The 102,240-nt window shown below is 69.9% G+C and carries 77 protein-coding genes, 3 tRNA genes and 2 pseudogenes; 36 read left to right on the forward strand and 46 right to left on the reverse strand.

All coding sequences use genetic code 11. The features are described from left to right. Nucleotides 1-274: 274 nt before the first annotated feature. From VBO01S_RS02090 to msrA, 4 genes are all read right to left on the reverse strand, one after another. Nucleotides 275-1,225 carry an AEC family transporter gene (locus VBO01S_RS02090; RefSeq protein ID WP_062469784.1) on the reverse strand — a complete coding sequence of 317 codons (951 nt, stop codon included), beginning with the start codon at nucleotides 1,223-1,225 and terminating at the stop codon, nucleotides 275-277. A 43-nt stretch (nucleotides 1,226-1,268) separates the two neighbouring features. Then, nucleotides 1,269-3,365 carry a TonB-dependent receptor gene (locus VBO01S_RS02095; RefSeq protein WP_062469787.1) on the reverse strand — a complete coding sequence of 699 codons (2,097 nt, stop codon included), beginning with the start codon at nucleotides 3,363-3,365 and terminating at the stop codon, nucleotides 1,269-1,271. Between the two features lie 83 nt (nucleotides 3,366-3,448). Further along, the gene (locus VBO01S_RS02100) at nucleotides 3,449-3,844 is read right to left on the reverse strand and encodes a hypothetical protein (RefSeq protein ID WP_255221033.1); all 396 of its coding nucleotides are present in this window, start codon (nucleotides 3,842-3,844) and stop codon (nucleotides 3,449-3,451) included. 19 nt (nucleotides 3,845-3,863) lie between these two features. Beyond that, nucleotides 3,864-4,415 carry a peptide-methionine (S)-S-oxide reductase MsrA gene (gene msrA, locus VBO01S_RS02105; RefSeq protein WP_062469793.1) on the reverse strand — a complete coding sequence of 184 codons (552 nt, stop codon included), beginning with the start codon at nucleotides 4,413-4,415 and terminating at the stop codon, nucleotides 3,864-3,866. A gap of 103 nt (nucleotides 4,416-4,518) precedes the next feature. On the opposite strand from msrA, the gene VBO01S_RS02110 reads away from it, so the two are divergent. The 4 genes from VBO01S_RS02110 (at nucleotide 4,519) to VBO01S_RS02125 (ending at nucleotide 7,892) form a co-directional block, all read left to right on the forward strand. Beyond that, a complete protein-coding gene (locus VBO01S_RS02110) occupies nucleotides 4,519-5,196 on the forward strand; it encodes a TetR/AcrR family transcriptional regulator (protein WP_062469796.1) in 678 nt (225 codons plus the stop codon). Between the two features lie 94 nt (nucleotides 5,197-5,290). Beyond that, nucleotides 5,291-5,968, forward strand: a complete 678-nt coding sequence (locus VBO01S_RS02115; protein WP_062469799.1) for a protein-L-isoaspartate O-methyltransferase family protein — start codon at nucleotides 5,291-5,293, stop codon at nucleotides 5,966-5,968. A gap of 16 nt (nucleotides 5,969-5,984) precedes the next feature. After that, nucleotides 5,985-6,338 (forward strand): rhodanese-like domain-containing protein, encoded by a 354-nt coding sequence (locus VBO01S_RS02120; protein WP_062469802.1) that lies wholly within the window; start codon nucleotides 5,985-5,987, stop codon nucleotides 6,336-6,338. A 24-nt stretch (nucleotides 6,339-6,362) separates the two neighbouring features. After that, nucleotides 6,363-7,892, forward strand: a complete 1,530-nt coding sequence (locus tag VBO01S_RS02125) for a TolC family outer membrane protein (protein WP_062469804.1) — start codon at nucleotides 6,363-6,365, stop codon at nucleotides 7,890-7,892. Between the two features lie 141 nt (nucleotides 7,893-8,033). On the opposite strand, the gene VBO01S_RS02130 is transcribed toward VBO01S_RS02125, so the two are convergent. Together VBO01S_RS02130 and VBO01S_RS02135 are read right to left on the reverse strand one after the other, a co-directional pair. Beyond that, nucleotides 8,034-9,425: a 3-deoxy-D-manno-octulosonic acid transferase gene (locus VBO01S_RS02130; RefSeq protein WP_062469811.1), complete on the reverse strand. Its 1,392-nt coding sequence runs from the start codon at nucleotides 9,423-9,425 to the stop codon at nucleotides 8,034-8,036. 7 nt (nucleotides 9,426-9,432) lie between these two features. After that, nucleotides 9,433-10,815 (reverse strand): phosphomannomutase/phosphoglucomutase, encoded by a 1,383-nt coding sequence (locus VBO01S_RS02135; protein WP_062469990.1) that lies wholly within the window; start codon nucleotides 10,813-10,815, stop codon nucleotides 9,433-9,435. 110 nt (nucleotides 10,816-10,925) lie between these two features. Here VBO01S_RS02135 and VBO01S_RS02140 point away from each other — a divergent pair, with 110 nt between their 5' ends. Genes VBO01S_RS02140 through VBO01S_RS02150 form a run of 3 tightly spaced genes read left to right on the forward strand, consistent with a single transcriptional unit; the run spans nucleotide 10,926 to nucleotide 14,051 of the window. Beyond that, nucleotides 10,926-12,530 (forward strand): DNA-3-methyladenine glycosylase 2 family protein, encoded by a 1,605-nt coding sequence (locus VBO01S_RS02140; protein ID WP_062469813.1) that lies wholly within the window; start codon nucleotides 10,926-10,928, stop codon nucleotides 12,528-12,530. Next, on the forward strand, nucleotides 12,527-13,024 hold the full coding sequence (locus VBO01S_RS02145; RefSeq protein ID WP_062469816.1) for a methylated-DNA--[protein]-cysteine S-methyltransferase: 498 nt from the start codon (nucleotides 12,527-12,529) through the stop codon (nucleotides 13,022-13,024). Before VBO01S_RS02140 ends, VBO01S_RS02145 begins: the two co-directional genes overlap by 4 nt. A gap of 52 nt (nucleotides 13,025-13,076) precedes the next feature. After that, nucleotides 13,077-14,051 carry a DMT family transporter gene (locus VBO01S_RS02150; RefSeq protein WP_062469819.1) on the forward strand — a complete coding sequence of 325 codons (975 nt, stop codon included), beginning with the start codon at nucleotides 13,077-13,079 and terminating at the stop codon, nucleotides 14,049-14,051. Between the two features lie 7 nt (nucleotides 14,052-14,058). Here the strand turns inward: VBO01S_RS02150 and VBO01S_RS02155 are convergent, their stop codons facing one another. After that, nucleotides 14,059-14,712, reverse strand: coding sequence for a DUF1345 domain-containing protein (locus VBO01S_RS02155; protein WP_062469993.1), 654 nt, complete (start codon nucleotides 14,710-14,712; stop codon nucleotides 14,059-14,061). A 186-nt stretch (nucleotides 14,713-14,898) separates the two neighbouring features. Here VBO01S_RS02155 and VBO01S_RS02160 point away from each other — a divergent pair, with 186 nt between their 5' ends. Both VBO01S_RS02160 and VBO01S_RS02165 read left to right on the forward strand, forming a co-directional pair. Continuing rightward, nucleotides 14,899-15,747: a hypothetical protein gene (locus tag VBO01S_RS02160; protein WP_062469822.1), complete on the forward strand. Its 849-nt coding sequence runs from the start codon at nucleotides 14,899-14,901 to the stop codon at nucleotides 15,745-15,747. A gap of 114 nt (nucleotides 15,748-15,861) precedes the next feature. Continuing rightward, complete coding sequence (locus VBO01S_RS02165; RefSeq protein WP_062469825.1) at nucleotides 15,862-17,469, forward strand: class I adenylate-forming enzyme family protein; 1,608 nt, start codon at nucleotides 15,862-15,864, stop codon at nucleotides 17,467-17,469. A 7-nt stretch (nucleotides 17,470-17,476) separates the two neighbouring features. Here the strand turns inward: VBO01S_RS02165 and VBO01S_RS02170 are convergent, their stop codons facing one another. Genes VBO01S_RS02170 through VBO01S_RS02180 form a run of 3 tightly spaced genes read right to left on the reverse strand, consistent with a single transcriptional unit; the run spans nucleotide 17,477 to nucleotide 20,987 of the window. Further along, nucleotides 17,477-19,021: an acyl-CoA synthetase gene (locus tag VBO01S_RS02170; protein WP_062469828.1), complete on the reverse strand. Its 1,545-nt coding sequence runs from the start codon at nucleotides 19,019-19,021 to the stop codon at nucleotides 17,477-17,479. Between the two features lie 5 nt (nucleotides 19,022-19,026). After that, complete coding sequence (locus VBO01S_RS02175) at nucleotides 19,027-20,160, reverse strand: DUF5938 domain-containing protein (RefSeq protein WP_062469831.1); 1,134 nt, start codon at nucleotides 20,158-20,160, stop codon at nucleotides 19,027-19,029. A 23-nt stretch (nucleotides 20,161-20,183) separates the two neighbouring features. Continuing rightward, nucleotides 20,184-20,987: an SDR family NAD(P)-dependent oxidoreductase gene (locus VBO01S_RS02180; RefSeq protein WP_062469834.1), complete on the reverse strand. Its 804-nt coding sequence runs from the start codon at nucleotides 20,985-20,987 to the stop codon at nucleotides 20,184-20,186. A gap of 202 nt (nucleotides 20,988-21,189) precedes the next feature. Between VBO01S_RS02180 and VBO01S_RS02185 the strand changes: the two genes are divergently transcribed. From VBO01S_RS02185 to VBO01S_RS02195, 3 genes are read left to right on the forward strand one after another with little or no spacing between them, the layout of a single operon-like run. After that, on the forward strand, nucleotides 21,190-21,870 hold the full coding sequence (locus tag VBO01S_RS02185) for a TetR/AcrR family transcriptional regulator (RefSeq protein WP_062469837.1): 681 nt from the start codon (nucleotides 21,190-21,192) through the stop codon (nucleotides 21,868-21,870). A 7-nt stretch (nucleotides 21,871-21,877) separates the two neighbouring features. Next, the gene (locus VBO01S_RS02190; RefSeq protein ID WP_062469840.1) at nucleotides 21,878-22,840 is read left to right on the forward strand and encodes a TIGR03571 family LLM class oxidoreductase; all 963 of its coding nucleotides are present in this window, start codon (nucleotides 21,878-21,880) and stop codon (nucleotides 22,838-22,840) included. A 54-nt stretch (nucleotides 22,841-22,894) separates the two neighbouring features. Then, nucleotides 22,895-23,599, forward strand: a complete 705-nt coding sequence (locus VBO01S_RS02195) for a glutathione S-transferase N-terminal domain-containing protein (protein ID WP_062469843.1) — start codon at nucleotides 22,895-22,897, stop codon at nucleotides 23,597-23,599. Between the two features lie 17 nt (nucleotides 23,600-23,616). On the opposite strand, the gene VBO01S_RS02200 is transcribed toward VBO01S_RS02195, so the two are convergent. The 3 genes from VBO01S_RS02200 to VBO01S_RS02210 all read right to left on the reverse strand — a co-directional run bounded on the left by VBO01S_RS02200 (nucleotide 23,617) and on the right by VBO01S_RS02210 (nucleotide 26,940). After that, on the reverse strand, nucleotides 23,617-24,867 hold the full coding sequence (locus VBO01S_RS02200) for a glutamate carboxypeptidase (protein ID WP_062469846.1): 1,251 nt from the start codon (nucleotides 24,865-24,867) through the stop codon (nucleotides 23,617-23,619). A 74-nt stretch (nucleotides 24,868-24,941) separates the two neighbouring features. Beyond that, the gene (locus VBO01S_RS02205; protein WP_062469857.1) at nucleotides 24,942-26,621 is read right to left on the reverse strand and encodes a cyclic peptide export ABC transporter; all 1,680 of its coding nucleotides are present in this window, start codon (nucleotides 26,619-26,621) and stop codon (nucleotides 24,942-24,944) included. An 85-nt stretch (nucleotides 26,622-26,706) separates the two neighbouring features. After that, the gene (locus VBO01S_RS02210) at nucleotides 26,707-26,940 is read right to left on the reverse strand and encodes a hypothetical protein (protein WP_062469860.1); all 234 of its coding nucleotides are present in this window, start codon (nucleotides 26,938-26,940) and stop codon (nucleotides 26,707-26,709) included. Nucleotides 26,941-27,102: 162 nt separating this feature from the next. Here VBO01S_RS02210 and fhuF point away from each other — a divergent pair, with 162 nt between their 5' ends. The 6 genes from fhuF (at nucleotide 27,103) to VBO01S_RS02240 (ending at nucleotide 34,784) form a co-directional block, all read left to right on the forward strand. Continuing rightward, nucleotides 27,103-27,888, forward strand: a complete 786-nt coding sequence (fhuF, locus tag VBO01S_RS02215) for a siderophore-iron reductase FhuF (RefSeq protein WP_062469862.1) — start codon at nucleotides 27,103-27,105, stop codon at nucleotides 27,886-27,888. Between the two features lie 66 nt (nucleotides 27,889-27,954). Next, nucleotides 27,955-29,061 (forward strand): GNAT family N-acetyltransferase, encoded by a 1,107-nt coding sequence (locus tag VBO01S_RS02220; RefSeq protein ID WP_062469865.1) that lies wholly within the window; start codon nucleotides 27,955-27,957, stop codon nucleotides 29,059-29,061. Next, on the forward strand, nucleotides 29,048-30,367 hold the full coding sequence (locus VBO01S_RS02225) for a lysine N(6)-hydroxylase/L-ornithine N(5)-oxygenase family protein (protein ID WP_062469867.1): 1,320 nt from the start codon (nucleotides 29,048-29,050) through the stop codon (nucleotides 30,365-30,367). Before VBO01S_RS02220 ends, VBO01S_RS02225 begins: the two co-directional genes overlap by 14 nt. 161 nt (nucleotides 30,368-30,528) lie before the next feature. Then, nucleotides 30,529-31,107, forward strand: a complete 579-nt coding sequence (locus VBO01S_RS02230) for an RNA polymerase sigma factor (protein ID WP_062469870.1) — start codon at nucleotides 30,529-30,531, stop codon at nucleotides 31,105-31,107. Continuing rightward, a complete protein-coding gene (locus tag VBO01S_RS02235; RefSeq protein ID WP_062469873.1) occupies nucleotides 31,104-32,132 on the forward strand; it encodes a FecR family protein in 1,029 nt (342 codons plus the stop codon). Before VBO01S_RS02230 ends, VBO01S_RS02235 begins: the two co-directional genes overlap by 4 nt. A 204-nt stretch (nucleotides 32,133-32,336) precedes the next feature. Then, nucleotides 32,337-34,784: a TonB-dependent siderophore receptor gene (locus VBO01S_RS02240; RefSeq protein WP_062469876.1), complete on the forward strand. Its 2,448-nt coding sequence runs from the start codon at nucleotides 32,337-32,339 to the stop codon at nucleotides 34,782-34,784. A 95-nt stretch (nucleotides 34,785-34,879) separates the two neighbouring features. Here VBO01S_RS02240 and VBO01S_RS02245 read toward each other — a convergent pair whose 3' ends face one another. From VBO01S_RS02245 to VBO01S_RS02290, 10 genes are all read right to left on the reverse strand, one after another. Next, nucleotides 34,880-42,256: a non-ribosomal peptide synthetase gene (locus tag VBO01S_RS02245; protein ID WP_255221034.1), complete on the reverse strand. Its 7,377-nt coding sequence runs from the start codon at nucleotides 42,254-42,256 to the stop codon at nucleotides 34,880-34,882. Then, nucleotides 42,257-50,008 (reverse strand): non-ribosomal peptide synthetase, encoded by a 7,752-nt coding sequence (locus VBO01S_RS02250; RefSeq protein ID WP_062469878.1) that lies wholly within the window; start codon nucleotides 50,006-50,008, stop codon nucleotides 42,257-42,259. An 8-nt stretch (nucleotides 50,009-50,016) separates the two neighbouring features. After that, nucleotides 50,017-53,121, reverse strand: a complete 3,105-nt coding sequence (locus VBO01S_RS02255; RefSeq protein WP_255221035.1) for a non-ribosomal peptide synthetase — start codon at nucleotides 53,119-53,121, stop codon at nucleotides 50,017-50,019. 5 nt (nucleotides 53,122-53,126) lie between these two features. Then, complete coding sequence (locus VBO01S_RS33460) at nucleotides 53,127-60,179, reverse strand: type I polyketide synthase (protein WP_062469881.1); 7,053 nt, start codon at nucleotides 60,177-60,179, stop codon at nucleotides 53,127-53,129. Then, nucleotides 60,179-65,446 (reverse strand): non-ribosomal peptide synthetase, encoded by a 5,268-nt coding sequence (locus VBO01S_RS02265; protein ID WP_062469998.1) that lies wholly within the window; start codon nucleotides 65,444-65,446, stop codon nucleotides 60,179-60,181. Before VBO01S_RS02265 ends, VBO01S_RS33460 begins: the two co-directional genes overlap by 1 nt. Nucleotides 65,447-65,451: 5 nt before the next feature. Continuing rightward, on the reverse strand, nucleotides 65,452-66,153 hold the full coding sequence (locus tag VBO01S_RS02270; protein WP_062469882.1) for a 4'-phosphopantetheinyl transferase family protein: 702 nt from the start codon (nucleotides 66,151-66,153) through the stop codon (nucleotides 65,452-65,454). Next, the gene (locus VBO01S_RS02275) at nucleotides 66,131-66,877 is read right to left on the reverse strand and encodes a thioesterase II family protein (protein WP_062469885.1); all 747 of its coding nucleotides are present in this window, start codon (nucleotides 66,875-66,877) and stop codon (nucleotides 66,131-66,133) included. Before VBO01S_RS02275 ends, VBO01S_RS02270 begins: the two co-directional genes overlap by 23 nt. A gap of 5 nt (nucleotides 66,878-66,882) precedes the next feature. Continuing rightward, nucleotides 66,883-67,125, reverse strand: coding sequence for an MbtH family protein (locus VBO01S_RS02280; RefSeq protein ID WP_062469889.1), 243 nt, complete (start codon nucleotides 67,123-67,125; stop codon nucleotides 66,883-66,885). Nucleotides 67,126-67,284: 159 nt separating this feature from the next. Continuing rightward, nucleotides 67,285-67,530: a FecR/PupR family sigma factor regulator gene (locus tag VBO01S_RS02285; protein ID WP_062469891.1), complete on the reverse strand. Its 246-nt coding sequence runs from the start codon at nucleotides 67,528-67,530 to the stop codon at nucleotides 67,285-67,287. Nucleotides 67,531-67,569: 39 nt separating this feature from the next. Continuing rightward, nucleotides 67,570-68,103 (reverse strand): sigma-70 family RNA polymerase sigma factor, encoded by a 534-nt coding sequence (locus VBO01S_RS02290; protein ID WP_062469894.1) that lies wholly within the window; start codon nucleotides 68,101-68,103, stop codon nucleotides 67,570-67,572. 175 nt (nucleotides 68,104-68,278) lie between these two features. On the opposite strand from VBO01S_RS02290, the gene VBO01S_RS02295 reads away from it, so the two are divergent. From VBO01S_RS02295 to VBO01S_RS02315, 5 genes are all read left to right on the forward strand, one after another. Continuing rightward, nucleotides 68,279-69,127: a hypothetical protein gene (locus VBO01S_RS02295; RefSeq protein WP_062469897.1), complete on the forward strand. Its 849-nt coding sequence runs from the start codon at nucleotides 68,279-68,281 to the stop codon at nucleotides 69,125-69,127. Between the two features lie 351 nt (nucleotides 69,128-69,478). Beyond that, nucleotides 69,479-70,195: a hypothetical protein gene (locus VBO01S_RS02300; RefSeq protein WP_062469900.1), complete on the forward strand. Its 717-nt coding sequence runs from the start codon at nucleotides 69,479-69,481 to the stop codon at nucleotides 70,193-70,195. Then, nucleotides 70,192-70,716 carry a GTP-binding protein gene (locus VBO01S_RS02305; RefSeq protein ID WP_062469903.1) on the forward strand — a complete coding sequence of 175 codons (525 nt, stop codon included), beginning with the start codon at nucleotides 70,192-70,194 and terminating at the stop codon, nucleotides 70,714-70,716. The genes VBO01S_RS02300 and VBO01S_RS02305 overlap by 4 nt, the downstream gene beginning before the upstream one ends. A gap of 48 nt (nucleotides 70,717-70,764) precedes the next feature. Next, nucleotides 70,765-71,148, forward strand: coding sequence for a roadblock/LC7 domain-containing protein (locus tag VBO01S_RS02310; protein WP_062469906.1), 384 nt, complete (start codon nucleotides 70,765-70,767; stop codon nucleotides 71,146-71,148). Nucleotides 71,149-71,251: 103 nt separating this feature from the next. Further along, nucleotides 71,252-71,611 carry a hypothetical protein gene (locus tag VBO01S_RS02315; RefSeq protein ID WP_062469909.1) on the forward strand — a complete coding sequence of 120 codons (360 nt, stop codon included), beginning with the start codon at nucleotides 71,252-71,254 and terminating at the stop codon, nucleotides 71,609-71,611. A gap of 55 nt (nucleotides 71,612-71,666) precedes the next feature. Here the strand turns inward: VBO01S_RS02315 and VBO01S_RS02320 are convergent, their stop codons facing one another. From VBO01S_RS02320 to VBO01S_RS02335, 5 genes and pseudogenes are all read right to left on the reverse strand, one after another. Continuing rightward, nucleotides 71,667-72,908: a dienelactone hydrolase family protein gene (locus VBO01S_RS02320; RefSeq protein WP_062469912.1), complete on the reverse strand. Its 1,242-nt coding sequence runs from the start codon at nucleotides 72,906-72,908 to the stop codon at nucleotides 71,667-71,669. A gap of 51 nt (nucleotides 72,909-72,959) precedes the next feature. Next, nucleotides 72,960-73,448, reverse strand: a pseudogene (locus VBO01S_RS33465) (flavin reductase family protein); the annotation flags it as partial. A gap of 9 nt (nucleotides 73,449-73,457) precedes the next feature. Next, nucleotides 73,458-74,693, reverse strand: a pseudogene (locus VBO01S_RS02325) (styrene monooxygenase/indole monooxygenase family protein); the annotation flags it as partial. 13 nt (nucleotides 74,694-74,706) lie between these two features. Continuing rightward, a complete protein-coding gene (locus VBO01S_RS02330) occupies nucleotides 74,707-75,954 on the reverse strand; it encodes a styrene monooxygenase/indole monooxygenase family protein (RefSeq protein ID WP_062469917.1) in 1,248 nt (415 codons plus the stop codon). A gap of 50 nt (nucleotides 75,955-76,004) precedes the next feature. After that, nucleotides 76,005-76,799, reverse strand: a complete 795-nt coding sequence (locus VBO01S_RS02335; protein ID WP_062469920.1) for an SDR family oxidoreductase — start codon at nucleotides 76,797-76,799, stop codon at nucleotides 76,005-76,007. A 184-nt stretch (nucleotides 76,800-76,983) separates the two neighbouring features. Here VBO01S_RS02335 and VBO01S_RS02340 point away from each other — a divergent pair, with 184 nt between their 5' ends. Then, nucleotides 76,984-77,994, forward strand: a complete 1,011-nt coding sequence (locus VBO01S_RS02340; protein WP_062469923.1) for an AraC family transcriptional regulator — start codon at nucleotides 76,984-76,986, stop codon at nucleotides 77,992-77,994. Nucleotides 77,995-78,007: 13 nt separating this feature from the next. Here VBO01S_RS02340 and VBO01S_RS02345 read toward each other — a convergent pair whose 3' ends face one another. After that, complete coding sequence (locus VBO01S_RS02345) at nucleotides 78,008-78,817, reverse strand: siderophore-interacting protein (protein ID WP_082817946.1); 810 nt, start codon at nucleotides 78,815-78,817, stop codon at nucleotides 78,008-78,010. A gap of 110 nt (nucleotides 78,818-78,927) precedes the next feature. Here VBO01S_RS02345 and VBO01S_RS02350 point away from each other — a divergent pair, with 110 nt between their 5' ends. From VBO01S_RS02350 to VBO01S_RS02370, 5 genes are all read left to right on the forward strand, one after another. Next, nucleotides 78,928-79,551: a TetR/AcrR family transcriptional regulator gene (locus tag VBO01S_RS02350; RefSeq protein ID WP_062469927.1), complete on the forward strand. Its 624-nt coding sequence runs from the start codon at nucleotides 78,928-78,930 to the stop codon at nucleotides 79,549-79,551. A gap of 419 nt (nucleotides 79,552-79,970) precedes the next feature. After that, the gene (locus VBO01S_RS02355; RefSeq protein WP_062469930.1) at nucleotides 79,971-80,921 is read left to right on the forward strand and encodes a universal stress protein; all 951 of its coding nucleotides are present in this window, start codon (nucleotides 79,971-79,973) and stop codon (nucleotides 80,919-80,921) included. After that, entirely contained in the window at nucleotides 80,911-81,426 is a 516-nt protein-coding gene (locus tag VBO01S_RS02360; protein ID WP_062469933.1) for a hypothetical protein, read from the forward strand. The genes VBO01S_RS02355 and VBO01S_RS02360 overlap by 11 nt, the downstream gene beginning before the upstream one ends. 74 nt (nucleotides 81,427-81,500) lie before the next feature. Beyond that, nucleotides 81,501-81,764, forward strand: coding sequence for a hypothetical protein (locus tag VBO01S_RS02365; protein WP_062469937.1), 264 nt, complete (start codon nucleotides 81,501-81,503; stop codon nucleotides 81,762-81,764). A gap of 169 nt (nucleotides 81,765-81,933) precedes the next feature. Continuing rightward, nucleotides 81,934-83,577 (forward strand): ATP-binding protein, encoded by a 1,644-nt coding sequence (locus VBO01S_RS02370; RefSeq protein ID WP_062469940.1) that lies wholly within the window; start codon nucleotides 81,934-81,936, stop codon nucleotides 83,575-83,577. Here VBO01S_RS02370 and VBO01S_RS02375 read toward each other — a convergent pair. The 11 genes from VBO01S_RS02375 to folC all read right to left on the reverse strand — a co-directional run bounded on the left by VBO01S_RS02375 (nucleotide 83,574) and on the right by folC (nucleotide 92,357). Further along, a complete protein-coding gene (locus VBO01S_RS02375) occupies nucleotides 83,574-84,191 on the reverse strand; it encodes a DUF4337 domain-containing protein (protein ID WP_062469943.1) in 618 nt (205 codons plus the stop codon). The genes VBO01S_RS02370 and VBO01S_RS02375 overlap by 4 nt on opposite strands. A 253-nt stretch (nucleotides 84,192-84,444) precedes the next feature. Then, entirely contained in the window at nucleotides 84,445-84,816 is a 372-nt protein-coding gene (locus VBO01S_RS31620; RefSeq protein WP_070062418.1) for a hypothetical protein, read from the reverse strand. Nucleotides 84,817-85,035: 219 nt separating this feature from the next. Continuing rightward, nucleotides 85,036-85,112: transfer RNA gene (locus VBO01S_RS02380), tRNA-Asp, on the reverse strand. A gap of 69 nt (nucleotides 85,113-85,181) precedes the next feature. After that, nucleotides 85,182-85,257, reverse strand: a tRNA-Glu gene (locus VBO01S_RS02385). A 51-nt stretch (nucleotides 85,258-85,308) separates the two neighbouring features. After that, a tRNA-Ala gene (locus VBO01S_RS02390) sits at nucleotides 85,309-85,384 on the reverse strand. Nucleotides 85,385-85,420: 36 nt separating this feature from the next. Beyond that, on the reverse strand, nucleotides 85,421-86,809 hold the full coding sequence (gene gltX / locus VBO01S_RS02395) for a glutamate--tRNA ligase (RefSeq protein ID WP_062469945.1): 1,389 nt from the start codon (nucleotides 86,807-86,809) through the stop codon (nucleotides 85,421-85,423). Nucleotides 86,810-86,820: 11 nt separating this feature from the next. Further along, entirely contained in the window at nucleotides 86,821-88,044 is a 1,224-nt protein-coding gene (locus VBO01S_RS02400) for an O-succinylhomoserine sulfhydrylase (RefSeq protein ID WP_062469948.1), read from the reverse strand. Between the two features lie 21 nt (nucleotides 88,045-88,065). Beyond that, a complete protein-coding gene (gene purF / locus VBO01S_RS02405; protein WP_062469951.1) occupies nucleotides 88,066-89,568 on the reverse strand; it encodes an amidophosphoribosyltransferase in 1,503 nt (500 codons plus the stop codon). 12 nt (nucleotides 89,569-89,580) lie between these two features. Further along, nucleotides 89,581-90,066 carry a CvpA family protein gene (locus VBO01S_RS02410; protein ID WP_062469954.1) on the reverse strand — a complete coding sequence of 162 codons (486 nt, stop codon included), beginning with the start codon at nucleotides 90,064-90,066 and terminating at the stop codon, nucleotides 89,581-89,583. A 35-nt stretch (nucleotides 90,067-90,101) separates the two neighbouring features. After that, nucleotides 90,102-90,977, reverse strand: a complete 876-nt coding sequence (locus VBO01S_RS02415) for an SPOR domain-containing protein (protein WP_062469956.1) — start codon at nucleotides 90,975-90,977, stop codon at nucleotides 90,102-90,104. A 72-nt stretch (nucleotides 90,978-91,049) separates the two neighbouring features. Continuing rightward, complete coding sequence (gene folC, locus VBO01S_RS02420; protein ID WP_062469959.1) at nucleotides 91,050-92,357, reverse strand: bifunctional tetrahydrofolate synthase/dihydrofolate synthase; 1,308 nt, start codon at nucleotides 92,355-92,357, stop codon at nucleotides 91,050-91,052. A 36-nt stretch (nucleotides 92,358-92,393) separates the two neighbouring features. Between folC and VBO01S_RS02425 the strand changes: the two genes are divergently transcribed. The 4 genes from VBO01S_RS02425 (at nucleotide 92,394) to argG (ending at nucleotide 95,262) form a co-directional block, all read left to right on the forward strand. Next, nucleotides 92,394-92,747: an ArsC family reductase gene (locus tag VBO01S_RS02425; RefSeq protein WP_062469960.1), complete on the forward strand. Its 354-nt coding sequence runs from the start codon at nucleotides 92,394-92,396 to the stop codon at nucleotides 92,745-92,747. A 58-nt stretch (nucleotides 92,748-92,805) separates the two neighbouring features. After that, nucleotides 92,806-93,453 carry a hypothetical protein gene (locus VBO01S_RS02430; protein WP_062469961.1) on the forward strand — a complete coding sequence of 216 codons (648 nt, stop codon included), beginning with the start codon at nucleotides 92,806-92,808 and terminating at the stop codon, nucleotides 93,451-93,453. A 126-nt stretch (nucleotides 93,454-93,579) separates the two neighbouring features. Beyond that, complete coding sequence (gene ppnP, locus VBO01S_RS02435; protein ID WP_062469962.1) at nucleotides 93,580-93,906, forward strand: pyrimidine/purine nucleoside phosphorylase; 327 nt, start codon at nucleotides 93,580-93,582, stop codon at nucleotides 93,904-93,906. Between the two features lie 15 nt (nucleotides 93,907-93,921). Then, nucleotides 93,922-95,262, forward strand: a complete 1,341-nt coding sequence (gene argG / locus VBO01S_RS02440; RefSeq protein WP_062469963.1) for an argininosuccinate synthase — start codon at nucleotides 93,922-93,924, stop codon at nucleotides 95,260-95,262. A gap of 90 nt (nucleotides 95,263-95,352) precedes the next feature. Here argG and VBO01S_RS02445 read toward each other — a convergent pair whose 3' ends face one another. Together VBO01S_RS02445 and murB are read right to left on the reverse strand one after the other, a co-directional pair. Further along, nucleotides 95,353-96,186 (reverse strand): glycine-rich domain-containing protein, encoded by an 834-nt coding sequence (locus tag VBO01S_RS02445; protein WP_062469964.1) that lies wholly within the window; start codon nucleotides 96,184-96,186, stop codon nucleotides 95,353-95,355. Between the two features lie 4 nt (nucleotides 96,187-96,190). Continuing rightward, complete coding sequence (gene murB / locus VBO01S_RS02450) at nucleotides 96,191-97,243, reverse strand: UDP-N-acetylmuramate dehydrogenase (protein WP_062469967.1); 1,053 nt, start codon at nucleotides 97,241-97,243, stop codon at nucleotides 96,191-96,193. Nucleotides 97,244-97,286: 43 nt separating this feature from the next. Here murB and VBO01S_RS02455 point away from each other — a divergent pair, with 43 nt between their 5' ends. Both VBO01S_RS02455 and VBO01S_RS02460 read left to right on the forward strand, forming a co-directional pair. Next, entirely contained in the window at nucleotides 97,287-97,772 is a 486-nt protein-coding gene (locus VBO01S_RS02455; RefSeq protein WP_062469970.1) for a YajQ family cyclic di-GMP-binding protein, read from the forward strand. Between the two features lie 7 nt (nucleotides 97,773-97,779). Further along, nucleotides 97,780-98,424: a retropepsin-like aspartic protease family protein gene (locus VBO01S_RS02460; protein WP_062469972.1), complete on the forward strand. Its 645-nt coding sequence runs from the start codon at nucleotides 97,780-97,782 to the stop codon at nucleotides 98,422-98,424. A 19-nt stretch (nucleotides 98,425-98,443) separates the two neighbouring features. Here the strand turns inward: VBO01S_RS02460 and VBO01S_RS02465 are convergent, their stop codons facing one another. The 4 genes from VBO01S_RS02465 to VBO01S_RS02480 all read right to left on the reverse strand — a co-directional run bounded on the left by VBO01S_RS02465 (nucleotide 98,444) and on the right by VBO01S_RS02480 (nucleotide 101,085). Then, entirely contained in the window at nucleotides 98,444-98,797 is a 354-nt protein-coding gene (locus VBO01S_RS02465; RefSeq protein ID WP_062469975.1) for a RidA family protein, read from the reverse strand. Between the two features lie 7 nt (nucleotides 98,798-98,804). Then, the gene (gene plsY, locus VBO01S_RS02470) at nucleotides 98,805-99,440 is read right to left on the reverse strand and encodes a glycerol-3-phosphate 1-O-acyltransferase PlsY (protein WP_062469978.1); all 636 of its coding nucleotides are present in this window, start codon (nucleotides 99,438-99,440) and stop codon (nucleotides 98,805-98,807) included. A 74-nt stretch (nucleotides 99,441-99,514) separates the two neighbouring features. Then, nucleotides 99,515-100,006, reverse strand: a complete 492-nt coding sequence (locus VBO01S_RS02475) for an aminoacyl-tRNA deacylase (RefSeq protein ID WP_062469981.1) — start codon at nucleotides 100,004-100,006, stop codon at nucleotides 99,515-99,517. A gap of 17 nt (nucleotides 100,007-100,023) precedes the next feature. Continuing rightward, nucleotides 100,024-101,085, reverse strand: a complete 1,062-nt coding sequence (locus VBO01S_RS02480) for an aldo/keto reductase (protein ID WP_062469984.1) — start codon at nucleotides 101,083-101,085, stop codon at nucleotides 100,024-100,026. 118 nt (nucleotides 101,086-101,203) lie between these two features. Between VBO01S_RS02480 and VBO01S_RS02485 the strand changes: the two genes are divergently transcribed. Next, nucleotides 101,204-102,130 carry an alpha/beta fold hydrolase gene (locus tag VBO01S_RS02485; protein WP_062469987.1) on the forward strand — a complete coding sequence of 309 codons (927 nt, stop codon included), beginning with the start codon at nucleotides 101,204-101,206 and terminating at the stop codon, nucleotides 102,128-102,130. Nucleotides 102,131-102,240: the final 110 nt, after the last annotated feature.

Raw genomic sequence — 102,240 nt, forward strand, 5'->3', positions numbered from 1 at the left:
GGGAACGGCCAGGCAGGGCGTGCGGCATGGCTTGGCCTCGCCCGCCGCATGCGCGCGCGCGCCGTGCAGCGCGATCACCGTCGCGACCACCGCCGTCACTGCAAGGGCAAGGGGCGAAACACGCGCCGGGTAGATCGTCATCAGCCGGCAAATGTAGGGGCGCGAACGCCGCTCGCCAGCCCACCAAACGGCCACCCCTGCCAAACGGCATAGGGCTAGCGCTGTCGCTCAGTCGGGCAAAAGTTCGCGAAAAGCGCGGGAGAAATGGGGGCCGTCAGGGCAACCACTGCACCCAGGTCATCACCAGGGTGAGCGTGCCCAGCGCCAGCACGGTCGACACGGCGACGCTGGCCGTGACCAGGTCTTCGGCACTGCGGTAGCGCTGCGAGAACAGGAACACGTTGGCGCCGATGGGCAGCGCCGCCGCCACCACCATCACGGTGAGCGGAATGCCGCGCACGCCCAGCAGCCAGCCGATGAGCGCCACCAGCAGCGGGTGCACGAGGTTCTTCACCAGCGCCTGCACCAGCGCGCCGCGCCAGTGGCGCCCGATGGGCGTGAGCGCGAGCGTGATGCCCACCATCACCAGCGCGACCGGCCCGAAGGCCTGGCCCAGCAGCTGGATCGGCTTGTCGATCACCTCGGGCATCACGAGCCCCGTCTGAGCGAACAGCAGGCCCGCGATGATGGGCAGCGGCACCGGATGGATGATGGCGTTGCGCAACGCGCGCCCCACGGTGCGCGCCATGGAGCGCCGGTCGGCGCCGCTCACCGCCGCGTGCTCGCGCGCCACGGCCAGCTCGAGCACCACGGTGGCGCTGGTCATGAGCACGAGCGAATGCAGCGAGATCAGCGTGAGCAGCACCACCATGCCGGGCTCGCCGTAGGCCAGGCCGATCAGCGCGATGCCGATCATCACAGTGTTGCTGTAGGTGTTGGCCAGCGCGAGCACCGCGCCCGTGCGGTTGAAGCCGCGCCACGCGAGCGTGGCCGCGAACAGCAGGCCCGAGGCGATGAAGTACGCCGCCACGGGCTTCAGTCTCAACTCCTGCACGTGCACCGTGCTCATGGCGCGGAACAGCAGCGCGGGCGCGAGCAGCAGGAAGATGAGGTTCGACAGGTCTTTCACCGCATTGCCGCCGATCCACCGGCGCCGTCCGGCGAGGTAGCCGGCGGCAATGAGGAGAACGACGGGCAGCAGGGAAGAAATGACGAACGAATTCACCCGGCGAGGATAGCGCGCGCCCGTCGCTCAAAAGATCGGAACGTCAGAACGTGACGCGCAGGCCCACCTTCAGCGAACGCCCCGGCAGCGGCGCCTTCGGGAACACCGTGGTCGTCAGGATCGAGGTCGGCGTGTAGGCCAGCGTGTTCCCGATGTTGTCCATGCGCGCGTACCAGGTGAGGTTGGCGCGCTGCACCTTCATGCGGTAGCTGATGGACGCGTTCCACAGCGTGTACGCGTCCGTCTCGCGCGCGCCCACGCTCGGCACCCGGCGCTGCGCCGCGTTGTAGTCGAAGCCGACGCGCGCGGTCCACGGCCCGTTGCCGTAGGCCAGCGTGGCGCCCAGGCGCAGCGGCGCGATGCGCGGCAGCGGCTCGCCGGTGTCGAGGTTCTTCGCGCGCACGATGTCGCCGCGCCATTCGAGGTCGAGCGTGCCCGCGTCGGCCATGCGCGCGAAGCCGTCGGTGCCCAGCAGCCGCAGGTTGCCGTTGGCCTCGATGCCGGTGAAGCGCGCGCGCATGCCGCCGTAGCGGTACTCGGCCAGCGTGTCGGTCACTTCGGGGTCGGTGACGACCTGCCCTTCTTCATCGAGCGTGCGGCCCGACGCGGTCAGGCCGATGTAGTTGCGAAAGCGCGTGACATACGCGTTCACGCGGGCCGTGTTCGGGCCCGACTTCCACTGCGCGCCCAGGTCGAAGCCGGTGGACTTTTCCTTGCCCAGGTTCGGGTCGCCCACTTCCCAGGCCGCCGTGGCCACGTGCGGGCCGTTGGCGAGCAGCTCGTAGTCTTTCGGTGCGCGCTCGGTGTAGGCCAGGTTCGAGGTCAGCTGCCACTGCGGCGTGAGGTTGACCAGCGCGCCGAACGCCGCGCTGTGCGGGTTGAAGCTGCGCTCGCCGATGGCGAAGCGCGTCACCGACAGGTCGTCGGGGTAGCCCAGCGAGCGCACCGTGACCTTCTCGGTGCGCGCGCCGAAGCTCAGGCGACCCCACGAGGTGCCGAGCTCTTCGTGCAGGAACAGCGCGTTGGAGCGCGTGCGGCTGTGCGGCGCGAAAGCCTCCGAGCCGTCGGCGGCGAAACGGTTGGTCTCGCGGCTGAAGCCGACCAGGCCTTCGAGGTTGCCGATCTTCTCGTGCCGCGCCTCGATGCGCAGGTCGTTGCTCAGGTTCGAGAAAGTGGTGCCGGCCTCGCGGCCCTCGAACTCGGTGTGGCGGTAATCGGTGCGGCTCACCTTCGCGTGGATGCTGCGGATGAAGCCGCCCGGGCGCCACTCGCCTTCCAGCGCGTAGCGGTCGGACTTCATGCCGATGGTCACGTCGTCCTCGGCCACGGTGCCGTAGTTGCTGCGGTAGGTGCTGGCCGAGGCGCCGATCCAGCCCTGGCTGAAGAACAGCGTGCCGCCGACCGCGCCGCCGTGCGCCTCGTTCTGCGAGTTGCAGATGCGGCGCGCGAGCGACAGGCGCCCGGGCTTGCTGCATTCGAGGTCGACCGGCACCGCCACGTCCTTCGAATCGCGGTTGAAGGCGTCGACGTGCAGGGCGAAGCGGTCGTTGCCGCCTTCAAGCAGCACGCCGCCGCTCTTTTCCTTGTTGCCGCTGGCGTAGCCCAGTTCGGCACGGCCGCCGAAGCCGTTGATGGGCTCGGTCGGGATGCGGTTGTCGATCACGTTGACCACGCCGCCCACCGCGCTGCCGCCGTACTGCAGCGCCGAGGGGCCGCGCAGCACCTCGATGCGCTCGGTCACCAGCGCATCGACGGGCACCGCGTGGTCGTAGCTCAGCGCCGAGGCGTCGGGCGCGCCGCCGCCGTTCTGCAGGATGCGGATGCGGTCGCCGTCCTGCCCGCGGATGCTGGGGCGGCTGGCGTTGGGGCCGAAGTAGCTGCTGCTCACGCCGGGCAGGTTGTTCAACGTTTCGCCCAACGTCGATTCGGAGCGCAGCAGCAGCTGGTCGCCCGACAGCGAAGTGGTCGGCGCGATCAGGTCGCTCGCGCCCAGCGGGTTGCCGGTGACGGTGACCTCGCGCAGGCTGGCTGAGTCAGCAGCCGGGGCGGCGGCGGTGTCGGCGGTCTGGGCCAGGCTCGCCACCGAGGCGAGCGAAAGAACGGCAGCGCCGATGGCGTTGCGACGGAATTGGGGGGTCATGAAGAAGGAACACTCGTTGAATCGGGGAACGACCGGCCGCCCTCACCCGCCCGAAGGGGTGCGGCAACCGGAACACGGGGGATTCAGCGAGTGGACGGCGGGCCGCGCGCGTCGAAGAGCGCGACCCAGCGGGCGATGGCTTCGCCCTGCAGATAAGCAAACGTGGCCGCCGGCAACAGCATCGGCAGCACCACCAGCGGCACGCCGGGCACGCCCGTGCCGTGCGCCAGCTGGTCGTACAGGCGGCAGTCGGCGTCGTCGTGCACGCCGAACAGGCTGGCCAGCGTGTGGCCGCTGTCGTGCCGGTGCGCGGCCTGCGCCTGCGCCGCCGCTGCAGCGGCGGGCAGGCCCGGCACGTGCAGCGAACGGTGCATCAGCCCCATCGTGCCGGCGAACCAGAGCGCGAACGCCAGCGCGACGACGAGCGCGCGGGTGGCGCGCGTCATGCGGGTCGGGGTCTGGCGCAGGGTGGTGGACACGGGGCGTGAAAGAAGGGACTCAGGCTTTGACGCGCGAAGCGAAGGTCTTCTGGAACTTCTCGACCTTCGGGCCGACCACGAACGCGCAGTAGCCCTGGTTCGGGTGGTTCAGGAAGTAGTCCTGGTGGTAGGCCTCGGCCGTCGAGTAGTTGGCCAGCGGCGCCACTTCGGTCACCACGGGCGAGCTGTAGGTCTTGCTGGCCTCGATCTCGCGGATGACAGCGTCGGCCACTTCTTTCTGGGCGTCGCTCGTGGTGTAGATGCCGCTGCGGTACTGGGTGCCGACGTCGTTGCCCTGGCGGTTGAGGGTGGTGGGGTCGTGCACCACGAAGAAGATCTCGAGCAGCTCGCGCAGGCTGATCTGCGACGGGTCGAATTCGAGCTTCACGACCTCGGCATGGCCGGTGCGGCCGGTGCAGATCTGCTCGTAGCTCGGGTTCAGGGTCTGGCCGTTGCTGTAGCCCGATTCGACGTCCAGCACGCCCTGCACCCGGTCGAACACCGCCTCGGTGCACCAGAAGCAGCCTCCGCCGAGCACGATGGTTTCGGTGGGCGACGGTGAGGAAGACATGGCGCGGCTCCGGGTGGGTTGGAAAAAGCGGGGACCGGTATTGTCGCGGCTTGACGGGCCGGATGCCGGTCACTACATTACTAACCCGTCAGTCATTAACATCATGGCCTCGCCCCGCTCCCTCGTCGACAAGTTCTGCCCGCTGCCGTCCAAGCGCGAGCGGCGCAAGGAAGCGCGTCCGGGCGAACTGCTGGCGGCGGCGCTCGACCTGTTCGTCGAAAAGGGCTTTGCCGCCACCCGCTCGGAAGAAGTGGCGGCCCGCGCCGGCGTGTCCAAGGGCACCCTCTTTCTTTACTTTCCGAGCAAGGAAGAGCTGTTCAAGGCCGTGGTGATCGAAAACCTCGGCGGCCGTTTCACAGAGTGGAACGCCGAGTTCGAGGCCTTCGAGGGCACGACGGCCGAGATGCTGCGCTACTGCATGAACGTCTGGTGGGAGCGCGTCGGCCTGACCAAGGCCTCGGGCCTGACCAAGCTGATGATGAGCGAAGGCGGCAATTTTCCCGAGCTGGCGGAGTTCTACCGCGAGCAGGTGGTGCGCCCCGGCCACGAGCTGCTGCGCCGCATCCTGCAGCGCGGCATCGACCGCGGCGAGTTCGTGCCCATGGACATCGACCACGCCATCTATTCGGTGGTTGCGCCCATGGTGTTCCTCATGCTCTGGAAGCATTCGGCCATGGTCTGCGTCGACGGCGTCAGCACGCTCGACCCCGAAAAATTCATCGCCACCCAGTGCGAAACCGTGCTTTACGGCCTGTGCGTGCGCCCCGGGAGCCCCGCATGACGCCCGCCCGATGGCCGACTGGCGCGGTGGCGTCATCGACGCGACCTAAAATTGAAGGTTTGTCCCGTCCAGAGCCTTCAAGGAAAGCCACGCCATGAACCCCACGCCCACCCTCGAGCGCTTGCGCTTCAACATGATCGAACAGCAGATCCGTCCCTGGGACGTGCTGGAGTCGGACATCCTCGAGCTGCTGGCCGAGATTCACCGCGAAGACTACGTGCCCGACGCGCACCGCACGCTGTCCTTCTTCGACATGGAACTGCCGCTGCTCGACGGCTCGGTGCCCGGCGAATTCATGCTGTCGCCCAAGGTCGAGGCCCGCACCCTGCAGGACCTGCACATCCAGAAGCACGAATCGGTGCTCGAGATCGGCACCGGCTCCGGCTTCATGGCCGCCCTGCTCGGCGCCCGCGCGGCCCAGGTGCTGTCGCTCGAGATCAACCCCGTGCTGGCCGCCCGTGCCGCCGAGACGCTGCGCAGCAACGGCGTGACGAACGTCGAAGTGCGCCACGCCGACGGCGCCGTGCCCCTGGCCAGCGGCCCGAGCTTCGACGTGATCGTGCTCAGCGGCTCGGTCGCGCGCATTCCGCAGAACCTGCTCGGTTCGCTCAAGGTCGGCGGCCGCCTGTCGGCCATCGTCGGCGACGAGCCCATGATGCGCGCCCATTTCGTGACCCGCACCAGCGAAAGCAAGTGGGAAACGATCCAGCCCTGGGACACCGTGGCGCCGCGCCTGCTGAACTTCCCCGAGCCCTCGCGCTTCGCGTTCTGATCGAGCGGCCCACCGAATGATCGATCAAGTCCGCCCCGCCGACCTGGCCGCCTGGTTCGCACAGGACGCCGACGCCGCCCCGGTGCTGCTCGACGTGCGCGAGCCCTGGGAGCTGCAGACGGCGAACGTCGCGCCGCAGGGCTTCACGCTGGTCGCGATCCCGATGAACGAGATCCCCGGCCGGCTGGCCGAACTCGCCGCCGGCGACGGACAGCCCGCGCCGCGCATCGCCTGCCTGTGCCACCACGGCGCCCGCAGCCAGCGCGTGGCCGCTTTTCTGCACCAGAACGGCTTTGACTCGCTCGCCAACGTGGCGGGGGGCATCGACGCCTGGTCCGCGCAGCACGACCCGAACGTGCCGCGCTACTGATTCTTTCCCTCCCAAGGACGTTCAATGCCTCCCAGGCCCCGGCTTCTGCCTCTTTCCGCAGCCCTCGCAAGCGCCATTGCGAGCCTGCTCGCACTGCCGGCCCAGGGCCAGACACTGAACGAACTCTACGATTCCGCGCGCGGCTTCGATGCCACCTACCAGGGCGCGCGGGCCCAGTACGAGGCCAACCTGGCGCGCGCCGCGCAGGCCAAGGCCGGCATCCTGCCGGCCGTCGGGCTCACCGCGGGCGTGAACCGCAGCAACCTGGACATCGACACCCTGACCGGCACCGGCCGCGGCAGCAGCGCCTCGCGCGACTTCACCACGCAGAACGTGGGCATCAATGCCACGCAGCCGCTGTACCGCCCCGCCAACTGGGCCACCTACGAGCAAGGCAAGCGCCAGGCCGAAGTGGCGCAGGCGGTGCTCACCATCGCCGAGCAGGACCTCATCGTGCGTGTGAGCCAGGCCTACTTCGACGTGCTCGCCAGCCAGGACAGCCTGGCCCTGGTGCGCGCGCAGAAGGTGGCCGTGGCCGAGCAGCTGGCCTCGGCCAAGCGCAACTTCGAGGTCGGCACTTCCACCATCACCGACTCGCGCGAGGCCCAGGCCCGCTACGACCTCGTGATCGCCCAGGAAATCGCCGCCGAGAACGACCTGCAGGTCAAGAAGGTGGTGCTTGACCAGCTGGTCGGCCGCCCGGGCAGCGTGCCCGTGCCGCTGGCCGCGCCGGTCGTGCTGCCGACCGCGCAGCCCGCCGACATCAACGCCTGGGTGGCGCAGGCCGACGAGGTGCATCCGGCGATCCGCCAGGCGCGCCTGGGCCTGGACGTGGCCGGGCTCGAGGTGCAGAAGGCGCAGGCCGGCCACAAGCCTACGCTGGACGCCAACCTCGGCTACAACGTCACCCGCAATCCGACCGGCACCAGCACCAGCACCGTGGGCACGCGCGTCAACGCCGCCACGGTCGGTGTCACCTTCAACCTGCCGCTGTTCGCGGGCTTTGCCACCGAGAACCGCATCAAGGAAACGCTGGCCCTCGAAGACCAGTCGCGCAGCGTGCTCGAGGGCACGCGCCGCAGCGTGGCGCAGGCCACGCGCGCGGCCTACCTCGGGCTGGTGTCGGGCGCCGGCCAGGTGAAGGCGCTCGAAGCCGCCGAATCCTCCAGCCAGAGCGCACTCGACGCCAACAAGCTGGGCTACCAGGTGGGCGTGCGCATCAACATCGACGTGCTCAACTCGCAGAGCCAGCTGTTCCAGACCAAGCGCGACCTCGCGCAGGCGCGCTACAACGTGCTGCTGGGCAACCTGAAGCTGCGCCAGGCCAACGGCACGCTGACCACCGACGACATGAACGCGATCAACGCGACGCTGGCGCGCAATGGCAGCACGCCTGCGGTGCCTGCCGCGACGACGGGTGCGCCCGTGGTGCCCGTGACGCCGCCGGCCATTCCGGTGGTGCCGCCGGTGCCGGTGCAGCCGTTCAACCCGCCCGCGCCGACGATGCCGTCGGCACCGCCGCCGCCGGTGATCCTGAACCCGCCGGTGCGCTGAGAGAGGTTTCTGGTTTTTCTCCCTCCCCTTCCGGGGGAGGGTCGGGGTGGGGGCACGACGGCCTCGAACCCACAACAACGCTCGTTGGGCGCTTGCCCCCATCCCAGCCTTCCCCCGAAAGGGGAAGGAGCCAATGCGGATTCAATCCAGCGTCGGCTCGGCCCGCGTCGCTTCGGGCGGCGCGCTGTCGTCGCCGGCCACCGGCGTCGTCACCGGCTCCGCCGCCTGCGCAATCGCCAGCACCGCCGCCGCCGTGCGTTCGGCCGCCCCGCGGTTCGACGACGAAAACGCCAGTGCGGCCTGCGCCATCACGGCACGACGCTCGGGGTTCTCGACCAGCTTGAGCGCCGCCGTCACGGCCTGCTCCATGCCCTCGACGCGCAGCGACGCGCCCGCCGCGAGCGACAGCTGCGCCGCCTCGGCGAAATTGAAGGTCGAGGGGCCCATGACCACCGGGCAGCCGCAGGCCGCCGGCTCGATGAGGTTCTGCCCACCCAGCGGCTCGAAGCTGCCGCCGAGCAAGGCCACGTCGGCCAGGCCGTAGTACAGCGCCATCTCGCCCAGCGAATCGCCGAGCCAGATCTCGGCCTCGGCCGGCTGGCCGGCCGCGCTGCGGCGCGCCACCGCGAAGCCCTCGGCCTCGATGAGCGCCGCCACTTCGTCGAAACGCTGCGGATGGCGCGGCACGATCATCCATTGCACGTCGTGCACGCGCTTGGCGATCGAGCGGATCGCGCCCTGCTCGGGCGGCACCGGCGAGGTGGCGCCGAAGCGCTTGAGCACCTCGAGCAGCAGGCGTTCTTCCCCGTCGCGCGAGCTGGCCAGCACGACCATCGGCCGGGGCAGGCGCTCGCGCAGCGACACGGCCGTGGCCAGCTGCCGCGCGTCGGGCGTGGCGTCGAACTTGAGGTTGCCGTAGATCCCGGCCACCTTGGCGCCGAGCGACACCAGGCGGTGCGCGTCGGCTTCGGTCTGCGCCCAGACGGCGGTGAGCGCCGAGTACGCCGGCCGCGCCAGCCCGCTGAGCCGTTCGGCCGCGGCGCGCGATTTCTCGTTGAGCCGCGCATTGGCCAGCACCAGCGGAATGCGGCGCTCGGCGCAGGCGGCGGCCATCTCGGGCCAGACCTCGGTTTCCATCAGCACGCCGATGCGCGGCTGGAAGCGGTCGAGAAAGCGGGCGACGGCGCCCGGCGTGTCCCACGGTTGCCAGACCTGCGTGTCGCCCGGCTCGAGCAGCTTGGCGCCCTCTTCGCGGCCCGTGGCGGTGCCGTGCGTGAGCAGGATCGGAATGCCCGGGTACTGGCGCCGCAGCTCGGCGATCAGGATGGCGGCGGCGCGCGTCTCGCCCAGCGAGACGGCGTGCACCCAGCACTGGGCAAAGCCGGTGGTGGCGTCGTCGTAATGGCCGAAGCGCTCCTCGACGGCCACGGCATAGCCGGGCTCGGCGACGGCGCGGCGGCGCAGCTTGCGGCGGACCAGCGGTTGGACGGCGGTGGTGAAGACGCCGTAGAGGCGAAGCAGCAGGGAACGCACAGGTTCTTCAGTGGGCAGCAGCGGCCAGCGTGGCGTCGGGCTTGACCGTCCGCAGCACCGCAAGCATCTCGGTCTCGATGCGTTGGAGCGCCGCCTCGGTCTGGCCTTCGAAGCGCAGCACCAGCACGGGGGTGGTATTGGAAGCGCGGATCAGCCCGAATCCATCGGGCCAGTCCACGCGCAGGCCGTCGATGGTCGAGACCTGGGCGGGCGCGTCGAAGCGCGCGTTCTGCACGAGTTGGGCGACCAGCGCGTGCGGCTCGCCTTCGGCGCAGGCGACGTTCAGTTCGGGGGTCGAGAAGCTGGTGGGCAGCGCATTGAGCACGGCGTTCGCGTCCGGGTGCTTGCTCAGGATCTCGAGCAGGCGGCAGCCGGCGTACGTGCCGTCGTCGAAGCCGTACCAGCGCTCCTTGAAGAAAATGTGGCCGCTCATCTCGCCGCCCAGCGGCGAATCGATTTCCTTCATCTTCGCCTTGATGAGCGAGTGGCCGGTCTTGTAGATCATCGGCGTGCCGCCCGCGGCCTCGATGGCCGGCGCCAGGCGCTGCGAGCACTTCACGTCGTAGACGATGGTGCCGCCGGGCACGCGCGAGAGCACGTCCTGCGCGAAGAGCTGCATCTGGCGGTCGGGGAAGATGTTCTGGCCGTCCTTCGTGACGATGCCCAGCCGGTCGCCGTCGCCGTCGAAAGCCAGGCCCAGCTCGGCCTGGCCCTTGGCCAGTTCGGCCATCAGGTCCCGGAGGTTGTCGGGCTTGCTCGGATCGGGGTGGTGGTTGGGGAAGTTGCCGTCGACCTCGCTGAACAGCTCGACCACGTCGCAGCCGATGGCGCGGAAGATGGCCGGCGCGGTCGCGCCCGCGATGCCGTTGCCCGAATCGACCACGATCTTCATGGGTCGTGCGAGCTTGATGTCGCCCACGATGCGCTGCACGTAGGCGTCGGTCACGTCGACCTTGCGCACGCTGCCGCCGGGCGCCAGCGTGGCGCTGCCGTCTTCCATGGTCTTGCGCAGGCCCTGGATCTCGTCGCCGTAGATCGCGCGGCCGGCCAGCACCATCTTGAAGCCGTTGTAGTCCTTCGGGTTGTGGCTGCCCGTGACCTGGATGCCGCTGGTGCACAGCGTGTGGGCCGCGAAGTACAGCATCGGGGTCGTGACCGCGCCGATGTCGATCACCTCGACGCCGGTGGCGACCAGGCCGTCGATCAGCGCGTCCACCAGCGCCGGGCCCGACAGGCGGCCGTCGCGGCCCACGGCCACCGCGGTCTCGCCGGCCGCGCGTGCTGCGCTGCCGAAGGCACGGCCCAGCGCCTCGGCCACTTCGACATCGAGACTGAGGGGCACGACGCCGCGGATGTCATAGGCCTTGAAGATCGATGCGCTGAGCTGCATGAAGGGCGGGGTCACTGTTGGTTCGGAGTCGGGCATTGTAGGCAACGCGTTGTAGACATCGATGTCCGAAAACGGCCAGTTGAAACGAGTCGAAACCGTATCATTTCCCCATGTCTACCGCCCACGCCCCCTCCGAAGTGCTCGAGAGCGACGCCTGCTACCTGGCGATGAAGACGCACGACGCGCGCTTCGACGGCTCGTTCTTCACGGCCGTGACCTCCACCGGCATCTACTGCCGGCCGGTGTGCCGCGTGAAGCTGCCGCGGCGCGAGAACTGCCGTTTCTTCCGCCACGCGGCCCAGGCCGAGGCCGCAGGCTTTCGGCCCTGCCTGCGCTGCCGGCCCGAACTGGCGCCGCGCGCAGCCAGCTGGTCGACCGAAGATGCCTCGCGCATCCTCGCGCTGCAGGCGGCGCGCTTGATCGACGAGCCCGATGCCTGGTCGGAAGAAGGCCCCGGCGCGGCGCAGATCGCGACCCGCCTGGGCGTGAGCGACCGCCACCTGCGGCGCATCTTCGAGGCGCAGTTCGGCGTGTCGCCGCTGCAGTACCTGCAGACGCGCCGCCTGCTGGCCGCCAAGCAGCTCATCGCCGACACGCGCCTGCCGATGACGCAGGTGGCGCTGGCCAGCGGCTTCGCGAGCGTGCGGCGCTTCAATGCGGCCTTCGTGGAGCACTACGGGCTCAACCCGAGCGCGTTGCGCCGCGCGGGCGGCACCGAGGGCGGCGAAGGCAAGGCCATCGAGGTGCGGCTGGGCTTTCGCCCGCCCTACGACGCCAACGCCATGCTCGGCTTCTTCGCACGGCGCGCGCTGCGCGGCGTCGAGGCCGTGCACACCGCCGACGGCAAGGAGCCCGCCAAGGGCAGCACGCCCACCTATGTGCGCCTGGCGCGCACCCTGCGCGTGCAGCAGGGCGGGCAGACGCACGCCGGCTGGCTGCAGCTGCGCTTCGACCTCGAACGCGAGCAGGTGCTGCTGGCCGTGAGCGATTCGCTGGCCGCGGTGCTGCCCATCGTCATCAGCCGCGCACGCGCGCTGTTCGACCTCGACGCGGAGCCGATGGCGATCAACGCCGCGCTGCATGCGGCCTTTCCGCACGGTGACGGGCTGCGCGTGCCGGGCACGGTCGACGGCTTCGAACTCGCGGTGCGCGCGGTGCTGGGCCAGCAGATCACCGTGGCCGCGGCGCGCACGCTGGGCTCGCGGCTGGTCGAGGCCTTCGGCGACCCGATCGACACGCCCATCGACGGCCTGACCCGCCTGTTCCCCACGCCCGCCGCGCTGGCAGCGGCCAGCGGCGACGCGCTCGGGCAGCTGGGCATCGTGCGCCAGCGGCAGGCCGCGCTGCAGGCCATCGCACGCGAAGTGGCCTCGGGCCGGCTGGCGCTGCATGCGGGCGCCGACGTGCCCTCCACCCTGGCGGCGCTGCAGGAACTGCCCGGCATCGGCGCCTGGACCGCACAGTACATCGCGATGCGCGCGCTGCGCTGGCCCGACGCCTTTCCCGCCGGCGACGTGGCCCTGCAGAAGGCGCTGGGCGTGACCACCGCGCGCGCCGCGGGCGAGGCCTCGCAGGCCTGGCGGCCCTGGCGCAGCTACGCGGTGCTGCGCGCGTGGCACACCCCGCCCGCGCCACCCGAACCGGCATCGGCTGTACCGCCGACCGCCTCTTTTTCCGACCTCGCAACGGCAGGCCCCGTGCCTGAAGGACCATGAAATTCAAACGCACCGTCATCTACACCTCGCACACCGACACACCGCTGGGCGGCGTCACGATGGCCGCCACCGACCAGGGCCTGGCCGGCGTCTGGTTCGACCACCAGCGCCACTGGCCCGACACCACGGGCTGGCAGACCAAGGACGACCACCCCGCACTGGTCGAGGCCGCCGCGCAGCTGCGCGACTACTTCGCGGGCCGCCGCAGCCACTTCGACATGCAGCTCGACCTGTCGCACGGCACCGCCTTCCAGCAGGGCGTGTGGCAGGCGCTGCTGGCCATCCCGGCCGGCGAGACCACGACCTACGGCGCGCTGAGCCAGCGCGTGGGCAACCCGGCCGCGGTGCGCGCGGTCGGCGCGGCGGTCGGACGCAACCCGATCAGCGTGATCGTGCCCTGCCACCGCGTGCTCGGTGCGGACGGCTCGCTGACCGGTTACGCTGGCGGGCTCGAGCGCAAGACCGCCTTGCTCGAACTCGAGACCGGCAAGTAAGACAGAAGAAAACACCGCCGATGGCGTAACGCGCCATTCCTCAAAGAGACGCATGACCACAACGAACAACAACACCACCGTCGCTCCTTCGCCTTCGCCCTCCCCTTCGCCCGCTCCCACCGCGCTCGCACCGAAGGCGTGGCTCGTCGATCTCGTGCTGCTGGGCGCGCTGTGGGGCGCCTCCTTCCTGTTCATGCGCATCGGCGCGGCGGAGTTCGGCGCGCTGCCGACGGCCGCCGTGCGCGTGGTCATCGCGGCGCTGTTCCTGCTGCCGATCGCGCTGCTGCGCGGCCAGGGGCCGTCCATCGCGAAGCACTGGAAGGCCAGCCTCACGGTCGGCATCTTCAACTCGGGCATGCCCTTCGCGCTGTTCTGCTTCGCGCTGCTGACCATCAACACCGGCCTGGCGGCGGTGCTCAACGCCACCACGCCGATGTTCGGCGCGCTGGTGGCCTGGGCCTGGTTCCGCGAGCGGCCGAACGGCTCGCGCCTCGTCGGCCTGGTGATCGGTTTCGCGGGCGTCGCGATGCTCGCCAGCCGCAGCGCCGGCCTGCATGCCGGCGCCAGCAACCACGCCGCGCTGTGGGCCGTGCTGGCCTGCCTGGCGGCGTGCCTCTGCTACGGCATCTCGGCCAGCGCCACGCGGCGCCATCTGTCGGGCGTGCCCGCGCTGACCACGGCCACCGGCAGCCAGATCGGCGCCAGCCTGTTCCTCGCGCTGCCCGCGATCTGGCTCTGGCCCGCGCAGATGCCCAGCCTGCGCGCATGGCTGGCGCTGCTGGCGCTGGGCATCGCCTGCACGGGCGTGGCCTACATCCTGTTCTTCCGCCTCATCGAACGCGCCGGCCCGGCGCGCGCGCTCACCGTGACCTTCCTCGTGCCGGTGTTCGCGCTGTTCTACGGCGCCGTGTTCCTGGGCGAGCAGATCACGCAGTGGATGCTGATCTGCGCCTTCGTGATCGTGTGCGGCGTGGCGCTGTCGACCGGCGTCGTCAAGCTGCCGTCGCTGCGCAAGGCCGCGGGCTGAGTTTTCTTCAGACCACCCCGGCGACCACGTTCACGGACAGGGCCAGCACGAGCATGTTGAAGGCGAAGGCGAGCACGCTGTGGACCAGCGTGATGCGCCGCATCTCGTGCGAGGTGGCCTGCACGTCCGACACCTGCGAGGTCATGCCGATCACGTAGGCGTAATACATGAAGTCGAAGTAGTCGGGCGCTTCCTTGCCCGGAAAGTCGAGCCCGCCGTCGGAGGCGCTGTCCTTGCGGTCGATGTAGTAGCGGTGCGCGTAGTGGAAGGCGTAGATCGTGTGCATCATCAGCCACGAACCCGCCAGCGCCACCAGCCCCAGCGCCACGTGCGCGCCGCGCGCCCAGCCGCTGAGCTGGCGCACCTGCTGCAGCAGCATCGCGATGGCGACCACGCTCACGCCCACCGCCACCAGCATCGACACCAGGATCACGACGTTGGGCTGGTCCAGCTGCTGCGCGCGCTCGCGCGTGCGCTGGGCATCGAAGGTCTCGGCCAGCCACCAGCTGAGCACCTGGTACACCGCCACGCCCGCGCACCAGCCGGCCAGCGCACGCGCCGTGAGGCCTATCGGCCAGGGCACGAGCGCCACCGCGACGGCCGCCGCAGCCCCATAGAGAAGACGTTGAGGACCGGTGGTGGTGGAAAGGTGTTCACGCATGAGCGGACTGTAGCGCCGCGGCATGCATCGGCGTGTGATCGGCAATTTCCTACAGGCACATCGGCCAACGGCGCATGCGCGGCGCGGTGCCCCGTCACTAAGGTGATGCGGTTTCAGGGAGCCTCAGCCCGGAGGCATCGCGCCATGCACATGCCCGAGGCATCTTTCACCCGAAGGATTTCTTTCATGCTGTTGCTTCGTGCGCGTCCGTTCGACCGGACCGCGAGATTCGGCGCCCTGGGCGCCCTGGCCGGAACCGGCGCCCTTTCCCTTCTTTGCTTCGCGCCCTCCGCTGCGGCCGAGCCCTCGCCGGCGCTGGACCGATTCAGCTTCTCGGTGGGGGCCTTCAGTGCCGACCCCAAGTTCAGCGCCTCGGTCGAAACCCCCTACGGCGTGCTGCGCTCGAACGAGCTCAAGCCGGGGCGCGTGACCATGCCGCGCATCTCGGCCGACGTGCTGATCGGCGACAGCCAGGGCCTGTCTTTCGACTACTACCGCTACAAGCGCGACTACGAAGGACAGGTGGCGGGCAACACCTCGTTCGGCAGCTTCGGCTCGCTGAATGCCATCGGCAACGCGAACCTCTCGGCCCAGCTCGACTTCGCCAAGCTCGCCTACAAGTGGTGGCTCGGCTCGGGCAACACCGTCTTCGGCCTGGGCGCCGGCGCGGCCTACTACCGCGCGACGCTCGGTGCCAGCGCGCTGGTCGGCGTGAACGGACAGGTGCGTTCGGTCAGCGAGCGCTCGAGCGACAACGCCATCGCGCCCCTGCTCGAGGTCGGCGTGCGCCACGCGATCACGCCCGACCTTCGGCTGTTCGCCGACGCCTCCGGCGTGTGGAAGAGCAGCGGCCGCTTCCACGGCAACATCTACAACGCCGCAGCCGGCGTGGAGTGGTTCCCGGTGAAGAACGTGGGCCTGGTGCTGTCGTATGGCGTGACCAACATCGACCTCACGCGCGAGGGCGGCTTTGCCGATTCGCGCCTCAAGGTGCGGCTGCAGGGGCCCTCGGCCTTCCTCAAGGCCCGCTTCTGACGCGGCCCCGGCGGGCGGCCGGCGCCGCATAGCCACTCTTCGCAAGACCGGCAGGCGGTGCCGGTCTTAGTCTGCGCTCCGATCGACACCCCCAACGACCGGAGACACGACGCCATGCCCGCCGCCCGCCCTGAGCCCTCCCCTTCCTCCTTCCAGCGCATCGCCCGCATTGCGCTGGGCGATGTGATCCACCGCAGCGCGCGGCGCTTCGGCGCGCGCACCGCGCTGATCGAGGGCGAGCACCGCATGAGCTACAGCGAGCTCGACGCCGCATCGAACCGTTTCGCGCACCACCTGCTGGGCCTGGGCCTCGCAAGCGGCGAGCGCGTGGCCATGCTGTGCAACAACTCGATCGAGATGGTGGTCGCGCTGCTCGGCATCCAGAAGGCCGGCCTCGTGTGGGTGCCGATCAACACGGCGCTCGCGGTCGACGCCATCAGCTACATCCTCGAACACGCCGAAGCGCGCCACCTGGTGATCGACACCGCGCTGCACGCCAAACCCGAACTGCGCCAGCTGCTCGACACAGCGGGTGTCTCGCCGCTGCTGTGCGTGCTCGACGGCGACACGCCGCCGCCCGGCGTGCCCACCGTGGCGCAGGCCATCGCGCAGGGCCCCGCCACGCTGCCCGACGTGGCCATCGACAGCGACCAGCTCGCGCTCATCATGTACACGAGCGGCACCACCGGCCGGCAGAAGGGCGTGATGCATTCGCACGCCTCGGTGCACTCGGTGCTCCAGAGCAACATGCTCGAATGGGGCGGCGGCCCGGCGCACCACGACGTGTGGAGCAACGTGCTGCCGCTCTTTCATTGCGGGCAGCACACGGTGCTGATGTCGGCGCTCGCGGTGGGCGGCACGAACGTCATCCTGCGCGGCTTCGACCCCGGCGCGATGCTCGCCGCCATCGAGCGCCACAGGATCACCGTGACGGTCGGGCTGCCCATGATGTACGGCGCGCTGCTGGCCCACCCGCAGCGCGAGTCGCGCGACCTGTCGAGCCTGCGGCTGTGCGTGTATGCGATGGCGCCGATGTCGCGCACGCTGCTGCTGCGCCTGCTCGACGCGCTGTGTCCGAACTTCGCGTTGGCCTCGGGGCAGACCGAGATGTACCCCGGCGCCACCATCTTCGAGACGCACCAGCAGCGCGAGCGCTTCGGCTCGTACTGGGGCGTGGGCACGCTGGTGAACGAGGTCGCGGTGATGGGCGACGAGGGCGAGCTGCTGGCGCCGAACCAGGTCGGCGAGATCGTCTTTCGCGGGCCGAACGTGATGCTCGGCTACTACAAGGACCCGCAGGCCACGGCGCACGCGCAGCGCTTCGGCTGGCACCACTCGGGCGACCTGGGCAAGCTGGACGACGACGGGCAGCTGATCTTTCTCGACCGGCTCAAGGACATGGTCAAGTCGGGCGGCGAGAACGTGCCCTCGCTCAAGGTCGAGGAGGTGCTGCTGCGCCACCCGGGCGTGCTCAACGCGGCGGTGGTCGGCCTGCCGCACGAGCGCTGGGGCGAGGCCATCACGGCCTTCGTCACGCGCCGGCCCGATGCGCCGGCAGAGTTCTCGGAGGCCACGCTCACGGCGCACTGCAAGGAGCACCTGGGCGGCTTCGAGGTGCCCAAGGACATCGTCTTCCTGCCCGCGCTGCCGATGACCTCGACAGGCAAGATCCAGAAGTTCGAGCTGCGCCAGGCGCACCAGGGGCACTACCAGCGCGACTGAACCCGCATCAGGGCGACTGCAGCTTCTGCAGCAGCGACGCCCGCACTTCCTTCTTGAGCACCTTGCCGACCTTGGAGCGCGGCAGGTCGGCCCACACCTCGACCTGCTTGGGCGCCTTCACACTGCCGATGCGCGACTTGACGAAGGTCTTGATCGCCTCGGCATCGACGCTGCGGCCCGCATGCAGCTGCAGCACGGCCACCACGCGCTCACCCCACTTCTCGTCGGGCAGGCCGACGACGGCGCTGTCCTGCACGTCGGGGTGCTGCATGAGCACCTGCTCCACCTCGGCGGAGTAGACGTTGAAGCCGCCCGAGATGATCATGTCCTTCGCGCGGTCGACGATGTACAGGAAGCCGTCTGCATCGAGGTAGCCGATGTCGCCCGTGTGGTGCCAGCCGTGGCGCGAGGCCTCCTGCGTGGCCTTCGGGTCCTTGTAGTAGCCGCGCATCACGAGCGAGCCGCGCACCACGATCTCGCCGCTCTCACCTGTGGGTAGTAGCGCACCTTCGCCGTTCATGATGCCGACCTGCACCAGCGGCCCGGGCCGCCCCGCCGAGGCCAGGCGCTGGCGGGCCACCGAACCGTCGGCATTGAAGTGATCGCGCGGCGGCATCATCGAGACCATCATCGGCGCCTCGGTCTGGCCGAAGAGCTGGGCCATGACGGGGCCGATCTTGTCGAGCGCCTCTTCGAGCCGCGCGGCCGACATGGGCGCGGCGCCGTACCAAAAGCACTGCAGCGAATCGCGTTTCGTCTGTGCCAGCTCCGGGTGCTGCAGCAGCATGTAGATCAGCGTCGGCGGCAGGAAGGTGTGGGTGACGCGCCGGCGCTCGATGAGCGCGAGGAACTCGCTCAGGTCGGGCTTGGGCATGATGACCACGCGCCCGCCCAGCGCCATCACCGGCAGGCACAGCACGCCGGCCGCATGCGTGAGCGGCGCGAGCGCCAGGTACACGGGCCGGCCCTCGAACGGGTAGCCCATGAGGGTCAGCGCCGACATGGCCTCCAGGTTGCCGCCCGACAGCATCACGCCCTTGGGCTGGCCGGTGGTGCCGCCGGTGCCGGCGATCATGGCCACGTCGTCGGGCGGCGCGATGTCGATCGGCGCATCGTCCAGCCCGTCGAGCCATTCGTCCATGGCGGGCGCGAAGACCTGCCGCTGGTCGAGGCACACCAGCGCCTTCAGTTTCGGCAGCTGCGCGCGCATCTGCTCGACCATGGGCGCGTAGTTGCTGTGGAACACGAGGCACGCGCAATCGAAGGCATCGAGCACGAAAGCGTTCTCGCTGGCTTCGTTGCGCGGGTTGATCGGGCACCACACGCCACCGGCGCGCGAGATGCCGAACACCGTGGCGAAGGCCAGGGCGTCGTTGCTCGAGAGCACCGCCATCTTGTCGCCGGGCTGGATGCCCGCGCGCTGCAGGCCGCGTGCCACGCGCCAGCTGATGCGTTGCACCTGGCCGTAGCTCAGGTCGGCGTCGCCCATGGTGAGGCACGGCGAATCGGCGCCCTGCTGGGCGCCTTTGTCGAGGTAGTCGACGAGGCGCATGCGCGTCAGCCCATCCGCGTGAGCACGGGTTCCTGCACCAGCCCGAAGCTGCGCAGCGCCCCCAGCAGCTCGCGGTGCCCGAAGGCCTGGCAGCCCGAGGCAAAACCGGCGCGGCGCGGCGCCTGCTGCAGCAGCGAGGCCGCGGCATAGGCCTGCAGCAGGCCGGTCTGCTTGTAGTTGCAGTTGCCGAAGATCACGCAATGCGCGCGCCCCAGCGGACCGGAGGCATGCACCGAGTCGACCGACTTGTTGATGCGCGGGTTCTCGCGCGGCGGCATGGTGTTCATCACGCCCGCGGCCGTCTGGGCCAGCGCCGCATAGCGGTCTTCGTCGTTCATGCCTTCGGTGGCCTTGAGCGCGGCGGCCACGATCTGCGGCACGCCCAGCATCAGCGGCTTGTTGAAGACGCCGCCGAGCACCTTCACGTTGGCCACGCGCGGGTCGCGCTTGAACCACACCGGGTGCGAGGTGCCGCCCCAGGGCAATGCCAATGCGGCTTCGTGCTGGCCGGGAATCGACAGGTGGTACAGGCCCGCGTCGGGCTGCCACTCGACGTACTGGTTCTGCTCCAGGTAGAAGGCCTTGGACGTGGCCGCGTTCACCAGGATGGTCTGCGTCGACGCGATGGTCGGGCTGCCGCCCCAGAACACGGCGATGTCGAGCGTGTCCAGGCCGGGCGTTTCCAGGCACAGCTGCGCCGCGATTTCGCCGGTGGTGTACATCTGCGCCAGGCCGGGCGACAGCAGCAGGCCGGCCGCCGCGAACTTGGCGCCGTATTTCTGGTCGAGCGTGATGAGCCAGTCCTGCTCGCCGGTGGTGTCGGTGTAGTGGCAGCCGGCGGCCAGGCAGGCATCGACCACCTCGGGGCCGAACTTGGCGAACGGTCCCACCGTGTTGAGCACCACCGAGGCGCCGGTGAAGAGCTCGGTGAGCGCTTCAACCGTGTGCGCGACCTCGACCACCTCGTAGTCGGCGGTCTCGATGCCGGGCACGTTCGACTTCATCGCCGCTTCGAGCTTTTCCGCGCTGCGGCCTGCCGCGATGAAGGGGATGTGGTACTCGCGCAGATACTCGCAGACCAGGCGCCCGGTGTAGCCGGAGGCGCCGTAGACGATGACCGGTTTCTTCTTGCTGCTCATGTTTCTTGCTCCTTGTTGATCGCTCACATGCCCATGCCGCCGTCCACCGCGAGGCCCGCGCCGGTGATGAACCGGGCGGCGTCGGAGCAGAGGAAGACCACCACGTCGGCCATGTCGCCGATCTCGCCGAGGCGGCCCAGCGGCGTCTGGCCGATGACGTCGCCCACGGCGGCCTCGACGCTGGGCGCCAGCCCCACGGCCACGATGTCGTTGGCGAGCTTCATGCCCATGTCGGTGGGCACGAGGCCGGGGTAGATGCAGTTGACGCGCACGCCGTAGCCCAGCTTGCCGGACTCCATGGCCGCCACGCGCGTGGCGCGGTCGACCGCCGACTTCGTCGCCGAGTAGCCGGCGATGGCGGGAAAAGCGATGGTGGCCGCGACCGACGCGATGTTGACCACCGCCCCGCCGCCGCCCGCGCTGCCGCCGGGGCGCATCGCGCGAAAGGCGTGCTTCATGCCCAGCAGCGTGCCGGCCACGTTCACGTCGAGCATGCGGCGCAGGTCGTCGCCGTCGACATCGACCACCAGCGAGGTGATCTCGATGCCGGCGTTGTTGACCAGGATGTCGAAGCCGCCGAGGGCCTTCACCGTGGCGTCGGTGGCAGAGGCCCAATCGCCGTCCTTCGTGACGTCGAGCGGGACGAAGCCCACCTTCGCCCCTTCGGCGGAGAGCCGCTGTGCGGTCTCGCGGCCCAGGTCGGCGAGCACGTCGCCGATCATCACCGACGCACCCGCCTGCGCCAACGCCTGGGCGATGCCCGCGCCGATGCCGCGCGCACCCCCTGTCACCAGGGCCTTGCGCCCCGTCAAGTCGAACTTGGCCATCACTTGTCTCCTGTGGATATGTGTATGAGATGGAGCGGCCATGCTAGGAATCGACTTGACGAGTGTCAAGAATTTTTTTGACGACTGCCCAAATTTCGTAAAATGCCTCTGGAATGCACGTACGAGGGATTTCCCACGCCGCGTGCTATGGTTTGCAATCACCAGGAAACACAGCGGCCGGCACTCTGCGGCCTGGCTAGAAATGACCACTCATTCACGGGTAAAGAAGCACGCCGGACGGGTGCAGAAGGCGCCGGCCGACAAGTTCGAGCAGCGCCGCGCCGAGCTCGGCGAAGCCGCCCTCACCACGCTGGCCACGCTCGGCTACGCGCGCACCAGCCTGCGCGAGATTGCGCAGAACTCCGAGTTCTCGCACGGCGTGCTGCACTACTACTTCAGCGACAAGGTCGACCTCATCGTCTGCAGCGTCAAGCAGTACAAGGCGCGCTGCGTCACGCGCTACGACCACGCGGTCGACACCGCCACGACGTATGACGAGCTCATGGAAGGCTTCCTGCAGAGCCTGGGCGACACGCTGCTGGGCGAAGGCCACGTGCACCGGCTCTGGTACGACCTGCGTTCGCAGGCGCTGTTCGAAGCGGCCTTCCACGACGACGTGGTGCAGATCGACAAGAGCCTCGAAGACATGATCTGGCGCATCATGAGCCGCTTCGCCGAACTCTCCGGGCAAGCCCCCGGCCTGCCGCCCTCGGCCTGCTACGCCCTCTTCGACGGGCTGTTCCTGCAGGCGCTGCTCAAGCACCTCTCGGGCGACACCAAGGCCATCGCCGACATGCAGGCCGACGTGCGGCAATCGATCGAGCGGCTGTTCGCCGCCCCTGTCGCAACCACCGCGCCGGCCTCCCGCAAGCGGCGCGCCTGACGCCGCCATGGCGCCGTTCAACACCGCCTACCGGCAGACGCTGCTCGCCGGGCGCCTCACCCTGGGCCTGATGACGCCGCTGGCGCGCCCGCCCGGCGCGATGGCCGACCCCGCGATCGAACTGCATCTGGCCCGGCTGGCCGACACGCTCGGCTTTGCCGCGCTGTGGACGCGCGACGTGCCCGTGATGCTGCCGCAGGGCGAAGAGACTGCGGTGCTCGACGAGCCCTTCATCTGGCTCACCGCGCTGGCCGCCGCCACGCAGCGCATCGCGCTCGGCACCGCCGCCGCCGTGCTGCCGCTGCGCCATCCGCTGCACGTGGCCAAGGCCGCGCTCTCGCTCAACCGCCTGTCGAACGACCGCTTCATCCTCGGCCTGGGCTCGGGTGACCGCGAGGCCGAGTTCGCCATCTTCCAGCAGGACATCGCGCTGCGCGGCGACGTCTTCCGCGAACGCTGGAACCTCGTGCGCTCGGCGCTCTCGCCCGATGCGCAGGAGCGCACCGCGCTGCACGAAGCCACCGGCGGCCACGACCTCATGGCGGCGCCCGCCGCGCGCATCGGCATGCTGGTGGTCGGCTCGGCGCGCCAGTCGCTGCAATGGACCGCCTCCCACGCCGACGGCTGGGCCACCTACCACCGCGACGAGGCGCGCCAGCAGGGCCGCATCGGCCTGTGGCAGACCGCGCTGCGCGAACGCGCGGGCGGCGAGGCCAAGCCCTTCGTTCAGTCGTTGCAGCTCGACCTGCTGGACGATGCCGACGCGCCCGCCGAGCCCATCGAACTCGGTCTGCGCGCCGGACGCCATGCGCTCATCGACTACCTCGACCGCATGGAAGACGCCGGCGTCGCCCACGTGCTGCTGAACCTCGCGCGCAGCAGCCGGCGGCCCGCGCAGGACGTGGTCGACGAGCTCGGCCACGAGGTGCTGCCGCGCCTGCAAGGCCATGCGCGCACGCCGCCAGCCTGACCCGTGCAGAATCCGGCGCTCGCCGTTGTCGACCTCCTTCCAAGGACTTTCCCCATGACCGATCTCTCGCACTTCCCCATCACGAAGAAATGGCCCGCGCAGCACCCTGAGCGCCTGCAGCTGTACTCGCTGCCCACGCCCAACGGCGTGAAGGTGTCGATCCTGCTGGAGGAAACCGGCCTGCCCTACGAGCCGCACCTCGTGAGCTTCGAGACCCAGGACCAGATGTCGCCGGAGTTCCTGTCGCTCAACCCGAACAACAAGATCCCCGCCATCCTCGACCCCAACGGCCCGGGCGGCCAGCCGCTGGCGCTGTTCGAATCGGGCGCGATCCTGCTGTACCTTGCCGAGAAGACCGGCCAGTTCATCCCCAAGGATGCGGCGGCCCGCTACGAGACCATCCAGTGGGTGATGTTCCAGATGGGCGGCATCGGCCCGATGTTCGGCCAGCTCGGCTTCTTCAACAAGTTCGCCGGCAAGGACTACGAAGACAAGCGCCCGCGCGACCGCTACGTGGCCGAGTCGAAGCGCCTGCTCGGCGTGCTCGACAAGCACCTCGCCGACCGCGCATGGATCATGGGCGACAGCTACACCATCGCCGACATCGCCACCTTCCCGTGGGTGCGCAACCTGATCGGCTTCTACGAGGCCGGCGACCTCGTGGGCTTCAGCGAGTTCAAGAACGTCGCGCGCGTGCTCGAGGCCTTCGTGGCGCGGCCGGCGGTGGTGAAGGGCCTGGGCATTCCGAAGCGGGGCTGAGGCCCCGACAGCAGGCCCTAGTTCGCGCTCAAGTCCATGAGCATCCGCGACAGCAGATAAAGCCGCGGCACCACGCTCTCGACCTCGGCGTATTCCTCCGGCGTGTGGATGCCGCCGCCCACGATGCCGAAGCCGTCGAGCACCGGCACGCCGACACCGGCCACGAGGCTGGCGTCCGCGGCGCCGCCGCTGCTCTCGATGGTGAGCTTCTTGCCGATCTCGCCGTAGATGCCCTCGGCCATGCGCACGAGCTTGTCCGATGCGGGCGAGCGCGGCATCGGCGGCAGGCCGCGCACGAGGCGCACGCGCACCTCTGTCTCGGGGATGAGCTTGTTCTGCGCGATCCGCGTGAGGTCCTTCTCGACGCGGTCGAGCTCCTCGGGCGTGGCGGCGCGCACGTCGCCCTTGGCGCTGGCCGACGCAGGGATCACGTTGGTCGGTCCGTTGGCCGTGAGCACCGTGAAGTTGACCGTGGTCTTCTTCGCCGCATCGGCCACCTTCGACAGTTGCAGCACCTGGTGCGCGACTTCCATGGCCGCGTTGCGGCCCGCCTCGGGCGCAACGCCCGCGTGCGACGCGAGCCCCTTCACCTCGATGAGCGCCGTGGCTGAGCCCTTGCGCTCGACCACGAGGCCGTCGGCCGGGCGGCCTGGCTCCAGGTTCAGCGCCACGTCGTGCTGCTTGGCCACGCGCTCGATGAGCGCGCTGGTGCCGACCGAGCCCGTCTCTTCGTTGGTGTCGATCAGGAAGGTGATCTGGCCGTAGTCCTTGAAACCGATCTTCTGCAGGATCTTCAGCGCCTGCAGGCCGGCCACGACGCCGCCCTTGTTGTCCATCACGCCGGGGCCGTAGGCGCGCCCGTCCTTGATGTAGAAGGGCTTGGCTGCGGCCGTGCCGTCCTTGAACACGGTGTCGATGTGGGCCAGGATGAGGATCTTCTTCTTGCCCTGGCCGGTCAGCGTCGCGACCAGGTTGGTGCCCGGGTGCGGCTCGGCGGGAAAGCTCTCGATGCGCGCGTCGAGCTTGCGCAGTTCGTCCGCCACCATCTCGCGCACCTTGGCCAGGCCCTCGGTGTTGGTCGAGCCGGAGTCGATGTTGACCATGCGCTCCAGCAGCTGCAGCGTCTCGTCCTTTTGCTGCGTGGCGGCGTCGAGCACGCCCTGGTGCGGCTTCTGGGCCATGGCGTTGACGGCGAGCAAGGCACTGGCCAGCACGGCGCCTTGGCAGGCGGCGCGCGTCCATGAACGCGGGGTGGAGCGAAGGTGCATGAGGAAGCCTGTTCTTTCTGTTGTGGAGGTTCGTTCGAAGCGAACCCCACACTAGCACCCGCTTCGCGAACGGGTCAAGCCGCGAGGCTCGGCGCCGGCGCCTCGGTGGCCTGCGCGATGCGCCCGGCCTTCATGTGGACGATGCGGTCGGCCACATGAAAGTAGCGGTCGTCGTGCGAGATGACCACCAGCGAGTGCCCCTTGGCGCGCAGCTCGGGCAGCAGCTCGGTGTAGAACAGGTGGCGGAAGGCCGGGTCCTGGTCGGCGGCCCATTCGTCGAACACCAGCACCGGCCGGCCTTCGAGGTACGCGTGCACCAGCGCCAGCCGCTTGCGCTGGCCGGTCGAGAGGTCGGTGGTGCTGAAGGCGCCGTTCTTCACCGACACCTTGTGCGCGATCTCCAGCCGTTGCAGGTAGGGCAAGGCGGTTTCGGGCAGCGCCTGGTGGCCGCCCTCTTCGCCGGCCACGAGGTCTTCGAACAGGTAGAAGTCGGAGAACACGGTGGTGAAGAGCTGGCGGTAGTCGTCGCGCGTCTGCGGCGTCACGGGCTGGCCGTCGAGCAGCAGCTCGCCATCGACCGGCGCGTACAGGCCCAGCAGCAGCTTGATGAGCGTGGTCTTGCCCGAGCCGTTGTCGCCGACGATGAAGACGATCTCGCGGCGGCCGATGCGCAAATCCACCGGGCCGAGCACGAAGGGCTCCGCGCCCTCCACCGCCGGGAACGCATAGCGCGCGCCGCGCAGCTCGATGGCGTCGTGCAGCACCGGCGTGGCGGGCGGCGCGTGCAGGTCCAGGTGCGGCTCGGGCGTGGCGAAGCGGGCCGACAGGTCACCGATGCGCTCGAAGGCCACCTTCGCGCGCCCCAGGTGCGGCAGCGCCGCCACCACCTGGTCGAGCGGCCCCTTCAAAAACAGCAGCACCAGCACGAAGCCGCTGAGCACGACCGGCGCGGTGTCGCGGAATGCGGCCCAGCCGAGGATGAGTGCAATCAGCAGAAAGAACAGCGCCGAGCCGAAGGACGAGGCCAGCACGAAGATGTTGATGGCGCGGCGGTTGATGTCGTGGATGCGCTCGACCGTGTGCGCCACCTGCTGCTCGTACACCTTGGCGCGGCGCGCGCGGTGCATGCGCAGCTCCTTCGCGCCTTCGCTGATGCCGCGGTAGGCCTTGTGCAGCGCCTCTTCCTGCTCGCGCGCCTTGAAGAAACCCGAGATGCCGCGCGCATGCGCCAGGCTCTGCACGGTGATGCCCACGAGCAGCGCCGCCAGCAGCAGGCCGAACAGCGGCGGCGAAAGCCACGCCAGGTAACCCAGGCAACCAAGGGAAACGGCCAGCGCGATCATGGTCGAGGCCAGCATGAAGGCCACGTCGCTGATCATGTCGACGTCCTGCGTGAGCACGGGCATCAGGCGGTGCATGCGGTAACGCTCGAGCGCATCGATCGGCGCGGCGAGGATCTTCAGCGCCAGGCTCTTGCGCACTTGCGCCACGAGCCGCTGGCCGACCACGTTGTTCGACATGTCGGAGGTGGCGCGGCCGACCAGCGCCACCACGCACAGGCCGATGAAGGTCAACAGCAGCCCGCCGGCCAGGCCGCCGGGGCGATGCAGCACCTCGTTGATGGTCGCCAGCAGCGCGACGGTCGCGATGCCCGCGCCGATGCCGGTCACGGTCGACAGCGCGATCCACGGGAAGTAGGGCCGCAACAGCCGGACGAGTTCGGACGCGGGGGCGCTGGCGGGTGTGAGGTTCATGCGGCGGACGGTTCGTTGCAAAGGGAGACGGGCTCCCTGCAATGACGTTCGGCGCGCCTGCTTGTTTAGCAGGAAGACGCGGCGCCTATTGCAGCAGCGGCTGCGCGCCCGCCTCGCGCGCGGCCTCCACCACCGAGGCGCCGGCCAGCGCCCACAGCGTCAGGGCCTCGTCGAGCGCGCGCACGTGGCCCGGGTCCTGGCCGAGCCAGGCCACGAGCTGTTCGGCGCGCTCGGGCGACGGTGCGTCGTGCAGCTCGCGAAAAAGCCGCCAGGCCATGCTGAAGGCCGGATCGGAGGGACGGTGTCTCGGGAAGCTCATGGGGATTCGCACGCCTGCACTGCTGTCGATGAGTGAGTAGACGCTCCGTGGGGCAGGCTGTTTAGGCGCGGGGCCTGCGCGGACTAAATTTCCGGCTCGCCGGCGCGTCTTCTGCTGCATGCCTGTGCGTCTTCTTCTTCACGCCACCTTCGGCCTCGCCCCGTGATCCCGCTGCTCGCGCCGATCTTCCAGGGCGAGTGGGCGCCCTACGGCGAAACGCTGGCCTGCGCCCCGCACCCACCGCCCGACGCCGTGCGCGTGGCCGACCTGCTGGCCGATCCGCCGCGCCTGCTGGCGCTGCTGCGCCTGAAGGCGCGCACGCTGAACATGCCGGAGCGCGACCTGCGCGCGGTCGCGTCCGCCTGGAGCATGAACTACCTGCACGCGCTGCTGCCGCCCGTGGCCGCCGCGGCGAGCCTGCTGCAGCACGGCTTTCCGATCGGGCCCGAGCAGGTCTGGGTCAGCCTCGACGACGCAGACGGCGACCCGGAGTGCTTCCACATCGTCGAGCTCGGCATGCCGCGCCCCGGCACCGATACGGCCGCGCGCTACGACGTGCTGCTGTGGACGCACCTGGCGCCCCTGTTCGCGCGGCTGACGCAGCTCACGCGGCTGGCGCCCAAGATCCTCTGGGGCAACGCCGTGCGCTACCTCGAGCCGGTGCTGGAAGAAGGCCTGCGCATGAGCGGCCAGGCGCCCGCCGTGGCCGCCGACCTCGAGCACCTGCTGCACCGCCCGACCTGGCCGCAACCGTGCGGCCAGGCGCGCGACAACCCGATGTTCATGCCCGCGCGCCGCGGCGTGCGCGTGGCCGACCGCAGCGCGCCGCCGGTCACGCTGCACCGCCAGTGCTGCCTCTACTACCTCGTGCCACGGCTGGGCTACTGCGGCGCGTGTCCGCTCTCGCCCGAGTTCGAGCGGGAGCGCTGTGCAAGCACCGCCGACTAAACATCCGGCCGCAGCCCGCGTCTTCCTTCTGCATCCCACACATCGACCACACCCCGGAGGTTTTGCTTGACCGCCCACGACACTGCATGGCGCTTTCACGCGCATCCCGAAGGCCGGGTGCTGGACGTCCGGCTGGAAGGCACCGTGCTCAAGGTCACGCCGCACGACGGCGACCGCCACGGCAGCACCTGGGCCCTGCGCGCGCAGCCCGGCACGCCGCGTCTCGAATGGCTGGGCGCCTGCGCGGGCGAGCCTGACGAAGCGCACCTGCTGGCGGCGATCGAGGCGGCCTTCCAGCGCCACCCGGCCGCGCGGCAGCTCGCGCTGCAATCACCGCTGCCGACCGGCACGCGGCTGGTGGACGCGGGCATCGTCACGCCGGCCGAGGGCGCGCTGCCCACGGTCGCGCGCGAAGCCTTCTGGCAATGGCCGCGCGCCTGGCTGCCGCAGCCGCGCGAGCCCTTCGCGCAGCGCTTCATCGTCACGCAGGGCAAGCGCCATCCGCTGCGCCCCGCCAAGCCGCAAGGCACCGTGTACCGCCGGCACATCCCGTGGCTGGGTAAGACGCTCACGCTCGACACGGTCGACATCGAACGCGACCTGCCCGCCTTCCATCGCTGGATGAACGATCCCGTGGTCGCCCATTTCTGGGAAGAGGAAGGCGACCTCGCGCGCCACCGCCAGTACCTGGAAGGCATCGCGGCCGACCCGCGCGTGACCGGCCTCGTCGGCCGCTTCGACGGCGAGCCCTTCGGCTACTTCGAGGCCTACTGGGCCAGGGAAGACCGCATCGCGCCCTTCTACGACGCGGCCGACCACGACCGCGGCTGGCATGCGCTGGTGGGCGAGGCGCGCTTTCGCGGCAAGCCCTTTCTCACGGCCTGGATGCCGTCGGTGTCGCACTACCTCTTCCTGGACGACCCGCGCACGCAGCGCCTGGTGATCGAGCCGCGCGCCGACAACGAAAAAATGATCCGGAGCCTGGGCCGCTGCGGCTACGCCCATGTGAAGGAGTTCGACTTTCCGCACAAGCGCGCCCTGCTGGGCGTGCTGTGGCGCGAGCGTTTCTTCGGCGAGGCGCTGTGGATTCCGCGCGCCGACCCCACCGCCGCTTCGCCGGCCCCGGTTCGTCGACACGAGCCATCCCTGGAGGACATCCATGCAAATCCATGACCTGATCGGCGTCGGCTTCGGCCCGTCCAACATCGCACTGGCCATCGCGCTCGACGAGAAACGCCAGAAGGGCCACTTCGTCGACGCGCTGTTCATCGAGAAGCAGCCTGGCTTCGTCTGGCACCGCAACATGCTGCTGGACAACGCGCACATGCAGATCTCGTTCCTGAAGGACCTGGCCACGCTGCGCAATCCGTCCAGCCGCTTCACCTTCCTGAACTACCTGCACGAAAAGCAGCGCCTGCAGGACTTCATCAACCTCAAGACCTTCTTCCCGAGCCGCCACGAGTTCAACGACTACCTGGGCTGGGCCGCGGCGCAGTTCGAAGACCGCTGCGCCTACGGCGAGGCCGTGTTCGAGGTGGTGCCCGAGATGAAGGGCAACGAGGTCTCGCTGCTGCGCGTGCGCTCGCGCGACGCCAACGGCGCGGTGCGCGAGCGCCTGGCGCGCAACCTGGTGGTGAGCGTGGGCGGCGTGGCCAACATCCCGGCGCGCTTCCAGCCGCTGCGCGACGACGGCCGCGTGTTCCATTCGAGCACCTACCTGGAGGCCATTGCCCGCCACCCCGGCGCCGACCGCATCGCCATCGTGGGCGCGGGCCAGAGCGCGGCCGAGATCTTCATGGACCTGCAGTCGCACCCGGCCAAGCCGCAGGTCGACCTGATCATGCGTGCGCGCTCCATCAAGCCTTCGGACGACAGCCCGTTCGTGAACGAGATCTTCAACACCGACTTCACCGACTTCGTGTTCAACCGCTCGGTGAACGAGCGCGCCGAGCTGCTCGAGGAGTTCTGGCACACCAACTACGCCGCGCCCGACCTGGAGCTGATCCAGCAGATCTTCAACGTGTTCTACCGCCAGCGCGTGGCCGGCTCGACGCGCCACAGCTTCCTGCGGCGGCACGAGGTGTCGGCCGTGCGCGCCGCGCAGGACGGCATCCACCTGTCGCTGCACGACCTGAACACCGGCGCGCGCCACGACAAGGCCTACGACGCCGTGGTGCTCGCCACCGGCTACGCCCGCGACGCGCACCGCACGCTGCTGGCACCGCTGGCGCCCTACCTGGGCGATTTCTCGGTCGACCGCGACTACCGCGTGCAGGGCACGCCGGCGCTGCGCCCGGGCATCTTCCTGCAGGGCGCCTGCGAGACCAGCCACGGCCTGAGCGACACGCTGCTGTCGGTCACCGCCATCCGCTCCGACGAGATCGGCCAGGCGCTGCTGAACGCCACGCCGCGGCACACGACGCAGGCCCCGCAGATGCCATCCGCGGAGCGCCCCGCCCACGCCGCGCCCGTGGTTTAGCCACGGAAACGCAAGGCTTCGGTGCTACACTCAATAAGAATAGTTCTTATTCACCCCGTCCCCGGGGTCACCGAAGCCAGCGCCCTCGCCTCCTTGTTCACCGGCGCGCACCAGCCATCGGCCCTGGGGTCCTTTGTCGATGCTTGCGAGAAGGCGACCGGATGCGCGACCTCGTCCAGGAACTTGTGTCTCACTACGCGGACTTGCGCCGGCAGCTCACGCGCGACCTGCGCGACCCGCACCATGCGGCCGACATCGCGCAGTCCAGCTTCGAGCGGGTGTACACGCACACCCTCGGCCTGCGTGACGGCGCCGCCATCGAGTCGCCGCGCGCCCTGCTGTTCCGCGTGGCGCGCAACCTGTGCATCGACGAAGCCCGCCACCGCAAGGTGGCGCAGGAGTGGGCCGTCTCGCATGCCGTCGTGGGCACGCACCTCACGGCCCCCTCGTCCGAATACGTCGTGGCGCAGCACCGTGTGCTGCGCCACGTGGTGGAAACCATGGAACAGCTGCCGCCGCGCCGGCGCGAGGTATTCCTGCTGTTCCGCGCCTACGGCCACTCGCGCGCCGAGATCGCGCAGCGCCTGGGCATCACCGAGATGGCGGTCGCCAAGCACCTGCTGCGCGCCACCATCGACTGCTCGCGCGTGTTCGCCGAGCTGCGCCATGAACTGATCGAGCCGCAGGCGGTGAACAGCCACGCCGGTTTCGACACCGCACTGGCCGAAGACTTTTCATGAGCCGTGCGGCCACAGCGGTCGTTCCGCATGAACGGCTGATCGAACGCGCGCTCGCGCTCATCGTCGAGGACGAGATCGCGCCGCCGAGCCCGGCCGCCAACAGCGCCCGGCTCGCGCTCGACCAGTGGCGCACCCGCTCGCCCGAACACGCCGCCGCCGTGCGCGAGGCGCGCGAGCGCTGGAACGCCCTGGGCGGCATGGCCGACGACCTGCGCGCGCACTTCGACGAGCCCGTGCCCGCACCGGCCCCACGCAACCCCTCGCGCCGCAAGATGCTGCTGTCGGTCGCCGGGCTGCTCGGCGCCGGCGTGGTCGCGGGGCGCGGCGTGCAGTGGTACTGGCAGCAGCCCGTGTTCCAGGCCGCGTATCGCACGCCCAACGCGCGGATGCTCAAGGTCACGCTGGCCGATGCCGCCGATGCCTCGGCCGGCAGCCGCCTCGACCTGGCGCCCCAGAGCGCCGTCGACGTCACGCTCTACCGCCGCCGCCGGATGATCGACATGGCGCGCGGCGAGGTCCGCTTCGACGTCGCCCCCGACGCCGAGCGTCCCTTCGTGGTGCGCACGCGCGAGGCGATCATCGAAGTGGTCGGCACCGCCTTCACCGTGCGCGACCGCGGCGGCCCGATCACCGTGGGCGTCGAGCACGGCCATGTGCGCGTGCAGGTGCTGCGCCACGCCGGCACCGAACGCAGCGGCGAAGTGGTCGACCTGCGCGCCGGCGACATGCTCGAGGTGCGCGACGGCCACGCCGACCCGGTGCGCCAGGCCGACACCGCCGCCCTCTCGGCCTGGCGCGACGGCTGGCTGGTGTTCGACAACACGCCGCTGGGCGACGCGCTGGCCGCGGTCAACAGCTACCGCAGCGCGCCCATCGTCGGCGCCGACGCCCGCATCGACGCGATGCGGCTCTCGGGGCGCTTTCGCACCAACGACTCGGCCGGCCTGCTCGACGCGCTGCCGGCCATCCTGCCGCTGGTGGCGGTGGCCCGGCCCGACGGCAGCGTGCGCCTGCAGGCGCGCTGACCCGGGCGTGCCCGCCGGCGCGCCGCTCCCTTTTCCCGCTCGTTTTCGGCCCGCATCGACGCGACGGCCGATGGCGTGTCACGGGCCTGTCTCTCTTTTTCGAGTTCAAACGTCTTACATCCAGAAGCACCCCGCATCCGATCGACGGCTGCGGCGCGCCCCCGTTTCATGCCGCACCGATTTATTTGTCTGGAGCCTTCACCCATGCGTTTCTCGCCTCGCCACCGACTCCTGAGCGCCGCGCTTGCCGCCGCCTTCGGAACCGCCCTTGCCAGCTGGAGCGGCCTCGCCGCCGCCCAGGGCACCGACCAGGCCGCCGCGCCAGCGCGCGACATCAACGTCCCCGCCCAGCCGCTGGGCGCCGCGCTCAACGAGCTGTCGCGCCAGACCGGCGTGCAGGTGCTCGCCGCCGGTGACGTGGTCTCGGGTCTGGCCGCACCGGCCGTGTCGGGCCGCCTGAGCTTCCAGCAGGCGCTCGACCGCCTGCTGGCCGGCAGCGGCCTCGTGGCGGTGCGCAACGGCCCCACGCGCGTCACCATCCAGCGCCAGAGCGCGGCCAGTGCTTCCACGCTGCCCGCCGTGACCGTGGCCGCGCAGGCTGCCACCGACGGCACCACCGAAGGCACGGGCTCGTACACCACGCGCGCCGCCGCCGGTGCCACGCGCATGGACCTGTCGCTGCGCGAAACGCCGCAGTCGGTCAGCGTCATCGGCCGCCAGCAGATCGACGACCAGAACCTCGTCACCCTCGAAGACGTGCTGCGCCAGACGCCCGGCATCGTGGCCGACCGCAACGACGAACGCGTGACCTTCTCCTCGCGCGGCTTCGCCCTGAGCACCATGATCGACGGCGTGCCCACGCTGGGCTTCAACAGCGTGGCCGGCGAGTCGAGCATGATCAGCACCGCCTTCTACGACCGCGTCGAGGTGATCCGCGGCGCGGCCGGCCTGCTCAACGGCGTGGGCTCGCCCGGCGGCGCCATCAACCTCGTGCGCAAGCGCCCGACCTCCGAGTTCGCAGGACACATCTCGGGCGGCATCGGCAGCTGGAGCCGCTACAACGCCGAGATCGACGTCGGCGGCCCCCTCAACGCCGACGGCACCGTGCGCGGCCGCTTCATGGCCTCGCGCACCGACGGCAAGAGCTTCATCGAGAACAAGAAGCGCAGCGAAGACGCGCTGTACGGCATTCTCGAAGTCGACCTCGCGGCGGGCTCGCGCCTGTCGGTGGGCTTCGAGCACCAGAAGACCGCCATCGACGGCGCCAACTACGGCCAGAGCCCGCTGTTCTTCAGCAACGGCCAGCGCACGAACCTGCCGCGCTCGTTCAACTCCAGCGCGCCGTGGAGCTACTGGGACATGTACAGCGACAAGCTGTTCGCCAACCTCGACCAGCGCCTGGGCGCGGGCTGGCAGCTGAAGGTGGACGCCAGCTACCTCAAGAGCAAGCGCGAACGCGCCTCGGGTGACCTGAGCATCTACCGCGCGATCAACGCGCGCACCGGCGCCTCCACCATCGACATCCGCGAGAACCCCGCCGAAGGCGCCAACAAGGCCCTCGACGTGCACCTGAAGGGCCCGTTCGAGGCCTTCGGCCAGACGCACGAGGCCGTGGTGGGCATGAGCTACAACACCTACGACGCCACGGTTTACACGCGCGGCGCCGTGCCGCGCATGATCGACCGCCGGCCGCTGAACTTCTACCAGCTGCAGAGCTTCCCCGAGCCGACCTCCTTCTCGTACCCGCTGTACACGGCGCCGCTGAACACCACCGAGAAAGCCATCTACGCTTCGACCCGCCTGAAGCTGGCCGAGCCGCTGTCGCTCATCGTCGGCGCGCGCGGCACCTGGTACAAGTCCGATGCGTCCACGCTCGACTGGACCACCTGGCGGCGCACCGGCGTGAGTTCGATGCGCGAGAACGGCGTGGTCACGCCCTACCTGGGCGTGGTGTTCGACGTGAGCAAGGAGCTCTCGCTGTACGGCAGCTACACCGACATCTTCCAGCCCAACACGGTGCGCGACCGCAACAACGCGCTCATCGCGCCGCAGCGCGGCAAGAACATCGAGCTGGGCCTGAAGGGCGAGCACTTCGGCGGCAAGCTCAACACCAGCGCCGCGATCTTCAAGACGCGCGAGACCAACCTGGCCGTGATCGACACCGGCGCCGGCTCGCTGCTGCCCGACGGCGGCATTCCGTACCGCGCGGTGCAGGGCGCCAAGAGCAAGGGCTTCGAGCTCACCGCCGCCGGCGAAGTGCTGCCGGGCCTGCAGATGCTCGCGGGCTACACCTACCACGCCAAGCGCGATGCCGACGGCGTGCTGCTGAACCCGCAGTACCCGCGCCGCCTGCTGCGCGTGGCCACCAGCTACCGCCTGCCGGGCGAGTGGAGCAAGCTCACCGTCGGCGGCAGCGTGAGCTACCAGAGCGGCATCTACTACGACGAGTTCAACGAACTCGGCCGCGCCTCGCAAGGCGGCCTGACGCTGTTCGGCCTGATGGCGCGCTACGACATCAACAACCGCCTGAGCGCCTCGCTGCACATCGAGAACCTCGGCGACAAGCGCTATTACAACGGCCTGGGCGCCTACAACGGCTACACGCAGGGCAACCCGCGCAACGCCTGGCTGAAGCTCAGCTACAAGCTCTGACACGCACCAACGAATTGACTTAGGGCGGCACCGGCAGAAGGTGCCCTTGACGCACGACCCGGCTTCCGGGTCGTGCGTTTTTTTATGCCCGGGCCTCAGGCCGCGAGGGCTTCGGCTTCGCCCAGTCGCTCGACCAGTTGCGTCAACAACACCGGGCTGCGCAGGATCGCGTGGTGGTCCTCGTCGAGCGCCGCAGCGCTCGCGAGGTCCGGCCGCCCCAGTTGCAGCGCGAGCGCGGCGCGGTCCGCCGCCGGGCGCCGCGCGATCCACCAGCACTCGGCGTGGCAACGCAGCGGCACGAGCGCCTCGGTCTCGATCGCCTTCAGCTGCTGGCTCACGAGGAAGATGCGGGCCAGCTCGTCGTCGGGCAGGTTCGCGTGCGCCGGCATCTCCAGCGCATCGCCACGGGCCTGCGCCCTGGCACGCGCCTGGGCGATCAGCGCAGCCACCGTCGCCTCGTCGCAGACGAAGTCGTCGATGTCCAGCAGCCCGTCCAGGCGCGCCGCCGGCCAGGCCGAGGCGACGAAGTCGGCGAAGTCGCGGCGGCCGTCGTCGTCCACCGTCTGCAGGGGCGCGTCGGGCTCGGGCACGTAGGGATCGACCAGGCCAAGGAACGCCACCGCCTGCCCTTCGCCCTCGAGCCGCGCGGCCACGGCCGCCGCGAGCGCGCCGCCGAGCGACCAGCCCAGCAGGTGGTACGGCCCCTGCGGCTGCACGCCACGGAGCATGCGGGCGTAGTCGTCGGCCATGCGCGCCAGCGACACGTCGCGGTGCGCGGGATCGGCGAGCATGCGGCACGGCAGGCCGTACACGGTGCGCACGCCCTGCAGGCGGCGCGCCAGCGGCGCGTAGTCGTACACCGTGCCCAGGGCGGCGTGCATGCAGAACAGCGGCGGCGCACCGGGCACCACGGCGTTCAGGGCCACCAGCGACGGCGCATCGGCACGCCCGCCCAGCAGCCCCGCGATGGTCGGCGCGCGCAGGAAGTCGTGCAGCTTCAGATCGAGCGCCGGCAGGCCCAGGCGCCGTGCCTGCGCCATCACCTTCAGGCTCAACAACGAATCGCCGCCGAGTTCGAAGAAGTTGTCGTCGCGGCCCACGCGTGCCACGCCCAGCACCTCGGACCAGATGCGCGCGAGCGCCTGCTCGGCGCTGCCGCGCGGCGCGTCGTAGCCGTCGCCGCCGGCGAACACCGGCGCCGGCAGCGCATGGCGATCGACCTTGCCGCTCATGTTGAGCGGCAGCGTGTCGAGCACGACGATGGCCGCCGGCACCATGTGCTCGGGCAGCAGCGCCGCGAGGCTGGCACGCAGCCGCGCCGGCTCGATGCGCTCGCCCGCCAGCGGCGACACATACGCCACCAGCCGCGCGCCGCCAGCGCCCTGGCTGGCGACCACCACCGCCTCGCGCACCTGCGGCAGCGCCAGCAGCTGCGCCTCGATCTCGCCGAGCTCGATGCGAAAGCCGCGGATCTTCACCTGGTGGTCGATGCGCCCCAGGTAGGCCATCTGCCCGTCGGCCTCCCAGCGCACGAGGTCGCCCGTGCGATAGAGCCGGCCGCCCGGCGCGCCGAAGGGGTCGGCCACGAAGCGTTCGGCGCTCAGGCCCGCGCGCTGCAGATAGCCGCGCGCCAGGCCGTCGCCGCCGAGGTACAGCTCGCCGGCCACGCCGGGCGGCACCTGGTTCATGGCGCCGTCGAACACGTAGGCCGTGCGGTCGCCGACGAGGCGGCCGATGGGCATGTAGGCCGCGTCGAAGCCCTCGCCCGGCGCGGCCTTGGCGATCATCGGCGTGATCACGGTCTCGGTCGGCCCGTAGCCGTTGACGATGCGCGGCGGCTTCAGCACCGACTGCACCAGCGCGAAGCTGGTGCGCGGCATCGCTTCGCCGCCCACGGTGTAGGAACGAATGGGCAGCCGGCTCGCAGCCTCGCCCATCAGCTCGGCCATCTGGTGCAGGTAGCCGGGCGTGAAGCAGGCGATGGTGATGCCGTGGCGCGCGATCTCGGCGCAGGTTCGCTCCACCGGCCAGACCTCTTCGTCGCGCGGCATCAGCGCCGCGCCGAAGGCCAGCGGCACCCAGGTGCGCTCGTGCGCGCCGTCGAAGTTGATCGATGCGAACTGCAGCTCTCGGTCCTCCGGCGTCATGCCGTAGGCCTCGCCGATGGACTGCACATGCATGGCCAGCGGGCCGTGCGCCACGGCCACGCCCTTGGGCTTGCCGGTCGAGCCCGAGGTGTAGATCACGTAGGCCAGGTGGTCGCGGTGCACCGCCACGCCGGGGTCATGTGACGGGCCACTCGACAGGTCCAGCGTGTCGAGCGTCAGGGCCTTCACACCGGGCAGGCCGATGCGGTCCAGCACCACAGCGTCGTCGGCCAGCAGCAGCGCGACGCCGCTGTCTTCCACCATGTAGGCCAGCCGCTGCGACGGGTAGGCCGGGTCGAGCGGCACGTAGGCGCCGCCGGCCTTGAGGATCGCCAGCAGCGCCACGACCATGTCGGCCGAGCGCCGCACCGCGAGACCCACGCGCACTTCGGGCCGCACGCCCGCGCGCACGAGGTGGTGCGCCAGCCGGTTGGCGCGCGCCTCCAGCGCGGCGTAGCTCAACGTGCGGTCGCCGAAGATCAGCGCGGTGGCCTCGGGCCGCAGTGCGGCCTGGCGTGCCACCAGCACATGCACCGGTGCGGTGTGCTGGTAAGCCGGCGTGTTCGCGCCCCAGGCCTGCAGGCGCTGCGCCTCGTCGGCCGTGTACAGGTCGAAGGCGACGACCGGGTGCGTGGCCGCCTGCGCGAGGTCGTCGGCCACGCGGCGCACCGCGTCGTGCATGTACTGGCACACGCGCGCGGCGCCAACCGATGCATCGACCTGCGCGGTCAGCGCGAAGCCGTCGGCGCGTTCGTTCACAGACAGCGCGAAGGCGTAGTTGGAGCGCTCCTGCGCGCCGAGCGTCTCGATGCCTTCCCAGCCGCCGGCACCGGCACCCGCCTCGGGCGCCTGCGCCACATAGCGGTAGTTCAGCAGCGTCGAAAACAGCGGCGTGCCCTTGGGCACCGCGCTGCAGCGCTGCGCGAGCGACAGGCTCGCGTGCTCGTGGTGCAGCAGGCCGGCCAGCGCGGCGTGCGTCTGGCGCACGCAGGCCAGTGCATGGCTGCGGCCCAGCGTCACGCGCAGCGGCAGCGTGTTGATCATCATGCCGAGCGCGCGCCCCGCGCCCTCGCCGCCCGCGAGCCGGCCGAACAGCACGGTGCCGAACACCACGTCGTCCTTGCCCGTGGTCTTGGCCAGCACCAGCGCCCACGCCAGGTGGAACAGCGTGGCCGCGCTCACGCCGCTGCGTTGCGCCTGCGTGCGCACGGCCTGCGCCAGCGCCGCGTCGAGTTCAAGGTGCGCTTCTTCCACGGCCGTGCCGTCGCCGCGCGCATCGAACAGGTCGAAGGGCGCGGTCGGTTCGCGCACGTCGCCGAGCATGCGGCGGAAGAAGGACTCCTGCTCGGCCACGTCGGCACCCAGCCGTGCCTGCGCGACGAAGCTGCGGAACGGCACGGGCGGGGGCAGCGCGTCGGCGCGGCCTTGCAGCAGCAGCGTGATCTCCTCGACCAGCAGGTCGCGCGAGACATGGTCGAGCGCCAGGTGGTGGCTTGGCAGCTGCAGCAGCCAGCCGCCGCCCGCCGCATCGTGCGCGGCGATGGCGCGCAGCATGGGCGCGCGGCGCACGTCGAGGCGGTAGTGGCCGGGGCGCACATGGGCTTCGAGTTGCGCGGCGACATCGCCCGCGGCGGCGTCGATAGCCAGCCATTCGATCTTGGCGGGTGCATGGCGGTGCACCACCTGCACCGGCTCCGCCAGCCCTTCCCACAGCACCGCCGTGCGCAGCATGTCGTGGCGCGCGATGACGCGGTTCAGGCAGTCCATGAACGCATGGAGCCGGGCCTCGCTGTCGAAGCGCATCTGCAGCGACTGCACATAGACGTCGCCCTCGGCCTGCATCAGGTGATGGAACAGCAGGCCTTCCTGCAGCGGCGCGAGCGGGTAGATGTCCTGGATGTTGGCCGCGCCGCCGGGCACCGCGGCTTCGATGCGGCGCAGCTGCGCATCGTCGAGCGTCACCAGCGGCAGCATCTGCGGCGTGAGCAAAGTGCAGCCGTCGTGAATCGCGTTGTCGGGCACTACCGGCGCCGGGCGCGGCGAGGCGCCGGCCTCCAGCGTGGCGCGCGCGAAGTCGGCAAAGCGCGGGTTCTGGAACAGCGTGCGCACCTGCGCGCCGAAGCCCTGCCGGCGCAGCCGCTCGAGCAGCTGCATGGCCAGCAGCGAATGGCCGCCGAGTTCGAAGAAGTTGTCGTTGCGGCCCACGCGCGGCGCGCCGAGCACCTCGGCCCACACGGCGGCCATCGCCTCCTCGGCCGCGCCCTGCGGCGCTTCCCAACTGTCGGCTGTAGCAGCGAACACGGGCTCGGGCAGCGCGGCGCGGTCGACCTTGCCGTTGGCGTTCAGCGGCAGCGCCGAGAGCACGGTGATCGCCGACGGCACCATGTACTCGGGCAGCACCTGCGCCAGCCCGTCGCGCAGCGTGAAGGCCTCGACCGGGCGTTGCGCGTCGAGGCTCGACACGTAGGCCAGCAACAGCGCACCGCCTGCACGCTCGCGCGCGACCACCACGGCCTCGCGCACGCCGGGCTGCGCGCGCAGCCGCGCCTCGACCTCGCCGAGCTCGATGCGGAAACCGCGCACCTTCACCTGGTGATCGAGCCGTCCCAGGTATTCGAGCTGTCCGTCAGCGCGCCAGCGCACGAGGTCGCCCGTGCGGTACAGGCGCCCGCCCTTCGCATCGAAGGGGTCGGCCACGAAGCGCTCGGCGCTCAGGCCGGCGCGGTTCAGGTAGCCGCGCGCTAGCCCCGAACCGCCGAGGTACAGCTCGCCGGCCATGCCAGGCGGCACCAGGTTCATGTCGGTGTCGAGCACCACGGCGCGGCGGTCGCCCACGGGCGCGCCGATGGGCAGGTAGGCGGCGTCGAAAGCAGTGCCGGCATAGGCCTTGGCGATCGTTGGCGTGATCACCGTCTCGGTCGGGCCGTAGCCGTTGATGAGGCGCGGCGGCTGCAGCGTCTGCATCACGCGCTCGCAGGCCACGCGGCCCATGGCCTCGCCGCCGACGGTGTACGAGCGCAGCGTGGGCACGCGCCCGTCCTCGCCGAGCTCGTCGGCCATCTGCTGCAGGTAGCCCGGCGTGAAGCAGGCGACCGTGATGCCGTGGCGCCGCATCTCTTCGCAGCTGCGGTGCACGGTCCACAGTTCCTGGCTGCGCGGCATCAGCGTGGCGCCGAAGGCCAGCGGCGTCCAGATGCGCTCGTGCGCGCCATCGAAGTTGATCGACGCGAACTGCAGCTCGCGGTCTTCGGGCGTCATGCCGTAGGCGCGACCGATGGTCTGGATGTGCATGCTCAACGGGCCATGCGCCACGGCCACGCCCTTGGGCTGGCCGGTGGAGCCCGAGGTGTAGATCACATAGGCCAGGTGCTCGGGATGCACCGCGACATCGGGTGCACCGTCGGGGCCACTGTCGAGCACACCGCCGTCGAGCAGCAGCGCGGGCAGCGCCTGCATCGACGCGCCCAGCCGCTCGCGCACACGCGCCTGCGTGAGCAGCAGCCGCACGCCGCTGTCGGCCGCCATGAAATCGAGCCGGTCGGGCGGGTAGTCGGGGTCGAGCGGCACGTAGGCCGCGCCCGCTTTCAGCACGCCGAGCAGCGCCACCACCATCTCGGGCGAACGTTCCACCGCGAGGCCGATGCGGTCCTCGGGCTGCACGCCCTGCGCGATGAGTGCGTGCGCGAGCCTGTTGGCGCGCATGTCGAAGTCGCGAAAACTCATCGGCACGCCATCGACGATCAGCGCCGTGGCCTCGGGCCGCAGCGCGGCCTGGCGCTCGACGAGCCGGTGCACGGGCACCTCGTCCCAGGCGGTGTCCTGGCCCTCGCCCCACTGGCGCAACTGGGCGTGCTCCTGCGGACCGAGCAGCGCCACCTCGCGCAACGTGCGCGTAGGGTCGTCGGCCAGCTGGCGCAGCACCGCGACGTAGTGCGCGGCCATGCGCTCGATGGTCGCGGGCTCGAAGATCGCGCGGGCGTAGGTGAAGCTCAGGCCGAGCGTGCCGTCGGCCTGCTCCAGCGTGTCGAGCGCGAGTTCGAAGGGCGCCGCCTGCTCGTCGAGTTCGCAGGCTTCGATGCGCAGGCCTTCGAGCCGGTCGAGCGCGCCCAGGTCCTGCTGCCGGTGGTTGAAGATCACCTGGAACAGCGGCGGGTGGCTCAGGCTGCGCTCGGGCTGCAGCGCCTCGACCAGCTGCTCGAACGGCAGGTCCTGGTGCGCTTGTGCGCCCAGCGCCGCCTCGCGCGCCTGCGCCAGCGCCTGGGCCAGCGTGGTGTGACCGGCCAGCTCGGCGCGCAGCACCTGCGTGTTGACGAACAGGCCGAGGATGCCGGCCGTCTCGGGCCGGTCGCGGTTGGCCACGGGCACGCCGAGCCGGATCTCGCCCTGCCCCGTGTAGCGGTGCAGCAGCGCCTGGAAGCCGGCCAGCAGCACCATGAAGAGCGTCGCGCCCTCGGCGCTCGCGCGGCGGCGCAGCGCCTGTGCCAGTTCGCCCGGCAGGTCGAGCCGATGGCGCGCGGCGAGGTACGGCCCCTGCGGCGGACGCGCGCGGTCGGCGGACAGTTGCAGCAGCGGCTGTTCGCCGCCCAGGCGTTCGGTCCAGTAGGCGAGCTGGCGTTCGCCCTCGCCTGCTTCGAGCCAGTGGCGCTGCCAGGCCGCGTAGTCGGCGTACTGCAGCGCCGGCGCGGCCGGCACGGCGGCGTCGTTCCCTTGACGGTGCGCCTGGTACAGCGCGCCGAAGTCGTCGACCAGCAGCTGCATCGACCAGCCGTCGGACACGATGTGGTGCATCACCAGCACCAGCAGGTGCGCGGTCTCGCCGGTGCGCAGCAGGCCCACGCGCAGCAGCGGGCCACGCGACAGATCGAAGGGCGTGCGCACGAGACGCGCGGCCTCGTCGCGCACCTGCGCGGGGTGGGCGCGCAGATCGGCTTCGCGCAGGTCGAGCACCGCCTCGGGCGACACGGTCTGCTGCGGCACGCCGTCGTCGCTCACGCCGAAGCGCGTGCGCAGCGACGGGTGCCGCGCCACCAGCGCCTGCAGGCTCGCGCGCAGCGCCCCACAGTCGAGCGCGCCATGCAGCGTGAGTGCGGCCGTGATGTGCTGCGCCGTGCTTTCGGGGTCCATCTGCCAGAGGAACCACTGGCGCGCCTGCGCGTACGAGGCGGGCCGCGGCGCACCGGGCACGGCGGCCGGGTCGGGCACGATCGGCAGGCGGCCGAAATCGATGCCCTGCGCACGCAACGCGGCGATGAATTCCTTCTGCCGCGCCGGCGGCAAACCCGCCAGCCGTTGGGCGATGGCCCTACTGCGTTCGCTACTGCTCACTCAACCCCCCAGACTTTCCAACAATGCATCCATGCGATCGAGATCGCTCTCGGCCTGCGCGGCCTGCTGCGCCTGCGCCGGCCCTTGCGCGTCGAGCGCCTGCGCGCACGCCGCCAGGTCGGGCAGTTCGAAGTAGCGCTGCAGCGGCAGGTCGATGCCCATCTGCGCCTTGACCTGCTGGCGCAGCTTGAGCACCGCGAGCGAATGCCCACCGAGCTCGAAGAAGTTGTCGCCGCGTCCCACGCGCGACAGCCCCAGCACCTGCGCCCACAGACCCGCCAGCGCGGTTTCGGTGGCGCCCTGCGGCGGCACGTGGGCGCGCTGCTCCGCCGCTTCGGGTGGTGGCAGCGCCTGCCGGTCGATCTTGCCGTTGGCGTTCAGCGGCAGCCCCTGCGGCATCGCGACGATGACGCTCGGCACCATGTAGTCGGGCAACGCCGCTGCCAGCCCCGCACGCAGCGCCGCGGGACGCAGCGGCTGGCCTTCGGCGCCGGCCGCATAGGCCACCAGCCGCGCACCGCCCGGTCCTTCCTGCGCCAGCACCAGGGCCTGTCGAACGCCGGGCTGCGCGAGCAGCTGCGCCTCGACCTCGCCGAGTTCGATGCGAAAGCCCCGCACCTTCACCTGGTGGTCGAGCCGGCCGAGGTACTCGAGCTGGCCGTCGCCACGCCAGCGCACGAGGTCGCCGGTGCGGTAGAGCCGCCCGCCATGCCCATCGAACGGATCGGCGACGAAGCGCTGCGCCGTCAGGCCGGCGCGGTGCAGGTAGCCGCGCGCCAGCACCTCGGCGCCCACGCACAGCTCGCCGGCCACGCCGACGGGCACGGGTTGAAGATTGGCGTCGAGCACGCGCAGGCACGCGCTCGATGCGGGCGTGCCGATGGGCGGCAGGTCTTCATCGCCCGCGCCGTCGAGCACGAACTCGCTCACCACGTGCGTCTCGGTCGGCCCGTACTGGTTGATGAGCCGGCACTGCGATTCGCGCGCCAGCCATTCGGCCAGCGCGGGCGTGCGCTTGAGCTGCTCGCCCGCCGTGAGGATCTGCCGCAGCGCCGGCAACCGCCGGCCCGAGGTCAGCGACTGCTCGGCGAAATGCTGCAGCACCGAGAAGGTGAGGAACATGCGTTCGACGCCTTCTCCGTGCACCAACGCCTCGAGCGCATCGAGGTCGAGCCGCTGCGCGTCGGTGGTCTGCACGAGGCAGCCGCCGCCGGCCAGCCCGCTGACCATCTCCTGGAACGCCACGTCGAAGCACGGCGAGGCGAACAGCAGCGTGCGGCCCGCGCCCGGCAGGCGTTGCAGCTGCCACGCGATGAGGCGCGCCACCGCGTCGTGGCGCATCGCCACGCCCTTGGGACGGCCGGTGGAGCCCGAGGTGTAGAGCACGTAGGCCAGCTGCTCGCCATGCACCGGCACCGCCGGGTCGTGGTCGGGCCAGTCGGCGATGCCGTCGTCGGTTGCGTCGAGGTCGAAGGCCAGCCTCTGCACGCTTGCTGCGTCGGGCAAACGCGGCATCAGCGCGCGGCGCGTGAGCAGCAGCGAAGCGCCGCTGTCCTCGACCATGTAGGCCAGCCGCTCGGTCGGGAACGCCGGGTCGAGCGGCACGTACGCGCCGCCGGCCTTGAGAACGGCGAGCAGGCCGACGACAGTCTCGGCCGAGCGATCGACGGCGATCGCGACCGGCATGTCGGGCCGCACGCCCTGCGCGATCAGCCGGTGCGCCCAACGGTTGGCGAGGCGATTGAGTGCGGCGTAGGTGAGGCGATGCTCGGCCGTGATCAGAGCCAGTGCATCGGGGTTCGCCTTCGCCTGTTGTTCGATGAGGTGGTGGACGGACACGACCGCCTGCGGTGCGAATGCACCACGCGACCATGACGACAACCGCTCGCGCTCGGCCGCATCGGCCAGCGTCATCTGGCCCACAGCCTGCGCCGCATCGCCGGCGAGCGCCAGCAGCGCCGCGCGCAACTGGCCCACGAGCGCCGCGGCCTGCGCCTCGTCGCACGCGTCGAGCGCATGCACGAGGTCGATGTGCAGCGCAGCATCGTCATGCACCATCAGCGTCAGCGGGTACGAGGTTTCTTCCTTCGTATGCACCGCGCCGAAGCTCAGGCCGGCCGCCGCGTCGCCGCGCAAGGCCGCATCCACCGGGTAGTTCTCGAACACCACCAGCGTGTCGAACAGCCCCTGCCCGCCCAGCCCGGCCCAGGCCTGGATCTCGTGCAGCGGCGTGTGCTCGTGTTCGCGCGACGCGACCTGCGCCGCCTGCAGTTCGCGCAACCACTCGCCCAAGGGCTGGCCGGGGCGCAGTCGCGCGACCACGGGCAGCGTGTTGATGAACAGGCCCAGCATGCGTTCGGCGCCCGGCATCTCGGCGTTGCGGCCGGCGACGGTGGCGCCGAACACGACGGCGCCGGTGCGCGTGCGCTGGCCCAGCAGCAGCGCCCAGGCGGCCTGCACGACCGTGTTGAGCGTGACGTGCGCGGCGCGCGCGGCCTCGCGCAGGCCGCGCGTGGCCTCGGTGTCGAAGGCCAAGCGCTGGCGAGCCTTGCCGGGGCGTGGCGCGACAGGCGACACCAGCGCCGTGGCAAGGCGCGTCGGCTCCTCCACATCGGCCAGCACGCTGCGCCAGTGCGCTTCGCCGGCTTGTGCGTCGCGCGCCGCGAGCCACGCGATGTGGTCGCGGAAGCGTCCAGGTGCGGGCTCACCCGCCTGCCCCGCGTAGCTGCGCAGCACCTCGGCCAGCAGCTGGGCCACGCTCCAACCGTCGAGCAGCAGGTGGTGGTACGTCCAGACAAGGTGGTGCCGCTGCGCCTGCGTGCGGGCCAGCGCCATGCGCATGAGCGGCGGGCGCGCGAGGTCGAAGCCGCTCGCGCGCTGCGACGCGGCCAGCCGCGCCAGTGCAGCTGGCACATCGACGCTCTCGCGCAGGTCTTGCATCACCCACGGCATCTCGGCACTGCGCGCCACCCATTGCAGCGGCGTGGCGCCGTCGGCCAGGAAGCCGCTGCGCAGGATCTCGTGGCGCGCCAGTACGCGCTGCCATGCGGCGCGGAAGCGCTCGGCATCGAGGCCGTCGATGTCCATGCACAGCTGATTGATGTAAGCCTCGCCCTGCGCATCGACCAGGCTGTGGAACAGCATGCCGGACTGCATCGGCGACAACGGATAGAGGTCTTCGAGTTGCGCCACGGGCAGCGGCAGCGCGTCGAGCTGCGCGGCTTCGAGGCCGGCCAGCGGGAAGTCCGACGGCGTGACGCCGCAAGCGCCCGAGGTGCAGTGCGCGATCAGCGCTTCGAGTTCGTCGCCGAAGCGGCTTACCCAGCCCTGCACATCCTCTTGCGCATGCCGCGCCGCGCTGAAGTCCACCGTCAGTTGCAGCGCACCGTCGCGCACCTGTGCATTGACGCTGAATTCGTGCAACAGCGGTGCGCTCGCGGCGACCGGCTCGCCCGCGTCTTCAGGTGCGAGCGACCACACGGCCTCTGCTGCACCATCAACCTGCCCCAGGTAGTTGAAGACCAGCTGCGGGCGCGGCAATGCGCGCAGCGCCTGCTGCTGTGCGTCCGTGCCCAGGTGCCTCAGCACGCCATGGCCGAGACCGCGTTGCGGCACACGGCGCAGGTCTTCCTTCACGCGCTTGATCGCATCACCCCACGCGCCCAGCGGATCGAGCCGCACGGGGAACAGGCTGCTGAACCAGCCCGTGGTGCGCGACAGATCCAGTGCCTTCTCCGCCGGGAGGATGTCTTCGCGGCCGTGCCCTTCGAGCAGGATCGCCAGCTGCGCATGCCCGCTCCAGCCGCACAGCGCGCGCCCGAGCGCGGTGAGCAGCAGGTCGTTGACCTGTGTGCGGTAGGCGGCGGGTGCCGTCTTGAGCAACGCCTGCGTGCGCGCGCGGTCGAGCTGCCACGCGATGCTGGCGCGGCGCGCCGCGGTGTTCACGCCCTCGGGCCGCGCGCAGGGCAGCGCGACCGGCACATCGGCGAAGGCCTGCCAGTGCGCGAGTTCACCGTCCATCGCGGCAGCTTCGCTCTGCAACGTGCGCGCCCAGGCCTGCAAGCTGGCGCTCTTCGGTGGCAGCACGACCGGTTGGCCGTCGCGGCACTGCGCGTACGCGGTGGCCAGGTCGTCGAGCACGATGCGCCACGACACGCCATCGACCACGAGGTGGTGCGCCGCCAGCAGCAGGCGCCAGTCGCCGCCGGGCAGGCGGATGACCAGCGGGCGAAGCAGCGGTCCATGCGCGAGGTCGAGGCTGCGTTGCGCTTCGTCGCACAGCGCGGCGATCTGCGCCGGGTTCGCTGCATCGCGCACCCAAATCCATTCCTCGCGCCAGCGCGCCGGCAGGGCCTCGTAGGCCTGTTGCCAGCGGCCATCGGCCGCGCGATGGAAGCGCAGGCGGAAGGCGTCGTGGTGCTGCACCACGGCCGCCAGCGCGGCTTCGAGCGCGGGCACCGCCAGCGGCTCGCGGCCTTGCAGCAGCAGCGACTGATTCCAGTGATGGCGCTCGGGCATGTCGGCCTCGAAGAACGCGGCCTGGAACGGCAGCAGCGGCACCTGGCCTTCGGCTGCGGTCTGCTCGGCCTGCACCGCCGCGCCCACGGGCTCGGCCACGGCCGCCTGCCCGGCGACGGTCTGGCGCTCGAACATCTGGCGCGGCGTGAGCTTCCAGCCCGCCGTGCGCAGCCGCGACACGATCTGCAGGCTCAGGATCGAATCGCCGCCGAGTTCGAAGAAGTTGTCCTGCCGACCCACGCGCGGAAGGCCGAGCACCTCGGCCCAGACCGTTGCCAGCGCCTGCTCGACCGCGCCCTCGGGCGCCTCGTAGGCCTGCGCCCCGCTGCGCTCGGGCTTGGGCAGCGACTTGCGGTCGATCTTGCCGTTGGCATTGAGCGGCAGGGCCGGCAGCACGCACAGCACGGCCGGCACCATGTACTCGGGCAGCACCTCGGCCAGGCGCGCCTTGAGCGCGACCGCGTCCACCGCCGCACCGGGCTGCGGCGACACGTAGCCGACCAGCCGCGTGCCACCCGGTCCTTCGTCGGCCACCACCACGGCCTCGCGCACCTGCGGCTGCGCCAGCAGCTGCGCCTCGATCTCGCCGAGTTCGATGCGAAAGCCCCGCACCTTCACCTGGTGGTCGATGCGGCCCAGGTAGGCCAGCTGGCCGTCGTCGCGCCAGCGCACGAGGTCGCCCGTGCGGTACAGCCGCTCGCCGTTGTCGCTGAACGGGTCGGCGACAAAGCGCTCGGCCGTGAGGCCCAGCCGGTGCAGGTAGCCGCGCGCCAGGCCGATGCCGCCCAGGTACAGCTCGCCGCCCACGCCCGACGGCACCGGGTTCAGGCCCGCGTCGAGCACGTAGGTCTTGCAGCCCGCGATGGGGCGGCCGATGGCGACGTGATTCAGCCCGTCGGCGCGGCAGGTCCAGTGCGTCACGTCGATGGCCGCCTCGGTCGGGCCGTAGAGGTTGTAGAGCCCCGCGCCCGGCAGGCGCTCGAACACCTTCGCCTGCGCCTCGGCGGGCAGCGCCTCGCCGCTGCAGACGATGCGCCGCAGGCTGGTGCAGGCCTCGATGCCGTCGTGCGCGAGGAAAGCCTGCAGCATCGAGGGCACGAAATGCAGCGTGGTCACGCCGTGCGTGCGGATCAGCTCGACCAGCCGTGCCGGCTCGCGGTGATCGCCGGGCGCGGCCACGACGAGGCGCGCGCCCTGCATCAGCGGCCAGAAGAACTCCCACACCGACACGTCGAAGCCGAACGGCGTCTTCTGCAGCACGGTGTCGCCATGGCTCAACGCGTAGGCGTCCTGCATCCAGGTCAGGCGGTTGTAGAGCGCGTTGTGACGGTTGGCCGCGCCCTTGGGGCGGCCCGTGGAGCCGGAGGTGAAGATCACGTAGGCGAGGTTCTCGCCATGCAGTGCGACCTGCGGGCAGGCGGTGGATTCGGCCGACAGGTCGAGCGCATCCAGCGCCAGCATTTGCACATGCGCCGCCACCGGCAGCGCCTCGCGCAGGTGCGACTGCGTGAGCAGCAGCGTCACGCCGCTGTCTTCCAGCATGTAGGCGATGCGCTCGCGCGGCAGCTCGGGGTCGATGGGCACATACGCGCCGCCGGCCTTCAGGATCGCCAGCAGCCCCACGACCATCTCGAGGCTGCGCTCGGCGGCGATGCCCACGGGCATGTCGGGCCGTACGCCCCGACCGATCAGGTGATGGGCCAGCGCGTTGGCGCGCGCGTCGAGTTCGCCATAACGCAGCACCGTGTCGCCGAACACCAGCGCGACCGCCTCGGGCCGCTCGCGCGCTTGCGTCTCGATGAGCCGATGCACGGGCTGCGTGTACGGGCGGTGCGGCAGGTTCTCGCTCCACGCACGCAGCCGTGCCTCATCGTCCGCGTCGGTGAGCACGAGGTTCGCGAGCACGCGGCCGGGATCGTCCGACATCGCCTGCAGCACGCGCTGGTAGGCGCGCACCAGGCGCTGTGCGGTCGTGGCGTCGAACAGGTCGGTGTTGTATTCGAGCCGCCCGCGCACGCTTCGCGGGTCGATGTAGAAGTCCAGCGACAGGTCGAACTTGGCACCCGCGTCGTCGAACTCCTGCAGCTCGGCGCGCACGCCCGCGAAGTCGAGCGCGACGGCCTCGCCGGCCATCTGCACGCCGAACATGGCCTGGAACAGCGGGCTGCGCGCGGGGTCGCGGCGGTCCTTGCGGCTGGCCAGCAGCACCTCGAACGGCAGGTCGGCATGGTCGAGCGCGGCCAGCGCGTCGGCGCGCACCTGGCGGCACACCTCGCGCAGCGTGCGCCGGGGCGCGAGCCGCGCGCGGAACACCTGCGTGGTGATGAAGAAGCCCAGCAGGTCCTGCACCTCCTCGCGGTGGCGGCCGGCATTGGGCACGCCGATGGCGAAATCATCCTGCCCGCTGCAGCGCGACAGCAGCACCTGCCAGGCCGCGAGCAGCACGACGAACGGCGTGCAACGCTCGGCGCGGCAGAAGGTCTGCAGCGCCGCCGCCAACGCCGGCGGCAGCTCGAAGCCCAGCGCGGTGCCGGCGAAGGTCTGTTGCGCGGGGCGTGCGCGGTCAGTCGGCAGATCGAGCGACGGCACCTCGTCGCCGAGGTGGCGGTTCCAGTGCGCGAGCTGCGGCGCGAGCGCCCCGCCCTGCACGCGGGCACGCTGCCACACGGCGAAGTCGGCGTACTGCACGGGCAGCAGCGGCAGCTGCACCGGGCCGTCGCTGCGCAGTGCCAGCGCGTAGGCCGCGCCGAGGTCGCGCGCCAGGATCGGGTTCGACCAGGCGTCGGACACGATGTGGTGCAGGCAGACGGTCAGCACATGCCGGTCGTCGGCCAGCTTCGCAAGCCGTGCAATTAGTGCAGGCGCGCGGCCCAGGTCGAACACATGCGTCGCGGTACGGCGCACGAGCGCATCGACGGCGGCCTGCTGCGCGTCGGCGCCCTGGTCCAAAAGGTCGATGCGCTCCAGCGCGAACGGCACCTCGGCCTGCACCACCTGCATCGGCACGCCGTCGTGTTCGACGAAGTGCGTGCGAAGGATCGCGTGACGCGCAATGACCGCCTGGAACGCACGTTCCAGCGCATCGGCGTCGAGCGCGCCGCTCAGCCGGAACACGCGCGGCAGGTTGTAGGCCGTGAGCCCGGGCTCGAGCTTCTGCAGGAAGCACAGCTGCTCCTGCGCATACGACAGCGGCACCGCCTGGCCGTCGTGCACGGTGCGGGTGATCTCGTCCATTGCCATGCTCATGCGGCCTCGCCCACGGATTCTTCGGCCAGGTCGCGCTGCCGGTGCGTCTGCGCCAGCTGTTCGAGCGCGATGGCATCGGCGCTGGCCTCGCGCAGCACGGCGGCGAGCGCCGCGGGTGTCGGGTGATCGAACACCACGCCGGCCGCCACCTCGACCTGCAGCAGCTTGCGGATGCGCGCCACCAGCTTGATGACCTGCAGCGAGTGGCCGCCGAGTTCGAAGAAGTCGTCTTCCACGCCGACCGGTCCGCTGCCCAGCAGCGTGGCCATGCCGTCGGCGAGCAGCGCTTCGAGCGCGTCGCGCGGGGCCTTCACTGCACGCCGTGGCGCTTCGGCCGGGGCCGAGGCCGCCAGCGCGAGCCGGTCGATCTTGCCGTTCGGCAAGCGCGCGAAGGCGCTCACGGCCGTGCAGCTCGCGGGCACCATGTGTGCGGGCAGCAACGCGGCGAGTTGCTCGCGCAGCGCGCGGCCGTCGGCCACCTCGCTGTCGCCGACGAAAAACGCGGCGAGCGTGGTCGCGCCGGCCGCATCGGGCACGGCGAGCACCACCGCCTGGCGCACGCCGGGCCGCGCCAGCAGCGCCGCCTCGACCTCGGCCGGCTCGACGCGGTAGCCGTGGACCTTCACCTGATGGTCGGCGCGCCCCGCCAGGCGCAGCCCGCCTTCGGGCAGCACCCACGCGAGGTCACCTGTGCGGTAGAGCCGCTCACCCGCGTGGAACGGATCGGCGACGAACGCGTCAGCGTTCGCGCGGTTCAGGTAGCCGCGGCACAGCTGCGCACCACCGATGTAGACCTCGCCCAGCCCGCCCGCCGGCACGAGGCCGCGCGACGCATCGAGCACGCGCACGCGGTTGTTCGCGAGCACGCGCGTCAGCGGCAGCTGCTCGGGCACCGGCGCGCCGGGTTCGACGGCATGCACCATGACGCCGACCGTGGCCTCGGTCGGCCCGTAGTGGTTGTAGATGGCGCACTGCGGCGCCAGCCGCGCGATGCGCTCGACCAGCGCGCGCGGCGCGGCCTCGCCGCCCAGCACCAGCGTGCGCGGCAGGCAGGGCGCGGCGCTTTCAAGCAACGCTTCGAGGTGCGAGGGCACGATCTTCAGTGCGTCGACGGCGTGTGTGCGCATGAAGCGCGCGAAGGCCTCGGCGTCCTTGGTCTCGTGCGGCGCCGCCACGACGAGGCAGGCGCCGTTGTGGAACGCGCCGAACAGTGCGGTGTTGCCCAGGTCGGCCGCCACCGAGCTGGTGAGCGCCCAGCGGCGGCAGGTGTCGAGCTGCATCGCGGCCGATGCGGCTGCCACGTAGTTCTTCAGCTGGCCCCGCTCGACGGCCACGCCCTTGGGCGTGCCGGTGGAACCCGAGGTGTAGAGCACGTAGGCGAGGTCGTTCGGTGCGGCGATGTGCGATGCGTCTTGCGCTTCAGGCAGCGTGCTCGCATCGGGCAGCGCCGCGTCGATGGTGAAGACGGGCTGCGCATCGGCCAGCACCGCCGCACGGCGCGCCTCGGGCCAGTCGGGGTCGAGCGGCAGGTAGGCGGCGCCCGCGCGCCAGACGGCGAGGATCGCCACCGGCAGGTCGAGCGCGCGCGGCAGGTTCAGCGCGACGATGGTGCCGGGCACCACGCCCTGCCCTTGCAGCCAGTGGGCGACGCGGGCGGTGCGCTGGTCAAGTTCGCGGTAGCTCAGGCGCTGCTCGCCCGGTTCGAGCGCGGGCGCGTCGGGGGTCTGGGCGGCCCAATGGGCGATGCGCTGCGTGACGGTCTGCGTGCCGACATCGGCCACGGCCTCTTGCGACTGCAGCAGCAACTCGCGTTCGCGCGGGCCGACCAGCGGCAGCGCGCCAAGCGCGGCGTCGGGGCGTTCGACGATGGCGTCCAGCAGGCAGAGGTATTGCATCAGCAGGCGCTGCGCCGCCACCTCGCTGTGGCGTGCGGCATCGGCATGCACCGAGAGCGCAGCGCCGCCGGCGTCCCATGCGACCTGCAGGGCGAGTTCGAAACTCGGCAGCGGCCCGGGCAGCGCAGCCAGTTGCCATTGCGGATCGACACCGTGGCGACGCGGCCGCTCGTGGCACGCGAAGCCGACCGCGAGGTGCGCGGCGATGGGCGGCGCCTCGACGACCCAGTACTCCTGCGCCTCGACATGCGCGGCCAGCGCGCCGTCGACGTTGTCGAACCAGTCGGCAAAGCGCGTCTCAGGGGCGGTCTCGACGATGAGCGGCAGCACCTTGTCGAACACGCCGACCGCACCCTGCATCGGCGGGTAGTCGCGGCGGCAGTCGTGCTGCCAGCCGGCGATGAAACGGCCGGTGCCGTCCAGCCGCGCGAGCAGCAGCCACCAGACGGCCTGCAGCAGCGTGTCGGGCTGTGCGCCCAGTGTGTCGGCGCAGGCGGCGATGCGACTCGCGAAAGTGGCGTCGACGGATTCGTCAACACGCACGTGCGCAGCCTGTTGGGAGACAGCAGCTTGCCGACCGACGAGGCGCGGCGGCGTGAGCGAGGACGCCTGCGCGAGGTAACGCTGCCAGTAGGCGCGGCCCTCGGCGGCGTCTTCGCCGTCGAGCAGGTCCTGGCGCCAGGTCACGAAGCGTGCATACGGGAACACCTCGGCGGCATCGAAAGCGTGTTCGTCAGCGAAGGCCGCGGCAATCTGGTCGAACAAGTGCTGCAGGCTGCCGCGGTCGCCGACCCAGGCGTGCACGGAAAGCGCCAGTGTGTGACGTGCCTCCCCGGTGCGTGCGAGCCCGGCACGGACCATCTCGCCGCGCGCGATGTCCAGCGGCACGGCCTGCAGGTTCTCCAGCCATTCGGCCAGTGCGGCTTCAGGCGCGTCGCGCAGGTCTGCGCCCACCCAGGCCAGCGGCGTCATCCCGTCGGTGTACTGCTGGCGCAGCCCCCGGTAGCCCGGCACCGCGCGGATGGCACTGCACAGCGCGCCATGCGCGCCCAGCACGCGCGCCACCACGTCGCGCAGGCGCGCGGCATCGAGCGTACCCTCGATGTCGGCGCGCAGCAGCAGGCGCGGCGCATCGGCCGGCACCGCGCGTTGTTCGGGGCTCAGCGGGAAGGTCGTGTCGTCGAAGTGGTCGGTCATGGTCGTCATTTCGTTCAGGCGCCTTGTTCGTCGGCCAGGCGGGACTCGGTGCCGCGCGCGCCGTCGTCAAGTGCGGTGCGGTCGAACATCGCGCCCATCGCCACCACGATCTTTCGCGGGCCTTCGAAGGGATCGCGTGCGTGTGCGGCGAGCATGTTGTCGAGCATCACGACGTCGCCCTGGCGCCAGTCGAAGCGCACGGCGCAGGCCTCGTAGGCCTCGCCGACGATGGCCATGGTCTCGTCGGCGATGGGCGAGCCGTCGCCGTAGGTCACGTGGCGTGGCAGGCGCTCGACGCCGCCCATGGCCAGCAGGTCTTCGCGCACCTGCGCCTCGAGGCAGGCGACGTGGTGCAGCTGCACCTGGTTGAAGAACACGCGCTCGCCGGTCAGCGGATGGCGGATCACGGCGGGGCAGCGGGTGCGCGTCTGCAGCGTGTCGCCGTCGAACCAGCGCCATTCGATGCCGGCGGCGGCCAGGCGCGCCTCGACGTCTTCGCGGCGATCGGTCTTGTAAAAGTCCTGCCAGCTAACGTCCAGGCCGGGCGTGAAGGTGCGCACGTACTGCAGCCCCTTGCGCCCGAAGCCGGCGACCACCTCGGCCGGCAGGCGGCGCAGCATCTCGCGGCAGTCGACGATGGGCGTGGCCCCGCCCACGGGCGACGGCAGCTCGCAGAAGAACCACTGCTTGCGCGGCCAGCGGTCCAGGTGCGCGCTCTCGTTGTGGAACAGGATCATCTGGCGCTCGGGGTACGGCGTGGAGCGGTAGGTCTTCTTGCCGCCCTCCTTCTTCGGCAGGTCGCCGTAGCTGCCGTACAGCTCGGGCTCGATGGCCTCGGCAAAGGCCTCGAAGTCCTGCGGCGTCTTCAGGCCGAAGTCGCGGAACAGGATGCCGCCGTGCTTCGCGACCAGCATCTCGATGTAGTCGGCCTGGCCCTTGGCCCAGGCGACGGTGTCGAGCTCGGGGCTGGTGGCCTGCAGCACGATGGGGAACTCGGCACCGGGCTTCAGGAACGAGGTCTGCACGGCGGGCCGCGCGGCGGCGCGCACGGGCGCGCGGCCGGCGCCCAGGGCGTCGAGCTTTCCAAGTTTGCCGAGCTTGTCCAGTTTCGAGGCCGGGCGGACGTTGGGAGCGTTTGTCATGGCGATGGATTCCTCCGAGGGCATGGGGGCCAGCGCGTCGATCGGCTGGCCGGGTGTGGCGACGATTCGCTCCAGCAGCGCATGCCACGAAGCGGTGAAGTTTTCGACGGTCTCCCGCCGGTAGAGGTCGGTGGCGAACACCCACTCGGCGGTGAGCGCGCCGCCCTGTTCGCTGGCGAACACCGCCAGGTCGAACTTGGATTCGTTCATCTGCTGGGGCAGCACCTCGACCTCGGCGCCTTCGATGGCAAACCGGATCTCGGGTGTGTTCTGGAGCACGAAGAGCACCTGCACCAGCGGGTTGCGGTCGCGTGCACGCGGCACGCCCGACAGCTCGACGATGCGGTCGAAAGGCATGTCCTGGTGGTCCATCGCGGCCAGGGTGTCGGCCTTGGTGGCGGCCAGCCATTGCGCGAAGTCGGTGCCTGCCTTCGCACGGCGCGAGCGCAACGGCACCACGTTGACGAAGAAGCCGAGCAGCCCTTCGAGGTCGGGGTGACCGCGGCCCGCGACGTCGGTGCCGATGACGATGTCGTCGGCGCCCGAGGCCTGGTGGAAGAACAGGAAGAACGACGACAGCAGCAGCGTGAACAGCGAGGTGTCCGACGCGCGCGCGAGCGCGGCCAGCGACTGCGACAGCGCGGGCGACAGCGTGAGCCGCACCGAGTCGCCGGCATGCGTGGGCACGGCCGGGCGCTGGTGGTCGGGCTTGATGCCTGAGGCCTGCGGCGCGCCCGCCAGCCGCTCGCGCCAGAAGGCGGCCTTGGGCGCGAAGCCGTCGGAGGCCAGCGCGCGCGCATACCAGGCGGCGTAGTCGGCGTACTGCACGGGCAGCGGTGCCAGTGCCAGCGGCTGACCGCGCCGCGCGCGCTCGTAGAACGCGGCCAGCTCGCGTGCGAACACGGCGATCGACCAGCCGTCGAACACGATGTGGTGCACCACGAGCACCAGCACATGCTCGCGCGCGGCCATGCGCACGACGGTGGCCTGGATGAGCGGGCCCTCGGCCAGTGCGAGCGGTGCACGCACCAGTTCGTCGAAAAGTGGGCCGTAGCGCGCGCCGTCGTCGAGCGCGATCACGGGAATATCGAGCGGCGCACCTGGGCGCACGACGGCCATGGGCTCGCCGTCGTCGTCCTCGGTGAACACGGTGCGCAGCACCTCGTGGCGCGCAACGATGGCGTCGATGGCGGCGCGCAGCGCGCCGATGTCGATCTCGCCATGCAGCGCGAGGCCGGCCGACATGTTGTAGGCCGCACGGCCACTGCGGTTGGCGGCGTCGGTGAGGCGGTCGACCAGCCAGAGGCGGCGCTGCATCGGCGACAACGGCAGCGCACCGCCGCGCGCCACGGGCGTGATCTCCATCGCGCTGCGCTGCGGCGCGGCGGCGGTCGAGGCGACGCCGAGCCGCGCGGCCAGGCCGGCGATGGTCGGCGCCTTGAAGAACTCGCTCGGGTGCAGCTCGGTCGCGTAACGCTTGCGCACGCGCGACAGCAGCTGGATGGCCACGAGCGAATCGCCGCCGAGTTCGAACAGGTTGTCGTCCACACCGATGGGTGCGATGCCCAGGCGCTCGGTCCACAGCGCGGCGAGCGCGGTCTCGACCTCGCCCTGCGGTGCGACGAACGGGGTCTGCAGCGCGGGCCGGGGATGGGCCGCGCCTGCGGCAGCGGCCGGTGCCTCGTCGCCGAGCAGGTCGAGCATGCCGTTGTCGAGCGGGCCCAGGCGCGTGGCCAGGTCGGTGGTCGAGATCACGGTCTGCGCCCGCGCCGGGCCGTTGACGATGCGCTCGAAGACGCGCGCGCCCTCGGGGCCGTCCATGCCGATGTCGTCGGGCACGTCCATGTGCGCGGCCATGCCCAGGCCGCGCCAGGCGTCCCAGTTGAGCGAGAACACCGGGAACGCGCCGAGCCGTTCGTGCGCGACGGCCACGGCGTCGAGGTAGGCGTTGGCGGCGGCGTAGTCGCTCATACCCAGGCCGCCGGCCACGCTGGAGATGGACGAGCACAGCAGCACGAAGTCCAGCGGCTGGCCCCGCAGCGCATCGAACAGCACGCGGGTGCCGCGCACCTTGGTCGCAAACACGGTGTCGATCTGCGCGCGCGTGCGCCCGGCCATCATGCCGCCGCCCGCATCGCCGGCCGCGTGCACGACGCCGTGCAGCGGGCCGAAGCGATCGTTCGCCTGTGCGAGGGCGGCACGCACCGCGTCGGCGTCGGACACGTCGGCCGACATGGTGAGCACCTGTGCGCCGAGCGCTTCGAGTTCGAGCAGTTGATGCAGCCGCGCCTTCAGATCGGCGGGCGTGCTGTCGGCCGCCACCAGCGCGGGCCATTCGGTGCGCACCGGCAGCGCGGTGCGGCCCAGCAGCACCAGCCGCGCCTGCCAGTGCACGGCCAGGTGCTTCGCCAGCGCGAGGCCAACACCGCCCAGGCCGCCGGTGACAAGGTAGACGCCCTCGCGGCGCAGGCGCGGCTGCGCGGCGGCGGTCAGTGTCGCGGGCTCGTAGGTCTTGATCCAGCGGTGCGCGCCACGGCAGGCCACCAGCGGCTCGCCGGGCTCGGTCTGCAGCGCCGCGGCCTCGGCCACGATCTGCGCGACCAGCCGGCCTTCGGCATCGCTTTCGGGCGCAGGCAGCACCACGTCGATCACGCGGCAATGCACGCGCGGGTATTCCTGGCCGATCACCTTGCCGATGCCGCGCAGCGTGGCCTTCTCGGGGCACAGCGGCTCGGTGCCGGTGACGTCTTCGAGCTGGTTGGCGACCACGGCCAGCGGCAGCGTGCGGTCGCCGGCTTCGAGCGATTGCACGAGCGCGAGCAGGCTGAAGAAGCTGCGCTCGAGCAGCTCGGCCTGCGGCTGTTGCGCGGGCAGCGCTTCGTCGAGGCTCCACAGGTGGTAGATGCCGGCGATGGCGCCGAAGTCGGCCGCGATCTCGCTCTGCAGGCGGGCGTGGTCGTCGCGTGCGCCGGGGCGCAGCGTCCAGTGGCCGTGGCCCGTGCGTGCGAAGGCGCTGCCGCGCTCGGCCAGCACGACGGTGCGGCCCTGCGCGCGCAGCTGGCGCACGAGGTGGCCCGTGAGGCTGCGGCTGTCGCCGAGCACGAGCAGGCAACCGCCGGTATCGGTCGAAGGCGCGACGACCAGCGGCTCCGTGCGCTGCCACGAGGGCATATAGAACGCGTCAGCGTTGGTTCGTTGCGGCGCCTTCGCAGCGCTGGACGCTTCGACCCAGTAGCGGCGGCGCTGGAACGGATACGCCGGCAGCGGCACGCGCCGACGCGCGGCGCCCGCGCGACAGGCGGCCCAGTCGATGTCCACGCCCGCGACCCACAGCTGGGCCAGCGTCTGCGCGATCTGCTGCGCATTGCGTGCCTGCTGCTGCGGATGCGCCTGGCTGGCGAACACGCCGGCGGCGGTGTCGGCCAGCGGATGCTGGCGCGCCAGGCCCGCCAGCGTTTCGCCGGGACCGACCTCGAGCAGCACGCGGCCCGGCACCTGCAGCAAGGTGCCCACGCCGTCGGCGTACTGCACGGTGCCGCGCAGGTGGCGCGCCCAGTAGGCGGGGCTCACGGCCTCTTCGGGCGTGATCAGCTGGCCCGTGACGTTCGAGACAAAGGGAATCGTCGGCGGCCGGCGCGGCACCGAGGCGATGAGCGCCTCGAGCGGCGCGAGCAGCGGCTCGGTCATCGCCGAGTGCGAAGCGATCGACACATGCAGCCGGCGCGGCAGGTGGCCCGCCGCGCGCAGCCGCGCCTCGGCGGCCTCGACCGCTTCGCGCGGGCCCGAGATCACGCACAGCTGCTCGGCGTTGGCGGCGGCGAGGTCGCAGCCCGGCGCCAGGAAGGGCGCGAGCGCGGCTTGCGACAACGGCACGGCGGTCATCGCGCCGGGCGGCATCGACTGCAGCAGGCGTCCGCGCAGGGCCGCGACACGCAGTGCGTCTTCGAGGCGGAACACGCCCGCCAGGCAGGCGGCGACGTACTCGCCCAGGCTGTGGCCCATCATCACCGCGGGCCGCACGCCACGGCGCATCCACCACTGCGCCATCGCGTACGCGACGACGAAAAGCGCAGGCTGCGCGAGCGCGATGTCGAACAGCCGCGCGTCGGCCTCGGCTTCGCCGCCGGGCGCAGGGAACAGCACGGTGCGCAGGTCGAAGCCCAGCTCGGGTTCCAGCAGCGTGCAGCAGCGGTCGATGTCGTCGCGGAAGGCCGCGTCGTCCTCGTAGAGCGCGCGGCCCATCTGCGCATGTTGCGTGCCACCGCCGGGGAAGAGGAAGACCACTTCGGGTGCCTGCGCGGGTGCGGCGCGCACGGCCAGGCCTTCGCCCGCCGAGAGCAATTGCACGGCGCCTTCGGCATGGTCGGCCACCACGGCACTGCGGTGCTCGAAGACGCGGCGGCCCGCTTGCAGGGTGTGGGCGACGTCGGTGAGCCGCAGTGTGGGATGCGCGCGCAGGTGATCGGCCAGCTGCTGCGCGGCCTGCCGTGTCGCGGGCGCGCTGCGGGTCGACAACGGCAGCACCTGCCAGCCGGCCGCTGCAGTGGCCGTGACCACGCGCGGTGCCTCTTCCAGCACGACGTGCACGTTGGTGCCGCCGATGCCGAAGGAGCTGATGCCCGCGCGGCGCGGCGTGTCGCCCTCGGACCAGGGCTGCGCCTCGGTGTTCACGCGGAACGGGCTGTTCGCGAAATCGATCTGCGGGTTCGGCTGCTCGAAGTGCAGGCTCGGCGGCAGCGTGCGGTGGCGCAGCGCCAGTGTCGCCTTGATGAGCCCCGCCACGCCGGCCGCCGCATCGAGGTGGCCGATGTTGGTCTTGACCGAGCCGATGGCGCAGTAGCCGCAGCGCCCGCCATCGCCGCCATCGGCACGGAAGGCCTGCGTGAGCGCGGCCAGCTCGATCGGGTCGCCCAGCGTGGTGCCCGTGCCGTGCGCCTCGACATAGCCGATGGTGTGCGCGGGCACGTCGGCCATCAGCTGCGCCGCGCGGATCGCGCCGGCCTGGCCTTGCACGCTCGGTGCGGTGAAGCCGATCTTGTCGGCGCCGTCGTTGTTGGCGGCCGAGCCCTTGATGACGGCGTGGATGGTGTCGCCGTCGCGCAGCGCATCGGCCAGCCGGCGCAGCACGACGATGCCCGCGCCGCTGCCTATCACCGTGCCCGCGGCCCGGGCGTCGAATGCGCGGCAATGGCCGTCGGGCGAGAGGATGGCGCCGTTCTGGTAGCGGTAGCCGCCGTCCTGCAGCAGGTTGAGCCACACGCCGCCGGCCAGCGCCATGTCGCAGTCGTGGCTCAGCAGGCCCTGGCAGGCCAGGTGCACGGCCACCAGCGAGGTCGAGCATTCGGTCTGCACGCTCAGGGCCGGGCCGCGCAGGTCGAGCTTGTAGGCCACGCGCGTGCACAGCGAGCCGGCGGAGTTGCCGCTCATGAGGCCCAGCATGTCGGCGATGCCGGTGCCCGCGTCGATGCCGACGGCGGGCAGCAGGTGCTTCATGAGGTAGAGGTTGGGGCCGTCGCCCGCGTAGACGCCGACCGGCGCCCCGCCCTTCGGGCCATCACGCCCCACTGGCCAGCCCGCATGGTCCATCGCCTCCCAGGCGCATTCGAGAAAGATGCGCTGCTGCGGATCGAGGTGCTCGGCCTCGCGTGGCGAATAGCCGAAGAAGCCCGCGTCGAAGCGGTCGAAGCCGTCGAACAGCACGCCGGCCTTCACGTAGTCGGGGTCGGCCAGCGCGCGCTCGGGCACGCCGCGCGCACGCAGCTCGTCGTCGCTGAAGACGGTGACCGACTCGACGCCGTCGCGGATGTTGCGCCAGAAGGCGTCCACGTCGGGCGCGCCGGGGAAGCGGCCGGCCATGCCGACGATGGCGATCTCGAGGCCCGTGGTGTCGGGGGCAGAAAGCGGGGTGTCGTCTTGCGCGTGCATCAGAGGGTTCTTTCCGTGGGTCGGCGGCGTTGCAGCAGGGCGGCGCGCTGTTGCTGCGCGCGCTGCTTCGCCTGCGCGGCGTCGTCGGTGGCGGTCGCAGCGGCGGGGCCGCGCCCCTTCTGCTCGATGTGGCGGGCGAGCGCGCCGACGGTCGGGTACTTGAAGAGGTCGACCACCGCCAAGCCCGGCTGCAGGCGGTCTTCCACCAGCCGGTGCATGCGGATCACGAGCAGCGAGTTGCCGCCGAGGTCGAAGAAGTTGTCGTGCAGGCCGACCTGCGCGACCTTGAGCAGCTCGGCCCAGATCGCGGCCAGCGTCTGCGCGACGTCGCCGTGGGGGGCTTCGTAGCCTGGCGTGCCGGCGGCCGCCGGTGCGGGCAGCGCGCGGCGGTCGACCTTGCCGTTGGCGCCGAGCGGGAAGCTGTCGAGCACCATCAGCGCGGACGGCACCATGTAGTCGGGCAACGCCAGCGCCAGCTGCGTCTTGAGCGTGGTCGCGTCGAGCGATGCGCCTGCAGCGGGTGCGACGTAGGCCACGAGCGACGGGCCGGCCACGCCCTCGTGCAAGCACACCAGCGCCTCGCGCACGCCGGGCTGCTCGCGCAAGCGCGCCTCGACCTCGCCGAGTTCGATGCGGAAGCCGCGCACCTTCACCTGGTGGTCGAGCCGCTCCAGGTATTCGAGCTGGCCGTCGGCGCGCCAGCGCACGAGGTCGCCGGTGCGGTACAGGCGCCCGCCTGATGGATCGAAGGGGTCGGCGACGAAGCGCTCGGCCGTCAGCGCCGCGCGCCCGAGGTAGCCGCGCGCGAGGCCGTCGCCACCAAGGTACAGCTCACCGGGCACACCCTGCGGCACAGGCTGCAGGTCGGCGTCGAGCACATGGGCGGTGCGGCGGCCAACCGGGCGGCCGATGGGGGCGTAGCCTTGCACGATGGCCTCGGCACCTGCGGACCACAGGGTCGGCGTGATCACGGCCTCGGTCGGGCCGTAGGCGTTCACGACGCATGCCGGGTGCAGCACGCGGCGGACCAGCGCGAGGTCTTCGCCGGCCCAGGCCTCGCCGCCGAAGAGCGCGAGGCGCACGGCGTGGTGGAACGGCGGCTGGTCTTGCAGCAGCTGGCGCGCGTAGGCCGGCGGCAGGTCGACCACACTGACGCGGTGGCGTTGGAGCAAGGCGTCGAGTTCGCTGGCGAGCGAGCACCACTGCGGCTGCAGCACCAGTGCGGCGCCGGTGGTCAGCGGCAGCAGGCACTGTTCGATGGCGGCATCGACATGCGGCAGCGCGAACTGCAGCGAACGATCACTCGCCGTGAAGCCGCAGGTGTCGGCCATGGCCTGAAGGTGCATCGACAGTGCGCCGTGCGAGACCGCCACGCCCTTGGGGCGGCCGGTGGTGCCCGAGGTGTGGATCACATAGGCCAGGTGGTGGTCGTGCAGCGTGACTTGCGGGGTCTCGTCCGGTTCGTCGTCGAGCGATGCGTCATCGACTGCGAGGCGCGCGACGGTTCCGTTCACTGAGCTGTGGCTGCCGGTCAGCAGCAGCGCGGCGCCGCTGTCGGCCAGCAACTGCGACAGCCGCTGCGGCGGGTGCGACGGGTCCATCGGCAGGTAGGTGCCGCCTGCCTTCAACACAGCCAGAAGGCCGGCGACGCGGTCGACCGGGGCATCGACGGCCACGGCGACTGGCGTGTCGGGCCGCACACCGTGGCGCAGAAGGCGGTGCGCAATGCGGTTGGCGCGGCGGTCGAGGGCGGCGTAGGAGAGCTCGGTGTCGCCTGCGATCAGCGCGATGGCATCAGGTGCGCGGCGAACGTGCGCTTCGAACAGGCGATGCGCGGGCGTCGCAGCCAATGCGGACGATGTACCCGTGCCCCAGGCGTGCAATTGCGCCTGCTCTTCGGCAGCGAGCCACGGCGCATCGCCGACGGCGCGGGCCGGGTCCGCCGTCAGCGCGTCGAGCAGCGCGCGGTAGTGCGCGGCCATGCGCGCGACGGTCTCCTCGTCGAACAACTCGGCCGCCGCGGTGAAGACCGCACGCACCTGGCCGTCGGCGCGCTCGCGGATGTCGAGCGCGAGTTCGCACTGCGCGGCGCTGTCGTCCATGCGGTACTCGTCGACCGCCAGGCCCGGCAGGCCGCGCAGCACGGCCGTGTCTTCGCGCAGCAGGTTGAACATCACCTGGAAGAGCGGGTTGTGACTCAGGCTGCGCTGCGGCTGCAGGGCGTCCACGAGCTGCTCGAACGGCAGGTCCTGATGGGCCTGCGCGCCGAGCGCGGCCTCGCGGGCCTGGGCCATCAGTTGCGCGAACGGGGTGCGGCCGTTCAGCGTGGCGCGCAGCACCTGCGTGTTGACGAAGAAGCCGATGAGGCCCGTGGTCTCGGGGCGGTGGCGGTTCGCGACCGGCACGCCCACGCGCACATCGGGCTGGCCCGTGTAGCGATGCAGCAGCGCCTGGAAGCCCGCGAGCAGCACCATGAACAGCGTGGCGCCGTGCGCCTGCGCGGTGGCGTGCAGGCGGGCGACGAGGGCCGCGTCGAGGTCGAAAGCGTGCGAGGCCGCGCGGTAGTTCGCGACCGCATGGCGGGGGCGGTCCGTGGGCAAAGCCAGCACGGGGTGCGTGTCGCCGAGCTGGGCGCGCCAGTAGGTCAGTTGCCGTTCGGCCTCGCCCGCGGCGAGCCAGTCGCGTTGCCACGCGGCGTAGTCGGCGTACTGGATCGCCGGTGCAGCGAGCGACGGCGCCTCGCCCCTCGCGTGCGCCGCATAGGCCACGCCGAACTCGTCGAGCAGCACCTGCAGCGAGGCGCCGTCGGACACGATGTGGTGCGTGACGATCGCAAGGATGTGCTGCGCGTCGCCAAGCTGTAGCCACGCGGCGCGCAGCACGGGGCCGGCCACGAGGTCGAAGGGCTCGGCCTGCAACGCGCGCGCCTGCGCGGCGGCGGCGCCTTCACGTTCGTCGGCCGGTAGCGCGCGCAGGTCGATGTGAGCCAGGGCCAGCGGCGCCGTCGGCAGCACCTGCTGGCCGACCGTGCCGTCGGCCGCGGTGCGGAACACGGTGCGCAGGCTTTCGTGGCGCGCGAGCAGGTCTTCGAGCGCCGCCTTCAGTGCGTCGGCATCCAGCACGCCCGACAGGCGCAGCGCCACGCCCACGTGGTAGGCGCTGTTCTGCGGATCGAGCTGCCAGAGGAACCACTGGCGCGCCTGCGCATGCGACAGCGCGAGCAGCCCCGTGCGGCGCTCGGCCGGCAGGGCCGGGATCGGCTGGTGCGCGCGGCGTTGGCCAAGCGCCCGCACGCGCCGCAGTTCGCGCGCGAGGTCGCCCAGGCGCGGCTGTTCGAACAGCGCACGCAATGGAAAGTCGATGTCCCAGCGCTCGCCAATGCGCGCGGCCACCTGCGTGGCGGCGAGCGAGTTGCCGCCGTGGGTGAAGAAGTGCGCGTCGCGCGCCAGCGGCCGTTCGGCGGGGCGGCGCAGCACCTCGTGCCAGATTGTGGCGAGGGCCCGCTCGACGTCGTCGAGTGCGGTTTCGGATGTGTCGACCTCGGGGGCGCTGCCGCCCAGCACGAACGCGCCGTGTGCGTAGATCGCATAGGCGTCCGCGGTGCGATCGATCCAGCCCTGGCGGCAGGCGCCGCGCTGCAGCTTGCCGCTCGTGGTCTTGGGCATGCCGCCGGGGTTGAGCAGCATCACGACCGACAGCGGCTCGCCGCACTGTTCGCTCACGGCCGCGCTCAGCGCCTCGACCAGCACCTCGGGCCGCACCAGCTTCTGGATGCTGCGCGACACCTCGGCCGCGAGGCCGATGCCTTCGCCCTCCGGCCCCTCGACCGCGAAGGCCGCGACGCGGCCCTTGCGCACGGCCTCGACCTCGCGCTCCACTTCGCGCTCGATGTCCTGCGGATACAGGTTGTGGCCGCGCACGATGACCATGTCCTTGATGCGGCCGGCCACGTAGAGCTGGCCGTCGTGCACGAAGCCCAGGTCGCCGGTGCGCAGCCAGCGTGTGCCGTCGTGCTCGACGAAGGTCTGCTGCGACACCTCGGGCTTGTTCCAGTAGCCGCTGCCCAGGCTCGGGCCCGAGGCCCAGATCTCGCCGACGCCGCCCTCGGCGCAGGCGGTCAGCGTGGCGGTGTCGACGATGCGCACCGCGTGGTGCGTGACGCTGCGGCCGCAGCCCACGAGCATGGCGCCTCCCTCGTCGCGCACCACGGCGCCTTGCGCCAGGCGTGCCTTGTCGAAGGCGTGCGCGACCATGCCGGCGCCGCGGTGTCCACCGGTGACGAACAGCGTCGATTCGGCCAGGCCGTAGCAGGGGTACACCGCCTCGGCCGGAAAGCCCGCGGGCGCGAAGCGTTGCTGGAACGACCACAGCGTGTCGGCGCGCACCGGCTCGGCGCCGGAGAACGCGAGACGCCAGGACGACAGGTCGAGCCTTTGCAGCTGCGCGTCGGACACGCGATCCAGGCACAGGCGGTAGGCGAAGTCGGGCCCGCCGCTGACCGTGGCGCGCAGCCGCGACACGGCTTCGAGCCAGCGCACGGGGCGCTCGAGGAAGTAGCGCGGAGACATCAGCGCCACCACGGCGCCACGGTGCATCGGCTGCAGCAGGCCGCCGATGAGGCCCATGTCGTGGTTCAGCGGCAGCCAGGTGACGAAGGTGTCGCTCGTGCAGACCGAGAGGCCCTCTTCGATCGCGCGCATGTTCGCCATCAGGTTGGCGTGCGTGACCATGACGCCCTTGGGCGCCGAGGTAGAGCCGGAGGTGTACTGCAGGAACGCGATGTCGGTGGCGGCCGGCGTGTGCGGGCGCCATGCATCGGCGCCGGCGGCGTCGATCTCGTCCACGGCGATGAGCGCGGCCTGCGCGAAGGCGTCGGCCACGCCCGCCATCGCGTCGCGGATGGCGGCGTGGGTCAGCACGCAACAGGCGCCCGCGTCGGCGGCGATGCCTTCGAGCTTGCCCAGGTGGCGCCTGCGCGTGGACTCGGGCGGGAACACCGGCACGGCGACGAGGCCCGCGTAGAGGCAGGCGAAGAAGCTCACGACGTAGTCGTCGCTGTTGTCCAACATGATCAGTGCGCGGCCACCGGGCGCGAAGGCCTGCTGCAGGTGCGCCGCGAGACCGCGCACGCGCGCGTCGAGGGCGCGGTAGCTGATGGGCGTGTCGAGTGCGGCGCCGTCGCGGTCGGTGATGGCGATCACTGCGATGTCGTCGGGGCGCTGCGCGGCGAGGCCACGCAGATGGGTCACGAAGTCCACGGGATGCATCGGGTTCACAGGGGTTGTTCCTTGGTGTGCCAGGCCAGCGCGGCGGCATAGCCCGGCGGCGCGGACAGCGCCATCGCTTCGATGCCGGCCCACGCGTGCACGGCGCAGTCGACGGCAAGCGCGCCGTGGGCGTCGGGGTGGATGCCGACGCTTTGCAGGTGTTCGGCCATGCCGACGCCGGCGGCTTTCAACACAGCTTCCTTGCCGACCCAGCGCCGGAAGAAGGCGCGTGGCAGGTCGGCGTCGCTGCGGATCTCGCGCTGTTCGCGCGCGGTGAAGGCCATGGCGAGCAGCGCATCGGCGTCGGCCATGAGGTCGCGCGCGCAGGCTTCGATGTCGACGCCCACGCAACGCACGCGCGCCGGATCGGCCAGCGCGATGAGCGCGTGGTCGCCGGCGTGCGAGATGTTGAAGAGGGGCGCGGCGCTGTCGCTGCCGGCTTCGACGAAGGGCTTGCCGTGCGCGTCGGCGCGCAACGGCACGTCCGCCGGATTGCAGGCGAGGTGTTGCGCGATCAGGCGGCGCACAGCGGCGCGGGTGTGGGCGAAGCGCACGCGGTCGGCGCGGCGGGCGAAGCGGCTGGCGCGTGCACGTTCGTCGGGCGTGAGGTCGGCCCAGGCATCGCCGTCCTCCGTCGCAAGGTCGAGGTCCAGGCGGTGCAACGCGATGCCCGGCGGCAACGGGTCATGCCAGGGCACGAGCCGCATCGACGCCTCCTGCCGCCATCACCGCCGGCGCGAGGTGCCGCGCCAGCGCGGCCAGCACGGGGGTCTCGTGCTGGCGGATGAAGAAGTGGCCGCCCTCGAACCAGTCGAGCGTGAAGCGCGCGTGCGCGGTCTCGGCGGCCCAGGCCTGCATGCGCCACGGCGCGATGTCGTCCTGGCGGCCGGCCAGCACATGCAGCGGCACGGGCAGCGACGCAGGGTCGGCGTGCACGAAGCTGCGGCACAGGCGGTAGTCGGCGCCGAGGGTGTCGAGCGTCATGCGCAGCAGCTCGGGGCTGCCGAAGAGTTCGTCGGGCGTGCCGCCCTGCTTGCGCAGGTCGGCGATGAGGGCCGCGTCGTCGGTGATGTCGAGAAAGCGGTCGGGGTCGCGCTGCGACGGTGCTGCGCTGCCGGAGACGATCAGCGCACTCGGCAACGGCCGGTGCTGCTGCCGCTGGTGCTGCGCCATGCCCCAGGCCAGCAGTGCGCCCATGCTGTGGCCGAAGAGCGCGTAGCGACCGCGCAGCACGCCTTCATGCTCGGCGCACAGCTGCGCGACCATGCGGTCGAAGTCGTCGACGAAGCGTTCGCCCAGGCGCCCGCCGCGGCCCGGCAGCTCGACCGGCACGACCTCGATCCAGCGCGGCAGCGCACGCCGCCAGCGCAGGTACATGGTGGCGCTGGCGCCCGCGCAGGGCAGGCACAGCAGGGGCAGCGAGGCCTGCATGTGGGTCAGGCGGAGGCGTTGTCAGGTTGCTGCTGAGCGGCCATCCAGTCGCGCAGCGACTTGGGGCGCATGTCGGTCCACTGGGCTTCGACGTAGTCGAGCACGGTCTTCTTGTCGCCCTTGACGCCGTCGACGGCGGTCCAGCCGCCAGGCACGGCCTTCCAGTGCGGCCAGATGGAGTACTGCGCTTCGTGGTTGACGAGCACGATGAAGGTCTCGTCCTCGCGGTCGAAACAGCTGGTAGACATGGGCGGTCCTCTTGGTAAGTGCAATGACGGGCAGGGTTTGCCCTTGCGATACAAGACGCGCCGCGAGGCTGGGTGTTTAGTCCCGCATGCATCCAGACCGTGCACGGCTGCGCCGCGGCGAGGGCCGCTGCAGGAGCTGCGAAAAAAAGAGGGAGCGGGCTAGCGGGCCGCGTCTTCGGCGTCCGGCGAAGGGACGTCGTGCGCGGGCGGCACCAGGCCGACGAGCTGCCAGAGGCGGGCCGCCTCGGCATAGGTCTGGCGATGGGCGGGATCGGCGGCGAGCCAGTGCGCGAGCTCGGCGCTCGCGGCGGCGTCGAGCGCGCCTTCGCCGGCGTCCTGGCGGCGAACCCACGCCCAGGCGGTCTGCCAGGTGGGGTCGCTTTGCGTGTCGTTGGGGCTGCTCATCGGCGGCCATCGTAGCGCCGATGCGGTGCGTCGGAAAACTCAGGCGGCCTGCACGAGGTAGCGGCAGCTTTCGAGCGCGGCGTCGGCGTCCTTGATCATGAAGTTCACGAGCGTGGCGGAGCAGCCCAGGCGCGTGGCGATCTCGCGCTGGGTCAGGCCACCGAGGCGGTTGAGTTCGAACGCGAGGCGGGTGCGTGGCGGCAAGGCCTCGAGCACGCGGTCGATGGCCACCAGCGCCTGCCGGCCGCCGAGCACGCGGTCGGGTGCGTCGTTGCTGCTGGGCGGGCTCACGAGTTCGACGTCGTCGCAGTAGGTGCGGTAGCTGGCCTCCACGGAATGGTGGCGGTGGTAGTCGACCGCCACGTTGCGCACCACCTGGCAGCAATAGCCGAGCGGCTTGCGGACATCGCGCACCGAAGCGCCGTCGGCGAGCTTCAGGTAGGCGTCCTGCAGCACTTCGTCTGCGAGGTCAGCGGTGCGGACGATCTTTTGCGCGACGCGCTGGAGCTGGGCACGGTTCGCGATGAAGACCTCCCCCAGCGTGGGCGCGGACGGGGAAAGCGACAGATCCATGGGTACTCCTGAAGTGTTCAAGGGCAAAGATGCAAATAAGAACTATTACCATTTGATGACGCAAGACGGCCCTGTTTTTCCCGGTGGCGCCTTCTCGTCTCTCTCCTTGTCTAGACGTGCGAGCCGCCGAAACCGAGACACCTAAAATTCCGCCCCTTACATCGCACCCGTACCCATGAACATCGTCGTCAACGAAGAACTCAAAGCCTATATCGATCCCTTGACGCCGGAGGAGTACGAAGCCCTCGAACGCAGCATCCTCACCGAAGGCTGCCGCGACGCGCTGGTGCTGTGGGGCGACGTGCTGGTGGACGGCCACAACCGCTACGGCATCTGCCAGAAGCACGGCCTGCCCTTCCAGACCGTGCAGAACACGCGCTTCAAGACGCTGCAGGACGTGCACCTGTGGATGATCGACCAGCACCTGGGCCGCCGCAGCATCTCGGACTACCTGCGCGGCGTGCTGGCGCTGCGCAAGAAGGACATCGTGGACGAGCGTCGCGCCCGCAGCAGCGCCGCCGCGCCGATCACCCCGACCACGGCGGACGACCCGCCCTTCGACGTCGACGACGCGCCCGCTTCGACCTCCACTCCCGCTTCCGACGAGGCCCTGCCGCCGCCCGTGCCGCTGAACAGCCGCGAGGCCATCGCCCGCGCCGCGCGCCTGAGCAGCAGCCAGGTCGTGATGATCGAGAAGATCCAGAAGCAGGCCGCGCCCGAACTGGTGGCGGCCGTGAAGTCGGGCGTGATCTCGATCAACACGGCCGCGGCCGTCGCCTCGCTGCCCGCCGAAGAGCAGGTGTCGGCCGCCAACGCCGGCAAGGATGAGCTGAAGCAGGCCGCCAAGCGCGTGCGCGAGGCCAAGCGCAAGCCGCGCGAGGCCGCGCCCGAAACCGAAGAAGGCGCCGAACCGGCGGCGCTCGACGCCGTGCAGCAACTGCAACAGCGCGTGGCCGAGCTCACGGCCGAGAACGCGGACCTGCGCCGGCAAGTGGCCGAGCTGCAGGCGCAACTGGCGCACTGACGCCCCGGCGGGCTCCCTTCCCCTCGCCCGCCGCTTTCACCGCCCCTCCCTGAAACCTCGCGCGCCGCGCTGCGGCACGCGAGGCTTTGTCGCGTCCGCGACCCACTGAAAACAGTTGTTCGTAATCTTGTGTTTTTATTTGCAACAAGTGTTATATTTTTGACGCCACCTCCAAACAAACACTTTAGTTCTCCCAGCCAGCGTTGCGATCGGCGTCTCCGTCCAACTTCTTACAGTGAGTGCTTAAGTTGCAAAAAGAACGGCGATGCCGCCTCCAATCGGTGTTTTCGATGCGGTTGAACGCAACATCCCACAGCGGCCGGCCGATGGGCACGGTGGTGCGGAGGCTGCATGACGGCCGTTAACACCGTTCCCAAAAGTCAACGCGCCCTGCTGAGCTACAGCGTCGAAGGGCTGCCGCACCGCGAAGAAGTGCTGCTCAAGTCGCTGATCCGGCTGCTCGACCACCGCACGCACCAGAACTGGTCGTGGAAGGCCGAACAGGCCGACCTGCGGGTCGTCGGCGAACAGGTCGCCCTCGCCGCCGCCTCGCCCCAACCGGCGGTGCCCACGCTGACCGTCGCCCATGCCGACCCGCAACGCGGCCCTTTCCTGGCCCTGCCGCTGCACACCGATGCGCTGGAAGTGGTGCTCAACCGCCTCGGCGCGATGGTCGTCCACGCCCGCGGCCTGGGGCTGGCCATGACCGAGGTGCCGATCGGCGAGCACGAAGAGTTCCGCATGCTGCGCTGGCCGCCCGCGGCGGTGCTCGAGGCGCCGATCCGCCTGCGGCTGGCCACGCTGATGTCCAACCGGCCGGCGTCGGTGCTGTCGCTGCAGCAGCGCTCGCCCGCCACGCGCCAGGAGTGCGCGGACTTCCTGGCCGACCTGCAGCGCGCCGGCCTGCTCGAACGCGCCGCGCCACCCGGCGCGCTGGTGGCGGCCTCGGCCCCCGACAGCGTCTTTCCCGACAGCCGCTTCCCGGCACCCGCCCGCGACACCGTGCAGCCCGGCCTGCTCGCACGCATCAGGAACCGACTCGGCTTGCTGCCGTCAGGCCCTCAATGACCGTAGAACACAAGATCCTCTTCACCGGCACCATGGGCGCCGGCAAAACCACGGCCATCGCCGGCGTGAGCGAGATCCCGCCCGTGAGCACCGATGTGCGCAACAGCGACACCTCGGTCGCCAAGGCCACCACCACGGTCGGCCTGGACTACGGCGAACTCACGCTCGACAACGGCGAGAAGCTGCGCCTGTACGGCACGCCCGGCCAGATGCGCTTCGACTTCATGTGGCGCATCCTGGGGCGCGGCGCGCTCGGCGTGGTGATCCTGGTGGACAACAGCCGCCCCGATCCGCTGGCCGACCTGGACATCTACCTGGACGGCTTCGCCGAGCTCATCGCGCAGACCGCCTGCGTGGTGGCGGTGGGCCGCATGGAAACGCACCCGAGCCCCGGCATCGACGCCTACGCCCGCCGCATGGAGGCCAAGGGCGTCGTGTGCCCGGTGCTGCCGGCCAACGTCACCGATGCGCAGCAGGTCGTGCAGCTGCTGGAACTGCTTCTGCTCCAGCTCGAGGTCTGAACGCAGGACGCCCCCTCTTTTTCTCCTTTTCCTTCCATTCAGGCAGCAATGAACATCACTCCAAGAATCAGGCTTGCAGCGGAATCGGCCATCGACACCCTGATGCGGGAAATCAAGGGCGTGAAGGCCGTGGTGATCTCGACCGAAGACGGCCTGGAGCTGGCCGCGCGCGTCGAGAACACCGCGCAGGTCGCGCGCCTGTCGGCCATCGCCAGTTCGCTGGCCGCGCTGGGCGCCGTGGCCGGCGAGGAAAGCCAGCTGGGCCACTGCGACAACGTGGCGATCGAGGCCACGCACGGCCACATCCTGATGCTGCAGGCACGGCATCCCGAGATGACGCTGATCGTGAGCGTGGTCACCAGCCGCGAAGCCATCATCGGCCAGGTCCTGTACTTCGCGAAACAGGCAACGCAGCTGCTGCAGCACGCCTGACGCCGGGCATCGGCGCACCACACCCATTCGACACCGGCAGCCACCCATCCCCTTCGCCCGGGTGGCCGCCGACTTTCAGGGGCGAGGACTAGGAAAGATTTCGATGGCAAATATCAAGCAATCCATGGACGACCTGATGACCTGCGACGGCGCCCTGTGCGCAGCGCTGGTCGATTCGAGCAGCGGCATGATCCTGGGCCAGATCGGCTCGGGCGTCGATCTCGAGGTGGCCGCCGCCGGCAACACCGAAGTGGTCCGCGCCAAGCTGCGCACCATGCGCGACCTCGGCCTGAACGACAACATCGAAGACATGCTGATCACGCTCGGCAAGCAGTACCACATCATCCGCCCGATGCAGAAGAAGGAAGGCCTGTTCGTCTACCTGGTGCTGGACAAGACCAAGTCGAACCTGGCCATGGCGCGCCGCAAGACGCTCGACGTCGAACAAGGCATGACGGTCTGAGAAGCCCGCCGCGTCCCGCGCGGCAGCTTCGCCGCGCGGACGCATCAGGCGCGCATCAAGCGCGCGTCAGCAGCGTGTTCGACGGCAGCGTCTCGTCGAGCAGCTTGCGCGCCGTTTCCACGCCCGCCACCGGCAGCAGCGCCGCGTCGAGCAGGCCCACCTGCACCAGCACGCTCGCCTGGTCCCAGTAGATGTGCTCGTGGTAGAGCTTGTCGCCGCGGAACTTGATGACCGCGAGCAGCGGAATCTCCACGCGCTTTCCGGTGGGCGCCACGCCGGGCAGCATCCACGGGATCTCGGTGGTGTGGGTGAAGCAGAACAGCATCTCGTCGACCACCTGCGTCGCGCCCACGGTGCGCGAGATCGGCACCAGCGAGGTGTCGGGCGGGTTGCTGTTGACGAAGTGGTTCGTATAGAACGCGTGCAGGTTCTTGTAGCCCACGCCGCCGGTCATGGTCGGGATGTGGTTGACGTAGGGCTCGGCCACCATGGTGCCCATGGTGTCGTCGACATTGCGGGTGCCGAACTCGTACTCGCAGTGCTTGTCCCACAGCGCCGCCAGGTCGTAGTTCGGGCCGATGGCCGACTTCAGCGCGGCCACGCTGCGCTCGTGCGCCATGAGCGCCGAGGCGCGGTGGAAGTGCTCGCCGCCCACACGTGCGAAGGCGTGGTCGACGCCGGGGTACACATGCACCTCGACGTTCGGCCGGCCGCGCAGCGTCTGCACGATGCGGTCGCGCGCCTCGGGCGGGCAGAAGCCGTCGAGCTCGGCCACGTGCAGCGCGAGCTTGCAGCGGATGCGGTCGGCCTCGTCGAGCGCGGCGTCGATGCCCACGCCGTAGTAGCCCACGGCCACGTCCGCGTCGGTGCGGCAGGCCGCCAGGTAGGCGAGCTTGCCGCCCAGGCAGAAGCCGAGCACGCCGACCTTGCCGCCGGGCACCTCGGGGCGCTGGCGCAGCGCGGTGATGGCGGCCTGCATGTCCTGCATGCCGAGCGCTTCGTCGAAGCCCTGGTACAGCGCGAAGGCGCGCTGCCAGTCGTCGGGCGTGTAGCCCAGCTGCACGTCGGGCTGCTGGCGCCAGAACAGGTCGGGCACGAGCACCACGTAGCCTTCCTCGGCGTAGTAGTCGGCCACGTCGCGCATGGTCTTGTTGACGCCGAAGATTTCCTGCGCGAGCACCAGGCCCGGGCCGGTGCCGCCGCGCGGCAGGGCCAGGTAGGCGCCGAAGCTGCCGCTGCCGTCGGTGGTCTGGATGCGGATGTCTTGCGACGACGATGGGGATGCCTTGTTCTGCATGGGTGTGTGACTCCGTTCAATGCTCAAAGGTGGACGTGGGGAACCAGGGGCTCACTGTACGCATTCCGGATGGCGCGTCGTGACCTGGTAGTAGCCCGAGTGAAAAACCAGCGGCTCGCCGTCGAAGCGTTCGTAGCCTTCGACCTCGCCGATGAAGATCAGGTGGTCGCCGCCGTCGTACTGGCGCACGTTGCGGCACACGAAGCGCGCGAGCACGCCGTTGAGCAGCGGCACGCCGGCCGTGCCTTCGCAGCAGTCGACGCCGCCGAACTTGTCGGCCTGCGGCGTCGAGAACTGGCGCGACAAATGATGCTGCAGCGCGGCCAGCACGTTGATCGCGAAGTGGCTCGCGCCGGTGAAGTCGGCCACGCTGGGCGCCTGCCGCGCCAGGCTCCACAGCACCAGCGGCGGATCGAGCGACACCGACGAGAACGAGTTGGCCGTCATGCCCACGCGGCGCCCGTCGAGTGCGCGCGTGGTGATCACGGTGACGCCGGTGCTGAACTGGCCGAGCGCCTTGCGGAAGTCGCGCCGGTCGAAGCGATCGACCGCGGCCTCGCGCGCCTTGGCTTCGAGAAAGCGATCGGCCTCGGCCGCATCGAACCACCAGGGCGCGAAGTTGCGCGGGTCGTCGAAGCCGTTGACCACCGCGCTCGCCACGGCCGGCCTGTGCGTGGCGCTCTGCAGCAGCTTCTGCAGGTGCGGCGCGGGCGGCGTGAGCAGGCTGTGCGTCCAGTCGGTGGCCCAGCGGGCGTAGCCCTCCCAGTAGCGGTCGAAGGTCTGCTGCATCCACGCGGCGTCGAAGGGCGCGTCGCCATGTTCGAGGATGCGCTTGAGGTAGATGTCGGCCGCCTTGGCCGCGTTGTTCGAGCCCTGCCCCGTGATCGGGTCGTTGAGCACCACCGCGTCGGCGAGCCCCAGCACCTGCCGCCCCGAGGGCAGCGTGGCGACCGGGTGACGCACCACGGGCGTGACGCGGCCACGCAGCACGCCGTGGTCGTCGGTGAGCTCGATGTGTTCGCAGCGCTCGGCCTCCCACGGCAGGAAGGTGGACAGGATCTGCTTGCTGCGCGCCAGGTGCTCCTGCGGCGTCTTCACGTCGTCCCAGCAGTCCATGGGGCCGCCGGGCACGCCCTCGAACACCATGATCTCGCACGGGCCGCTGGTGGTGAGCGCGGGGAACACGAAGTATTCGCCGACTCCCGGAATGAGGTTGAAGCTCACGGCCGCGAACGGTTCGCGCGGGCGCATGCCCTTCACGTAGGTGAGCGCCAGCGCGCGCTGCGGCGCGTCGAACGGCGAGCGCGCCGCGTCGCGCGGGAACAGCGCCGAGATCTCGCCCTTGCCGCTCGCGACGACCACGAGATCGTGCGTGCGCGCGCATTCTTCCAGCGTGTCGATGTCGGCGTCCTGATGCACGAGGCGGCCGCCGCGCGCTTCGAACAGCTGCATCCACGCAGAGATCTTCAGGCGCTGGTCGACCGACTGCGCGGGGCCGTCGAGCCTGGCCTCCCACGCGATGGCGCGCTGGCCTTCGGGGCTGCGCACCGACATGCCGATGCCCTCGACCACCGGGCAGGTGTCGGCCCAGCTGTCGAGCCCCAGTTCGCGCTCGGTCTGCAGCGCGGTCTCGAACATGCACTGGCTGGACATCACCGGCCCGTCGAAGATCTCCTGCGCCGTGCGGTTCGCATACACCGTCACGGCGTACCCCCGGGCCCGCAGGCCCAGCGCGAGCTGCATGCCGGACTGGCCGGCGCCGACGATGGCCACGCGTCGTGTCATGGGCTGGCTCCGCCTACGCAGCTGCCGCGGCAGCCGCGCAGGTGTCGAGGTAGCGGTCGGCCTCCTGCGGGTCGGCGAACCACGGGAAGAAGGTGCGCGGATCGTCGAAGCCGTTGGCGATGGCGCTGGCCATCGGCGCCACCGCGCCGGCGCTGCCGAGCAGCTTGAGCACGTGCGGCGGCGGCGGTGCGAGCAGCATGTTGGTCCAGCGCGTGACCCACTGCGCGTAGCCGAACCAGTAGCGGTCGAAGGTCTGCTGCATCCACGGCGCATCGGCCGCGCCCTCGCCGCGCGCCAGGATGCTCTTCAGGTACGTGTCGGCGCACTTGGCCGCGTTGTTCGAGCCCTGCCCCGTGATCGGATCGTTGAGCACCACCACGTCGGCCAGGCCGAGCACCTTGCGGCCCGAGGGCAGCGTGGCGATGGGCTTGCGCACGGTGGGCGCGAAGCGGCCGGCGAGGATGCCGTTGTCGTCGGTGAGTTCGATGTCGGCGCAGCGCTCGGCCTCCCAGGGCGTGAAGGTGTCGAGGATCCACTTGCTGCGCGCCAGGTGCTCCTGCGGCGTCTTCACGTCGGTCCAGCAGTCCATCGGGCCGCCGGGCACGCCTTCGAACACCATGATCTCGCACGGGCCCGTGGTGGTGAGCGCCGGGAACACGAAGTACTCGCCCACGCCCGGAATCAGGTTGAAGCACACGGCCGAGTACGGCGTGCGCGGGCGCATGCCCTTCACGTAGGTGAGCGCCAGTGCGCGCTGCGGCTGGTCGTAGGTCGACTTGGCGGCGTCGCGCTCGAAGAGCTTGGAGATCTCGCCCTTGCCGCTGGCCACCAGCGTGAGGTCGTGGCTGCGGGTGCAGGCTTCGAGGTCGTCAATGCCCGCGTCCTTGAAGACCAGCTCGCCGCCCTTCTGCTGGAACAGCGCCATCCAGGCCGGCACCTTCACGCGCTGGTCGACCGACTGCGCGCTCGAGTTCAGCCGCGCCGCCCATTCGATGGCCTTGGCGCCCTTCTGCTCGGGGTGCGGCACGGCGAAGCCGATGCCGTCCACCGTGGGGCAGTCGCTGGCCCAATGGTCGAGCCCGAGGTCGCGCTCGACCTGCAGCGCGGTGTGGAACATGCACTGGCTCGACATGACCTTGCCGTGGCGGATCTCGTCCGCCGTGCGGTTGCTGTACATGGTGACCTCGTAGCCTGCGTCCAGCAGGCCCAGTCCCAGTTGCAGACCCGACTGGCCTGCGCCGACGATGGCGATTCGCTTCATGGCTTGCTCCTTCTTTCGTTGTCTCGTGGGGGTGTTGTTGTGGATGCCGATCAGGGTTCCATCAGGCGGGGAATGGCCGGCACGGCCTGCTCCGGGCCCATGGCGGAGTAGCCGCCGTCCACCGCGTAGTCGGCGCCGGTGACGAAGCTCGCGTGCTCGGAGCACAGGAACAGCACCACCTGCGCCACCTCGTCGGGATCGCCGACGCGCCCCAGCAGGTGGTAGGGCGCGGCCACGCGGTCGGTGCGCGCGCGGTCGCCGCCGGTCAGCTGGTCCATCACCGCCGACCAGGTCCAGCCTGGCGAGACGCTGTTCACGCGGATGCGGTCGGGTGCGAGGTCCATCGCCATGTTGCGCGTGAGCTGCGCCATCGCGGCCTTGCTCACGGGGTAGAGCCAGCGCCCGGTCTGCGCCACGCGCGAGGAGATGCTGGTGAAGTTGACCACCGCCCCGCCGCCGGCCGCCACCATGTGCGGGTGCACCGCCTGCAGCATGGCCACGGCGCTGGCCACGTTCACGTTGAACGAGGTGAGCCAGTCGGCGCGCGGCGACTTGAAGCCGTCGTCCACGTACGAGCACGCCAGGTTCACCAGAAAGTGCACGCCGCCGTGGCGGGCGGCGGCCTCGTCGACGCAGGCTTTCACCTGCGCGTCGTCGGTGATGTCGGTGCGCACGAAGCGCACCCCGGCGCCCAGCGCGTCGGCCAGCGGCTGGCCCTTGTCGGCGTCGATGTCGGCGATGACCACCTTCACGCCCGCCGCGTGGAAGGCGCGCACCACGCCGGCGCCTATCAATGTCGAACCACCCGTGACGATGGCGCTTTTGCCTTCGAGTCCCTTGAACATGACGCTTGCTCTCCTCGGTTGAATCGCCGGTTCGGCGAATGGGCCAAAGGTAGAGCGCAAGGCCTCGCCGGCCGATCCGGAAAACGCAGGCGCTGTCCCTGCCGCGCAGGTTTTTTCGGGGGTTCCAAGGGACGGCCCGAATTGTGGGCTGGAAGGCTTTTTGCTACGGTCAGCCCGCTTCCCTATGGAAACCGCCACCGCCCCCCGGCTGCCGCTGCAGCGTTACCGTTTGTTCGAGAGCCACGACATGGACGAGGCGCGCGAGAGCGTGGCCCGCGTGTTCTGCCCCCACGGCCTCACGATGCTGCGCCCGCGCACCGAACTGGACGCCTGCCACCACAGCGCGCGGCTGCACCGCGACGTGAGCCTCAATTACGTGCAGTACGGCCCCGGCGTGCAGATCGACCCGGGCTACCTGCAAGACTTCTTCCTGTTGCAGATTCCGTTGCGCGGCGGCGCCGACATCCGCTGCGGCGGCCAGCAGGTCGAGGCCACGCCGCGCGTCGCCTCGCTGCCCTCGCCCACCGAGCTGCTGTCGATGCGCTGGGCCGACGACAGCCCGCACCTGATCGTGCGCATCGCGCGCGCGGCGCTGCTGTCGCGGCTCGAGGCGCTGCTGCAGGCGCCCGTGCGACAGCACCTGGTGTTCGACCTCGGCGTGCCGCTGGACAACCCCGCGCTCGCGCCGCTGGTGCATTTCATCGACTACCTGCGGCTCACGCTCGACGCCGGCAATGCGCTGCAAGGCGGCGGGCGCCTGGCCGAACACGCCGAGGAATACCTGATGTCGAGCCTGCTCATGTCGGCCGGCCACAACCACTCGCGCGCGCTCGCCGGCGACGCGCAGCGCCACCTGCTGCCGCGCGCGGTGCGCAAGGCGCAGGAGTTCATGGCCGCGCACGCCGAGCAGCCGCTGTCGCTGGCCGACGTGTGCCGCGAGGCCGGCTGCAGCGCGCGCGCCCTGCAGCTCGCGTTCCGCCAGCATGCGGGCCAGGGACCGATGGAGTTCCTGCGCGAGCTGCGGCTGGACCGGGTTCGCGCCGAGCTGCAGGCCGCGGCCACGCAGACAGGCGTGCGCGACGTGGCACAGAAGTACGGGTTCCTGCACCTGGGCCATTTCGCGGCCCAGTACCGCGCGCGCTTCGGCGAGCGGCCGTCGGACACCCGCGCGCGCCACGCACCGGCGGAACACTGACCCGGCGTCGGGCTCAGGCCCGGTCGCGGTGATCGGCTTCGCCGTGCTTCCAGTAGCCCTTGGCGGTCAGGCGCGTGCGCGCCAGGCCCTGGTCGTTCAGGAAATGGGCGCGCAACGTGCGCACCACGCCCGACTCGCCCGCCAGCCAGATGTAACCCGGCCCCGCCGGCTGCGGCCGGTGCATCAGCTGTTGTTGAAGCGCCAGCCCCGGCTCGGCCGGATCGCCGGTGAGCCAGCAGGTGCGCAACACAGCCTGGCTGCGGATCTCCTGCACATCGGCCGCCGTGGGCACTTCGACATAGGTCTTGAGGCGGATCTCCGGCCCGAGGCTCGCGGCAATCGACTGGATCGCAGGCAGCGCGGTCGCGTCGCCGGCCAGCATCACCCAGCGCGCGTCGTCCGGGAGCGCAAAACCGCCGTCGCGCGGCCCGGCGAAGCCGATGCTCTCACCGGGCTGCGCCCGTGCCGCCCAGGCCGAAGCGGGGCCTTCGTGGCCGCTGTCGCCGTGCAGCACGAAGTCCAGCTCGAGCGTGGCGGCGACGCGGTCGATGCGGCGAATGGTGTAGGCGCGCCCTTCGCCGCCGGGCACGAACACCTTCACCCAGGCGCCGGGTTGGTCGGCCGCCGCGTGGCGCAAGAAAGCGGCGACGTCCGGGCCGCCGAGGGTGATGCGGCGCATGTGCGGCGTCACGAGGCGGCACTGGAGGACATGGGCTTCCAGCCGCGTGCCCCGTTCGGGTGGGACCGCGGCGATTGGCTGCAGGAGCGGGAAGGCGGAAGGCAACGCACGCGGCGCGTGGGCCTCGGAGGCATTGGCTGTCATGGTGTGTGTATCGATTCGGATGTTGCGAACTCTTGAATGCGAGCATTTGCTCGGTTCTTCTTAGAATACGAGCCTTCACTCGCATTGAAAACTCGCATTCGGAACACCCGATGAAATCCCTTCCCCAGCCAAGAAAGGCGCCGCGCCAGGCGCGCTCCCAGCAGATGGTCGAGGTCATTCTGGAAGCCACGGCTCGCGTTCTGGGAGAACGCGGCTATGCCGGCACCAACACCAACGTGGTGGCCGAACGCGCCGGCGTGAGCGTGGGCTCGCTCTACCAGTACTTCCCGAACAAGGACTCGCTGATCACGGCGCTGCACGAGCGGCACGCGGGTCAGATGTACGCGGTGATCGACGAGGTGCTGGCCGCCTCGCGTGCGCGCAGCCTGCGCGGGCGCGTGCAGGCCATGGTGCGCGCGCTGCTCGCGGCGCATGCGCTCTACCCGGCGCTGCATCGCGTGCTCGAAAAGGAATTTCCCTTCTTCGATGCGCCGCGCGAAGAGAGTGCGGCCGATCACGACATCTTCCGGCGCGTGCGGCAGCTGCTGGACGAGCACCGCCCCGAACTCGCGCCGCGCAACCTCGACCTCGCCACCTGGGTGGTGCTGCAGATCATGGAGACGCTGGTGCATGCGGCCGTCATCGAGCCGCCCGCGCAGTTCGAGCCAGCCGCGCTCGAGGCCTCGATCGTCGATGCGCTCATGGGCTATCTCTGCGGCCCGGCCGGGCGCTAGACAGTGGGATCTCATGCGTGAACCTCCAGGAAGACGGGGACAGACACGGAAAAACGTCCCCTCCTGCGCATGACAAATGAAAAGGAAAAATGGGAAGCCCAACCGCGCACGCCCTGCACCGCGCGACTCCAATCTGGCAAAGGTTGTGCGGGTACTGAACAGATTCGGCCGCATCCGGCCTAGACTCCCCGCCATGAACGCCCTGCCCTTCCTCCACACCTTGACGTCCCGCCCCGGCGGTTGCACGCCTGCGTGGGCGCGGATGACAGCGGCGGCCCAGCAGACGCCCGCACATTCCTGAGCCCGGCGGTCCGCCTCTTTCCCCCTCTCTCTTTTCAGCGCAAACCATCGACCGCCGGGCACCTGCCCCGCGCGGCTGCGCCCCCGTCATCCGGGGTCGCGTTCGACTGGAGTGCGTCATGCATCATCATCAGGTTCAGCGGGAGCACGCCCTTCCCGGAGGCGGCGTCGCATCCAGCACGCCGTCCTTTCAATCCATCCTCGCCGTCACCGACCTGACGGCGCGCGGCAACCGCGCGGTCGAACGCGCCGCCCTGCTCGCGGCCGAACACGGCGCGCTGCTGAAGCTCGTGTACGCGCCCGCGGACCTCGCGCCGCTCGCGCACGCCGAGGCGGCCACCGCCCTCGCGGGGCTGGCCCGCGCCATGGCCTCGCGCTTCGATGTGCTGGTCAAGCAGGTCGCGGGACCGGGCGGCGGCCTTGCACAGATCGTGGACGAGGCGCGCTACGTCGACCTCGTGGTGCTGAGCCACGAACGCGACCGCTCGCCCGCCGCCTTCTTCACCGGCCAACCCGTGGAGCGCCTGCTGCGGCAGCTGCGCTGCCCGGTGCTCGTGACGCGGCTCGACACGCGCCTGCGCTACAGCCGCATCCTCGTGGCCGTCGACTTCACGCCCGCCTCGCGCGAGCTCGTGAGCCTGGCCCACGGACTGGACCCCCACGCCGCGCTGGAGCTGTTCCACGCGCTCAACACGATGCACGAGAGCAAGCTGCGCTACGCCGAGGTGTCCGAGCACGCCATCAAGACCTACCGCCACGACAGCATGCGGCAGGCGCGCGAGCGGCTGTTCTCGCTCACCGACTCGTCGAGCGCGCGGCGCAACCGCGTGCTGTCGGCCATCGGCCGCGGCGACCCGGCGCGGCAGGCCACGGTGCAGCAGCAGCACGCGCGCGCCGAGCTGCTGGTGGTCGGCAAGCGCCGCGCCCATCCGCTGGCCGACTTCCTGTTCGGCAGCGTGGCGCAGCGCGTGCTGTGCTGGGCCACGGGCGACGTGCTGGTCGTGCCCGCCGACCGCCGTGCCGACACCCCGTCGCTCGTCATTTCGAGGAAGCTGCAAGATGTTCGCTGAAGACCCGCTCACCAAGTACCCGCTGCGCCAGTCGCTGCTGCCCGGCGCCGAAGGCCTGGCCGTCTTCGCCCAGCGCGGGCCGGTCGACTGGCTTTCGCGCCCCGACCAGTACGTGTTCATCTGCGAAGGACGCGGCGGCCGGATCTACGCGGCGAACGAGGCCGCGCTCGAAGAGGCCCAGCAGCTGATCCGGGACGCGCACGGCGACCAGGTCGTCTCGCGCGAACCCGAGATCCACACCTTCGTCGATCCCGCGCTCGACGCGGTGGTCGAGCCGATCATGTTCCTGCGCCTGAAGAGCCCGCGCGCCTACGCCACCGTGCTGCGCGACGAGCTCGACCGGCGCCGCGCGGACGTGAAGGAAGAAGACCTGCAGCGCCACGACGTCGTGATCCGCGCCGAGGTGCGGCTGGCCGACCTCATGGGCTACGCGAAGTCGGCGCTGGCGATGTCGAACGGCTCGGCGGTGATCTGGAACTGGCTGCTGCGCTACGGGATGGCCTGAGGGCTGCGGCCGGGCGCCTTCTCCTCCCACAAACCCGGTAGCCGGATTTCGGCCGGCGCGGCTAGATTTGCGGCATGGCCGACAACCCGCTGTTCCTCTTCTTCACGATGACCGAGAAATTCTCGGACCACCTGAACGCGACCGGTGCCTATCCGGAGAAGTTCGTGCTGAACCTTGCGCAGCACGACACCTACCTGCGCGACGTGGCGCTCTTCAACGCGGGCCGCCAGCGCCCCCTGGACCCGGCCTTGCACATGGGCATCCGCATCGAGATCGATGCGGCCTCGCCGGGCGTGATGGTGGCCTCCGACGGCACGCAGGTCCTGCTGCTGGGGTAGCGCTGCGCTTGAGTTTCCGCAGCCGGGGAAGGCGCGGATCGGTCAATGACCGGACAGGGCGCCCGATCAAAACCGGCGCACCGCCAGGCAAAGGCGGCTGACGAGATCCTCCGCAGAATCGGACTCCCCTCGGAGCGACGCGCATCGCCAAGCGTCGATCGAAGTCCAAATGAATCTGAATCTGGGAACTGCTGCGTTCTTCACGGCGCTGGCGGAGTTTGTCCTTGCCGCCGGCATGCTTGCGCTGTGGGCGAAGGGACGCGCGCGCTATTTGCTGGTCTGGGGCGTCGGCTTCCTTGTCTTCGGGATCGGCGCTTTGCTGCTCATCCTGCGGGACAGGATCCCCGACTTCTTCTCCATCCTCCTCGGGAATTTCCTCACGACACTGAGTTCGGTCCTGTTCTACGTGGGCATCTGCCTGTTCTTCGATCGGCGCCACGCGTGGCTGCCCTGGATGGCAGGAGTGTTGGGTCTTGAAGTGGCCTTGCTGGCCTGCTTCTCCTATGTCACGTACGACACCTCGGCGCGTGTCTACGTGTACGGCGCGGCCCAGTCGGTGATCGCCCTGATGACCCTTCAGGCACTGTGCACGATGGGTCGTGGGCGCGGGGGAAACAGCAACCCCGAAGTGGTCGTCGTCGCCTTGCTGGCGTTGCTGGTTCATGGTGCACGCCTGGTCGGCACGCCCTTCTTTCCCGTGCCACAGGATTTTCTGGCGTCGGGCAATTTCCAGACCCTGTTGGCCTTCGGCTTGAAGTTGACCCACATCGGCTACGCGCTCGCGTTCGGCAACATGCACGCCGCCGCCTTGCATGCCGATCTGCGCGCGGCCCTTGCCCACATCGAGGCCAAGGCCCATCAGAAAGTCGAGATCCTGGGCTACATCGGCCACGACTTGCGCGCACCGCTTGCGACGATCGGCGGGTACGCGTCTCTCCTGCTCGCCGATGCGCACGACACGCAGCGCAAGCATCTGCTGACCATCCAGCGCAGCGTCAAGTACCAGCTCCACCTGATCGACGAACTGCTGGAGTACGCCAAGGCAGAGCTGCAACCGCTGACGGTCCACCCCGTCACCACCGACCTGCCGCGCCTGCTGGACGACATTTCCGACTACGCCGTCGCCCTGTGCGCGCAGCGCAACAACCGCTTTCGCTACCGCCCTTCCGAGCGAATGCCCCGAGAGATCGGCCTGGACGGAAAGCGCATGCAGCAGGTGCTGCTGAACCTGCTGTCCAACGCCGCCAAGTTCACGCGCGACGGCGTGGTGACCTTGTCGGTCACGGCCCGGCCCGAGGGGCGCGCCTGTGTCTTGAGCTTCGCGGTCAGTGACACCGGGATCGGCATCGACATGAGCCGCAACATCGACATCTTCGGCGCCTTCCAACAGATGCACCCCGCGAGCGGCAGCACGGGACTGGGCCTGTTCATCGCGCAGCGCATCGTCTCGGCCATGGGCGGAACGCTGAGCGTGGCCAGCGTGGCCGGTCAGGGTGCGACGTTCTCCTTCACGCTGTCGGTGCCGGTCGATGCCTCCGACGCGGACTGGCCCGTCGTCGCGCAGCGGGAGACCACGCCTGGCGAACCATCACCGGCGCCCGCGATGCCCCGGCATGCCATGCCGGAGGATCGTGCACTGGACGAACTCGCCAGCCTGGCGCTTCAGGGCCGCGTCACGGACATCGAGCACTGGATCGCACGCCACGCCGACGAAGCCGCCTACGCGCCGTTCCTGACTCTGCTTGTCGACCTGCTCGAGCGGTTGGACCTGCGCGGGATTCACGCGCTGGTGAACCGCCCCGCCCAATCCTAGATGTGCAGCGCGGCCAGCGCGCCGATCGCGACGCCCGCGACGGCCACGCCGTACATGGCGCGCTCCAGCCATTTCTTCCGGGTGAGCAGCGCAATGGCCGCCAGCGCAATGGAGACCTGCAGCACGGTGGTGGCCTGCGCCCAGCGGTGGTGCTGGTGCATCTGCGTCTCGGATTGCGCGTCCCAGCGGCTGGCCTCGTCCTCCAGCTTCTTGGCGGCGGCCTGGATCTCGGTCTTTTCCTGCTCGTAGCGAGTGACCTTCACCTGCCAGCCCTGGCGACGGCCGTCGTCGGTGGCGGTGTCGCGTGCGAACTCCGCCAGCGCCTGCTTGGTACTCTTCGACTGGAAGTAATTCCACTGGTTCGAAGCCTCGGTCTTCTTGATGGCCGCGTTGTTCTTGTAGAGGCCGGCGTTGGCCTGCGTGGCCCCGCCCATGTACGCGAAGATCGCGCCCGCCGTCGCAATGGCCGCGGTGCTCACGGCGATCTTTCCGGTCGTGCTCATGCCCTTGCCTGAGGAGGCGGCACCGTCATGGCCGTGGCCGTGGCCGCCGGAGGCGGCATGTTCGAGTTCGTGATCGTGCGGACCATGCACGTGAAAGCCGTGTCCTGACATGAAGTTCTTCTAGGCGTTGTTGTTGGAAATCTGGAGGGCGCGCGAGTATGCCCGGACTTCATGCGTCGATGGCTCGGGGAAAGTCCTGTCGACCCTGCGGATGCGCAGGGCTCGCAGGCAACCGCCGTGAGCGCGTGGCTGCGCTCCGGAAACGTGGTGCGCTCAGGTCAGCCGCGCGTGCGTGCGAGCCGGGCCTGGCAGCAGATCACTGATGCCAGGCCCGGCAGATTCGCAGGGATCGACGTTCCCAAGGTCAGTCGCGATCCTCGTAGTAGCGGCGGTGCTGCTCGCGCTCCCATTGCCGGCGACGCCATTCACGGCGCTCTGCGCGGCGTTCCTCCCAGCGTTGCGCGCGACGTTCTTCCCAACGGGATTCAGGCTCGTAGTAGACAGGTGCCGGGGCGGAGTAGACCGGCTGTGCGGGCTGGTAGTAGGTCGGGGCTGGCCTCGAATAGACAGGCGCCGGCTCGTAGTAGACCGGTGCGGGCTCGCTCACGACCACGCCAGGCAGGTTGACGCCAATGGACCAACTGGTGGCCGCACTGGCCGATGCAGCGGTGAACAAGGCTGCGGCAGCAACGAGACCTGCGAAACCCAGCTTGAGAGTGGCTCGGGGAAAAGTCATTTCATCTCCTGGAGGGCGAGAAATAGCCCTGATGCACAACCAACGCCTGGCCTTGCGGCGCCGCGTACATCGCCACGGTGAAGAACGTTCCCAAATGTCACGCTGCCGGCTGGTCGAGGTGGGGTTGGTCGGAATCCCTGGAACAAGTGCCCATCCGCGCCCAAGCCCCGGAGCAAAACAAAAAGCCCCAGTAGCAAAACTGCTACTGGGGCTTGTGTTTGGCGGAGTGGACGGGACTCGAACCCGCGACCCCCGGCGTGACAGGCCGGTATTCTAACCAACTGAACTACCACTCCTGGTAGACAACGTTCGTTCCTTGCGGAACCGAGTGTTGACGACTCGTGCCGACTTCACCGAAGTGAAACTGGCGACCCTACGGGGATTCGAACCCCGGTAGCCACCGTGAAAGGGTGGTGTCCTAGGCCTCTAGACGATAGGGTCAAAACCTTGGACGTGCTGCGATCAGCATCTCTAACCTACTCGACACTTTGATGGTGGAGGTAAACGGGATCGAACCGATGACCTCTTGCATGCCATGCAAGCGCTCTCCCAGCTGAGCTATACCCCCGTGTGGGTGTCGAGCCTCGAATTATAGCCCGATTTTTCAGGCCTTTTTCAATCGCTCGATAACTTTTTCGCGGGAAAAAATTTCGAGCACTGAATCGAGGGACGGTGTCTGCGATGTTCCCATCACAAGCACTCGTACTGGCATCGCTAACACGGGCATTTTCAGCGCGTATGTCGCGAGGACTTCCTTGATCATAACTGCGATTTCGGCCCTCTCCCAAGCGACCGTCATCAATTTTTCAACGAGTGTTGCGATCGCGGGCTTCACTGCATCGGTGATGTGCTGCGCGCGGTCTGCATCGCTCACTTCGATGTCCGCATAGAAGGCCGCAGCCCAACCAGCGAGCGCCACAGTCGTATCGCAACGGTCCTTGAAGAGCGCGCAGATCGCAGGCAAACGTGCGTCGGCGACGATGCCGCGCTTTTGCAACTGCGCTGCAACAAGCGGTGCAAGCTCCTCGCCGCTCTTGGCCTTGATGTACTGCGCATTCACCCATGCGAGCTTGGCCGCGTCCCACTGCGCGGGGCTCTTCGACAGGTGCGATCCGTCGAACCAGCTCACCATCTGCTCGCGCGTGAAGAGCTCGTCGTCGCCGTGGCTCCAGCCCAGGCGCGCGAGATAGTTGAGCATGGCTTCGGGCAGGTAGCCGTTGTCCTCGTAGGCGGTGACGCTCACCGCGCCGCGGCGCTTCGACAGCTTCTGCCCGTCGTCGCCGAGGATCACGGGCACATGGCCGAACTGTGGCAGCGGTGCGCCGAGCGCGCGGAAGATGTTGATCTGCCACGGCGTGTTGTTGATGTGCTCGTCGCCGCGGAACACGTGCGTGATGGCCATGTCCCAGTCGTCGACCACCACCGCGAAGTTGTAGGTGGGCACACCGTCGGGCCGCAGGATGATCAGGTCGTCGATCTCGCGGTTGTTGATGGTGATCTCGCCCTTGACGAGGTCATTCCACGTCACGTCGCCTTCGGGCGGATTGCAAAAGCGCACCACGGGCGGCACGCCTTCCGGCACGGGCGGCAGCACCTTGCCGGGCGCCGGGCGCCAGCGGCGGTCGTACAGCGTCTTCTCTCCGCGCGCGCGTTGGGCTTCGCGCATCTCGTCGAGTTCGGCCGGCGTGCAGTAGCAGTGGTAGGCGGTGCCGGCCGCGAGCATCTGCGCGATGACTTCGCGGTAACGCTCGAGGCGCTGCATCTGATAGATCGGGCCTTCGTCGTAGTCGAGGCCGAGCCAGTGCATCGACGCGAGGATCTGGTCGGTCGAGTCCTGCGTGGAGCGGGCCACGTCGGTGTCCTCGATGCGCAGCACGAACTCGCCGCCGTGGTGGCGCGCATAGGCCCACGAATAAAGTGCGGTGCGCGCCGTGCCCAGGTGCAGGAAGCCGGTGGGAGACGGTGCGATGCGGGTGCGAACTTTGCCGGTCATGAAATGAAAAATCAGGAAGTCAGGGTGCTCAGGCCGCGCGAAAGGTCGGCCGTGATGTCGTCGATGTATTCGAGGCCGACCGCGAGGCGGATCAACCCCTGGCTGATGCCGGCAGCCTGGCGCTGCACTTCGGTCAGGCGGCCGTGCGAGGTCGTGCCGGGGTGCGTGATGATGGTCTTGGTATCGCCCAGGTTGGTGGCGATGCTCACCACGCGCGTGCTGTTGATCACGTGGAAGGCGTTGGCGCGCGCGGCGTCGGGCGTGTCGCCGACCACGTCGAACGACACCACCGCCCCGCCCTGCCCCGACTGCTGGCGCATCGCGAGTTCGTGCTGTCCATGCGAGGCAAGACCGGGGTAGTACACGCGCGCAATGCCGGGCTGCTGCTCGAGCCACTGCGCCACGGCCAGCGCATTCGCGCATTGCGCCTTCATGCGAATGCCGAGCGTTTCCATGCCCTTGAGCACGACCCACGCATTGAATGGCGACAGCGCCATGCCGGCGGTGCGCACCACGGGGCCGAAGACATCGACGATGAGCGTCGACGGACCGCAGATCGCGCCAGCCATCACACGGCCCTGGCCGTCGAGGTACTTGGTGCCCGAATGGATGATGAGGTCGGCGCCCAGTTCGGCCGGGCGCTGCAGGATCGGCGTGCAGAAGCAGTTGTCGACCGCGAGCAGCGCGCCCACGCCATGGGCCAGGTCGGCCAGGGCCTGGATGTCGCAGACTTCCGTCAGCGGGTTGGTCGGCGTCTCGGCAAACAGCAGCTTGGTGTTGGGCTTGAGCGCGGCGCGCCACTCGGCCACGTCGGTCTGCGAGACAAAGGTGGTCTCGACGCCGAACTTGGCGAACTCCTTGCCGAACAGGTTCAGCGTGGAGCCGAACACCGAGCGCGAGCAGATCACGTGGTCGCCGGCCTTGAGCAGGCCCATGCACATCATGAGGATCGCGCCCATGCCGGTCGAGGCGCCGATGGCGGCCTCGGTGCCTTCGAGCGCGGCCAGGCGCTGCTCGAAGCTGGCGACCGTCGGGTTCGAGGTGCGCGAGTAGGTGAAGCCGGCCTCGGTGCCGGCGAAGCGGCGGGCCGAGGTCTCGGCGTCGGGCTGCACGAAGCCGCTCGTGAGGAACAGGGCCTCCGAGTGCTCGCCGTGCTGGCTGGGCGCCAGGCCGGTGCGCAGCGCGAGGGTGTCGCGGTGCAGGCCGGGTGGCAAGGTGCGTTCGTCTTGGCTCACGTCGGCCCTCTCTTCTTTCTCTTACTCGCTGGGGTTCGGCAGGGCGAGGCGCGAAGCGTCTTCTTCGTTTTCCTCGATGCGCGGACGGTTGCCGTTCATGCGCGAGATGGCTTCGGTGTCGATGTCACCGGTCACGTACACGCCGTCGAAGCACGAGGCGTCGAAACCGGCGAGCTTCGGGTTGAGCGAGCCGATGGCGCGCTTCATGGCATCGACGTCCTGGTAGATCAGCGCATCGCAGCCGATGAGCTCGCGGATTTCCTCGACGGTGCGGTCGTGCGCCACGAGTTCGTCCTTGGTCGGCATGTCGATGCCGTAGACGTTGGGGTAGCGCACCGGCGGCGCGGCGCTGGCCAGGTAGACCTTGCGGGCGCCGGCGTCGCGCGCCATCTGCACGATCTCGCGGCTGGTGGTGCCGCGCACGATCGAGTCGTCGACCAGCAGCACGTTGCGGCCCTTGAACTCGCTGCCGATCACGTTGAGCTTCTGGCGCACCGACTTCTTGCGAACGCCCTGCCCCGGCATGATGAAGGTGCGGCCGACGTAGCGGTTCTTCACGAAGCCTTCGCGGTAGGGAATGCCCAGGAGGTGCGCGAGCTGCGTGGCGCTCGGGCGGCTCGATTCGGGAATCGGGATGATCACGTCGATCTGGTTCGGCGGCACGGTCGAGACCACGCGCTTGGCCAGCGTTTCGCCCAGGTTCAGGCGTGCCTGATACACCGAGATGCCGTCGAGCACCGAGTCGGGACGCGCGAGGTACACGAACTCGAAGATGCACGGGTTGAGCGACGCGCCCTCGGCGCACTGCATCGAGTGCACGTTGCCCTCGAGATCGATGAACACGGCCTCGCCCGGCTCGATGTTGCGTTCGAACACGTGGCCCGAGCCTTCGAGCGCGACCGATTCGCTGGCCACCATGACGGTGCCGTCGGCGCTGCGGCCCATGCACAGCGGGCGGATGCCGTAGGGGTCGCGGAAGGCCAGCAGGCCGTGGCCGGCGATCAGCGAGACCACGGCGTACGAGCCGCGCAGGCGCTTGTAGACGTTCTTGACGGCGGCGAACACCTCGGCCGGGTGCAGCGGCACGCCGCGCGAAGAGCGCTCGACTTCGTGGGCCAGCACGTTGAGCAGCACTTCGGAGTCGCTCTCGGTGTTGGTATGGCGGTGGTCGGTGGAGAACAGCTCCGCACGCAGGGCGTGCGCATTGGTCAGGTTGCCGTTGTGCACCAGCACGATGCCGAAGGGCGCGTTCACGTAGAAGGGCTGCGCCTCTTCTTCGCTGTAGGCGTTACCCGCGGTCGGGTAGCGCACCTGGCCCAGGCCCACGTTGCCGGGCAGCGCGCGCATGTTGCGGGTGCGGAACACGTCGCGCACCATGCCCTTGGCCTTGTGCATGAAGAACTTGCGTTCCAGCAAGGTCACGATGCCGGCCGCGTCCTGGCCGCGGTGCTGCAGCAGCAGCAGCGCGTCATAGAGCAGCTGGTTGACGGGTGCGTTGCTGACAACGCCGACGATTCCACACATGAACGATTCCTCTCAGGGCAGGTAGCTTGCCAACTTTTCAGGCAGCGAGGGTTTGAGGCCCTGCAATGCCGCATCGAGAACAATGGCGCTGCGCGATTCGTGCCACCAGGCACTGTCGCTCAACGCCAGCAAATGAACAACGACCGCCAGCACGAGCAGGGCCACCGCCCCCCGTGCCGCGCCGAACGCTGCTCCCAAAATCCGGTCCACCGGCCGCAGGCCGACCGCGGCGATCAGCTTGCGCGTGAGGGCTGCCGCCAGCCCCACGCCGAACGCCACCGCCACGAACACCAGCACAAAGGCCAGCGGGTAGCGCCAGGTGGCCTGCGGGTCGCCGAACGGCAGCCAGGCCGCCGCGTCGGAGGCCACCCACTGGGCCACGATGAAGGCGGCCACCCATCCGATCAGCGAAATCACTTCGAACACCAAGCCGCGCACCAGCCCGAACAGCATCGACAGCACGATGAGCGCGATGGCGATCCAGTCGAGCAGGGCCACGGCAATGAACTACAGGCAGCGGGCGACGGCGGTGCTTACAACGTGAGGATGGCCGCGGCCAAAGACAAGCCCTTGACCCGGTCCGCGGCCTTCTCGGCCTCGGCACGCGAGGCGAACGGCCCGACGCGCACACGCGTGCGTTCGCCGTCGGTCGTCTTGGCGACGTGCACGTAGGTCTTGAGGCCGGCGCGCTCGAGCTTCTGGCGCACTTCGCGCGCCTTGTCGGCATCGGCAAAGGCGCCGACCTGCACGACGAAGCGGCCGTTGTCGTCGGCGGCCGGCTTGGGTGCGGCGGCGGGCGGCTTGCCTTCGAGCAGCGCGCGGGCGCGGGCGCCGTCGTCGGCGTTCGCGGCGGGCTTGGCGGGTTCCGGCTTCGGCTTGGGCTCGGGCTTCGGTTCGGGCTTTTTCGGCTCCGGCTTGGGCTCCGGTTTGGGTTCGGGCTTCGGCTCGGGTTTGGGTTCCGGCTTGGGTTCGGGCTTCTTCGGCTCCACGGCGGGCTTGGGCGCCGCCGGGGTGGCGGGCACGGTCGCGCCGGGCTCGATCACGGTGCCGTCGGCGGTCTCGGTGATCATGCCGCCGGCCGACGAGGCCGCGGCCACGCGGGAGCTGCCGTCGGACGACGAGGAAGGCGCGCTGCTGGTCGCGGGTGCCGGCGTGGCGGGCACGGGCAGCGGCTTGGCCTTGTTGCGGTCAGGGATCTCGATCGGGATGTCGACCGGCACGGGGCGCGGCTGGGTGTCGAACAGCAGCGGGAAGCCGATCACGCCGACCAGCACCAGCACCGCCGCACCGAGCAGCCGGTGGCGCGCACGCCGGCGCATGGATTCGACACTTTCCGCCGGCACCGCCGCGGGGGCGCTGCGTCCTTCGTTGCCTTGTGGGCCGCGCGCGCGGAACTTGAAAAACGCCATGAAGTTCGATCCCTGGAGGAGTGCAGCGAGGTGGTGCCCGATGGTGCCGGATGGGTGTGGACAGCCCGACGATCAGCCGCCTGGCAGCAGGTGTTTGGCTTGCAGCCGGGGGGTGCCGTTTTCGAGGACGCCACCCACGGTGAAGAACGATCCGAAGACCACGATTCTATCAGTGGCACCTGCCTGCTCGATGGCCGCGCGCAGGGCGTCCATCGGGCTCGCGTGCACGCTGCCGGAAGCGTCTTTGCGCGTGTTCTGGGCCTGCCACGCGGCCAGCAGATCGGCCGCCTTGGCGGCGCGCGGCGTGGGCAGGTCGGTGAAGTACCAGCGATCGATCAGCGGCCCGATGCGCGCCAGGATGGGCGCGAGGTCCTTGTCGGCCATGACGCCGAACACGCCGTGCGTGGTGGGCGAAAAACCCATCGCGTCGAGGTTCTCGGCCAGCGCCGCGACGGCGTGGGCGTTGTGCGCCACGTCGAGCACCAGCGTGGGCTCGCCCGGCACGATCTGGAAGCGGCCCGGCAGCTCGACCATCGCGAGCCCGTTGCGCACCGCCTGCGCCGTGATCGGCAGCTGCGGGCGCAGCGCCTCGAGCGCCGCGAGCACGCCCGCCGCGTTCAGCAGCTGGTTGGCGCCGCGCAGCGCCGGGTAGGCCAGCCCGCTGTAGCGCCGCCCCCGGCCCGACCAGCCCCACTGCTGCTTGTCGCCCGAGACGTTGAAGTCGTGCCCGAAGCGCCACAGGTCGGCGCCGATGGCGTTGGCGTGGTCGATGACGCTTTGCGGCGGCACCGGGTCGCTCACGATGACGGGCTTGCCGGCGCGCAGGATGCCGGCCTTCTCGAAGCCGATGCTTTCGCGGTCGGGGCCGAGGTATTCCATGTGGTCCAGGTCGATGCTGGTGATGACCGCGCAGTCGGCGTCAATGATGTTCACCGCGTCGAGCCGGCCGCCCAGGCCGACCTCGAGGATCGCCACGTCGGGCTTCTCCTGGATCATGCAATGCAGGATGCCGAGCGTGGTGAACTCGAAGTAGGTCAGGGCCATGTCGCCGCGGGCCTTTTCCACCACCTCGAAGCTTGCTATCAGTTTGGAAGCATCGACCGCTTCGCCCTTGAGCCGCAGCCGTTCCTCGAAGCGCACCAGGTGCGGCGAGGTGAACACGGCCGTGCGGTAGCCCGCGTGCGTCAGGATCGATTCGAGCATGGCGCAGGTCGAGCCCTTGCCGTTGGTGCCCGCCACCGTGATGACGGGGCAGTCGAAACGCAGGCCCAGACGCTGCGCCATTTCTTTGGCGCGATCGAGCCCGAGTTCGATCTTGTCGGGATGAAGGTGCTCGGCGCGCGCGAGCCAGTCGTTCAGGGTTTCCATGGAGGCCGGCATTGTCGCCGACCCGCCGCTCGCGGCATCATGGCGGCCATGACAACCCTATACGGCATTCCGAACTGCGACACCGTCAAGCGCGCCCGCGCCTGGCTCGACGACCATGGCGTGGCCTACGCCTTCCACGATTTCAAGAAACAGGGCGTGCCCGAGGCCGAGCTCGACCGCTGGCTCCAGGCCCCCGGCTGGGAGGCGCTGGTGAACCGCAAGGGCACCACCTGGCGCAAGCTGGACGAGGCCACGCGCGACGCGGTGGTCGACGCCGCCTCGGCCCGCCCCGTGCTGCTCGGCAACCCCAGCCTGATCAAGCGGCCGGTGGTCGATTGGGGCCCGAAGACGGGCGTAACGACTGGTTTCGATGCCGATAGCTGGGCTGTGAACGCCGTGTAAACGCCGGAACCCCGTCCCGCCGCCGGGCCTCCAATCGGGATCTGCAGGAGAGAACACCATGAACAGACACGTTTTTCGCATCCTCACGGGGCTGTCGGCGGCCGGCCTGCTGGCCACGGGCGCCAGCGTCGTGCAGGCCCAGCAAGTGGTCCAGGCGCGCGTGATTTCCGCCACGCCGATCCGCGAAACGACCGGCAGCGACGTCAGCTACAACGTCACCTACGAATACCAGGGCCGCCAGTACACGACCCGCACCACCAGCCGGCCGGGCGCCACCATTCCGATCCAGGCCAGCGCGTACGGCGTGACCACGTCGGGCGCAACCACCGCGCCGGTCCAGCCCCAGTCGCAATTGCAGCCCTACCCAGTCGAGGCCAACAACGGCCCGCAGTACCAGGAGCAGTACCAGCCGTACCCGCAACAGGGGCAGTACCAGCAAGGTGCCAACTCCCCCTGGGACAGCGTCGTACCCGAACCCGGCGTGGTGGTGTCCAACGCGCCCGCGCCGGTCTACGTGCAGCCGGCCCCGGTGTATGCCCCGCCCGTCTACGTGCAGCCCGCCTACACCTACCCGTATGCACAGCCCTACGTCTACCCGCCGGTCGGCATCTCGCTGAACCTGGGCTATTCGCGCGGCTGGGGCGGTGGCGGCTACTACCGTGGCTATCGCGGATGGGGCGGCCATCGCCACGGCTGGCGCTACTGAGTTCCCCCACGGCGGGCCGGCTCGCCCGAGCCCCTAAAATCGAGGGCTTCTCCAACCCCGGGGGTGCTGCTGCCGCGGCGCGTCCCTCGATCCGCCGAACGCGCAGGCGCCGGCGCCATCCATCCAATGACGACGACTACCGACACCATCAACAGCGCCGCAGTGGCCACCAAGGCCAATGTGTATTTCGACGGCAAGTGCGTGAGCCACAACCTCACCCTGGCGGACGGCACCAAGAAATCGGTCGGCGTGGTCCTGCCCTCCACCCTCACCTTCAACACCGGCGCGCCTGAAATCATGGAAGGCACCGGCGGCAGCTGCGAATACCAGCTCGCGGGCACCAGCGAATGGATCGCCTCGGGCCCCGGCCAGAAGTTCAGCATCCCGGGCAATTCGAGCTTCCAGATCCGCGTGAGCGGCGAGCCCTACAGCTACATCTGCCACTTCGGTTGAAACGGAACCCCTGACATGTCGACCATTCTCCAAAACGTTCCCGCCGGCCAGAAGGTCGGCATCGCCTTCTCGGGCGGCCTGGACACCAGTGCAGCGCTGCACTGGATGAAGCTCAAGGGCGCGGTCCCCTACGCCTACACCGCCAACCTCGGCCAGCCCGACGAGCCCGACTACGACGAGATCCCGCGCAAGGCGATGCTCTACGGCGCCGAGAACGCCCGCCTGATCGACTGCCGCGCGCAGCTGGCCAACGAAGGCATCGCCGCCCTGCAGGCCGGCGCCTTCCACGTGACCACCGCCGGCGTGACCTACTTCAACACCACGCCGCTGGGCCGCGCGGTGACGGGCACCATGCTGGTGTCGGCCATGAAGGAAGACGACGTCCACATCTGGGGCGACGGCAGCACCTACAAGGGCAACGACATCGAGCGCTTCTACCGCTACGGCCTGCTCACCAACCCCGCATTGAAGATCTACAAGCCCTGGCTCGACCAGGTCTTCATCGACGAGCTGGGCGGCCGCGCCGAAATGTCGGCGTTCATGCAAAAGGCCGGCTTCGCCTACAAGATGTCGTCCGAGAAGGCCTACTCGACCGACTCGAACATGCTGGGCGCCACGCACGAGGCCAAAGACCTCGAGCACCTGAACAGCGGCATGCAGATCGTGCAGCCCATCATGGGCGTGGCCTTCTGGAAGGACGAAGTCGAAGTCAAGCGCGAAACCGTCTCGGTGCGCTTCGAGGAAGGCGTGCCCGTCGCGCTGAACGGCGTGCGCTACACGAACCTGGTCGAGCTGATCCTCGAAGCCAACCGCATCGGCGGACGCCACGGCCTGGGCATGAGCGACCAGATCGAGAACCGCATCATCGAGGCCAAGAGCCGCGGCATCTACGAGGCCCCCGGCCTGGCGCTGCTGTTCATCGCCTACGAGCGCCTGGTCACCGGCATCCACAACGAAGACACCATCGAGCAGTACCGCGACAACGGCCGCCGCCTGGGCCGCCTGCTGTACCAGGGCCGCTGGTTCGACCCGCAGGCCATCATGCTGCGCGAAACGGCACAGCGCTGGGTGGCGCGCGCCATCACGGGCGAAGTGACGGTCGAGCTGCGCCGCGGCAACGACTACTCGATCCTGAACACCGAATCGGCCAACCTCACGTACAAGCCCGAGCGCCTGAGCATGGAAAAGGTCGAAGGCGCGTTCACGCCGCTGGACCGCATCGGCCAGCTCACGATGCGCAATCTGGACATCGTCGACACGCGCGAAAAGCTCGCCATCTACACGCAGGTCGGCCTGCTGTCGTCGGGCGAAGGCGCCTCGCTGCCGAAGCTGGCGAACGACGGCGACGCCAGCTGATCGATCCCTTCGCTGCCCTTGCCAACCGCAAGGGCAGCAATGACAACGGGCCCCTCGGGGCCCGTTTTTCTTTGGAAAGTGCACCCGGCGTCAGTCGCCGCCTCCTCCGCACCCGCCACCGCATCCACCGCCCCCATCGGACGCGCCACCCCCGTCGCTGGAGCCGCCATCGCCGCTTCCGCTCGCCTCGCTGCCGCCGAAGCCTCCGGCATCGCCCGAGCTGCCGCCGTCGGACGACGAATCGCCGAAGCTCGTGCCGCAGTGCGCGTCAGAGCCGATTTCTCGCTCGACCGCCCGGCAATCGGGGATGTAGTGAAAGCCGTCCGCAATCGCAAACTTGATGTCCAGCGCAAACAGCAGCGGCAGTCGCGCCGGATTGCGCGGGTCGATGCTTTCTTCCTTGCAGGCCCAGTACCAGGTGCGGCGCAGGCCGTCGTTGCGCCGCGCGTCCTGGCCCAGTACCTCGGCCGGGCTGTGGTGCAGCAGGCGCCCGAAGGCCGCCTGGCACCAGGTCTGGTAGCCCTGCGTGTGCAGGATGAACTCGTGCCAGGCCGTGTCGACCACCCGCGAGGGCATGGCGACGAACTTGAGGTTGCTGCGCAGGTACGCCATGAAGAACTGCCGCAGCCCGCGCAGCACCAGCTCGGCGTCGCGTCGGCTCAGTTGCGGGTGCGCCGCACGGAGCTTGCCGATCAGGAACGGCGGCAGCCGGGCCTCGCGGATGAACTGGCGGCGCAGGCTGAGTTCGATCTGGCTCAGGAGCACCGCGAAGGAGAAGGCCGCGAGGATCAGCAGCACCGACCCCCACCAGCCCGCCCGCACCAGGAACACCGAGGCGATGCCCGCCACGATGACGGCAAGCTGCGCCCAGCCCAGCACGGCGATGCGCCGGCGGTAGTTCAGGTGCAGGAAGTCGAGATCCACCGCGTCAGACCACCACGGGCTCCGGCTCCAGCCGGATGCCGAAGCGCTCGTACACGCTGGTCTGGATCGCCTTGGCCAGCGTCATCACCTCGCCGCCCGTCACCGGGTTGGCCGAGCCGCCGCGGTTGACCAGCACCAGCGCCTGCTTTTCGTACACGCCGGCGTTGCCCACCGACTTGCCCTTCCAGCCGCAGGCGTCGATGAGCCAGCCGGCCGCGAGCTTGATGCTGCCGTCGTCCATCGGGTAGTGCACGATCTTGGGGTCGCGCGCGATGATGTCGGCGCACTGCTCGGGCGTGACCGTCGGGTTCTTGAAGAAGCTGCCGGCGTTGCCCAGCACGCGCCAGTCGGGCAGCTTGGCGCGGCGGATGGCGCAGATCCACTCGAAGATATCGACCGCGCTCGGTGTGAAATTGGCGGTTTCTTCCATCTTGCGTTCAAGGTCGAGGTAACCGACCACCGGTTTCCACGGTTTGGGCAGCCGGAAGCGCACCCGCGTGATGACCGCCCGGCCCGCCAGGCCGAAATCGTTCGGGCCGCTGCGCACATGCTTGAAGACCGAATCGCGGTAGCCGAAGGCGCACTGCGCCGCGTCGAGCGTGAAGGCGCGGCCGGTTTCGAGGTCGAAGGCGTCGAGCGAATCGAAGCGGTCCTGCAACTCGACGCCGTAGGCGCCGATGTTCTGCACCGGCGCGCCGCCCACGGTGCCAGGAATGAGCGCCAGGTTTTCCAGCCCCGGGTAGCCGCTGCGCACCATCCATTCGACGGTGTCGTGCCAGGTTTCGCCGGCGCCGGCCTCGACGACCCAGGCGCGCGGCGTCTCTTCGACCAGCCGCCGGCCCTTGATCTCGACCTTCAGCACCAGCGGCTTGACGTCGCCCGTGAGCACGATGTTGCTGCCGCCGCCGAGCACGAAACGGGGTTCGTCGCGCCAGGCCGGATCGGCGTGCAGCGCGGCCAGGTCGGCCTCGCTGGCGATGCGCGCCAGGTGCTGCGCGCGCGCGACGATGCCGAAGCTGTTGTAGGGCTGCAGCGGGACATTGGACTCCACGATCATGGGAGAATTGTCGCATTCAGTACCCGTGCGTCCAGGAGAGCCTATGCCGTCTTTCGATACCGTCTGCGAGCCCAATCTGCCCGAAGTGAAGAATGCGGTCGAAAACACCGCCAAGGAAATCGGCACGCGCTTCGATTTCAAGGGCACCGCCGCCGCCGTCGAGCTCAAGGACAAGGAGATCACCATGATCGGCGACGCCGAGTTCCAGCTCGTGCAGGTCGAGGACATCCTTCGCAACAAGCTCACCAAGCGCAGCGTCGACGTGCGCTTTCTCGACAAGGGCGACGTCCAGAAGATGGGCGGCGACAAGGTCAAGCAGGTCATCAAGATCAAGAACGGCATCGAGACCGAGCAGGCCAAGAAGATCACTCGCATCGTCAAGGACAGCAAGCTCAAGGTGCAGGCCGCGATCCAGGGCGATGCCGTGCGCATCACCGGCGCCAAGCGCGACGACCTGCAGGCCGCCATGGCCCTCATCAAGAAGGACGTGCCCGACATGCCGCTGTCCTTCAACAACTTCCGCGACTGACCCGCGCATGAAGGCGCTCCTCGTCGCGGCGCTGTGGGCGGCCGCGGCCATGGCGGCGCACGCCGCCGACTCGGTCACGCTGACCGGCTCCATCGGCAGCCGCGCCATCCTCATCGTGAACGGCGCGCCGCCCAAGACCGTGGCGGTCGGGGAGACCTTCCAGGGCGTCAAGCTGGTGTCGCTGCAGGCCGACCAGGCGGTGGTCGAATCGGCGGGCAAGCGCTTCTCGCTGCGCATGGATTCGCCCGTGAGCATCGGCCGGGGCGGCATTGCCGGCAGCGGCGGCAACCGCATCGTGCTGCAGGCCGACAGCCGGGGCCACTACATGACGCAGGGCCAGATCAACGGCCGCGCCGTCACCTTCATGCTCGATACCGGTGCGACCACCATCGCGCTGTCGGCGGTCGATGCCCAGCGCATCGGGCTCGATTACAGCAAGGGGCAGCTGGTGCAGATGCGCACGGCCAACGGCAACGCTGCGGGCTACAGGCTGCGGCTGCAGAGCGTGCGCGTGGGCGACGTCGAGGTCTACGACATCGACGCCATCGTCTCGCAGCAACCCATGCCCTTCGTCTTGCTGGGCAACAGCTTTCTCAACCGCTTCTCGATGCGGCGCGATGCCGACGAGATGATTCTCGAGAAGCGGTACTGAGACCGCTCCCGATCCGGCCTCAGGCCTGCGCGGCCGTGACGACGATCTCGATCTTGTAAGCCGCGCTGGCCATCTTGGCCTCCACGGTCGCGCGCGGCGGCGTGTTGCCGGCCGGAATCCACGCGTCCCACACCTCGTTCATGGCGCCGATGTCGCCGATGTCGGCCAGGAAGATCTGCGTCATGAGGATGCGCGACTTGTCGCTGCCGGCCTCGGCCAGCAGGCGGTCGACCATGCCGAGCACCTGCGCGGTCTGGCCGCGGATGTCCTGCGTGGTGTCGTCGGGCACCTGGCCCGCGAGGTAGATGGTGCCGTTGTGCACCGCGGTCTCGGACAGACGCGGGCCGACGTGGAAGCGGGTGATGGATGCCATGGTGAGTTCAAGCCTTTTTCTTCGAGCCGAGTTTCGACTCCGTGCCGGCCGCGAGCCGGCGGATGTTTTCGCGGTGCCGCCAGATCAGCAGCAGACTCATGATGATGATCGCAATCAGCACCGTGCGGTCGAGTGGCCACGCAATGTTTCCACCCAGCAGGTAGTAGGCCGGTGCGAAGAACGCTGCCACCAGCGACGACAGCGACGAATAGCGGAAGAAGATCGCAATGATCAGCCAGGTCGCGCCCGTGGCCAGCCCCAGCCAGGGCGCGATGCCCACCAGCACGCCGGCGGCCGTGGCCACGCCCTTGCCGCCCTGGAAGCCGAAGAACACCGGGTACAGGTGGCCCAGGAAGGCCGCCAGGCCCGCCAGCGCCGCCACGCCCTCGCCCAGCCCCCACTGCGCGCCGAACTGGCGGATCAGGAACACCGGCAGCCAGCCCTTCGCCGCGTCGAGCAGCAAGGTGGCCAGCGCCGCGCCCTTGTTGCCCGAACGCAGCACGTTGGTGGCACCGGGGTTGCCGCTGCCGTAGCTGCGCGGATCGGCCATGCCGAGCGACTTGCTCACGATGACCGCAAACGACAGCGAACCGATCAGGTACGACGCCACGATGGCAAGGAGGGAAGGCAGATCGAAACTCAAGGCGGGTCTCCGGGGAACGGATTGTTGTTGTGCGCCGCCGGCCTGCATGCCCGGCGGGAAAAAGCAAACGCCGGCTATTCTGCCAGCGCGCACTGCACGGGCTTGGCGCCCAGGAGCGTCACGCACACCTGCGGATCGATGCCCACGAGGTAGCCGCGCCGCCCGCCGTTGATCGCGACCTTCGGCAGATCGAGCACGCTCGACTCGATGTAGACCGGCATCTCGCGCCGCGTGCCGAAGGGCGAGGTGCCGCCCACCATGTAGCCGCTGTGGCGCTGCGCCACCTCGGGCTTGCAGGGCTCGACCGACTTGGCGCCGATCTGCCGCGCGAGGTTCTTGGTCGACACCGTGCGGTTGCCGTGCATCAGCACGATCAGCGGCTTGGCGTCCTGGTCCTGCATTACCAGCGTCTTGACCACGGTGAACGGGTCGAAGCCCAGCACCTGCGCGCTGTGCTGGGCGCCGCCGTGCTCCTGGTACTCGTAGGGGTGCTCGGTGAAGGCGACCTTGTTCGCCCGCAGCAGCTGGGTGGCGGGCGTCTCGGAAACGTGGGCTTTCTTGCTCACTTGCTCACTTGTTCGGGTCAGGCGGCGGGGTCGCGGATGTCCAGGCGGATCTTGTCGATCTCGGCCAGCACCTCGGCCGACAGCGTGGTGCCGTAGGCGTCCAGGTCTTCGTCGAGCTGCGCCACCGAGGTCACGCCGATGATCGTGCTCGCCACCTGCCACTTGGTGTAGCAGAAGGCCAGCGCGAGCTGCGTGGGGCTCAGGCCGTGGTCGCGTGCGAGCTGGTTGTAGCGCCGCGCCGCGCGCAGCGCGTCGGGCTTGCCCCAGCGCTGCTTGCGCACCGACTCGTAGCTCGAGATGCGCGCACCCTTGGGCGCGTCGGGGCCTTCGATGCCGCTCTGGTCGTATTTGCCCGTCAGCAGGCCGAAGGCCAGCGGCGAGTACGCCAGCAGCGACACGCCGAGCCGGTGCATGGTCTCGTCGAGCGCGTTCTCGTGCGCGCGGCTCACCAGGTTGTAGACGTTCTGCACCGACACCACGCGCGGCAGCCCGTGCTGCTCGGCCAGCCGCACGAACTCGTGCACGCCGTAGGGCGTCTCGTTCGACAGGCCGATGGTGCGCACCTTGCCAGCCTTCACCAGCTTGCCCAGCGCCTCGAGCTGGTCGTGGATCGGCGTCTGCGAGGTTTCCTTCTCGGGGTTGTAGTGGATGTTGCCGAACACCGGCACGTGGCGCTCGGGCCAGTGGATCTGGTACAGGTCGATCACGTCGGTCTGCAGGCGGCGCAGGCTGCCGTGGCACGAGGCCTCGATGTCGGCCGCCGTCATGCCCGTGCCTTCGCGCACCCAGGGCATGCCGCGCGAGGGGCCGGCCACCTTGGTCGCCAGCGTGATCTTCTGGCGCGTGCCGGGGTTGGCCGCAAACCAGTTGCCGATGATGGTTTCGGTCGCGCCGCAGGTTTCCTTGCTTGCCGGCACCGCGTACATCTCGGCCGTGTCGATGAAGTCGACGCCGCGCTCGAGCGAACGGTTCAAGACGGCGTGGGCGGTGGGCTCATCGACCTGCTCGCCGAAAGTCATGGTGCCGAGGCAGATCGGGGTGACGTGGAGGTCGCTCTGACCGAGTGGAATCTTTTTCATGCGCGGAATGCTAGCGCGCCCGCGCGGCAGGCGCAGCCCCGGCCCCGAGAAACCGAGCGCCGCCCTGTCCTGTGGCGGACTGCGCGCGGCGCGGCCTCTCCGTATCATCGAGCGCCATATGTACCAAGCCCTCCGCCCCTCGCGCAGCGAATTCGTGCCCGTGCGCAACCTGAACTACCACGTCCGCCTCTGGGGGCAACCGTCGAGCGAGCGCCCGCCGCTGGTGCTGGTGCATGGCTGGATGGACGTGGCGGCCTCCTGGCAGTTCGTGGTCGATGCGCTGAAGGACGACCGCTTCATCATCGCCCCCGACTGGCGCGGCTTCGGCCTCACCGACGGCGGCGGCGTCGACAACTACTGGCTGCCCGACTACCTGGCCGACCTCGAATGGCTGCTCGACCACTACGCCGGCGAAGGCGACGATGCCCGCCCGGTCGACCTCGTGGGCCACAGCATGGGCGGCAACGTCGCCATGCACTACGCGGGCGTGCGCCCGGCGCGCATCGGCCGCCTCGTCAACCTCGAAGGCTTCGGCATGCCCGCGCGCCAGCCCGCCGAGGCGCCCGCGCGCTACGGCCAGTGGATCGACGAGCTCAAGGGCCTGCACCGCGGCGAGAAAGCGCTCGCGGGCTATTCGGCGGTGGACGGCGTGGCACGCCGCCTCATGAAGACCAACCCGCGCCTCACGCAGGACAAGGCCGACTGGCTGGCCGGCCACTGGTCGGCGCCGCAGGCCCAGCCCGACGGCAGCACGCGCTGGCAGATCCTCGGCGAGGCCGCGCACAAGATCGTCAACGCCAACATCTTCCGCGTCGACGAAACACTGGCGCTCTACGCGCGCATCACTGCGCCGACGCTGATGGTCGAGGCCTCGGACGACAGCCTGCACAGCTGGTGGAAGGCGCGCTACACGCTCGCCGAGTTCCACGAGCGCCTGAAGTCCGTGCCCTCGGTGCGCATCGCGCAGCTCGACGACGCGGGCCACATGCTGCACCACGACCAGCCGCAGCGCGTGGCGCAGCTGATCGAAGACTTCCTGGCCTAGGGCCTGTTCACCCTATTTCTGGCGTCGCGAAGGTCTGCCACGGCGGGCCAATCAAGGCGCGTGACGCCGCGTGTGCATGCGCACACGCAAGGAGCGCAACGCCGAGTGGC

Source organism: Variovorax boronicumulans NBRC 103145 (genome assembly GCF_001591345.1).
Classification (GTDB): Bacteria; Pseudomonadota; Gammaproteobacteria; order Burkholderiales; family Burkholderiaceae_C; genus Variovorax; species Variovorax boronicumulans.

Coding starts and splice junctions, on each gene's coding strand:
- VBO01S_RS02465 (WP_062469975.1), bottom strand. CDS start 98,797: ATGGCATCCATCACCCGCTTCCACGTCGGCCCGCGTCTGTCCGAGACC.
- VBO01S_RS02270 (WP_062469882.1), bottom strand. CDS start 66,153: ATGCGGCTCGTGCCCTGGCATGACCCGTTGCCGCCGGGCATCGCGTTG.
- VBO01S_RS02370 (WP_062469940.1), top strand. CDS start 81,934: ATGAATCTGAATCTGGGAACTGCTGCGTTCTTCACGGCGCTGGCGGAG.
- VBO01S_RS02095 (WP_062469787.1), bottom strand. CDS start 3,365: ATGACCCCCCAATTCCGTCGCAACGCCATCGGCGCTGCCGTTCTTTCG.
- VBO01S_RS02205 (WP_062469857.1), bottom strand. CDS start 26,621: ATGAACCTCACACCCGCCAGCGCCCCCGCGTCCGAACTCGTCCGGCTG.
- VBO01S_RS02485 (WP_062469987.1), top strand. CDS start 101,204: ATGTACCAAGCCCTCCGCCCCTCGCGCAGCGAATTCGTGCCCGTGCGC.
- VBO01S_RS02160 (WP_062469822.1), top strand. CDS start 14,899: ATGCTGTTGCTTCGTGCGCGTCCGTTCGACCGGACCGCGAGATTCGGC.
- VBO01S_RS02240 (WP_062469876.1), top strand. CDS start 32,337: ATGCGTTTCTCGCCTCGCCACCGACTCCTGAGCGCCGCGCTTGCCGCC.
- VBO01S_RS02430 (WP_062469961.1), top strand. CDS start 92,806: ATGAACAGACACGTTTTTCGCATCCTCACGGGGCTGTCGGCGGCCGGC.
- VBO01S_RS02145 (WP_062469816.1), top strand. CDS start 12,527: ATGAAATTCAAACGCACCGTCATCTACACCTCGCACACCGACACACCG.
- VBO01S_RS02235 (WP_062469873.1), top strand. CDS start 31,104: ATGAGCCGTGCGGCCACAGCGGTCGTTCCGCATGAACGGCTGATCGAA.
- VBO01S_RS02320 (WP_062469912.1), bottom strand. CDS start 72,908: ATGCAGAACAAGGCATCCCCATCGTCGTCGCAAGACATCCGCATCCAG.
- VBO01S_RS02120 (WP_062469802.1), top strand. CDS start 5,985: ATGATCGATCAAGTCCGCCCCGCCGACCTGGCCGCCTGGTTCGCACAG.
- VBO01S_RS02315 (WP_062469909.1), top strand. CDS start 71,252: ATGGCAAATATCAAGCAATCCATGGACGACCTGATGACCTGCGACGGC.
- VBO01S_RS02330 (WP_062469917.1), bottom strand. CDS start 75,954: ATGAAGCGAATCGCCATCGTCGGCGCAGGCCAGTCGGGTCTGCAACTG.
- VBO01S_RS02365 (WP_062469937.1), top strand. CDS start 81,501: ATGGCCGACAACCCGCTGTTCCTCTTCTTCACGATGACCGAGAAATTC.
- VBO01S_RS02200 (WP_062469846.1), bottom strand. CDS start 24,867: ATGCACCTTCGCTCCACCCCGCGTTCATGGACGCGCGCCGCCTGCCAA.
- VBO01S_RS02310 (WP_062469906.1), top strand. CDS start 70,765: ATGAACATCACTCCAAGAATCAGGCTTGCAGCGGAATCGGCCATCGAC.
- VBO01S_RS02295 (WP_062469897.1), top strand. CDS start 68,279: ATGAACATCGTCGTCAACGAAGAACTCAAAGCCTATATCGATCCCTTG.
- VBO01S_RS02350 (WP_062469927.1), top strand. CDS start 78,928: ATGAAATCCCTTCCCCAGCCAAGAAAGGCGCCGCGCCAGGCGCGCTCC.
- VBO01S_RS02165 (WP_062469825.1), top strand. CDS start 15,862: ATGCCCGCCGCCCGCCCTGAGCCCTCCCCTTCCTCCTTCCAGCGCATC.
- VBO01S_RS02360 (WP_062469933.1), top strand. CDS start 80,911: ATGTTCGCTGAAGACCCGCTCACCAAGTACCCGCTGCGCCAGTCGCTG.
- VBO01S_RS02175 (WP_062469831.1), bottom strand. CDS start 20,160: ATGAGCAGCAAGAAGAAACCGGTCATCGTCTACGGCGCCTCCGGCTAC.
- VBO01S_RS02275 (WP_062469885.1), bottom strand. CDS start 66,877: ATGCAGGCCTCGCTGCCCCTGCTGTGCCTGCCCTGCGCGGGCGCCAGC.
- VBO01S_RS31620 (WP_070062418.1), bottom strand. CDS start 84,816: ATGACTTTTCCCCGAGCCACTCTCAAGCTGGGTTTCGCAGGTCTCGTT.
- VBO01S_RS02290 (WP_062469894.1), bottom strand. CDS start 68,103: ATGGATCTGTCGCTTTCCCCGTCCGCGCCCACGCTGGGGGAGGTCTTC.
- VBO01S_RS02480 (WP_062469984.1), bottom strand. CDS start 101,085: ATGAAAAAGATTCCACTCGGTCAGAGCGACCTCCACGTCACCCCGATC.
- VBO01S_RS02150 (WP_062469819.1), top strand. CDS start 13,077: ATGACCACAACGAACAACAACACCACCGTCGCTCCTTCGCCTTCGCCC.
- VBO01S_RS02210 (WP_062469860.1), bottom strand. CDS start 26,940: ATGAGCTTCCCGAGACACCGTCCCTCCGATCCGGCCTTCAGCATGGCC.
- VBO01S_RS02155 (WP_062469993.1), bottom strand. CDS start 14,712: ATGCGTGAACACCTTTCCACCACCACCGGTCCTCAACGTCTTCTCTAT.
- VBO01S_RS02115 (WP_062469799.1), top strand. CDS start 5,291: ATGAACCCCACGCCCACCCTCGAGCGCTTGCGCTTCAACATGATCGAA.
- VBO01S_RS02280 (WP_062469889.1), bottom strand. CDS start 67,125: ATGTCTACCAGCTGTTTCGACCGCGAGGACGAGACCTTCATCGTGCTC.
- VBO01S_RS02300 (WP_062469900.1), top strand. CDS start 69,479: ATGACGGCCGTTAACACCGTTCCCAAAAGTCAACGCGCCCTGCTGAGC.
- ppnP (WP_062469962.1), top strand. CDS start 93,580: ATGACGACGACTACCGACACCATCAACAGCGCCGCAGTGGCCACCAAG.
- VBO01S_RS02265 (WP_062469998.1), bottom strand. CDS start 65,446: ATGCATCCCGTGGACTTCGTGACCCATCTGCGTGGCCTCGCCGCGCAG.
- VBO01S_RS02345 (WP_082817946.1), bottom strand. CDS start 78,817: ATGACAGCCAATGCCTCCGAGGCCCACGCGCCGCGTGCGTTGCCTTCC.
- VBO01S_RS02460 (WP_062469972.1), top strand. CDS start 97,780: ATGAAGGCGCTCCTCGTCGCGGCGCTGTGGGCGGCCGCGGCCATGGCG.
- argG (WP_062469963.1), top strand. CDS start 93,922: ATGTCGACCATTCTCCAAAACGTTCCCGCCGGCCAGAAGGTCGGCATC.
- folC (WP_062469959.1), bottom strand. CDS start 92,357: ATGCCGGCCTCCATGGAAACCCTGAACGACTGGCTCGCGCGCGCCGAG.
- VBO01S_RS02185 (WP_062469837.1), top strand. CDS start 21,190: ATGACCACTCATTCACGGGTAAAGAAGCACGCCGGACGGGTGCAGAAG.
- VBO01S_RS02415 (WP_062469956.1), bottom strand. CDS start 90,977: ATGGCGTTTTTCAAGTTCCGCGCGCGCGGCCCACAAGGCAACGAAGGA.
- VBO01S_RS33460 (WP_062469881.1), bottom strand. CDS start 60,179: ATGCACGCGCAAGACGACACCCCGCTTTCTGCCCCCGACACCACGGGC.
- VBO01S_RS02135 (WP_062469990.1), bottom strand. CDS start 10,815: ATGCAGCTCAGCGCATCGATCTTCAAGGCCTATGACATCCGCGGCGTC.
- VBO01S_RS02255 (WP_255221035.1), bottom strand. CDS start 53,121: ATGACGACCATGACCGACCACTTCGACGACACGACCTTCCCGCTGAGC.
- gltX (WP_062469945.1), bottom strand. CDS start 86,809: ATGACCGGCAAAGTTCGCACCCGCATCGCACCGTCTCCCACCGGCTTC.
- VBO01S_RS02455 (WP_062469970.1), top strand. CDS start 97,287: ATGCCGTCTTTCGATACCGTCTGCGAGCCCAATCTGCCCGAAGTGAAG.
- VBO01S_RS02140 (WP_062469813.1), top strand. CDS start 10,926: ATGTCTACCGCCCACGCCCCCTCCGAAGTGCTCGAGAGCGACGCCTGC.
- VBO01S_RS02285 (WP_062469891.1), bottom strand. CDS start 67,530: ATGAGCAGCCCCAACGACACGCAAAGCGACCCCACCTGGCAGACCGCC.
- msrA (WP_062469793.1), bottom strand. CDS start 4,415: ATGTCTTCCTCACCGTCGCCCACCGAAACCATCGTGCTCGGCGGAGGC.
- VBO01S_RS02425 (WP_062469960.1), top strand. CDS start 92,394: ATGACAACCCTATACGGCATTCCGAACTGCGACACCGTCAAGCGCGCC.
- VBO01S_RS02225 (WP_062469867.1), top strand. CDS start 29,048: ATGCAAATCCATGACCTGATCGGCGTCGGCTTCGGCCCGTCCAACATC.
- VBO01S_RS02335 (WP_062469920.1), bottom strand. CDS start 76,799: ATGTTCAAGGGACTCGAAGGCAAAAGCGCCATCGTCACGGGTGGTTCG.
- VBO01S_RS02355 (WP_062469930.1), top strand. CDS start 79,971: ATGCATCATCATCAGGTTCAGCGGGAGCACGCCCTTCCCGGAGGCGGC.
- VBO01S_RS02110 (WP_062469796.1), top strand. CDS start 4,519: ATGGCCTCGCCCCGCTCCCTCGTCGACAAGTTCTGCCCGCTGCCGTCC.
- purF (WP_062469951.1), bottom strand. CDS start 89,568: ATGTGTGGAATCGTCGGCGTTGTCAGCAACGCACCCGTCAACCAGCTG.
- VBO01S_RS02305 (WP_062469903.1), top strand. CDS start 70,192: ATGACCGTAGAACACAAGATCCTCTTCACCGGCACCATGGGCGCCGGC.
- VBO01S_RS02125 (WP_062469804.1), top strand. CDS start 6,363: ATGCCTCCCAGGCCCCGGCTTCTGCCTCTTTCCGCAGCCCTCGCAAGC.
- VBO01S_RS02180 (WP_062469834.1), bottom strand. CDS start 20,987: ATGGCCAAGTTCGACTTGACGGGGCGCAAGGCCCTGGTGACAGGGGGT.
- VBO01S_RS02375 (WP_062469943.1), bottom strand. CDS start 84,191: ATGTCAGGACACGGCTTTCACGTGCATGGTCCGCACGATCACGAACTC.
- VBO01S_RS02230 (WP_062469870.1), top strand. CDS start 30,529: ATGCGCGACCTCGTCCAGGAACTTGTGTCTCACTACGCGGACTTGCGC.
- VBO01S_RS02250 (WP_062469878.1), bottom strand. CDS start 50,008: ATGGACGAGATCACCCGCACCGTGCACGACGGCCAGGCGGTGCCGCTG.
- VBO01S_RS02190 (WP_062469840.1), top strand. CDS start 21,878: ATGGCGCCGTTCAACACCGCCTACCGGCAGACGCTGCTCGCCGGGCGC.
- VBO01S_RS02170 (WP_062469828.1), bottom strand. CDS start 19,021: ATGCGCCTCGTCGACTACCTCGACAAAGGCGCCCAGCAGGGCGCCGAT.
- VBO01S_RS02340 (WP_062469923.1), top strand. CDS start 76,984: ATGGAAACCGCCACCGCCCCCCGGCTGCCGCTGCAGCGTTACCGTTTG.
- murB (WP_062469967.1), bottom strand. CDS start 97,243: ATGATCGTGGAGTCCAATGTCCCGCTGCAGCCCTACAACAGCTTCGGC.
- VBO01S_RS02195 (WP_062469843.1), top strand. CDS start 22,895: ATGACCGATCTCTCGCACTTCCCCATCACGAAGAAATGGCCCGCGCAG.